Here is a 115343-nt window from a genome sequence, read left to right on the forward strand (position 1 = left end):
CTTGTTTAGTCCCGCCGTAAAAAGATAATGGTCTGATTACATCATGCGTATAACGTTTAGAAACATCGTCGTTATTTACATCTGGATCTGCAATCATTGGTTCAACGATCTGATCTAAATCAACTACAACTTCAGCTTCATACTTCGCATTCGTATCTGGTCTTAACGCTGGTTTAATTCCTGTTTTAAGCTCTATAATTCTAGTTTCTGCTTTGTCAACAAGACCTTTAAGAACTTGATTAGCATTGTCCATACCTTTATCAATCATGATTTGGATACGACCTTTAGCAATCTCTAAAGATTCAATTAATGTTTCATCTTCAGAAATACAGATAGATGCCTTAGCTTTCATTTCTGCAGTCCAATCTGTAAATGTAAACGCTTGATCGGCAGTTAATGTTCCAATATGAACCTCAATGATTCTTCCTTGGAATACGTTTTCACCACCAAATTGTTTTAACATTTGTTGTTGTGTTGCGTGAACCACATCACGGAAATCCATATACGATTTCATTTCACCTTTAAAAGTTACTTTTACAGACTGTGGAATTGGCATTGAAGCTTCACCTGTAGCTAATGCTAACGCAACTGTTCCTGAATCTGCTCCGAAAGCAACACCTTTAGACATACGTGTGTGAGAATCTCCACCAATAATGATATCCCAATCTCCTACAGTAATATCGTTAAGTACTTTATGAATAACATCTGTCATTGGGAAATATTTCCCTTTAGGATCACGACCAGTAATTAAACCAAAGTCGTTCATAAAACTCATTAGTCTTGGTATGTTCGCTTTGGATTTGTTATCCCAAACCGATGCTGTATGACATCCTGATTGGTAAGCACCATCTACAATTGGAGAGATTACAGTTGCAGCCATCATCTCTAACTCTTGAGACGTCATTAAACCTGTAGTATCCTGAGACCCGACAATGTTAACTTCTACACGAACATCTGAACCTGCATGTAACACTTTTCCTGGAGTTGTTCCTACTGCATTTTTGTTGAATATTTTTTCAACAGCTGTAAGCCCTTGTCCTTCTATAGAAATTTCTTTTGATGGTGCATATACTGGTACAATATCTATACCTAATATTTTAGAAGCAATGGTTTGTAATTTCTTACCGAAAACAACCGCATAAGACCCGCCTGCTTTCATAAACTCCATTTTTTGTGGGGTAAATGCTGCAGAGATATCTTTTAACTCCGTGTCTCCGTTATATAATTTTTTCTCTTTTGTGTTAATCGTAAGCACTGTTCCAGTTGCAACAGAATACTCTTCTTTTAAGATCGGTTCTCCTTCTTCATCACGAATGGTGTTACCTTCGGCATCTTTTTGTTGTACCCAGTTTTTAAGGTCTAAACCAATACCACCGGTTACACCTACAGTAGTTAAGAAGATTGGAGAAATTCCGTTTGTTCCAGCAATTACTGGTGCAATGTTAATAAATGGTACATACGGACTAGCTTTAATACCTGTCCATAACGCCACGTTGTTTACACCTGACATTCTAGAAGAACCAACACCCATTGTTCCTTTTTCGGCAATTAACATCACACGTTTATCTGGATGTTGTGCTTGTAAAGCTTTTAATTCTGCTTGTTGTTCTTTATTGTGTTCGAATAAACACTGACCGTGTAATTCTCTATCTGAACGTGAGTGTGCATCACCACCTGGAGATAATAAATCTGTTGAGATATCTCCAACTCCTGCAATAAATGTAACTACATCTATTTTTTCATCTATGTCTGGAAGTTTAGTAAAAAACTCTGCTTTAGCATAACTTTCTAATAAATCTATAGCAATAGCATTACCTGCTTTAAATGCTTTTTCTAAACGTGCCGTATCTGCCTCGTAAAGGAATACTTGTGTTTTTAAAACCTCAGCAGCTTGATTTGCTAAAGCCTCATCTTCACCTAAAGCTAAATCTAACAATACTTCAATTGAAGGTCCACCCTTCATATGAGATAGTTGTTCAAAAGCAAAAGCAGGCGTAATTTCTTTAACTACTGATTCTCCAAGGATAATTTCTTTTAAAAACTTAGCTTTTACACTAGCCGCAGAGGTTGTTCCAGGTAACACATTATAGATAAAAAAGTTTAGAGAGTCTTCTCTAAATGCGTTATCTACATCTTTAATTTGCGCAATGATTTCGCTTAATAATTCAGCACCATCAATTGGTTTTGGATGAAGCCCCTGACCTTTACGATCTTCGATCTCCTTAAGATAATCTTTATAAGTAGTCATAAATAATATTTTTTTTGTCAATATTAGATTAGTGTAAGTTTATAAAATAGTAATTAGTTATAAATGTCGTTTTTACTGTTTATTAAAGGCTTTAAAAATAATTTCTTATTTTAATCTCAATACCTATTTTTATATGAGAACGAAATCGATATAATTTTGTCTTCGTATTGATATATTTTGTCGCATTAAATACTAAACATGTCAAATGCTAAACAACTTCTTTTTAAAACTTTGCAAACATAAAAAATTTAATGCAAAGTTTTGAAAAGAAAGCCTGTAATACAATCAAGTATGATACTAATTTATTATAGTATCATCAAATTTTAACATAACTCAAATTATATTCAATAATTATTATAAAATCTGACAATTCATTAAAATTCTGGAAGAAAATCATGCTTAATTATGAATATTTCACTTTGAACACATTCTAAATAATGATATTAATAATTTAAGTCTTGTTTGGTAATGAAATACACACAAATAATCAGGATAAAATCTGTGTAAAAGCAGGTATTAAAGTTTATTATAATCTTGAAAAATTAAAATAAACTCTTTATAATTTTTTCTTCTGAAATACCTTCTGCTTCTGCTTTATAGTTTTTAATAATTCTATGTCTTAAAATACCAAAAGCTACAGCTTGAACATCTTCAATATCTGGAGAAAATTTCCCTTTGATTATCGCATGTGTTTTGGCTGCTAAAATTAAATTCTGAGACGCTCTTGGACCTGCACCCCAATCTAAATAATTTTTAACAAGCTCTGGAGTTTGTGGTGTATTAGGTCTGGTTTTACCAACCATTCTAACCGCATATTCAATAACATTATCGGCAACAGGTACACGACGAATTAACTTCTGAAATTCTACAATCTCTTCAGCATTAAACAATGGATTTATAGAAATTGAACGGTCTGTAGTAGTCGCTTTAACCACATCTACTTCTTCTTGAAACGTGGGATAATCTAAATGAATAGCAAACATAAAGCGGTCTAATTGGGCTTCTGGTAACGGATACGTTCCTTCTTGCTCAATCGGATTTTGTGTGGCTAATACAAAGTATGGTAAACTTAATTTATAATGTTGTCCTGCAACAGTTACAGAACGTTCTTGCATAGCTTCTAATAAGGCTGCTTGAGTTTTTGGTGGTGTTCTATTTATCTCATCGGCTAAAATGATATTAGAGAAAATAGGTCCTTTAATAAATTTAAAGTTTCTACTTTCATCTAAAACTTCACTACCTAATATATCGCTAGGCATTAGATCTGGCGTAAATTGAATGCGTTTAAAATCTAAACCTAAAGCCTGAGATATGGCATTTACCATTAAAGTTTTAGCCAATCCAGGAACACCAATTAATAAGGCATGACCACCAGAGAACACAGAAATTAAAATCTGTTCTACGACTTGGTCTTGACCAATTATCATTTTTGATATTTCGGTTTTTAGAGCACCAAATTTTTTAACAAATTGTTCTACAGCAGCAACGTCTGACATGCTTATTTTTTTAACCAGTTACTTGCAAACTCACACTCTCTATACTCTCCATTAACTTTAATAAAGGTCTCAGAAATAGTATCTTCTTGCCACTTTTCAATCGTTTTTAAACGTTTCTCGCTTAAAGCTAACTCTTTAATTTTTAAATAATCTTGAGCGTAATTAGCAACGTGCTCATCTACACGATCTGATACTTTAAGAATTTTAAATTTCACTTTCCCTGTACGGTCTTGGTCTTTTAGAACGTAACTAACTTCATCATCTTTTAAATTTTGAATCTGTCCGTATAATTCGGTATCCATATTGGTAAGTTCAAAATTATAATCTTGTGTTGTTGGATTAATTAATTGACCACCATCAAATTTTGTTTCTCTTTCGTCACTATACTTACTTGCCGCTTCAGCAAATGTAAGTTCTCCATTAACAATTTCTTCTCTTGCTTTTTCTATTTTTTCTTTAGCTTTTGCAATTTCTTCATCAGAAACTTTAGGCATCAATAATATATGACGTACATCGTATTCCTGACCTCTAATTTTTTCTAAATAAATAATATGATATCCGTACTCTGTTGCAAACGGTTCAGAAATTTCACCTTCATTCAAAGAAAATGCAACTTGTCTAAATTCTTTTACCATTTTAGGACGTTTACGATTTAACGTATACAATCCACCATTAGATCGAGAAGCACCATCATCTGTATACAGTACAACTTTAGAACGGAAACTTGCACCATTTTCTAGTACATCTGCTTTCATTTCTTTTAAGCGCTCTATAACTTTATCTTTTTCTTCTTGAGTTACTTCTGGCTCTACAACAATTTGTGCTACTCTTAATTCTGTTCCAAATGTTGGACGCTGATCTTTTGGAATTTCATTAAAAAACTGACGAACTTCTTCTGGAGTAACTTCTACTTCTTCAACAATTTTCTGTTGCATAAGTTGAGCTAACTTCTGACTCTTATTGATTTCGAAAATTTCTTCTCTTAAACTCTTCTCGTCTTCCTTGTTATATAATTTTAACAAAGCATCCATAGATCCGTTGGTTTGTTGTAAAAACCCTTGCACTTGCTGATCTACGTAGGATTGAATTTCTATATCAGACACAATAATACTATCTTGGATAGCCTGGTGAGCATATAATTTATCTTCAAGAAGCTTTCCAAATAATTCGCAATTAGAAAAATCTGTAGTATTTACACCTTGCGCTTCTAATTGTAATTTGGTTCTGTTAACATCTGAATCTAAAAGGATATAATCTCCAACAACAGCCGCAACACCATCTACTTTCATTGCTCCGGCAGAAACTAAAGAATCTTTAACCATTTTTGGTTCTTCTGCTTTGGGTTCAGGCGCATCGTCTGGAATAATTTCTTGAGCAAACATGCCATTTGCGCACAAGATAAAGCTAAAAATTAAAGCTTGTTTTAGGTTAATTATAGATTTCAAATTGTTTGTTCTTAATTGCATCTTTTGTAATATCTTTTTCTAAATCTCTAATGAGTTCTAATTTTCTTTTGTTAATCACGATTTGATCGATGGTAGGCTTAACATACTCTAACGGAGCCGTACTACCACGCAATAAAACGTCATTTACGCGCATCAAATATACTCCTAAAGAATCTTTGAGTTGTATAAAATTAGATTTTTTTAACAGTTGATCTTTATTTTCAACAGAAACCACAGGAATCTTATTTAAAACCTGACTTACTTTTATCCAAATAGAGTCGTTTAAAGCATACGATTTAAACTGAATTGAAATGGAATCCAGTTCCTTTTTATCTTCTGAATTAAAGCGTTGAAATTTGCTTTGTAAGTCTTTAAAATCCAGCCTGTTTTCGTCTATATTTATATATCTAAACTTAATTAAATCTTCATTTAATTTAAAAGCTTCCATATTGGCATTATAATATTGTTCTGCCTCTGAAACAGATACCACAGTATCTATACTTCTGTTAACCAAAGCTTCTAAATAGGCTTTGGAATATAAATCTTTTTTATACTGATTGACTAAACGCTGAAAATCGTCTAATTTGCTTTCTTGTAAATTACGTTTTGCACCTTCTACCAATAACTCTTGAGTGGCCCAACGCGTAATAAAATTCTGAACAACTAGCGTGCTATCTTCCTTTGTACTGCCTTCGTCTACCAAATCCTTAATATCTTCTTGATATAAATACGATTCGTTAACACGAGCCACAGGAATCCTATCGTCTTCAGATTTGAAAAATTGACACGAGCTTACGCTTAGTAACGCGAATACTATAACTATTTTTATTTTCAATTATTGATTATTAATTAGGTTTCTTACTTTAGTTAATACACTTTCATTCACTGAAACCGTGTATTTGGCATGTAAATCTTGCATCCAGCGATCTTCTTTGTCTGTCTGAAAATCACTTATTACATTACCTTTGGCTTCGTCGTAAGATTTGAGGGTTTTTGGAAGCACTTCTTTAACTTTAGCGACAATATAACCATCGTTAAACTCATAAATATCTGACATTCCTGTTTCGAATTCAAAATCTTCAGGAAGACTCTGGTGATTTTCTTCTAAAATCCCCGTAGTAAATATAACATGAATTTCGTCGTTTACATTAAGCTTAGCTTTAATATTATCTATAGACACATCTTTTTTCAACAGTTTAGCTGCTTTTTTAATGTCTTTTCTACTTACTGAAGATGCAATTACAGCATCTATTCTTTTATTCCAATAATAATTATCCTTGTTCGCATCGTAAAACGCCTGTAATGCTACAGTGTCTCTGCTTCCTGCATTCCAGATCTCAGTTTCCATTAAATCGAACAACAATAATCCATCCCTATACTCTCCAACGATATCTGCAAATTCTTGATTTTCGTTCTCTAAATTAGCGTCCTGATACGTTTTTAAAGCGTCCTCTAAAAAGGTCTTATAACTAATATCTATAATATCACTAAAACTCACCTTTTCGGAAAACAGAGGTTGACGCTTTAAAATATAATCTCCGAAATCTTGATAACTATACGTTTTGGTGTCTATAGTAAGAAACAATTTATCTCCTGTAAACTTCTTAGGTAACTCCCAAGTTTGTTTATAATAGTTTGTATTCAATATTTTTACAAAATACGATAATGCAGGTTGATCTTCAGGCACTTTATATCTGGTCATTAAATTTTGAATACGAGTTTCATCGATAATCTTAGAGCGACTGTCTTGTTTTACTTTTTCTTCCAATTCAGCTTTAATCTCTTCTAGCGGTGGCACAGGTTTTTTATCTAACAATTTCACAATATGCCATCCAAAATTTGTTTTAAAAGGTTCTGAAACTTGCCCAACTATAACCAAATTAAAAGCAGCGGTTTCAAACTCTGGAGAAGACAATTGCCCCATTGAAAACGGAGACAACTCTCCGCCTCTATCAGCAGAACTTTTATCGTCTGAAAATTGTTTAGCCAAACTTTCAAAACTTTCCCCTTGATTTAGTTTTTTATAAATATCGTTAATACGTGCTTCCGGGTCTGAAATGGTATCGCCTTCTTTATTTTTTTCAACCATAATATGCGATACTGTTACTGTACCACGAGCAGGACGTTTGTCTAACACTTGTACGACATGGTAACCAAATCGTGTTCTAAAAGGCTGAGAAACATCGCCAACTTGAGTTTTGTAAGCTGCATTTTCAAAACTATATACCATTTTAAAAGCAGAGAAATATCCCAAATCTTCTGCAAAAATGGTTTTACCATCATGCACCTCTTTTTTTACCGTATCAAAACCTTCATCAATTAAACGGTTTCTTAGCTTAACGATTTTCATGTAAGCCGCTAAAGTGTCGGAAGCTGATGCAGTTTCATCAATTCTAACTAAAATATGTCTGGCTTTAACTTCTGTTTTTGTGCGCGCGTAGGCTTCTTCAATCAGCTCGTCGGTCACCGTGTTATCAGTTAAATAATTTTGAGCTAATTGATTTCTATACGATTTTAATTCTCTTTTGTAAGATCCTTTTTCGTCTAGTTTTAAAGATTTAGCCTCTGCTAATTTTAATTTATAATTGATGAATAATTGCAAATAAGCATCTACATCTTTTTGAGATTCGTCTTTAACTAAATCTAAATTCTTATTATAAACTCTTACAAATTCTGATGCGTATACTGGAGTTTCATCCACCGTAAATAGAATATCTTCTGAATTTATTTGCGCCATACTTAGAGTTGAAACAGCAAGCAAAAGCAACAATAAAACGGATCTCAATGTCATTATTTTATAATTTAACAAAAGCAAAAATAGTAATATAATACTATAATACAAGTTGGTTTAACAAACGTAAAGATGAGAACTTTAGTATTTATAATTATAATTTGTGTCTAATTATTTTTATATGGCTATAATTTATAAAAACACCACCTTAAAACATTATAACACAAACCTTTAATAATTATCTTTTTACTAGGTATAAATAAATGCATTGAGATTACAATCTGAACGTGTAATTTGTATTTTTGTTAAAATTTTAAGACATGAGACAAATAAAATTAATCTGGGATTTTAGAGGGCCAAATGCACTGAAAACGGCCGAGCATCACGAGATTCATTTAAAAGAATATATAGTCTCTGAACAGCTAGACCTTTCTATAACGGGATTTACGCCTATTACAGAAATGCATGCCATTGCTTTTTTAGTGGTTAACGAATCTGAAATGAAACCTTTACGAGATGCATTAAAGCCACATAGAGGGCAAGTTTACATGTAAATATCACAAAAAATTATCATTAAAATTATGATATTATACGCCTTAAACTTTAAGGTTTTAAACTACATTTGCAAATCGCAATTTCTAAGTGTATTAAACTATGTTAAACGATAGACGAACAACTAATTTTCTCCTACTAATAATAGTTATTCCAGTAATATTTTATTTACTAAAAATATTGTCATTTATCTTTGTACCGCTTATTTTCTCAATGTTTATCGCCTTATTATTTTTACCTATTATGCGATGGTTAACAAAACGAAATCTACCTAAAGCAGTAAGCATTATTGTGATTGTACTTATTATATTAGTCTTTTTTAAATTACTTGGATATTTAGTACACCTATCTAGTAAAGAAATTTTGTCGACTAGCGATGCTTTTATCTTTAAAGCCGAAGAAAAAATAAAGCTATTAATTTCTAGTTCTGAAGCCTTTTTTGGTACCGATTTAATAAAAGATAATATTAGTATTTCTGAACAGTTTCTTGACAAAGACACGCTACTTAGTAATTTTGGACCAACATTAAATTTTCTACGTTCTACAATAACCATGATGTTAATGACTGCGTTTTTTGTTGTCTTATGGTTAGCTGAATCTATTAACGTTCACAACTTATTAAATCGAACCATTCTAAAACAAAAACACACGTCGATTAAAACCTTTATGAAGATTGAAAAAGATCTGATTAAATTTATAAAAGTAAAGGTATTCGTGAGTTTAATGACAGGAATTTTTACCGGTTTGGCATGCTATGCTTTTGATGTAAGTTTTCCGATTTTTTGGGGATTATTTGCATTTATCATCAACTTTATACAAATGGTTGGTTCTTTTATGACGGTAATATTACTCTCAATATTCGCTTTTGTTGAAGTTGAAGTTACTAGCACCTTAGTCTTTTTTATTATGAGTATTACTGGTGTTCAAGTTATGTTTGGAACTATATTAGAACCTGTATTTATGGGAAAATCTTTTTCTATAAACATCATAACCGTGTTAGTAATGTTAATGCTTTGGGGCTTTATTTGGGGAATACCTGGATTAATTATGGCAATTCCAATCACTGTTTTTGTTAAGATAATACTAGAACAATTCCCTAGCACTAAACTTATAGCAGCCATACTATCTAAGGGTTAATGACGTTCTGGTGGCATGGTTCCAAATACGCGATCCCAAAACCGATTAGACACGCCAAAAGCTTTATCTGGATATTTATAATGATGTAAACTGTGGTGCAGCCATAATTTTTTAAAGCGTTTTGGAGGACGCATAACATGTGTGGCCCGATGCACAAACGAATACATTAAATATCCGCTAAAAAACCCCGGAAAAAATCCGTAAACTAAAGGCGTCATTCCTAATACCCAGAAGACCATATAGAATAGGCCAAATAAAATACTTGCCATAATTAAACCCGGAACCGGAGGCATTAATAAGCGATCTTTATCTCTTGGAAATTCATGATGCGAGCCGTGCATAATAAAATGAAACCGTTTAGACCATGCAGCCTCTGTAACCCAATGAAACACATAACGGTGTAAGATATATTCTGCGAAAGTCCAAAAGACTATTCCAAACATAAATAAGCCAATAAAATTTATAACAGAAAGGTTTTGAACAGCTATAGCGTAATATACCATAAATGCAATGGTCACGCCATAGACTATAATATTAGATATGGGATTGGTTTTGGTAAGACGTTCTAGAAATGGATTCTTAAAAATTTGCGCGTTCCCATGGGCATACTTTGTTGAAACTTTTGATTCCATAAATCTCAATTTATAATATTAAAATTGCAAAATATGCGGATTTAAAAAAACAGCTTAATGCAATCCTAAAAAAAATTGACGCAAAAAAAACTCCAATTAAAACCTCTTACAGTTGCAATTGGAGCTCTATATTTAAATTTTAGAACGTGACTTACATTCTAAAAACACATCTTATCTTGAGTAATTTGGAGACTCTTTAGTAATGGTAACATCGTGTGGATGACTTTCGTTAATTCCGCTAGCGGTAATTTTCACAAAACGTCCTGTTTCTTTTAAAGTTTCAATATCTTTTGAACCACAGTATCCCATACCTGCACGTAAACCCCCAACAAACTGATGAATACTCTCAAACAATTCACCTTTGTAATCTACACGTCCAACAATACCTTCTGGCACTAATTTTTTAATATCGTCTTCTACATCTTGAAAGTAACGGTCTTTACTACCTTCTTTCATAGCCTCTACAGAGCCCATTCCGCGGTAAGACTTAAACTTTCTTCCTTCAAAAATAATAGTTTCTCCAGGAGATTCTTTAGTTCCCGCAAGTAGCGATCCTAACATTACTGTATCTGCTCCAGCTGCAATCGCTTTAGGAATATCTCCTGTATAACGAATACCACCATCTGCAATAACTGGAACACCAGTACCTTTAATAGCAGCAGCAACTTCTAACACTGCAGAAAACTGAGGGAAACCAACTCCAGCAACAACACGAGTTGTACAAATAGATCCTGGTCCAATTCCTACTTTTACTGCATCTGCCCCAGCCTCTACTAAATATTTAGCAGCAGCTCCAGTTGCTATATTTCCAACCACAACATCTAAAGTTGGGAATTTCCTTTTCACTTCTTTTAATACATTTACCACACCTTTGGTATGTCCATGTGCGGTATCTATAACAATAGCATCAATCCCTGCATTGTATAACGCTTCTGCACGATCTACGGCATCGCCCGTTACACCAATAGCAGCTGCAACACGTAAACGTCCGTAAACATCTTTGTTTGCATTTGGTTTCTGCGTAAGTTTTGTAATATCTCTAAATGTAATTAAGCCAATTAAGTTATAATCTGCATCAACTACAGGAAGTTTTTCAATTTTCTTTTCTTGTAAAATAACCTCAGCATCTTTTAAAGATGTTCCTTCTGCTGCAGTTACTAAATTTTCAGAAGTCATAATCTCCACAATCGGGCGATTATTTTTATGTTCGAAACGTAAATCTCTATTCGTTACAATTCCTTTTAATTTACCGTCTTCATCTACAATCGGAATTCCGCCAATGCTATGTTCTTTCATGCAATTTTTAGCATCAATCACTTTAGCGGTTAAAGGCAAAGTCACAGGATCTATTATCATTCCACTTTCAGCACGCTTTACTTTACGAACTTCTTGAGCTTGTTGAATTATAGTCATGTTTTTATGCAACACTCCAATCCCACCTTCTCTAGCCATAGCAATAGCCATTGCGCTTTCTGTAACAGTATCCATTGCTGCAGAAATGATAGGTACGTTAATTGTAATGTTTCTTGTAAATTTTGTTTGAATATTTACCTCTCTAGGTAAAATTTCAGAAAATGCTGGAACTAATAAAACGTCGTCGTAGGTTAGTCCTTCTCCTAGAATTTTGTTTTCGTGTGCTGTCATGTTGCAATTAAGATATAATTGCGTGCAAATATACATTTTTTAATAGCAAAAACGGAATTGAAGCCACCAATTTTTAATGAGATTGTATTGAAATTTAAAATCCTCTAATTTTATCTTCAAATGGTAAGATCCATGTATTATGCTTTAAAGATTCTTTTTGCTGAAACAAATCAACTTTAGGATCTACATAAGGGGCACTTGGCCTTCCGTTTAAAGATACATAGCTTTTTGCATAAACGGCTACATTTTTATGGCCTTGTGTTTTAAAATGCTTACCTAAATAATGCGCATATTGAAGTATAAAATCAGGTTGAAAACTCATTTGTTCTTCTTGTCTAGCTGTTAAAAAATTTAAGTTATTAACTGTAATTGATTCCCCTGTATCAGAATCTACAACATTAAACGTAATGTTTCCAGAACGCTCTATTAATGCTGTTCTCCAAGAAAATAGATAGCCTTCTCCTGTCCAAAACAATTCGCCTTCGTAAAGCATGTAACGCAACGGAAAAAGTAACTGAAACACAAAAAACAAACTTAATACAAACACTGGTAAAGGTGTTCTATACTGAAAATCTTTTGTCATTTTTAAAGCTGTAGAAAAATGCAACCCGTTTTGTATGGGCGATAAAAATGCACGTAAAATTAACAAGGCTTTTTGATGCCAATCTTGACACAGAAAAATAGGTGCACAAATAATTATAATGAGCGGAAATATGCCAAAAGGAAATAAGACTTGAGACAATAATTGGTTGAAAATAAGTAAGCCAAAACCAACAAAACGTGTACGATTGGAAAGTAATAAAAACGGAATGGTGAGATCTAAAATCATAAAACTCCAACTCAAACCATAATGAAACCAATGAGACTGCAGTACAAATTCCCCAATTAACGGAATATGTTTGCTAGACGTTAACCAAAGCTCTAATGGCATAGCTTGTAGCAACCAATCTGAGTTTAATTTCGCTAATCCAGAGTAAAAGAAAACTATAATAAACATTAATTTTACGCTATCTATACACCATTTTGGAATGGTCCGATACGAGCGTCTTGCACGTAAAGAATCTATGGAAAAAGCAGCATTAGCGGGTAAAAAAATCATTAGAAAACTCAAGATCATGATAAAATAAGACGACGACTGGTACACCGTTTTATCCATGAATTGAATGTATGTAAAACTTAAAAAAAATGTTACTATGGCTATTCTATACTTAAAGCCAAAAGCAACACAAACCGACGATAATCCACATAAAGCAAACAAAGCATATGTATAAATCCCGAAAGGTTTTACCCATTCGAACGCATAAAATGTAAAATGAAATTTAGGTTCTAAATACAGAGACTCTATCCAACCTTTTTGCCAAAAACTTATTAAACTCGCACACATTAACGCTCCAAAACAAACTCTAAACACCACTAACGGCGCCGGACTCGTTGTTTTTATGAAGTAGTTATTCATGTATAAATAAAGTTTAAAAAGATTTGTTATGCATGCTTTGCTTTCTGAAATGCATAATTAATCGCTTGTTTAAGTATGCTAAAACTTGTTTACACAGATAACCATGTGGGGTAAAGCCTTGAAAACTTGCATACACACAAATTTCTAAATATTATTTAGGATAGTTAAGTAAAATAGGGATTAATTATAAAAAAAATGAACGTTTAGTTTTAATGATATTTACTAAATATTTTAGTCGCCTCATTATAAGCACTTTCAAAACTCAAGGCATTTAACTCATTTACTTTCTGAGTTGTGAAATACGATAATAATTTTTCGGTTGGCATATTTCCTGTTAATTCGTCTTTTGCCATTGGGCAACCTCCTAATCCTTGTATTGCACCATCAAATCGTTTACAACCTGCTTTATAAGCAGCATCAACTTTCTCAAACCATAAATTTGGAGTGGTGTGCAAATGTGCTCCAAATTCAATATCCTGATATTTCGGAATTAAATTAGAAAACAAATACGCTATGGTTTCTGGATCTGAAGATCCTACAGTATCACTTAATGACAAAATTTTCACGCCCATATTACTTAAACGCTCAGTCCAATCTGCAACAATTTCTACATTCCAAGGATCTCCATACGGATTCCCAAATCCCATGGAAATGTATACAACCACTTCTTTATTACATGTATCGGCAATATTTAAAATGTCTTGTAATGTATTTACAGATTCCGAAATAGTTTTATGCGTATTACGCATTTGAAAATTTTCTGAAATTGAAAAAGGATACCCTAAATAATCTATATTCTTGTGCTTTGAAGCATCTTCTGCACCGCGTGTATTCGCAATTATAGCAAGAAGTTTACTCACTGTTTTAGACAAATCTAACTGTTCCAATACTTCGGCAGTATCTACCATTTGCGGAATGGCTTTAGGCGAGACAAAACTTCCAAAATCTATAGTGTCGTAACCTACACGTAACAACGATTGTATGTATTGCACTTTTCGTTCGGTAGGAATAAATGCTTTTATTCCTTGCATGGCATCACGCGGACATTCTATTACTTTTACACTTTGTGCCATGATTTATTAGCGTTTAGACTTTAAAAATACCATTATTTTTCTGAAAGTAAGATAAACATTGCAATCCCAATAAATACAATAATTTGCATCCATTTTAGAACAAGCCCAGTGCCTTTGTGTTGTTTAAGGTACTCTGAAATGGATCCTCCTAAAATGGCAATCGTAGCAAAAACTATGAATGAGACGCCTATAAATATAAATCCTAATATATAGAATTGCTGAATTGTACCTAATGTATTACTAAATAAAAATCCTGGAAAGAATGCTAGAAAAAAAATAGACACTTTAGGATTTAAAACATTCATGATAAACCCTTGTTTAAATAATTGGACACCTGTTTTTTCAGGTACAAGAGTATCTGTTAGCATAAGATTGGCATCGCTTTTATAAACTTTATATGCCAAATAAATTAAATATATAGCGCCTAAAAGTTTAATACCGAAGAAAATGGAATCTGAAGCCTTTATAATGGCAGATATTCCAAAAGCAACCAAAGTCGTATGGACTAAACATCCGGTAACTAAACCAACAGCTGTCGCTATACCAAACGATTTTCCGTTAGTTATACTCTGCATCAAAACATAAATAACATCTGGTCCAGGAGCAATCGCTAAAGCTGAAGTCGCTATTACAAAAGATATTAATACATCTACATCCAAGAGTTAAGCACGTTTTAAAATCGCTTTATTAATCTTTTTAATTAAAGCTGGGCCTTCATATATAAATCCAGTGTAAATTTGAACTAGAGTTGCGCCTGCATTTAATTTTTCTAAAGCATCTTCTGCAGAATGAATTCCACCCACACCAATAATAGGAAAAGCCTTATTACTTTTTTCAGATAAGTATTGTATAACCTGAGTACTTTTGGCTGTAATAGGTTGCCCACTTAATCCTCCATTTCCTATTGCTTGCAGTTCAGAATCTGAAGCTTGTAATCCGCTACGATCTACAGAAGTATTTGATGCTATAACGCCATCAAGCTTAGTTTCCTTAACCAATGCTATAATTTCATCTAATTGAACATCGTTTAAATCTGGCGCAATTTTAAGTAAAATAGGTTTTTCTTTTCCAAACGTTTTATTCGCCGCTTTTACAGTGCTTATTAATTCTAGTAAATAGTCCTTATCGTTTAATTTGGCATGGCTACCAACATTTGGACAGCTCACATTAAGTACAAAATAATCTACATAAGGGTGTAAAGCATTAAAACACGTCACATAATCTGCTGTGTAATGTTCTGGCGCCGTTTGGGTGTTTTTTCCTATATTTCCGCCGATAAGAATTTTACCTTTATTTTGTTTTAATTGTGTAATTGCAGTCTCCACACCTTCATTATTAAATCCCATACGGTTAATCAATCCCTGATCTTCTATAAGTCTAAAGATTCGCTTTTTAGGATTTCCAATTTGTCCGATTGGTGTTACCGTTCCTATTTCAACAAAACCAAAACCGAAGTTGGCCAATTCATTAAACAACACCGCATTTTTATCGAAACCTGCAGCTAAACCGACTGGGTTTTTAAATGTTAATCCGAATACTTTGCGTTCTAATTTTTTGTCTTCTACTACAAATAAAGATCGAAATAAACTCGGAACAAAAGGAATTTTAGATAGAAAACGCACCATAGAAAATGTGAAGTGATGCACCTTCTCAGGATCGAAATTAAAAAATAAAGGACGGATTAATAACTTATACATTGCAGTTTTATTTGTGCAAAAATACTTTTAAATAAAAAATCCTACAATTCAAAAAGCATAAATAATTAATAATAGTATTTTTGTTTAAAATCTTACCCCACATGATAGACAAACAACACCTTATAAACCGTTTTGTAAGCTACGTTACTGTAGATACAGAATCGGATCCTGAAAGCAATACAACACCAAGTACCGAGAAACAATGGAATTTAGCCAATGCCCTTACGGAAGAGTTAAAAGCGATTGGTTTAGAAGATGTTTCTATAGATGAAAACGCCTATATCATGGCAACTTTACCTAGTAATATAGACCATGAGGTGCCAACAATTGGTTTTATCTCACATTTTGATACTTCTCCAGATTTTACAGGTGCTAATGTAAAACCTCAATTTATAGAGAATTACGATGGTAAAGACATCATTCTTAATAAAGATCAAGACATTATACTCTCTCCAGATTATTTTGAAGACTTACTACTTTATAAAGGACAAACACTAATTACTACAGATGGTACCACTCTTTTAGGTGCCGATGATAAAGCTGGAATTACAGAAATAGTTTCTGCAATGGAATATTTAGTACAACATCCAGAAATTAAACACGGAAAAATTCGAGTTGGTTTTACCCCAGATGAAGAAATTGGTCGTGGTGCTCATAAATTTGATGTGAAAAAATTTGGAGCAGAATGGGCTTATACTATGGATGGTAGCGAAATTGGAGAATTAGAATATGAAAATTTCAATGCAGCAGGAGCTGTGGTTACTATAAAAGGGAAAATAGTACATCCGGGTTATGCAAAAGGAAAAATGATAAATTCTATGTATATCGCTACTGAATTTATTAACTCATTACCACGTTTAGAAACACCTGAGCATACTGAAGGCTATCAAGGCTTTTTTCACTTAACAGATATTAACGGAGAAGTAGATCGTACCGTCTTAAAATACATTATCCGCGATCATGATAAAGAGCATTTTGAAGCGCGTAAAGAGGTGATGGTTAAATTAACGAAAGAACTAAATTTACAATACAACCAAGAAGCTATTAGTGTTGAAATAAAAGATCAATATTTTAATATGAAAGAAAAGGTTGAACCTGTAATGCATATTGTAGATCTTGCAGAAGAAGCTATGAAGCAAGTTGGTATTACACCAAATATTAAAGCCATTCGTGGTGGTACAGATGGATCTCAACTGAGTTATATGGGTTTACCTTGTCCTAATATTTTTGCTGGCGGACATAATTTTCATGGGCGTTACGAATATGTTCCGGTAGAAAGTATGATAAAAGCCACTGAAGTTATTTGTAAAATCGCAGAACTTACGGCGAAACAACATTAGCGTTAGCGATTGCAGTGGCATCCTTTTTTAGCTCTCATAAAAGGCTAAAAAAGATATAACGTAAAGCGCGACCTAAAAGGTAACGCCAAAATAAAGAGTCTGATAAACGAAAATTTTATCAGACTTTTTAATTTAGTGAGCTATCTCTTACAGATTATTTTTGAAACCTGTAGAATTTTCACTCTGATAAAAATAGTGGTATCTTTGCTAGCATACTATTGTTACTAAGCATTTCACTACAATACTTACACAATATTTTAAAACACTACAAAACAACACTTAAACAATATAATGGTCGATAATATTTTTGTAAACCGATTTAATAAAATGACTAATGAAGAACTTGAAGCCATTAGTTTTAATGAAGACGTTTACACCAACGAAGCCCGCTTAACTGCTACAGATATATTAAAAAATAGAGGCTTAAACACAGATGGTATTAACGAAACACATACTGCCTTAACTGCAGAACTTTTAGCTGAAAAAAAAGCACTTTTAGAACATACGTTAAAAGCTGCATCTCCGGCACCGGATGATAATGATACTAAGGCAAAGCAGCTACCAGAACTGTATTCTAAAACTTTTATTCTTTCAATATCTATACTATTTTCACCAATATTTGGGAGTATTTTATTGATTTCTAATTTTAAAAAGATGCGTTTAAAGACGGCTGTAAATCATGTTATTTATTTCATTTTAGCCTACCTCGTCATTGTTGTACTCATTTCCATGCTTGGAATTAATTCTAATTTCGCATTAATTACAAATGCTATTGGCGGATTTGTTTTAACTGAATATTTCTGGAATACACATTTAGGTAAAATAACAGCTTACAAAAAACGTGACTGGGTAAAACCTGTACTTATTATATTAGCTGTAACCATACCACTTACCTATTTTGTACTAAAATCTGGAGGAGCTTTATAGGTTTTAAAAATATTAAAGCATAAAAAAGGCTTCCAAATTGGAAGCCTTTTTTAATATATAACTAGTCTTTTATTATTTATTTAAATACATACGACGTCTTGAGTATAAATTGTAAAACTCATCGTCTTTTAAGCTATCTATAAACAAGATGCTTTCTCCTGTACTCTTCATTTCTGGTCCAAGTTTCTTATTCACATTATGGAATTTATCGAAAGAGAATACTGGCTTTTTAATTGCATACCCTTCTAGTTTAGGTGTAAAGTTAAAGTCTTTAACTTTCTTCTCTCCTAACATTACTTTAGTTGCGTAGTTTACATACGGTTCGCCATATGCTTTTGCAATAAAAGGAACAGTTCTAGAGGCTCTTGGGTTTGCTTCGATAATATATACTACATCGTCTTTAACCGCAAACTGTATGTTTATTAAACCAACTGTATTAAGAGCTAAAGCAATCTTTTTAGTATGATCTTTTATTTGTTGCATTACCAAATCTCCTAAGTTAAAAGGTGGTAATAAAGAGTTACTATCTCCAGAGTGCACACCACAAGGCTCTATATGCTCCATGATTCCGATAATATAAACATCTTCTCCATCGCAAATTGCATCGGCTTCTGCTTCAATTGCACCATCTAAATAGTGATCTAACAGTAATTGATTACCAGGCATTCTGCTTAATAAATCTACAACATGTTTTTCAAGTTCTTCCTTATTAATTACAATTTTCATTCCTTGACCCCCAAGTACGTAAGACGGACGTACTAATATTGGAAAATCTAATACATCTGCAATTGCAGAAGCTTCATCTGCCGTTGTTGCAATATCAAACTCTGGGTAAGGAATATTGTTTTCTTTAAGTAATTTAGAGAATAGTCCTCTATCTTCGGCTAAGTCTAAAGATTCAAAGCTAGTTCCTAATATTTTCACACCCCATTTGGTTAATTTTTCAGCAAGTTTTAAAGCCGTCTGACCGCCTAACTGAACAATAACACCTTCTGGTTTTTCATGTTTAATGATATCGTAAATATGTTCCCAGAATACTGGTTCGAAGTATAATTTATCTGCTGTATCAAAATCTGTAGATACCGTTTCTGGATTACAGTTAATCATGATGGTTTCGTAACCACATTCTGCTGCAGCTAATACACCGTGTACACAACAGTAATCAAACTCGATTCCCTGTCCGATTCTATTTGGTCCAGATCCTAAAACAATTACTTTTTTCTTATCGCTTACAATACTTTCGTTATCTGCAAAACGTGTTCCGTCTGCAGTTTCCATATCGCTTTCAAACGTGGAATAGTAATAAGGTGTTTTTGCTGTAAATTCGGCAGCACATGTATCTACTAATTTGTAAACACGATTTACACCTAACTCTTCACGTTTGTTATACACTTGACTTTCCAAACAGCCCAACATATGTGCAATTTGTCTGTCTCCGTAACCTTTTTGTTTAGCTTCTAAAAGTAAGTCCTTCTGAATGGTTTCTATATTAAAGGTAGAAACTTCATTTCTAAGCATATGCAATTCTTCATATTGCTTTAAGAACCACATGTCTATTTTCGTGATCTCGTGAATTCGGCTTAATGGAATACCCATTTCTATTGCATCGTAAATAATAAAGACACGATCCCAAGATGCATATGTAAGCTTCTCTATAATTTGATTGTAATCTTTATTTTCTTTACCGTCTGCACCTAAACCGTTACGTTTAATCTCTAAAGATTGGGTGGCTTTATGCAAAGCTTCTTGGAACGAACGTCCAATTCCCATCACTTCTCCAACAGATTTCATTTGAAGTCCTAAAGTTCTGTCAGAACCTTCGAATTTATCAAAATTCCATCGAGGTATTTTTACAATCACATAATCTAATGTCGGTTCAAAAAGCGCCGAAGTTGATTTTGTAATTTGATTTTGTAATTCATCTAAATGATATCCTAAAGCTAATTTTGCTGCTATTTTAGCAATAGGATAACCTGTTGCTTTAGACGCTAATGCTGAAGAACGCGATACACGAGGATTAATTTCGATAGCAATAATATCTTCTTTTTCGTCTGGACTTACGGCAAACTGCACATTACATCCTCCGGCAAAATCTCCGATACTACGCATCATATGTATAGCCATATCACGCATTTTTTGATACGTTTTATCACTAAGAGTCATAGCTGGTGCTACGGTAATAGAATCTCCAGTATGAATTCCGATAGGATCCATATTTTCAATAGAACAGATAATAACCACATTATCGTTAGCATCTCTAAGTAATTCTAACTCGTATTCTTTCCAACCAATAAGCGCCTTATCAATCATAACTTCATGAATAGGAGAAATCTCTAATCCACGAGTTAATAATTCATCGAAATCTTCTTCTTTATATACAAACGAAGCTCCTGCTCCACCTAAAGTAAAAGAAGCTCTAATAATTAAAGGGAATCCAAATTCTTGAGCAATTTCTTTTCCTTTTAAGTATGAAGTAGCTGTAGCTTGAGGTGCCATTGGCACTCCAATTTTAAGCATTAACTCTCTAAATTTCTCTCTATCTTCAGTAATGTTGATAGCATCAATATCTACTCCAATAATGTCTACACCAAAATCTTTCCAAATACCTTTTTCATCAGCTTCTATACATAAATTTAAAGCTGTCTGTCCACCCATTGTTGGTAAAACAGCGTCAATTTGTGGATGCTCTTTAAGGATTTGTACTAACGATTTTGTAGTAAGTGGCAACAAATATACATGATCGGCCATTGAAGGGTCGGTCATAATCGTTGCTGGATTGGAATTGATTAATACGGTTTCTATCCCATCTTCGCGAAGCGATCTTAAGGCTTGAGTTCCTGAATAGTCAAATTCGCAGGCTTGCCCAATTACAATTGGTCCAGACCCGATGATAAGAATAGATTTTAGCTTTGGATTTTTTGGCATTGTATTATATTAAGATATTTCAAAAGTAATTATAAAAACGAGATATAAAAAAAGGCGTTACCATTAAGTAACACCTTTCTATTATATCAAAACACTGATATCATTATTTTTTATGTCTTGACTCAGAAGATACAGACAGTTTCTTTCTTCCTTTAGCACGTCTACGTGCAAGGACTTTTCTACCATTGGCAGAAGCCATTCTTTCTCTAAAACCGTGCTTGTTTCTTCTCTTTCTTTTTGATGGTTGAAACGTTCTTTTACTCATTGTCTTGTATCTTTAAAATCTTCAATATATTAACTACACTTGGCTTTGATTGTTTGTCAAAACTGCGCGCAAATATACAAAGAGTTTTTAGTTTAACAAACCTTATTTAAAAAATATTTTTTAGTAAAATTTTTAGTTTCTTTGTAGTCCCAAATAATATAGTATAAATGACTCGATTTTTTCTTAAGATATTAGTGTTTACCTTAGTAAGTGCATATTCTGTATCTGCCCAATCCTTATTGCAATATCGTTTAAAAATAGGAGATAGCATAACGGTTTTACAAAAGGCTACACAAAATATTGTACAATGTGATCAAGGTTTAGAGCATAAAATACTTAATAACCTTGAAGAAAATTACACCTTTAAAGTCGCTGCGAAGACAGACAGCACCTATAGATTGAAGTTTCGCTTCAACCAATTTAAACTAAAAACAACTTCTAATCAGTTTGGTGTTTTAGTTGATGTAGATACTAACAAACCTGTTGCAGACAACGATACAGAAGGTAAAATATTTGGCGGATTAACACATTCTGAGTTACAAATAGAAATGTCTTACACCGGTGAAATTATTGAAGTCTATGGTGCAGAAGACATGATTAATAATATGGTTAGTTTATCTGGAATACGAGACGAATTTACCAAACAACTCATGATAGAGTCGATGAAATCTGAATTCGGTAGCGAATCTTTATCTAAAAGTTTCGAGCAACTCACCCATATTTACCCAAAACAAGAAGTAAAAATTGGAGATACTTGGAATAATGAATATACTGGCGAGATTAATTCTAAAAATACTTGGAAGCTTAAAAACATATCAGATACTATAGTTTTAAATGCAGAATCGACCTTAAGTATGATTATTGAAGACGAATTTACCAACCTCCTTTTAAAAGGAAAACAAAATATTGTAGTTATAGCCGATAAAGAAACTGGATTTATAAACGAAATGACGGTAAATGCAGAAGCTAGTAACGCAGTAGATTTAAATCATACAGAGAATAATCCAACTAAAGTAACATCTATAACAACTTATAAAATTAAATAAACACACATGTACAACAAAAACATAAAATTAGTTATCGCTGGTTTAATTATAGCCTACGCTGTCTATCAATTTATAGAAGGAAATATTGGAAACGGGATCATGTTAATCTTATTATCTTCTATTTTCATCTTTTTATACTTTAAAAATGAATTTATTTTATTGGCCTTTTTAAAGTTACGTAAGCAAGATTTTGAAGGCGCAACCAAGTGGTTAAACAAAATTAAAAACCCAGAATCTGCTTTAGTTGCAAAACAACAAGGGTATTACAACTACTTACACGGTATTATGGTATCGCAAACAAATATGAATGAATCTGAAAAATATTTAAAGAAAGCTGTGGCTTTAGGTTTAAATATGGATCATGATTTAGCTATGGCAAAATTAAGCTTAGCTGGTATCTCTTTATCTAAACGCAGAAAACAGGAAGCTACTAAATTATTATCTGAAGCTCAAAAATTAGATAAGCAAGGCATGTTGACCGATCAAATTAAAATGATGAAAGACAATATGAAGCGCGCACAAGCACCTAACCAACATTTTGGCGGACACAGACAACCAAGAGGTGGCGGAAGACGATAGACTTCTTTTAAACAAATACAAAAAAAGGCGTTGAATTTAATTTCAACGCCTTTTTCTTTTTTATAAAAATACTCTTAGTTTTTATAAAAGCCTGCTTTAGGAATCTCGATCTCGTATAATTTTCTTGAACTATTATTTAAGAACGATTCTCTTAACCACGGATTATGAATTTTTAAAATCTTATAATTAATATCAAATTTCTGAGCAAAATCAGCGAAATCTGTCACCGCAGTATCAACCTTTACAGTATAAGTTGGCACATAAGTGTATAAATCTTTATCTCTGAAATTAAACCCATATTTTAACGGACTGTTTAAAATTTCTTTTAAAGCTATAATTCTAAACACATAACGCCCTGTTTCTTCTCCCAATAACAAATCGTAATAATCGTCTACTTTTTGAGCTTCTAACCTAGAAGACACTCCTCTATTTCCTGCATTGTAAGCAGCTGCTGCCAAGGTCCAAGACCCTAATTGAGCTTTAGACTTTTTTAAATATTCACAAGCGACTTCTGTAGATTTTTCAAGATTATAACGTTCATCTACGTTATCATTCACTTCTAATCCAAAATCTTTTGCAGTCCCTTTCATAATTTGCCAAACTCCACGAGCTCCAGCTGGAGACACAGCATTTGTTAGTCCGCTTTCTATAACAGCTAAATATTTAAAATCGTCTGGAATACCATGTTTTGCTAAAATAGGTTCAATAATAGGAAAATATTTATGTGCACGTTTAAACAATAACAAAGCATTAGATTGCCAGTACGTATTTACTAGTAATTCGCGATCCATACGTTCATGAACATCTGGATCATGTAGTGGCAACTCTTCACCTGCAAAATCTAATTGTTCAGGCATTTGTAACGCATATACATTATAGTCGTTAAATTGTTTTTTCTCAAAACTCTCGTCGGTTTCTGGATCTCCTACTGCATTAATAGATAAGGCAACTACACCTAACAAGCCTGCAAACATTAGACCTTTATAAATATGTTTCATAATAATTGGTATTGTTTTAAAATTAAAATAGTATCAAAATCTAAGCCACGTTATCGTTTAAAATTAATTGTGGTAAATTTTCATTAAACCATTTGTATTTATTAATAATCATTATATGTGTACCCTCTTTTACAGTGATACAGTTTTTAATATATTGGTACGGAAACACGGCATCTTTATCGCCATGAATATGAATGGTATTAGGTAACGGTTCTTCTTGTTCCCAACAGACCACTTGTTCTATGGCCCAATCTAAATAATTTTTATCACGTACAGACAAATATTTCTTATATAAATCTATACGTTTTGTGGTAGAACTTCCAAATGTAAATTTAGCATAATTTTCAAAATCTCTAACCAAATGCGTTGGCAGAAACTTATACATTTTTGTAGCCTTTGCAAGTTTCATTCGTTTTGGCAATTCATATTTAGTTAATACACTAGATATAACTATAACCTTTCTAGTTTGTATGTGCTTGCTCATTTCCTGAACTAAAATTCCTCCAAAAGATACGCCTACCAATACGGGATTCTCTTCTTTTACATCTTTACAAATGCGTTTTGCATAATCTGATAAGGTTTCTTTATTATACGGAATAACCCATTCCAACAAATGCATTTTAAAACGATCTTTTGGCAAATTAATATACTCAAAAATCGAAGGATTTGCAGCCATTCCTGGCATAAAATACACATCTATTATATCTTGACTCATAAGGTATTAAACTGTTAAACTCTTTAATTTCATAATATTTTTTCGTAAATTTATATCAGTTTTCAACTGAAAACTTAAAAGAGTTAATTCTATTTTTCTCTTTACTCCATTCGTTAAAAACATGATCATGATAGAAACAGCAGAAGTATCGGATAACGATTTTTTACGTCAGTTTGAATACAAAATTGACGACGATTTAGCCATCATTGAGTACTCTTTACAAGAACGAAAGATTTTTTTAACAAAACTAATAGTTCCTGAAGAAAAACAAACAGAAGCATTCGAAAATAAATTTATCACGCTGGTTCTAGACAGTTTGCAAGAACGCAATTTAAGCGTTGTGCCCACTTGTCCAACAATAGCTAAATTTATGAGAAAACACAGACAATACAAAAGTATGTTGCCAATTGGTGTTAGAATATAATTCTCATTTAGAAAAGCCACTTGTATCAAGTGGCTTTTTTTTTTATGCTATACTGATATTGAATCTTTTACAAATTCAAATCTCACTAAACCATCTTCGTCTATTTTTGTAAGATTTATATCTTGTAACGTATTTACTAATTCTGGATTCCAAGGCGCTTTTACTTTAACGTAATTCTCTGTAAAACCATGAATATAACCTTCTTTATTCTCACCTTCAAATAAAACAGTTCGTGAACTTCCTAACTGACTTTCATAAAAAGCTCTTCGTTTTTTAACCGATAAACCTCGAAGCATTTTACTACGCTTACTACGTATATTTTTAGGCACAACACCTTCCATATTTACAGCTTCTGTATTATCGCGCTCTGAATATGTAAAAACATGTAAGTACGAAATATTTAATTCTGTTAAGAAATGATACGTTTCTAAAAACAACTCGTCTGTCTCTCCTGGAAATCCAACAATAACATCTACACCAATACAAGCGTGAGGCATTACTGTTTTAATTTTATTTACGCGATCTATATATAATTCTTTCATATAACGACGACGCATTAATTTAAGAATTGTATTACTGCCGCTTTGTAAAGGAATATGAAAATGCGGTACAAAAGTTCGGCTTTTAGAAACAAAATCTATCGTTTCATTTTTAAGCAAATTAGGCTCTATAGACGAAATTCTGAGACGCTCTATACCTTCAACCGTATCTAAACCTTGTACTAATTCGTAAAACGTATGCTCGTGTTTTTTATTTCCGAACTCCCCTTTTCCGTAATCACCAATATTTACACCTGTTAAAACAATTTCTTTAATATTTTTCTCTGAAATCTCTTTCGCATTTTTCAGTACATTTTGTAAGGTATCGCTTCTAGAAATCCCTCTAGCTAAAGGAATTGTACAATACGTACATTTATAATCGCAACCATCTTGTACTTTTAAAAAAGCACGTGTACGATCTCCAATAGAATAACTTCCTACATAAAAATCGGCATCTTCAATCTCGCAAGAATGTACTTCTCCAAAATCGTTTTTAGATAAATCGTTTAGATAATCTGTAATTTTAAATTTTTCTGTTGCTCCCAAAACCAAATCTACACCATCTACATCTGCCAATTCTTGTGGTTTTAGTTGTGCATAACATCCAACGGCAGCCACAAAAGCTTTCGGATTCACTTTTTGAGCTTGCTTTACAATGGTTTTAAAACGCTTGTCTGCATTATCGGTTACAGAACACGTATTTATTACATAAATATCTGCAGGGTCCGAAAAGTCTACACGGTCAAAACCTTCATTTTCAAAATTTCTAGCAATAGTAGAAGTTTCTGAAAAATTTAATTTACAGCCTAAAGTATAAAAAGCAACTTTTTGTCGAGTCATAATTTGATAATCTAAAATGCTGCAAATTTACAAAAAAACTATGGTGTTTATGTCAAAACCCTCTTAATACATATATTGTATGCTTTTTAAATTCTGTAATCGTTTCAAAAAAATAAAATAATTTAAAAACGGAGTTCTATTTGTGAGCTAATACACTTACTTTTGAATTTATAATTCCTTAATAAATTATTACTGATCTCTTTTATGTCTAAAGTTTTAAACGCTTCTTCTACCTTTTTTAAAAATATCTTACTTATATGTTTTGGAAGTCTAGTTTTTACGAATTGCAATTCAAGCAAAAAAGAACATGACGACAATCTGGTTTTTAGATATAATGAACATAAGAACATCAGTTCTTTAGATCCTGCTTTCTCTAAAGACATTTCAGATATTTGGGCAACAAACCAATTGTTTAATGGTTTAGTACAGATGAACGATAGCATGCAAGTTGAGCCTGCTATTGCTAAATCGTGGACAATTTCTGAAGATGGTTTAACCTACTCTTTTCAACTAAGAAAAAGTGTATATTACCACAAACACACCTTATTCGGAAGAGATTCTACACGTGCTGTAACTGCTGAAGATTTTGAATACAGCTTTAACCGTTTGTTAGATCCTCAAGTCGGATCTCCAGGACGTTGGGTTTTTAATAAAGTAGACTCTTTTAGCGCCGTAAATAAAAACACTTTCAAAATTCGCTTAAAACAACCATTCCCAGCTTTTTTAGGTTTACTAACTATGAAATACTGCTCGGTTGTACCCAAAGAAATTGTTGAACATTATCGTTCCGATTTTAGATCTCACCCAATTGGTACTGGTCCTTTTTACTTTAAACGTTGGGAAGAAAATATAAAATTAGTCTTTAGAAAGAACACTTTATATTACGAAACCAACTCGCAAGGCCAACATTTACCATATTTAGAAGCCGTGGCCATTACGTTTTTACCAGACAAACAAAGTGAATTTTTACAATTTGCTCAAGGTAATATCGATTTTATCTCAGGCTTAGATGCATCGTATAAAGATGAAATTTTAACAGCAAATGGAACGTTACGAGATCGCTACACAGATGAAGTGAATATGATACGTGGACCGTATTTAAATACCGAATACTTATCGTTTTACATGGACTCTAAACTCACAGAAATTCAGTCGGAATGGTTACGAAAAAGTGTTAATTATGGCTTCGACCGTAAAAAAATGATGACATACCTAAGAAATGGCATTGGTATTCCTGCTTATGGAGGATTTATACCTAAAGGCTTGCCTGGCTATAAAAACACCATTGGATTTAATTACAACCCTGAACTTGCTAAAGTTTATCTTGAAAAATTTAAAGAAGAAACCGGGATACAACGCCCCGAAATTACAATTACAACCACAGGAAATTATTTAAGTTTCTGTGAATATATTCAGCGAGAAATTCAGAAAACAGGATTGTTAGTACATGTAGATGTTGTACCTCCTTCTGCATTAAAAGACGCCAAAGCAAATGGAAAATTAGACCTTTTTAGAGCGAGTTGGGTGGCAGATTATCCTGATGCAGAGAATTACTTATCTTTATTTTACAGTAAAAACTTCGCGCCTAATGGTCCAAATTATTCGCATTTTAAAAATGATTTGTTTGATACTTGGTACGAGCAATCGTTTACAGAAACAGACACTAAAAAACGAGAACAACTGTATACCAAAATGGATTCTTTAGTTATTGCACACGCCCCTGTAGTCCCTTTATTTTATGATGAAGTGGTTAGGTTTACACGAAAAGAAATTTATAATTTAGGTATAAACCCAACTAATCTATTAGAATTAAAACATGTAAAGAAATACGACTAGATTATGACTAAAACTTAATCTCTTCTGTATTTTTTTGTCTCTTCAAAAATGTGTTCTAAGATAGCTTTATCCATGTCTGAGAATTCTATATCGCGTCTTTTCATAACCATTTCGGCAACCTCAAAAGCTTTTTTAGTGGTGTATGTTGTAAATCCGCTATGTCCTCCCCAACTAAAGCTAGGTACAAAATTTCGCGGATAACCTGCACCAAAAATATTGGCATTTACTCCAACCACAGTCCCCGTATTAAACATAGTATTGATACCACATTTACTATGGTCGCCCATCATTAAACCACAAAACTGAAGCCCTGTTTTAGCAAAATTTTCAGTTTCGTAACTCCATAAACGGACTTCTGCATAATTATTTTTTAGATTAGAATTATTGGTATCTGCACCTAAATTACACCATTCTCCTAAAACAGAATTTCCTAAATACCCTTCATGTCCTTTATTAGAATTGGCAAATAATACAGCATTATTTACCTCTCCTCCCACCTTAGAATATGGTCCGATAGTTGTTGGTCCGTATATTTTAGCACCCATTTTAATCGCAGCCTTTTCACATAAAGCCAATGGCCCACGAATTAAAGTTCCTTCTAAAATTACAGCATCTTTTCCTATATAAATAGGCCCTTTAGATGCATTTAAAGTCACAAAATTAAGTTCTGCTCCTTCTTCAATAAAGATGTTTTCTGGAGCAATTGTATTTACAGTTGCAGGAATAGGTTCTGAAATTCGACCTTCAGTAATCAAGTCAAAATCTTCTTGAATAGCCGCTCCGTTTTTAGAAAAAATATCCCAAGTATGTTCTATTTTAAGGCAGTCGCCATTGTATTCTATAGCGTCATAAGTCTCAAAATCTATATCTTCTTGAGAGTCGGTTGTAAAAAACGCAATCACATCTTCATCTTTAAAAATGGCTTGATTGTGTTCTAACCCCTTTACCAATTCTACCAATTCGTAGTTTGGAAGATAAGATGCATTAATCATTACATTCTCGTCCATCTCAACCATTGGAAATTTATCGGCAAGATAATCTTCTGTAATAGTCGTTGTGGTATATCCTAAGTATTGCTCCCATTTTTCGCGAATAGTTAAAATTCCAATTCTAATATCTGCTACTGGTCTAGTAAAGGTAAAGGGCAATAAACTATTTCGGGAAGGACCATCGAAAAGAATATAATTCATATGTCAGTATATTTTAAGTAAAAATAAAAAAGCCTTTCAAAATTTGAAAGGCTTTACCAATATATATTTGCACTAAATTATTTTTTGAATTTAGCGTATTTGTTTTTGAATTTATCAATACGACCAGCCGTATCAATTAATTTAGATTTACCTGTATAGAACGGGTGTGATGTTCTTGAAATCTCCATTTTAATTAAAGGATACTCAACACCATCTACTTCTAATGTTTCACTTGTGTTAGCAGTAGATTTAGTTAAAAACACATCTTCGTTAGACATATCTTTAAATGCTACTACTCTATAATTTCCTGGATGTATATCTTTTTTCATCACTAAACTTTTTAAAACTTATCAATTTTTGAGAATGCAAATTTAAGTATTTTTTATTATCCTGCAATCTTTTTTTCAATTATTTATTTCAGTTTCTTTTTGTAACGTTTTACTATATTTGTTAACTAACCTTTAGAAACCAATTAATCACGCACAAACTTATGGAAAATTCTTTAAAATCTATGGCAGCCACTTATGGTATTTATTTAGCCATATTATTATCTGCTTTAACAATAATAGCCTATGTTATTAATCTAGAAATATTAACAAGTATGTGGGTTGGCGCAGGTACTTTTATTGTAATTGTTGTTTTTGGAATTATCTCTACAGCGAAAGCTAAAAGTTCACAAAACGGATTTATTACCTTTAAAGATGCCTTTACAGCCTATTTTGTAACCATATTAATAGGAGTTGTAATTAGTACATTGGTAAGTATTATTCTATTTAATTTTATTGATCCTGAAGCTGCAGAAATTTTAAAACAACAGATTATTGAAAAATCTACAGACATGATGAAAAGTTTTGGTGCTGCTCAAGAGCAAATAGACCTTGCTGTTGTAGAAATGGAAAAACAAAATCAGTTTGAAATAGGAAGTCAGTTAAAATCTCTAGCTTTTTCAATCATATTTTATTGCATCATTGGATTAATAATTGCTGTTGCAATGAAAAAAAATGACCCTGAAGCTAATTAATTATAGTATTTTTGAACTTTTAAGAGTTTAAATCGCATACATGGATATATCAGTAGTCATACCACTACTTAACGAACACGAATCTTTAAATGAATTATACGATTGGATTGCAAAAGTTATGCAGTCCAATCGTTTTTCATACGAAGTTATTTTTATTGATGACGGAAGTATAGATACGTCTTGGACTATTATTTCAGAACTTTCTGCAACACACCCAGAGGTTAAAGGCATACGTTTTTTAAGAAATTACGGAAAATCTCAGGCTTTACATGCCGGATTCTCTAAAGCATTAGGCGATGTTATTATAACAATGGATGCCGACTTGCAAGATAATCCTGAAGAAATCCCTGAACTGTATAGCATGATTATTAAGGATAATTATGATTTGGTTTCGGGATGGAAAAAGAAACGTTACGACTCTATAATTTCTAAAAATTTACCGTCAAAATTATTTAATTGGGCAGCACGAAAAACCTCTGGAGTAAAACTTCACGATTTTAACTGCGGATTGAAATCTTATAAAAATGCTGTGGTTAAAAATATCGATGTAAATGGCGAAATGCATCGTTACATCCCGCTTTTAGCTAAAAATGCCGGATTTGCTAACATTGGCGAAAAAGTAGTACAACATCAAGCACGAAAATATGGTGAAACTAAATTTGGTATGGATCGCTTTATCCATGGCTTTTTAGACCTTATAACCATTTGGTTTTTATCCCATTTTGCCAAACGCCCCATGCACCTTTTTGGAGCATTAGGTATATTAATGTTTGCTATCGGATTTGTATTTTCTGTATATTTAGGAGTTGATAAAATTTTTCTAAATCCGAATGGACGATTAATTACACAACGGCCTCAATTTTACATAGCATTGTGTACCATGATTATTGGAACCCAGTTTTTTGTAGCCGGATTTTTAGGAGAACTTATTTTAAGATCTAAACCAAACAGAAATAGATATACCATTAAAAATGAATTAAATTTAAACTAGGCGTCAAACAATTTAACGCACTATTAATCATTACCATTTAACGAAATACTTATTTTTGCTTACTATATATTTAAAACATTATGATTTACATTGAACCAGAATTATTAGAACGCGTAAACACATGGTTAACACCTGCCTTTGATGAAGATACACAAACGTACATTAAAGACTTAATTGCAAACAATCCAACAGAATTAAAAGAAAGTTTTTACAAAGACTTAGAATTTGGAACTGGTGGTATGCGAGGTATAATGGGCATAGGTACAAACCGAATTAACAAATATACTTTAGGAAAAAACACTCAAGGTTTAAGCAACTATTTACACAAAAGTTTCCCAGACGAAACTGTAAAAGTAGCCATTGCTTACGACTGTAGACATAATAGTAAAACATTAGCAAAAGTTGTTGCAGATGTCTTTTCTGCGAATAATATAGAAGTTTATCTTTTCGAAGATTTACGTCCAACACCAGAATTATCTTTTGCTGTAAGACACTTAAACTGCCACTGTGGGATTGTGTTAACAGCATCTCATAATCCACCAGAATATAACGGATACAAAGTATATTGGCAAGATGGTGGGCAATTAGTTCCTCCGCATGACGATTTAATTGTAAAAGTGATAGATGCTTTAGATTATTCTGAAGTTAAGTTTGAAGAAAATGCAGATTTAATTCATTATATAGGTAAAGATGTAGACAATGCTTTTATTGAAGCATCTATTGAAAATGGTAGCTATACAACACCAGAAGCAAGAAAAGGATTAAAAGTTGTTTTTACACCACTTCACGGAACATCTGTAACATCTGTACCTCAAACACTAAAACAAGCAGGTTACAACCACGTACATATTGTAAAAGAACAAGAAGTACCAAATGGCGATTTCCCAACCGTAAAATCTCCTAATCCAGAAGAGCCTGAAGCTTTAAAAATGGCTTTAGATTTAGCAGAAGAAACACAAGCAGATATTGTTATTGGTACAGATCCTGATTGTGACCGTTTAGGTGTTGCTGTTCGTGATTTAGATGGTAAGATGATTCTTTTAAACGGAAATCAGACCATGTTATTAATGACAGATTTCCTTCTTAAACAATGGAAAGCTAAAGGAAAACTTAAAGGCAACGAATTCATTGCTTCTACAATAGTATCAACTCCAATGATGCATCAATTAGCAAAAGCTTACGATGTAGATTATAAAATTGGACTGACTGGTTTTAAATGGATCGCTAAAATGATTAAAGACTTCCCGGAACAAACGTATGTTGGTGGTGGTGAAGAAAGTTTTGGGTATTTAGTTGGTGACTTTGTTCGCGATAAAGATGCAGTAACCTCGACCCTATTAGCTTGCGAAATTGCAGCACATGCCAAGGCAAACGGAGGTTCTATGTATCAAGATTTATTAGATCTTTATGTAGCGCATGATTTATATAAAGAGCGTTTAATTTCTTTAACTAAAAAAGGCATTGAAGGTGCTCAAGAAATTACTCAAATGATGGCTGATGCTCGTGAAAACCCTGTATCAGAAATTAACGGATCTAAAGTGGTAAGCGTAGAAGATTACCAAACAGCAACCGTTAAATATTTAGCAACAGGTAAAGAAGACACGATAGACATTCCGAAATCTAATGTTATTATTTACTATACAGAAGATGGTAGTAAAGTGGCCTTAAGACCAAGTGGAACAGAGCCTAAAATTAAATTTTATATTAGCGCAAACACACCATTAGATAGTACTGCTAATTTTAAAGCAACAGAAGCAAAACTTGAAGCTAAAATTGACGCAATTATAAAAGATATGAAGCTTAGTTAATGGAGTATCTAAAAAAACTATCACGCTTTATAATTCCGTATAAAAAATACGGTTACTTAAATATTTTCTTTAACATATTATATGCGTTTTTTAGCACCTTAGCTATGGTGTCTTTAATGCCTATGATTAATGTATTATTTGGAGAAACTGAAAAAGTAACCGTAAAACCTGTTTATCAAGGTATTACGCATTTAAAAGCATATGGTGAAGCTTTTTTAAACTATTTTGTAACAACAACCAATGCTAACGAAGGGCCGCAACGCACTCTTTTTTACATGATTGTACTTATTATTAGTTTATTCTTGCTTAAAAACATATTCAATTATTTAGCTTTATTTTCAATTACATTTTTAAGAAATGGTGTTTTAAAAGATTTAAGAAATGCCATTTACGATAAGGTTATCACCTTACCAATCTCTTATTATTCTGAAAAAAAGAAAGGAGATATTATTGCTCGTATTTCAGGAGACGTAAACGAAGTTAAAAACTCTTTACTAGCTATTTTAGAGCTTATAGTTAAAGAACCTTTAACCATCGTTTTCGCCATTATTACCATGTTTACGATTTCATCTAAACTGACCATATTTGTATTTTTATTTATTCCTGTCGCTGGATTTATTATTTCTAGAATTGGAAAAAGTTTAAAACGTAAATCGAATAAGGTACAGACCGAGCAGGGTGTTTTTATTTCAACATTAGAAGAAACATTAGGCGGATTAAAGGTGATTAAAGGTTTTAATGCAGAACAGAAGTTTAATGACAAATTTCAAGATTCTACAAATCGGTTTTATCATTTTTCGAACACACTTTTAAACAGACAAAACTTAGCATCTCCAACCAGTGAATTTTTAGGTATTGTAACTATTGCGGCCTTATTATGGTACGGAGGTAGTATGGTTTTAATTGAGAAAACCTTGTCTGGTGGTGCATTTATAACCTATATGGCTTTGGCTTACCAAATACTAACACCTGCAAAAGATATTAGTAAAGCAAGTTATAAGGTTAAAGCTGGGAACGCAGCTGCAGATCGTGTTTTAGAAATTTTAAATACAGAATCTGTTTTAGAAGATAAACCTAATGCAAAAGTAAAATCGGACTTTACAAGTGATATTTCATTAAACAATATCTCGTTTAAATATGATGATGAAATGGTCTTAAAACACTTCACTTTAAAAGTTCCTAAAGGAAAAAGTGTTGCGCTTGTTGGCCAATCTGGTAGTGGAAAAAGTACCATTGCCAATCTTGTTACCCGTTTTTACGATGTTAATCAGGGGACTATTACTATAGATGGCGACGATATTAAAGATTTAACAAAACAATCGCTCCGTAGTTTAATGGGCTTAGTTACTCAAGATTCAATTTTGTTTAACGACACCATTAAAAACAATATCCTACTAGGGAAAGAAAATGCTACAGACGAAGAAATTATCGACGCTTTAAAAATCGCAAATGCTTGGGAATTTGTGAAAGATTTACCGCTTGGTATAGAAACCAATATTGGTGATTCTGGAAATAAATTATCTGGCGGACAAAAGCAACGATTAAGTATAGCTCGTGCCGTATTAAAGAATCCACCAATCATGATTCTAGACGAAGCCACTTCTGCTTTAGATACAGAAAGTGAACGTTTGGTACAAGATGCTTTAGAGAATATGATGAAAAACAGAACATCTATTGTTATCGCTCACCGTTTATCAACCATCCAAAGTGCAGACCTAATTGTGGTCATGCAAAAAGGAGAAATTGTAGAACAAGGCACGCACGACGAGTTAATTAAAAAAGACAATGTTTACAATAAATTGGTCCACATGCAAAGTTTTGAATAACACATAAACCAAATTAATTCATAAAAAGGATAAGCATATTAAAACATGTTTATCCTTTTTTTATAACCAAGTTTCAAACTTTATTCCGAAATTTACAGCTACAAGTTAAACTTTTAATAACTTAAGAAGTCTAAGTATAAAACGTATGAATGATTAACGAGTCTCAACTTTTAGAGCAACTAAAATCTGATGCTAGCAGAGATTCAGCTTTTAAAGACCTTATTAGTCTTTATAAAGAACGGCTGTATTGGCACATTCGTAATATTGTGAAATCTCACGACGACACGGATGATGTATTACAAAATACATTCATCAAAATTTTTAGAAATATAAATTCGTTTAACGGAGACAGTAAATTGTACTCTTGGATGTATAGAATAGCAACTAACGAAGCCATTTCTTTCATAAATAAAAGAGCAAAACTGTTACAAATAACAAACGAAGAGACACAGCAATTAGCTTTGGATCACTTACAATCAGACGTCTATTTTGAAGGTGATGAGATTCAATATAAATTACAACAAGCTATTGCAAAATTACCTCACAAACAACAATTAGTTTTTAATATGAGGTATTTTGAAGACATAAAGTATAAGGATATGTCTGAGATTTTAGAAACTAGTGAAGGCGCATTAAAGGCCTCTTATCATTTAGCAGTAAAAAAAATTGAAGACTATTTAACACATGATTAAACCTTTGAACAAAAACACAGTCTAAGCATTAAGATGAAACTGAAAGACTTACATAACGATAAAACCGCTGGGTTTAAAATGCCAAAAGATTATTTTAATACTCTTGAGGATTCCATTTTAAATGAAGCTAAACTGCAAGACAAAGTCTCAGACCACGGTTTTAAAGTTCCAGACTATTATTTTGATACTTTAGAAGATGAAATTCTAACTAAATTTCATTCTAAATCGACAACAAAAGTTAGAACTTTAAATATAAAACCATGGGCATATGCTGCCAGTATAGCAGCCTGTTTGGCACTTATGTTTACGCTTACATTTTCTAAAAATCAAACCCATTCTATTAGTTCAATAAACAACGACACCCTAGAATCTTTTATTTTAAGCGAAGAATTAAATACTTCGGAAATGGCAACATTAATAACAGATTCTGATGTATTCGAAAACGACATTTTAAACAGTGCTTTAAGCGATGCCTCTATAGATTACTATATTGAAAGTGAAGTTGATTTAGAAGACCTCTTAGACAATTAAACTTAACTTATGAAAAAAGGATATATCATTTTATTAATTGCCTTATGTAGTGTAAATGTATTTGCACAAACTAAAGACGAAAAAGTAAAGACACTAAAAATAGCTTTTATAACAGAAAAATTAGATTTGTCTAAATCTGAAGCTCAAAAATTCTGGCCCATTTATAATGCTTATGAAGAGGAAAATGACGCATTAAGAGATGAAATGAGAGCACAAAGAAAGGATATTAATTTAAACGATTTGTCTGAATCTGAAGCTAACAACCTTTTAAATAATATGGTGCAGTCTAACGAAAAAAGACTTCAATTATATAATCAATATGTAAAAGACTTAAAGAAGATTATACCTGCTAAAAAAATAATCATTCTTAAAAAATCTGAAGACGATTTTAGAAAAAAACTCTTCGAAGAATACAAAAAACGACATAAAGACGATAAAAAATAACAGTTTAAAAAGAGGCAAATGCCTCTTTTTTTTGGTTTAAACCGAAAGATTTTTCAAATAATAAAATACTGACACACTATATATCAACCTCTTACCTTGCATTAAATTTCATAATAATCATTAATAAAAGGGATATTAATTCTTTTCCTTTCAGTCTCATTTTTTTGTTTTTTCAGAATAATAATTTCGCTACATTTACAATCATTAATTACTACTATATAAACCAACCGTTTCTTACGTATAAAATTATTTATATATGATTGCTTCTAATATTCGCCATTTAAGGACACTTAAAAAACTTTCTCAAGAGGCTCTTGCTAAAGATTTAAAGATTACTCGATCTAGAATTGGATCTTATGAGGAAGCACGCTCAGAACCTTCAATAGACATGTTAATTGCATTTTCAGATTATTTTAAACTTCCAATAGATATTTTATTGCGCACAGATTTAAGTAAAACTAAAGACGGGTCTTTTTTAAATGTAGGAACTAATCGTATTCTTTTTCCAATGGTAGTCGATCTAGAAGACGATGATTTAATTGAAGTAGTGCCTGTAAAAGCTTCTGCCGGATATTTAAACGGTTACGACGATCCGGAGTATATCGACCAATTACAAAAAATAAAACTACCTTTCTTACCAACAGGAAAGCACAGAGCATTCCCTATTAAAGGCGATTCTATGCTCCCCTTAAAAGATGGTTCTTTTGTTGTTGGACAATTTATAGAAGATTTAAGAGACCTGCAAAACGGACGGACATATGTTGTTTTAACAGCCTCGCAAGGCATGGTTTACAAACGTGTTTACAATCAGATTAAAGAGAACAACTGTTTGCTTTTAGTGTCAGATAATAAAAGCTATGCGCCGTATTTAGTCCCAGCAGAAGATATTTTAGAATTATGGGAATTTACATGCTGTATAAATACACAAGAATACGACCAGCATGAACTACAAATGAGTAGTATTATAAGAATGTTTAACGAGCTTGGAGTAGAGTTGAAAGCTTTAGAAAAAATGATACAATAATGTATACAGTTATAGATATTGAAACAAACGGTAGCGGAAATAAAATTACCGAGATTGCGATTTTAAAACATGATGGGACACAGATTATTGAAGAATTTACGTCTTTAGTAAATCCAGAGGCTCAAATTCCACCATATATTACAACTCTTACAGGTATAGATAATAGAATGGTGGCCGATGCGCCAACCTTTGCTGAAATAGCGCAACACGTATTAGATATTACAGAAGATTCTATTTTTGTGGCTCATAATGTAAATTTCGATTACAATATCATCCGCAATGCTTTTAAAGAATTGGATATAGAATTTAAACGAAAAAAACTTTGTACAATACGGTTATCCAGAAAATTAATTCCTGGCCATCAGTCTTATAGTTTAGGAAAATTATGTACAGCACTTAACATCGATGTTTTTGACAGACACCGTGCTAAAGGAGATGCTGAAGCTACAGTTATTCTATTTGAATTATTACTAGCTAAAGAACAAGCAGACACGGTAATTAAAGATTTTTTAAAACCTTCGTCTAAAGAGGCCACTTTACCTCCTAATTTACCTAGCGCTGTTTTTAATGCCATTCCTAACAAACCCGGAATTTATTTTTTCAAAAATAAAAAAGGCACTATACTTTATGTTGGAAAAGCAAAAGATTTAAAAAAACGCGTCTTAAGTCATTTTTATAATAAATCGGATAAAGAGATGAATCTTTGTCGGGAAACGGCTGATATTACTTTTGAATTATCGGGAAGCGAACTCATCGCATTACTTATGGAAGATGCCGCTCTAAAAGCTCATTATCCAGAATTCAATCAAGCCGCCAAACGCAACCCCAAAGCATTTGCTATATTTAGTTATGAAGATAGAGATGGTATTAAACATTTAGCATATAACACCTTAAAATCTGCTCCTAATCCGCTTAAAATATATTACTCCATAACAGATTGCAGACAGCAATTAGAAAAATACTGTAAGGCATTTAATTTATGCCCTAAATACTGTCATTTACAAGAAGGAGCTACTGTATGCTCTCATTATGAAATTAATACATGCAAAGGGATTTGTAAACAAACAGAAACTGCAGAAAAATATAACTTGAGAGTTAATGAAGCTATTGAAGCCATTAAATATAGTAATCAAGAATTGGTTTTAAAACAAACTGGACGTCATCAAGAAGAGTCTGCATTTGTTTTAATAAAAGATGGATTTTACAAAGGCTACGGATTTATAGACACCACAGAACAAATTATGCACACCGAAGACTTGGAGCGTTTTTTAATCCCGCAACAAGACACTATGCATACACAAAAGATTTTACAAAGTGAATTATTAAAAGCACCTATACAATCGGCTATTGCAATCTAAATTAAGACTTCTTTATATATTCTTTTAATTTACCAATAATACCACTCTTTTTATCTTTTTCGTGGTATGCGTTTCCGTACACGCCATAGCCATAACCGTAACCATAACCGTAACCATAGCCATAACCGTAATTATGATTGGTTTTATGCTTGTAGAAGTTTAGTACAAAACTTATGTTTTTAACTTCTCCCATACGGTATTTCGCATTAATTAATGACAACATTCCTTTCTTGGTATAATCTAATCTTACCATAAAAATTGTAGCATCTGCAAACTGAGTCAGTTGTAACGCATCTGTAACTAAACCTAATGGTGGTGTATCCAAAATAATCATATCGTAATCTATACGAAGTTGATCTATTAGATCTGCCATCATATCACTCATTAATAATTCTGATGGATTTGGAGGTACAGGACCAGAAGGAATAATATCTAAATTATCTACGTTAGTATGACTGGTAACACGCTCTAAATCGTGTTCTCCAATTAAATAATTAACCATTCCCGAATCATTCGTAATTCCGAAATCACCAAATATTTTTGGTTTACGTAAATCTAATCCTAATAATATGGTTTTCTTACCAGATAGCGCATAGACCGTAGCCATGTTTATAGACGTAAAGGTTTTCCCTTCTCCACTTACAGACGAAGTAATCATGATGGTTTTTCCTAAATTAGACTTATTATCTTGCTTTTTTAGGATGAATTGCATACTCGACCTAATCGATCTAAAAGACTCTGCTACTGCAGATTTTGGCTTTTCAAATACCACAAGATTGTTATGGTATTTATATTTTCCAATAAGACCCAAAATAGGTATACGAGATAAACGCTCTACCTCATCAGAACCATGAATGGTATTATCTAATAAATAGATAATAAAGATCATAAGCATAGGTAAGAAAAATCCAACCATAAGCGCCATCATGTAATTAAGCGATTTATTTGGTCCAATTAATCCGCCTCCTATATCTTTAGCGTCATCAATAGATGTAATATCTGAAATATTAGCCGCTTTAACAATAGCCGCTTCACTACGTTTGGCCATGTATATATTATAAGCTTCTTGACTGATATCTAGCTTACGCTGAATTTTCAAGTATTGTTGTTGGTCTTCAGGTAAATTACTCAATTTAGACTCTAAGTTAGCCGCCTGTCTTTGAATACTATTTAATTGTAATCTTATCGTTCTTTTAGTGGCGTCTATAGTTTCTAATAATACCTTCTTTTCTGCATCTATTCTACGATCTAAATCTTTAAACAAGTTAGACCCTTCTTTCATGGTATATTCTAAACTTTGGCGTTCTATAGCTAAAGCCGTTATTTTACCTACACTTTGTTGAATGTTTGGTTCTTCAATCCCAACAGAAGATGGAGCTGCAATATTTATGTAATTTGTTTTCGTTTGTAAATAATCATCTAATGCGTTTAAGTAATTAAGCTTAGTTTGCTCAATTTCTTTAGCCATTTCGTATTCTCTTAAACGCGAAGACACTTCAGTCATTTCTGCATCTACATCAAATACTTTATTTTGCTTTCTAAACGTGTTCATCTCTTCCGAGACATCTTTTAAACTATTATTTACACTAGCCAAACTACTGTCTATAAAACGAATGGTATTGGTTGCATATAAGTTTTTTCGTTCTAACTCTGTCCGGCTTAAAATGGCAGATGTCGCATTTAAATAATCTACAATTTTCGCTTTATTATGTCCTGATAAGGATAACTTTAAAACAGAAGAAGATTCTTTAGAGAAGGGTTCTGTTTTAACCGCATTTTTATAATCGTTTACGACTTGATCGAAATTTAAAAATCTAACAAAATATTCTTCATTATTAGAAATGGTATGATCAGGCTTTGTAAACAGTGTAAAGTGAACAAAAGGTAACTCAACAGGTTTTCCTATAGTAAAGGTTTTAGTAAAAACTCCAATGGGTAAACGTACAGTTTCTGTATGCTTGTCTCCATAAAACTGCATACGTCCGTCTTCAGTTTCAAATTCATTAAAAATTTCAAACTGTGTAGCATTTATAAATCGTATCCCTAATGGCTGATTTAAAAGCTGACCTTTATCTTTATCAATTTCTACAAAGAATGGAGCATCTTTATAAATATCTTCTTTTCTATATTTCCCTTCTTTTAAATAATCGACATAAAACTGAAGTGAATCTACAACCAATTCGTTATGCGTTCGTGTTTGTAGTGAAGTAATTACCTTACCAACTTTTCCAGAAACACCACCCCAGTTAAAAGAAATACTGGTGTTTGCAGTAAAAAATGGGTTTTGATCGTTTTCTACAGTAATTAATGAATCTAATCTATATATGTTTTGTTTTCTAACATTTATAAGATAAGCTATAATTAATGCGACACCAATACATAGAAGTACTAATTTCCAAAGGTTAAGAACCTTAAATAAATATCCTCTAAAATCGAAGGTCATCCCTCCAGATTCCATTTGGTCTTGATCATCAAACTCGTATTGTGTCATTCGTTATAAGCGATCTATTAATAATAAAGTTGTAGTTCCTAATGTAAGTATGGTTGCAATTGTCGTTAAAGTTTGCACACCTGTTTCTCCAGTTCCCCAAGATTTCTGAGGTAAAGGTTTAACATAAATAATATCGTTAGGTTGTATGTAATAATATGGCGAACTCATAACATCTTCACGCGTAATGTCTAAATGATGAATTTTTTGCCCTTGTGGATATTGTCTAATAATTAAAATATCTTTTCTATCTCCAGTTATTGGTATTTCTCCAGCGTTGGCAATAGCTTCAAAAATATTTACACGATCTTGAAATAATGTATTTGTTCCAGGAGCTTCTACTTCCCCACTAACCGTATAACGTAAACCTGTTAATTTAACTGTTACAAAAATATTTGCGGTCTCTTTAAATTGCTCTTCAAGTAATTTTTTTTCTAAAATCTTCTCTATTTCTTCGGTGGTATAGCCTAAAACATTAATACGACCTAGCGCTGGCACTCTTATTTCTCCGTGTAAATCTACAGTGAACCCATCAAAATATGCACGCTCATCACTATTTGCATCTAACAAATCTTCTCCCATCGGATTAAAAATTTGTACAGCATCTTGATCTAAGGCTTTCACACGTATATTCAAAATATCATAGATCTGAATACGGTAAGGTGCCTGAGCAGCAACAACTTTAGCAATAGAATCGTTTACTGTTTCTGAAGGTTGTAAATAGACCATTTCTTTATGAGGAACGCATCCTGTAATTGAAAGACATAATACAACACAAGTGATTATAAAATTTTTGGTCATGAAAAGAAGTCAGATATTTGCGACAAATATAAGTTTTCGATAGGAATATAAAAACTAATCGTTTACTTTTTGGATATTTGCAAATCAATTCTAAAACATAGAAAACACTTGAATTATTTAACAGTAGAAAATATAGCTAAATCTTACGGAGAACTTACGTTATTCGAAAACCTGTCTTTTAGCATCCATAAAGATCAAAAAGTTGCTTTTGTAGCTAAAAACGGAACAGGAAAAACATCGATTCTAAACATTCTCTCAGGACTTGATCAGCCAGATACTGGACAAATAATTTTTAGAAAAGATATTACAGTGTCTTTCTTACCACAAGAACCCGTTTTAGATCCTAATCTAACGGTAGAAGCCACTATTTTTGATGGGGATCACGATATTTTAAAAGTGATAAAAAATTACGAAACGGCTTTACATAATACGGAAGATGCAGATGCTTATCAAAAAGCATTTGAACAAATGGACCGATATAATGCTTGGGACTTTGAAACGCAATACAAACAAATTCTATCTAAATTAAAATTAGATAACTTCTCACAGAAAGTAAGCACGCTATCTGGAGGACAAAAAAAACGTTTAGCCTTAGCGAATGCTTTAATTAATAAACCTGATTTATTAATTTTAGATGAGCCTACCAACCATTTAGATTTAGAAATGATTGAATGGTTAGAATTATTTTTTGCTAAAGAAAACATGACGTTATTTATGGTAACGCACGACCGTTTTTTCTTAGAACGTGTCTGTAACGAAATTATAGAATTGGACCAAGGCGAAATGTATAGTTATAAAGGAAACTATTCCTACTACCTTGAAAAGAAAGAAGCAAGAATTACTCAAGAAACTGTAGAAACAGGTAAAGCTAAACAACTTTTTAAAAAGGAATTAACTTGGATGCGTCGCCAACCTAAAGCACGTACTACCAAATCGAAATCTAGAATAGACGATTTTCACGATATTAAACAACGTGCCAGTAAGCGCCGTAAAGACCATCAGATCGAGTTAGAGCTTAACATGGAGCGTTTAGGAAATAAGATTGTAGAATTACACAACGTAAAAAAATCTTTTGGAGACAAAACCATTTTAAACGGATTTACTTACAATTTCCAGCGCGGTGAACGTGTAGGTATTATCGGAAAAAATGGTACTGGAAAATCTACCTTTCTAAACATTTTAACAGAAACGGCTAAACCAGATAGTGGCACAATAACACTTGGGGAGACTGTTAAGTTTGGTTATTATACCCAAGCGGGAATAGAGGTTAAACCCGATCAGAAAGTTATAGATGTAGTTCGTGAGTTTGGAGATTATATTCCTTTAAAAAAAGGACGTCAAATTAGTGCACAACAATTATTAGAGCGCTTTTTATTCGATAGAAAAAAACAATACGATTTTGTTGAAAAATTAAGTGGTGGAGAGCGTAAACGTTTATACTTATGTACCGTTTTAATTCAGAATCCTAATTTCTTAATTCTGGATGAACCCACAAACGATTTAGATATCGTAACGCTAAACGTTCTTGAAGATTTCTTATTAGATTTCCCGGGTTGTTTATTAGTAGTAACTCACGACCGTTATTTTATGGATAAAATTGTAGATCACCTTTTTGTTTTTAGAGGCGAAGGTGTGGTTGAAGATTTTCCTGGAAACTATAGCGATTTTAGAGCTTATGAAGACAGTCCTGAAACATCGCCTACAGACGAAAAAAAAGAAAAGAAGAATTGGAAACAAGATTCTAGTACTAAATTATCTTATAACGAACAGAAGGAATATAACAATATAGAAAGCAAACTAAAATCGTTAGCATTCGATAAAACAGAACTAGAAGCTAAGTTTTTAAATCCTGAGCTCTCTCAAGACCAGATTAACGAACTCTCTGTGAAATTAGAAAAACTAATCCAAGAAATAGACGAGAAAGAAGAACGTTGGTTTGAACTTGCCGCAAAATTAGAAGGTTAAAATTTCAATTCGAATTTAGAAATCGTGCTGCATCAAATTCAAGAATATATAAAATTTTTAAAACGCTCTACAAATCAGCATGGGGTGCACTCCCCTTTTGTCTTTAACCTAGTTACAAAATGCTTTTACGACAAAAAACAGTATGCTGATTATGCTTTAATTACAAACTATAAAAAAGCGCTTTTAAACAACAACACTCTAATAGAAATCACCGATCTAGGTACCGGTTCTCAGTTTACAAAAAACAACACTCGCAGTATAAATAGTATTGCTAAACATTCTGGAGCATCTTTAAATCGTGCTAAATTATTATATCGTTTAGCAAAGTATTTTAAATTTAACAATAGCCTTGAATTAGGAACCTCTCTTGGCATCTCTACACATGCCATAGCGCTAGGTTACAAAAACGGAAACGTAACCTCTATTGAAGGTTGCCCCGAAATAGCAAAATTCACCACACTGAATTTAAAAGAAAATAATATTAAGCATGCCAAAGTTCGCGTTGGAGATTTCAGCAAGGTTATCCCTGAATTAAAAGACGAGACCTTCGATTTTATATTATTTGATGGCAATCATAATAAAGAGGCAACTTTAACTTATTTTGAATTATTACTCCCTAAAATTCACAATGACACCGTATGTGTATTCGATGATATTTATTGGTCTAAAGGCATGACAGAAGCATGGGAACTTATTAAAAAACACCCTAAAGTAAAAGTAACTATAGATACGTTTCAATATGGATTTGTATGTTTCAGAAAAGAGCAAGTCAAAGAACATTTCACGATAAGATTATAACTTAGTCAAGTTAATTTTACAGTTTTATTTATCAATTTTGTAACAAATCGTAAAGTCCTGCGTCTTATTTCTTATATAAATTCCTGTATCTTGCAGTAACCAATATCAGCATCAATTTTATGGATAACGTCATTGAAATCACCAACATCATCCGCGATTTTAAACTCGGACAAGAAACCGTTCATGTATTAAAAGGTATAGATTTAACCATTAAACGAGGCGATTATATTGCGATTATGGGACCTTCTGGTTCTGGGAAATCTACACTCATGAATTTATTAGGGTGTTTAGATACTCCAACGGCGGGATCTTATGTTTTAAATGGCAAAGATGTTAGTAAAATGACAGACGATGAGTTAGCTGATATTAGAAACACAGAAATCGGATTCGTTTTCCAAACGTTTAATTTACTTCCAAGAACAACGGCTTTAGATAATGTAGCATTACCTATGGTCTATGCAGGTTACTCGAAAGCCGACCGTACAAAACGAGCCGAAGAAGTGTTAACAGAAGTCGGATTAGCAGATCGAATGGACCATAAACCCAACCAACTTTCTGGAGGACAACGTCAACGTGTTGCTGTAGGACGTGCTCTTGTTAATAAACCTTCAATAATTTTGGCCGATGAACCTACAGGAAATTTAGATTCTAAAACCTCTGTAGAAATTATGGGTCTTTTCAATACCATACATGAACAAGGCAATACAGTAATTTTAGTAACACACGAAGAAGATATCGCAGAGCATGCTCATAGAATTATTCGATTAAGAGATGGTATTATTGAAAGCGATACGAGAAACGAAAAAATCACTGTTCAACCTCAAATGCTTTAATCAAAATCTTATTTCATTTTTAAAGCCTAAATTTTCCATGTAACTTTGGAATGTGTCAAAAATCTAAAGACACCATTTTAATTTTAAGTTAGCATTACATGAAAATATATACTAAAACCGGCGATAAAGGTACAACTGCACTTTTTGGAGGCACACGTGTGCCTAAACATCATATTCGTATTGAAAGTTACGGCACTGTAGACGAGTTAAACTCTTACATCGGACTTATACGCGATCAAGATATTAATCCAGCTTATAAAGAAGTCTTAATCGTAATTCAAGATCGATTATTTACCGTTGGCGCGATGCTAGCAACACCTCCAGAAAAAGCGATTTTAAAAAATGGTAAGGAACGATTAAATATTCCAAAAATTGAAGATGCCAATAGTATTCTCTTAGAAAACGAAATGGATGCTATGAATTTAGAATTACCACCAATGACGCATTTTGTGTTACCTGGTGGCCACCAAACCGTGTCATTCTGTCATATTGCACGTTGTGTATGCCGTAGAGCAGAACGCTTAGCCTCAGAGCTAAACGATATAGAACCATTAAATCCGCAAACGTTAACCTATTTAAACCGCCTTTCTGACTACCTTTTTGTGTTGGCACGAAAGTTGTCTCATGACTTACAAGCAGACGAAGTAAAGTGGATTCCGGAAAAACAATAATTTAAAGTTTTAAGGGTTTTATAACCTGCTTGAAGTCAATTTGTTTGAAAAAACAAGTCGTTCTTTAATTTAATGATGAAATAATTCATTTTTTTCTTGACTATTTAAACTAAAAAATTATTTTTGCAAAAAATAAAACGAATTACAGATGTATTGGACATTAGAATTAGCATCATATTTAAGCGATGCGCCTTGGCCAGCTACTAAAGATGAGCTGATTGACTACGCAATTAGAACTGGAGCACCTTTAGAAGTTGTAGAAAATTTACAATCCATTGAAGATGAAGGCGATTCGTACGACTCCATTGAAGAGATATGGTCTGACTATCCTACGGATGAAGATTATCTCTGGAACGAGGATGAATATTAGTATTATATAAAGAAAAGTTAAAAAGTCTCGTATCGAGGCTTTTTTTTGTGCTATTCTTTATTAAACATAACAACAAAACGTATATTTGAGTGCTATATTTTAAACGCATTTAAAGTACATAACTGTATCTATTAAGTTGCAAAACTTAATACAACCATTAACACATATACACATGAATTTTTTAAATTCTGTACTTAAGGTATTTGTTGGAGATAAATCCAAGCAAGATGTAAAAGCCATCATGCCTTTAGTAAATAAAATTAAAACCTTCGAAAAGGCGCTAGAAGCTTTATCGCATGACGAATTAAGAGCAAAGACCGCTTTTTTTAAAGCTAAAATTGCAGAAGGAAGACAACCTTTCGAAGATCAAATCTCAAAGCTTTTAGAAGAAGCTAACAATACCGAAGACATAGACAGACGCGAAGATATTTATCAAGAAATTGATAAAATTAAAGACGACTCTTATGCTGCTACAGAAGACGTATTAAACGACATTCTTCCTGAAGCTTTTGCTGTTGTTAAAGAAACAGCTAAACGATTTAAAGACAACACAAATATTCCGGTAACAGCAAGTGCTTTCGACAGAGAAATCTCTGGTACAAAAGACTACGTTGTTTTAGAAGACGACAAAGCCGTTTGGGCAAACTCTTGGGATGCTGCAGGGAAAGCCATTACTTGGGATATGGTACATTACGATGTCCAACTTATTGGTGGTATTGCCATGCACCAAGGTAAAATTGCAGAGATGCATACAGGGGAAGGTAAAACATTAGTAGCCACCTTACCTATGTATTTAAATGCGTTAACCGGAAGAGGTGTACACTTAGTAACCGTGAATGATTATTTAGCAAAACGTGATAGTGCGTGGATGGCTCCTATTTTCGAATTTCATGGTTTAAGTATCGATTGTATCGATTATCACCAACCAAACTCAGATGCTCGTAAAAAAGCATACAACGCAGATATTACTTACGGTACAAATAACGAATTTGGTTTCGATTATTTACGTGATAATATGGCACATTCGCCAAACGATTTAGTACAACGTCCGCACCACTATGCCATAGTCGATGAAGTCGATTCTGTATTAGTAGATGATGCACGTACACCGTTAATCATTTCTGGACCAATACCGCAAGGAGACCGTCAAGAATTTACAGAGTTAAAACCAAAAGTAGATGATATTGTTGCTGTACAACGCAAGTATTTAACTGGAGTTTTAGCAGAAGCAAAAAAACTAATTGCTAGTGGAGACACTAAAGAAGGAGGTTTCCAACTGTTACGTGTATACCGTGGTATGCCTAAAAACAAAGCCTTAATTAAGTTTTTAAGTGAAGACGGAATCCGTCAATTATTACAGAAAACAGAAAATCATTACATGCAAGATAACAACCGCGAGATGCCTAAGGTAGACGAAGCGTTGTTTTATGTAATCGATGAAAAAAATAATCAAATTGAATTATCAGATAAAGGTGTAGAATACCTTTCTGGTAAAGATGATCCTAACTTTTTCGTGATGCCTGAGATTGGTATCGAAATGGCTAAAATTGAAGCTAAAGGTTTACCTGCGGAACAAGAAGCTGAAGAAAAAGAAGAGTTATTTAAAGACTTCGGTATAAAATCTGAACGTATTCATACCTTAAACCAGTTGCTTAAAGCATACGCCCTATTTGAAAAAGACATTCAATATGTGGTTATGGAGAATAAGGTTATGATTGTCGATGAGCAAACAGGTCGTATTATGGATGGACGTCGTTATAGTGACGGATTACACCAAGCGATTGAAGCCAAAGAAAATGTAAAAATTGAAGCAGCAACACAAACATTTGCAACAGTAACGCTTCAAAATTATTTTAGAATGTATCGTAAACTGTCTGGTATGACAGGTACTGCGATTACAGAAGCTGGTGAATTCTGGGAAATCTATAAATTAGATGTTGTAGAAATTCCAACAAACCGTCCGATTGCAAGAGATGACAGAGAAGATTTAGTTTATAAAACGAAACGTGAAAAATACAATGCAGTAATTGACGAAGTAACTAAACTCTCTCAAGCTGGTCGTCCAATATTAATTGGTACAACAAACGTTGAAATTAGTGAACTTTTAGGAAAAATGCTTAGCATTCGTAAAGTGCCACATAATGTCTTAAATGCCAAGTTACATAAAAAAGAAGCAGATATTGTTGCTGAAGCTGGTAAGCCAGGACAAGTAACTATTGCAACTAACATGGCTGGTCGTGGTACCGATATTAAGTTAATAGACGAAGTTAAAAAAGTTGGTGGTTTGGCCATTATTGGTACAGAACGTCATGATTCTCGTCGTGTAGACCGTCAGTTACGTGGTCGTGCAGGTCGTCAAGGAGATCCAGGAAGTTCTCAATTCTATGTGTCATTAGAAGATAACTTAATGCGATTATTCGGATCTGAGCGTATTGCAAAAATGATGGATAAAATGGGATTAGAAGAAGGTGAAGTGATTCAGCATTCTATGATTTCAAAATCTATTGAGCGTGCACAGAAAAAAGTTGAAGAAAATAACTTTGGTGTTCGTAAGCGTTTATTAGAGTATGATGATGTTATGAATGCACAACGTGAAGTTGTATATAAGCGTCGTCACCATGCTTTATTTGGAGAACGTTTAAGCGTAGATTTAGCAAACATGATTTTCGATACTGCTGAAAATATTGCTGAAACGAATAAAGGTGCAAACGACTTTAAGAATTTCGGTTTTGAAGTGATTCGTTATTTTTCAATGAGCAATCCAGTAAGTGAACAAGAATTTAATAAGTTAACCGTACAGGACATTGCTGCTAAAGTTTATAAAGCTGCTTTCGATTATTACAAAACTAAAATGGCTAAGAATGCAGAACTTGCATTCCCAATCATTAAAAATGTTTACGAAACACAAAGCGATAAATTTAAGCGTATTGTAGTGCCATTTACAGATGGTGTTAAAACGTTACAAGTGGTAACAGATTTACAACAAGCTTATGAAACTGAAGGAAAACAATTAATTACAGATTTTGAAAAAAACATTACGTTAGCTATTATCGACGATGCTTGGAAATCGCATTTACGTAAAATGGATGAGTTAAAACAATCTGTTCAATTAGCGGTTCACGAACAAAAAGATCCGTTATTAATTTATAAGTTTGAAGCTTTCGAATTATTTAAAGACATGATCACTCAAGTCAATAAAGACGTGATTTCATTCTTATTTAAAGGAGAGTTACCAAGCGAAGATCAGAATGCAATTAGCGAGGAAAGACAACAAGCACCTAAAAAGCAAAAATTAGAAACGACTAAAGAAGAAATTCCTAATTTAGATGAGCGTGCGTCACAAAGTAGAGCTGCTGGACAAACGCAACGCCAACCAGAAGTTGTAGAAACTATTGTTCGCGACAGACCAAAAATTGGTAGAAACGATAAAGTGACGATCAAGAATGTAATGAACGGAGAAAGTAAAACCGTAAAATACAAACAAGCTGAGCCACTTTTAGCAAAAGGTGATTGGGTAATTACTGAATAAGAAAAAAGCCAAAAGGCTTTATCATAATATAAAAGGATCTAGGCTATGTAAAATAGTCTAGATTTTTTTTTGGAAGTATTTTAAACTACTCCATCAATACTTTACTAAATTTTGCATTCACAATAATTGATTTATTGCTACTTAAATCCCCTGTAGAAAACGTAGATGCATTTTCACTAGTTGTTTTCTTTGGGTGTTTAAAACGCGACTGTTTTCCGTTGTATTGTAAACTATAGGCTGTGTTTGGCAGCTTAATTACAGCATCACTATTATCTAATACAATATTTAAATTTTGAAAACTATCTGCAATCTCGTTAATTTTTAAATCTCCAAAACTACCATTAATAATAGTATTCCCAGAAATGTTTCCCAAATGAATACTAGAAGAATTTGAATTTAAAACCATACTATTTACTTCAGATAATTTAGCCTGTTCAACATAATTTAAAATCAGATTTCCTTGATTCCACTGCGCAATAGATACGGGTGCATAAGACACATCGATGGAAGTCAGACTTCCATCGATGGTTTGTGCTGTTAATTTTGTATGAGACATTACAGCCTTTAAATTTTCTATTAAAGACACAAATTGTAATTCGCCGTATTTTACATTCACTTTTAAATTGGCCTTTTTAGGCATACGAATAATTATGGTTTTTTTAAGATTAGAATGTGCTGGTTTACTACTTTGATTGACTTCTAAACGACTTTTAGCCTCTTCGGCACGTGCTCTACTTTCTTGGGCATGTGCCTGAGCTTCCATTTGTTTTTCAAAAGATTTACCAAACGATTCGCCCCAAGCTTCCATACTTTTCTCGAAATCTTTTCCAAACCCGTCCTCAAACTGTTTTCCCCAAGCTTCCATTTGCTTGCCATAAGATTCTCCGAATTTCTCGCCCCAAGCTTCCATTTCCTTTTCATATTCTTTAAAACCAGATGCACTAAACTGTTTTGCCCAAGATTTCATTTTATCCTGATACTCTTTACCATATTTTTTCTGATAAATTTTACTCCATGATTCCAAATACGATTCCCCTTCTTCTTTATAGCGTTCGTAATCAAAATTTACTTGAGTAATCCCTTCAGGTAAATCTGGCAATTGCGGCATTACCGGAGCTTGCGGCATAGTTGGCAGCTGTGGTAAATGAGATACATGCGACATATCTGGCATGGGTGGCATTGGCGGAATTTGAGCTAAATCGAATTCTAATGTTTTTAATGCAGACATGGCATTAGAATCGAAAATATAATCGTCTTCCCACCCATTTTGGGTACTCTTAGAACTTATGGTTACAAAATTATTTGAACCACTTACATCTACATTCCATTGTTGTAAGGCTTTTTGCAAATCGGTTTTACTTAGCTTATCACTTTCAATAAAAGCTTCGACTTCAATAATATCTTTATTCCAGGTATCTATTTTAACCGTGGTATAATTAGACTCTAATTGTATGGTCACCGCTTTATTTACTTTTAAAGATTGTGAGGCTTTGTTCAGTTTTTGTTGTGCTAGTGTGTGATGAGACACGAAACACAAAAACAGAACACTTGTTATTGATTTTATAATAATCTGTTTCATTTTTTGATTGATTTTTTTAAAAAGAGTGTTGTGTTGCTTCTTCGGCAACAGTTTCAGAACTTAATGTTTTTAATTGATCGCGTAAACGGTACAATAAATTCAAACGCAATTTTAAGTTGTCTATTAACGCGTTTACTGTAAATTCACTAGGACCAGATGCCGTTAATTCTTCAGACAGTCGTTTGTATTCGTTAGATAATTCTTCAAGTCTTTCAATATAACCGTCTATTAACTCTTTGTTTTCCGGAGTCAGTTCTACTTTAGATAATTCGGTATGAATACTTGCTAAATAATAATCTTCTACCTTCTTTAAATCTGGAGACAAATCTCCTAACGTTTTTATTCTAACTTCTGGTTTTGTATTGACATCTGTGATTGTTGGTGATTGACTATTGTTATCTTGATTTGAATTTAAATACGTATAACCACCAAAACTCAAACCCAACAAAATCACTAAACTTACAGCTATTTTCACCCAATTAACCTTCGACTTTACTGGAGTTTCTGGTAAACAGGCATTCAACTTATCCAAAAAGCGCGCTTCATGCCCTTCAGGTATACTATCGTTTTTATCTTGTGCCCTATCAGCCATAAATAAGTCTCTAATATCTTGCGCCATAGTGTTTAGATTTTAAAAGTTCTTGTAATTTTTGTTTCCCTCGAGATAATTGTGTGCGTGATGCAACTTCAGAAATATTTAAAATTTCAGAAATTTCTTGATGATCGTAACCTTCTATTAAAAATAACATGACAACATATTTATATTTTTCGGGCAAGGTTTCCATCACCACTTTCACATCATGCACTGTGGCCGCATCATCAATCTGCCAATCGTCATCTGTATCATTCGCATCTATAACTTTAAGGTGCACCTCGTCTAGTGTTTCTAAATGCTGTTTTTTTGACTTCAAGGCATCAATACATGTATTGACCACAATACGTTTTAACCAGGCACCAAAAGTGACATCGCCTTTAAATTGATGCAATTTGCTAAAGGCCTTTATAAAAGCATCTTGCACAAGATCTTCGGCTTCGGCTGTATTCGAAATAAATCGTTTGGCAACAATATACATGCCTTGGCAGTACTGGTTGTATAACTGCATTTGCGCCTTACGGTTATTTCGTTTACATTCTTCTACAAGATGTATAGAAAATGAATTCACTTATGGTATTTTTGGTTAGTGTACATCTTAAAGACACCTTTTATTTGGAAGTGTTGCAAAAAGATAGCATTTTTTTTAAAAGCTTGTTAAATTTGAATTAATTAAAGCACTCTGCTTTATGTTAGTCATCTTTTAAAGTATATTTATTCTCTTAAATAATAATTAGTATATGAATAGATTTTTAAAGTGGGTCATGATACTCTTAGTCTTTGTAGCTGTAGGAATTTTTCTATATGCATATTTTGAAAAAGGAGCCTTTAGTAAAGTTCTAAGTCCAAAGGACACAGTAGAATACAAACTAAATGACTTAAAATTAGAAGTCTTTTATAATAGACCCTCTAAACGTGACCGTTTAATCTTTGGAGGTCTTGTACCTTATAATGAAGTTTGGAGAACTGGAGCTAACGAAGCCACAACTTTTAAAACAAATAAAGCTTTAAAAATAGGAACAGATTCTTTACCTCCAGGAAAATATACACTTTGGACCGTACCAAACGATACCATTTGGCATGTTATGTTTAATAAAAAACAATACAAATGGGGCGTAGACGATACGATGAAAGCAATGCGCGATCCAGATTTTGATGTGGTTGATTTAAAAGTTCCGGTTGAAAAATTAAATAATGTTGTTGAAGAATTTACTATTTCTTTCGATAATTCTACAGATAATTTAGCCTTAACCATGGCATGGGACGATGTAAAAGTTGCAGTACCTTTAAAGTAAACGGACATTTTAGTGAGTTTATTTAACATTTTTAAATGTTAAAAATTTCTTTTCTAGAAAAAAGAATACATTTGTACTTTCAAGTTTCTATCTATGAGTTACCAATTCACCATTATAGTCCCTGTTTATAATGAAGAAGACAATTTATTACGTGTTGAGCAAGAACTTTCTGCATATGCAAAAACGGCTACTAAATCCACTAAAATTCTTCTTGTAAACGATGGCTCTAAAGACAAAAGTCAAGAACTTATAGAAACCATTTGTAACCGCTCTGAGGCTTTTGAATTTATTAGTTTTAAACAAAACAGAGGTTTAAGTGCAGCCATAAAAGCAGGGTTCGATTACACAAACACCCCTTTAGTGGGCTATATAGATTCTGATTTACAAACGGCACCATCAGATTTTAATATCTTATTACAACATATAGGCGAATATGACTTAGTAACCGGGGTACGCTCAAATAGAAAAGATTCGTTTGTAAAAAATATGTCTTCTAAAATTGCTAATGGTATCCGTAGAAGTTTCACGCATGATGGCATGGACGATACAGGATGCCCATTAAAAGTGATAAAAACAGATTACGCCAAACGTATTCCTATGTTTAAAGGGTTACATCGCTTTTTACCAGCCATGATTTTACTACAACATGGAAAAATAATTCAGGTGCCTGTACAACATTTTCCACGTATAGCTGGTGAAGCTAAATTTGGATTATGGAACAGACTTTTAGGGCCTTTAGTAGACTGTTTTGCCTACATGTGGATGAAAAAGAAGTATATTAACTACGAAATCGAGACCCGTAGTTAATGAATAATTATATTATATATACTATAGGATTTATTGCACAAATCCTATTCTCTTCGCGACTTGTTGTGCAGTGGGTAACGTCTGAAAAAAAACGTAAAGTTATTACTCCTACGCTATTCTGGACGCTCAGTTTAATTGCATCATTCTTACTATTTGTGTATGGCTATCTAAGGCAAGATTTTGCCATTATGCTCGGACAAAGTTTAACGTATTTTATCTATATAAGAAATCTTCAACTTCAAAATCAGTGGGAAAAATTTCCTAAACCTATGCGTTGGTTTTTACTCTTTGTACCATTATTTATTGTAATTTATTACTTTAATAATAACCAAATAGATATCACGTTACTATTTAAAAACGAAAACATTCCTGTTTGGTTATTGGTTTTAGGTATTATATCGCAAGTGGTTTTTACATTACGCTTTATATACCAATGGATGTATTCTGAAAAGAAAAAAGAATCGACACTCCCTTTTGGTTTTTGGGCTTTAAGCTTAGCAGGATCTGTACTTATTTTAATTTATGCCGTTTTAAGAAGAGACCCTGTGTTATTTACAGGACATATACTTGGCGCAATTATATACAGCAGAAACCTTGTTTTAATAAAGAAATATCATGATTAAAATCATTGAAAAACATCCTATTGTAACCATTTGTATTATGGTGGCAGTGATGCTCCTTCCCAATTTGCACGTTATGCAAGTGACTATTATGGAAGCGAGAAACTTTATTACAGCCCGCGAAATGATTTTAGATAATCATTGGCTATTAACCACTATGAATGGTGAAGCACGCTACGAAAAACCACCATTACCAACCTGGTTATCTGCGATTTCAGCTTTGATATTCGGAATACAAGTCTATGCATTACGATTGCCTACAGTATTTATGATTATGCTATTAGGTGTGTTTGTGTACAAACTATCTGTATCTCTCGTTCAGAATAAAGTCCACAGCCTAGTCAATGCATGTTTAGTTATTACAGCTTTTTATACAGTTGGAATTACCATTGAAGCCCCATGGGATATTTATGCTCACGGATTTATGATGGTGGCAATTTACAATCTCTTTCAACTTTTTCAGAAAACAAGCAATTTTTGGACACACACATTAATAGCCGGAATCTGTTTAGGATTTTCTTTTTTAAGTAAAGGTCCTGTGTCTTTATATGCACTGTTTTTGCCGTTTGTATTAGCGTATGCGTTTACCTATAAATTTAAAGCTTTTAAACCTAAAACCTTTTCTGTTTTTAGTGTCTTAATCTTAATGCTTGCTATTGGCGGTTGGTGGTTTATTTACGTACGATTGATAGATCCTGAAACCTTTACACATATTACACAAAAAGAAACTAGTAACTGGGGAAGTTATAATATTAGACCCTTTTATTACTACTGGAGCTTTTTTACACAAAGTGGTATTTGGACCATTCCTGCATTTATAAGTTTATTATATCCGTATTTAAAAACGAGAGTACGGAATTTAAAAGCATACAAATTCAGTTTCTATTGGACGCTAATTGCTGTCGTTTTATTATCATTAATCCCGGAAAAGAAATCTAGATATCTTATGCCTGTTTTAATTCCTTTAGCCATAAATACTGGTTTTTATATCGATTATTTAATCCAACATTTTAAAACGTTAAAGGACAAAAGGGAAACTATTCCTGTGTATTTCAATTTTGGCTTAATAGCAGCAATTGGGATAGTATTTCCTGTAATTGCTTATTTAGGGTTAAAAGATCAATTACAAGGATTTTGGATACAATATATTACTGCTTCTATTGTACTCTTTAGTATTGGAATTTTAATTTTTATCAACTTAAAAAATAAGGCGATAAAAACGGTATTTTATCTTACCGTACTATTTTATGGATCTATTTTTATTGTAGCCTTACCACTATACAATGCCATGGTACCGGAACATTATACCCAGATTACAACTTTAAAAGATGAAGCTAAAACTGAAGGTATAAACGTTTACGGCTCTAATTATGTGTCTCCAGAGATGATCTGGTTATACGGAGACGTGCTGCCTATTATTGCAGATGACAATGATGAATTGCTTTTCCCAAAAGATAAACGTTTCGGATTACTAGCAAGAGAATTTACAGATACAGAACTGCAATCTATAGGTGAGTTATACAACATAGATTTTGTGAGAACATACGACATAAATATGGCCGATTCGTCTTCAAAAAAACATAATGATAGGCTTGTAAATACTTACTATATTTTAACTAAAAAGTAGGTAAACCACGACGCTTCGCTATATATACAAACAGTTTAAAGAATCCGAAACCTGAAAGGGCTCCAAAAGTTAGTCCACATAATAAATCTAACGGATAATGCACCCCAACATATACACGACTATAAGCTACAATTAAGCTCCAAATCATTAATAAGTATATCGCTTTCTTATAAAAAGGCCTAAGTATTAATCCGCCAAAAATAGCAGCAGCCATAGTATTAGACGAGTGTCCTGAAAAGAAACCATAACGCCCGCAACGCGCTGCAATATAACGCATGTGTTCCATTACTCCTTCTGCCCTACACGGTCTAAACCGTTGTACGGAATGCTTCACCACATTAGTCATTTGGTCTGTAAAAGTGATCATCAGAACAATTATAATTAAAGACACAACCAAAGACTGTAAGCCTCTTTTTTTATAAATTAGGACTAATAAAAGCCCATATAAAGGAGCAAATGTATACTCGTGTGTTATGGCTAACCAAAACGGATCCCAAGTTTCAGAACCTAAGTTATTTAAGTATAGAAATAGCTCTTTATCTGTATTTACTAGTTTTTCGAACATAAAACTTAATCTTCGTAGCGTGCGACTTCTCTATCGTAAAAATCTGTCGCTTTTTGGATTAAACCTTCTGTTTCCATTTCAATTTCTTTTTGATCTTCTTGATCGAAATCTTCAAACCACTCCACTTCATCATCTTCTAAATTGATGATAAAACGAGGAAATTCTGTATGAATTACGAAAATTGCATTTGGGTAATCTGTATTATCTCCTAATATAAATTTTGGAAGCTCCATATCTGTTAAGTTATTTTTGTAAAATTAATTGTTTTGTTAAATAATTGAACCTAATATAAAGTAAAATTGCTGCTGAAGTTAATCCCGCTAACAACCCTAACCATATACCAAAGCTCCCTAATTGATCTGCCTTCCCAAAATAAAAACTAATAGGAAATCCAATAATCCAATAGGCAATAAATGTAATTATTGTTGGCACTTTCACATCCTGAAGTCCGCGTAAAGCTCCTAAAACTACCACCTGAATACTATCACTAATTTGAAAAACAGCAGCGGCAAGTAATAAATTTGAAGCGATATAAACCACTTCAGAGTTATCTGCAAAGTTTGCGGCGTCACTTAAATCGACATATATTTTTGGTAATTCTGTACGCAATGCTAAAAACATTAAAGCGAAACAAATGGCAAATAACGTTCCCATTAAAAATAGTGAAAATGCAATACGTCTTAATTCATGATAATTTTGTAACCCTTTCTGATTTCCTACACGTACCATACTCGCTACACTTAATCCTGTAGCCACCATAAACGTCATAGAAGACAAGTTTAAAGCAATCTGATTTGCAGCCTGTGGATTTTTACCAAGTAAACCACTTAACCACACAGCCGATGTAAATATAGCCACCTCAAAAAGCATTTGCATAGCACTTGGAGCTCCAAGATTAAAAATACGCTTCATCATTAACTTTTCTAAAACGAAGAATTTTATATTGACCACGTAAGCGCTAGATTTTTTGTTTCCTTTTAAGACCCACCAAATAAAAGCAACCATAATAAAACGTGATGCTAAAGTCCCGTAAGCTGCTCCAACTATACCATAAGCTGGTGCTCCAAACTTTCCAAAAATAAACATATAATTTAATACTACATTTACCACATTCGCGATAATTGTTGCATACATCGGGTATTTAGTCATAGACATACCATCGCTAAACTGCTTAAAAGCTTGAAAAACAATTAGCGGAATTAATGAAAAAGCAACTAAATCTAAATATGGAATAGCCAACTCTACAACCTCTACGGGTTGTTTCATTAAATACATAAGTGGTTTGGCGAAATATAAAATTAAGAATAAGAGAATACCCAAAACTGTACATAAAAACAAGCCGTGTTTAAATGCCGATTTACCAGATTTAAAATCGTGAGCCGTATCTGCTTCTGCAACTAAAGGTGTAATCGCGGTAGAAAAACCAATTCCAACAGACATGGCTATAAACATAAAACTATTCCCCAAGGAAACCGCAGCAAGTTCTGCAGTCCCCAGTTGTCCGACCATAATATTGTCGACAAAACTTACAAATGTATGTCCTAACATACCTAGCATAACTGGTGCTGCCAGTTGCCAATTGTATTTAAATTCTTTTGTATATTGAGATAAAAGCACGCTTTAATTTTTGTTGGGCAAAGGTAGGACTTAAAACCGCCTAAAACCTATGCTTTTACTAAAATTTTATAAAGAGGATATATGAGTTTTTGCATGTTCGAATTCTGAAACGATTTCTGAAACAATCTCCGAAACCGGTTTTATATCATGAATTAAACCTGCTATTTGTCCTATTTCTAATTCTCCGTTTTCTAAATCACCTTCAAACATCCCCAATTTAGAACGTCCTTTACCTAATAAGATTTTTAAATCTTCGGGAGTGGCTCCCTTTTTATACAATGCTTGAACGTCATTATAGAAGTTGTTCTTTATTAAACGTACAGGCGCTAATTCTTTCAATGTTAGTTGTGTTTCACCTTCATTAGTGTGAACTACGGTATTTTTAAAATTAATATGTGCAGAAGATTCTGTACTTGCCACAAAACGACTTCCTATCTGTACACCATCGGCACCTAAAACCATAGCGGCTAACATACCGCGTCCGGTCGCAATTCCACCAGCTGCAATTAACGGAATTTCGATTTGTTCTTTCACCATTGGAATTAGCGTTAATGTTGTGGTTTCATCTCTTCCATTGTGTCCGCCTGCTTCAAAACCTTCAGCAACTACGGCATCTACTCCAGCAGCTTGTGCTTTCAATGCAAACTTTACACTACTGACTACATGCACGACTATAATGCCGCGTTCTTTTAGCCAAGATGTCCACGTTTTTGGATTTCCGGCAGCAGTGAATACTATTTTTACATTTTCCTCTACAATAATATTCATTAATGCTTCAACGTTCGGATATAACATTGGTACATTTACACCAAACGGTTTATCTGTAACTTTTTTACATTTCTGAATATGCTCACGCAATACTTCTGGGTACATAGACCCTGCTCCAATTAACCCTAAAATACCAGAATTACTAGCTGCAGATGCTAATTTCCAACCACTATTCCAAATCATTCCTGCTTGAATAATTGGATATTGAATATTAAACAGGGATGTAATTTTATTTTGCATTAGTCTTTTATCAGTTTTTTGACCACTTTAGTATCTGCAGTCGAAATTTCTAACATATACATACCATCTGTTAAAACAGACACATCTAATCCCTCTTGAGGACTTAACGTTTGGCTTAAAATTTGTTTTCCTAAAACATCAAACACCCTTATTTTTAATGTTGAAATATCTGATCCCGTTTTAAAAAACACGGTATGTTTAGTAGGATTTGGATACATAACTAACTGAGATGTTTGCGAAAACTCTTCGACTCCTAAAGTCCCTTCTTCCAGAGCAGAAGCTAAATTAGGAATACCGTAACCTAAGAAATAATCTGGTGTTGTATATTGAGACGAAGATGCTCTCACTAAAGCTTTAAGCTCTGTATTACTTAAATCGGGTAACGCTTGCCATAAACACGCCAATCCGCCTGCCAAAATGGGAGCACTAAACGAGGTGCCATTTAATGAGATAATAGTATTAGTTTTGCTAACCACTACACTTCCTAAACCTTGAGCAGAAACATCTGGTTTAATTGAAGGTTGAATTTCTGAGCCTTGCGAACTAAAATACGCATACACTCCTGAAGCATCTACAGCTCCTATAGAAAAAACAGCTTCAGAATCGGCTGGAGCTCCAACACCAGATGCTCCCGAATTCCCTGCAGATGTTACCATTAAAATCCCTTTTTCAGAGGCTATAGTTGCACCTCTAGTGATGTAAGCGGTTAAACCGTCTAAATCCTCATCTGTATAATCGTAATTTGGATTATCGAATGTTTTATAACCTAAAGACGTATTAATAATATCTACACCTAAGCTATCGGCACGCTCAGCAGCTTCTACCCATAAACTTTCCTCTAAAGGATTTTCTGCAGCACCATCTTCAGTAATAAACAAATAGTAAGCTGCATCTGGCGCAGTACCAACAAATTCGTTTTCTATATACCCAGCCATAGTACTTAATACCCAAGTTCCATGGTCGCCTTGAGTATCTGCATAGATATCTGAATTTCTATTTACAAAATCGTAACCACCTAAAAGGTTATTATTATCTCTTAAATTTTGAAACGCTCCAATGGTATTTACATTTGGAAAACCTCCGTCCAAAACAGCGATTGTCATGCCTGTTCCTGTATAGTCCTGATTGTGTAACGTGTGGACTTGAATCATCTCGACCTGATTAGTAGCTTCACCATAAACAAAATCTGTAACTGAAGCCGCTTCAGAGAATTCACTTTGTGTTTCTCTTCTACTTGTAGCCGATAATGTTTTGTCTGCAAATTCAATTTCAGAAACAAAAGAAAAATCTAATAATGATCGAATTGCAGCTTCTTCACCACGTACATGAACAGCATTAAACCATTTCGATTTTGCCAAAATTAGAATATCGTCTTGAGTTTTTAATGTTGAAATATAAGATTCGTTTACAGGTACGTCTCGGCCATCGATTTCGATACCATGACGCTGTTTTCTGTCTATAGCTTTCTGAGTTAAAATACTAGTTGGATTAGCTATAGAAGCCTCTACATCGCTTTTATCAGAAAAATAAACCCAAGCATCTTCTTGCCCAAATACTTGAAGCTGAAATCCAATACATATTATAAATAACCATTTATATGACATAACGGTTGTAATTTAAGAAATTACTCCAGAACCTACTAATTCATCTTCTAAATACCAAGCTACAAATTGTCCTTCCGTAATGGCAGATTGAGGTGCTTCAAACTCAACAAATAAGCCATTATCTACTTTATATAATATTGCTTTTTGTAATGGTTGTCTATAACGAATTCTCGCCATAACTTCCATAGTTTGATTTTGTTCTAATTTTAAATCTTCTCGAATCCAATGTTCTTCTTCATTGGTCACAAATAAAGCCGATTTAAATAACCCTGGATGTGAATGACCTTGTCCGGTGTAAATAACATTTTCGTTAACATCGGTATCAATAACAAATAAAGGTTCTACTGTACCACCAACACCTAAGCCTTTACGCTGACCTTTGGTAAAGTAATGAGCGCCTTGATGTTTCCCTACAATCTTCCCGTCGGAAACAGCATAGGTTTTCTTAGTTGTTAAGTACTTAAGCTCTTCTAATTTTGAAGCAAATTTTGTTTGTGTATTGCGATAGAAATTTTGATCCTTATCCACTTCAACAATCACCCCTGTTTTAGGTTTAAGTTGTTGCTGAAGAAATTCTGGTAAGCGTACTTTCCCAATAAAACATAAACCTTGAGAGTCTTTTTTATCGGCTGTAACTAAATCTAATTCTGCTGCTATTTTACGAACTTCAGGTTTCGTTAATTCCCCTATTGGAAATAACGCCTTCGCTAATTGATCTTGAGATAATTGACATAAAAAGTAGGACTGATCTTTATTACCATCTACACCCGCTAGGAGCTGATATGTTTCATCTTCGCCAGCATTAAGAATCCCTTTTCTACAATAATGTCCTGTTGCTACATAATCTGCGCCTAGGTCTAATGCTATTTTCATAAAGACATCAAACTTAATCTCACGATTACAAAGCACATCCGGATTTGGTGTACGCCCGTTTTCATATTCCTTGAACATATAATCTACAATACGTTCTTTATACTGCTCACTTAAGTCTACAGTTTGGAAAGGAATACCCAACTTTTCTGCCACTAACATGGCATCATTACTATCGTCTAACCACGGACATTCGTCTGAAATCGTTACAGAGTCGTCGTGCCAATTTTTCATAAATAGCCCGATAACTTCATAGCCTTGTTGCTGTAAAATATATGCTGCAACACTAGAGTCTACGCCTCCCGAAAGTCCAACAATTACTCGTTTCATGTGTTATAATGTATTACATGCAATATTATGCATGATAAAAAACGTACTGTAAACACGCGTTTAAACAGTCCGTTTGTACTCTTTTATTGTTTCGCAGGATTTTTACTATAGTTGGTATAATCCTTTGTTTCATCTAATTCCCCGTCTTTATAAAAATTCCAAAGACCATCTTTTTTATCATTTTTAAAAGCGCCTTCTGCAACTAGATTTCCGTCTAAGTCGTAATATTTAGACATCCCTTGCAATTTATCGTTTACATAAATAAACTCTTTTAAAACAATTTCTTTTTCTGAATACCAAGTCGATTTTCCCTCTAACTTTCCATTCTTATAAAAAGCACGTTCTGCAATTTTCCCATTATCGTAAAACACCAAACGTTCTCCCTCTAATTTACCGTTATTATTATACGTTTCGGTAATCATGATTTTGTCTGAATTTTTATGGAAGTATTGCCAATCCCCCATATATAATTTGCCTTTCATTTTCCCTTTACTAATTACTTTTTTAAGGGACGATAAGAATTGAACTTCTGCAATATCACTATTAGCATCAAACTCTTTAATAGCAGTTAACACCGGTTTATTTCCTATTTTTTTATAAAACTTAAAAGTTCCGACTTCTTTACCATGGGAAAACTGACCTTCGTAACGAAGTACTTTAGTACCCTCGAAATTCTTTTTCCAAACACCATCACGTTTTCCGTTGGCGTCTAATTGATTTATACTTTGTGCCATTACGGTTCCAACAACACATATTAATAAGATTGATAATAACTTTTTCATAAGACTATAACGTATAACTTTTATAAAAATTACAAGTAACAAAAAAGCTGCCAATTAAGGCAGCTTTGAATTATTTTTTACGGTTTTGAGATTGTTTTTGCTGTTCTGCCTGCTCCATCATATCTTTCATTTTCTTCTGAAAACGATTCTCCTTTTTGGGCTTCTTTTTATTCTCTTGAATTTTAGCATGAATTTTATCTTCATCAATAATGAAATTTTTGATCACCAACATAATTCCTATTGTAATTAAGTTAGAGATAAAGTAATACAAACTTAAACCAGAGGCATAATTATTAAAGAATACTAACATCATTAATGGAGAGAAATAAATCATATATTTCATCATTTTCCCCATATCTGGCATTCCTTCTTGTGTAGGCTGTGATGCCGCTTGTTGTCCTGTGGTCATTTTCATATAAAAGAAGATGGCTACAGAAGCTAAAATTGGAAACAAACTAATATGGTCTCCATAGAAAGGAATTTTAAAAGGTAATTCTGCAATGGTATCATAAGATGATAAATCTTCTGCCCAAAGGAAACTTTTGTGTCTTAAATCGAATGCAGATGGAAAGAACTGAAACAAGGCATAGAACACAGGTATTTGCAGCAATCCGGGCAAACATCCTGCCATAGGACTGGCTCCTGCTTTACTATACAACGCCATTGTTTCTTGTTGTTTTTTCATGGCATTATCCTTATACTTCTCGTTAATCTCGTTAATTTCTGGTTTCAGAATTTTCATCTTCGCCTGAGATAGGTACGATTTATAAGTTACTGGAGACATTACTATTCTTACTAAAATTGTCATTACAATAATGGCAAATCCATAAGGCATCAATCCACTTAAAAAGGCAAATACTGGTACAAATACGTAACGGTTAATCCATCCAAAAATACCCCAACCAAATGGAATACTATCGTCTAAACTATACTCGTATTGCTTTAACACAGTATTATCTGTAGGTCCAAAATAGAATTTTAAAGGCGCATTAATTTCTCCACCTTCAACTGCCAAAGGCACTGTAGATTCGTATAATTTGGTAAATTCCGCATCATCATCATCTTTTTCCAGTAAGTTTTCTGAAATTAAATCAGCTGTTTTAAATGGCTTTTGAGTCACTAAAATTGAACTAAAGAAATGCTGTCTGTAAGATAACCAAGTTACATCTTCTTCAACATCATCGTCGTCACTTGTCGGACTTAATTTATCAATTTTTCCACCATCGTGTTGGTACGTTAAACGTGTGTAACGATTTTCGTATTCAACACTTTTATCGCCACGATACATTTTTTGTTTCCAGTTTAAATTAACATCTTGAGTACTGTTAATTACATCGCTTAAACCTTGAGAACGAATCGTGAAATCCATCATGTAGTTATCTGGTTTCAGTTCGTAACGGTATTCTAAGAACTTAGACTCAGACACCTTCAGTTTCATAGACACTACTGTGTTTGCACCGTTCTTAGAAATTGTAGGTTGAAAATATAAATCTTGTGTATTTAAAACACGGCTATCTGTAGTATTAAAATTGATGTTGAAAGCTGCACTCTTATCTTTTATAAGGTAAACAGGAAGCGAATCGTAATTATCGAATTTTTTAAGTCTAATTTCAGAAAGGAATCCTCCTTTGTTACTAAACTTTAGATCGAATAATTCTGTTTCAACTTCTGTAACATTATTCGTTGCAGATGGTAATGTAGAAGAATAAGCAAAGGCTCCTAACTTGTTTTTAAGTCCAACTAATTGTAAAGAATCTGTTGCAGATGCTACTGAAAAATCTTCTGAAGACGTTTCTAGAGTATCATCCTTAACATTAGCTTTTTTCTCAGCTTCAACTTGTTCTTGTTTTGCTTGCTCCTGAGCTTCTAACTCTTCTGGAGTTGGCTGATTTTGCCAAAGCATAAACATCAAAATTCCAAAGATTAGGACAAATCCTATGACCGAGTTTAGGTCTAATTTCTTTTCTTCCATTTAATTATATTCTAGGTATAAAATGAAACCGCACAGATTGGTCTGAAAGGTTTCGTAGTATGAGTAAGCTACTCAAAAAGGTGACCACAATTTAAATTATGACAATGTGGCACTATTTTTTCTTGTTTTTTAAGGCTGCATTCACAAAAGCTACAAATAATGGGTGCGGATTTGCGACCGTACTTTTGTATTCCGGATGATATTGTACTCCTACAAACCAAGGGTGAGATGGTACTTCTACAATTTCTACCAAGTTGGTTTTAGGGTTAACACCTGTAGCAATCATTCCAGACGCTTCAATTTGGCTTCTGTAATCACTGTTAAACTCGTAACGGTGCCTGTGACGTTCTTCAATAATTTCTGAGCCATATACTTTTTTAGCAATGCTATTATCTGTTAAAGTACATTCCCAAGATCCTAAACGCATAGTACCGCCCATATCTGTAATGTTCTTTTGCTCTTCCATGATGCTAATTACAGGAGTGTCGCAATTGGCATCCATTTCTGTAGAATTGGCATCTTTTAAACCTAATACATTTCTAGAGTATTCGATAACGGCCATTTGCATTCCTAAACAAATCCCTAAGAACGGAATATTGTTTTCTCTCACATAACGTACAGCATCAATTTTACCTTCAATACCACGTTCTCCAAAACCTGGAGCAACTAAAACACCATTTAAATGTGCTAGTTTTAATTTGGCATTATCTGCATTTATATATTCAGAATGTATAGGTTCTACATTTACCTTAACTTCATTTTCTGCACCTGCATGAATAAAAGCTTCTAAAATCGATTTGTAAGAATCCTGTAACTCTACGTATTTACCAATTAAACCTATAGTAATTTCTGAAGTTGGATTTTTATGACGCTTTAAAAACTCATTCCATCTTGATAAATCAGGTACACTACTATTTAAGTTTAACTTTTTAAGAACCACTTTATCTAAACCTTCATCCAACATTAAATTTGGAACATCGTAAATTGTAGAGGCGTCTATAGATTGAATGACTGCTTCTTCACGTACGTTGCAAAACAATGCTAATTTTTTGCGAAGGTCTTTTGGTAAATGATGTTCTGTTCTACACACTAAAATGTCTGCTTGTACACCACTTTCCATTAAAGTTTTTACACTGTGTTGTGTAGGCTTTGTTTTTAATTCTCCGGCAGCAGATAAATACGGTACTAATGTTAAATGAATAACAAGGCCGTTATCTTCACCTAAATCCCAACGTAATTGTCTAACAGCTTCTACGTATGGTAAAGATTCAATATCTCCAACAGTACCACCAATTTCGGTAATTACGATATCGTAATCTCCAGATTTTCCTAAAATCTGAATACGTTCTTTAATTTCGTCTGTAATATGAGGAATAACCTGAACTGTTTTCCCTAAGAATTCGCCACGACGCTCTTTTTCAATAACACTTTGGTAAATTTTACCTGTAGTTACGTTATTGGCCTGACTTGTAGGCGTGTTTAAGAAACGCTCGTAGTGTCCTAAATCTAAATCGGTTTCGGCACCATCATCAGTAACGTAACATTCTCCATGTTCGTAAGGATTCAATGTTCCTGGATCTACATTAATGTAAGGATCTAATTTCTGAATGGTTGTTCTGTACCCTTGAGATTGTAATAATTTTGCCAAAGAAGCGGCAATAATCCCTTTTCCTAATGATGAAGTAACACCTCCGGTTACGAAAATATATTTTGTTGTAGTTGTCATGATGCGCTTTTAAACGCAGGCAAATTTACAAAGAACTATTGACAATTAAGTACGGATATCTATATTAATTCCGATTAAAACATAAACATCTTAAAAGCTGCTTTCTTAACCTTAATCCATTTCTAACGTACTATAATCAAACACATTACTGCAACATCTAATAAAAGCGAATAAATATCATTAAAGTTTTTAACAACTTAGTAAACTCTATAAGGCTTTTCATTTTAGATATTACAAACCTAAATGCGAAGGAGGTTTTCTATAAAGATTATAAAATAATCTTCTAAATACGCGCTTAAGTGATACGCTTAGGATTGGGGTATTTTTGTTTTATATTCCGAATTAAATCTTCTAGTCCGTTAAGTTTCAATTCGTAAACCATTTTAAGCTGGTCGCCTATTTTTCCTTTAGGAAATCCTTTATTATTGTACCACACAATATAAAACTCGGGCAAGTCTATTAAATAGCGGTGTTTATATTTTCCGAAAGGCATTTTAGTATGTGCCAACTCAATTAAGAGATCTCGATTAAGTTGATCCATAATATAGTATTAGTCAAAAATAAATTAAATCCTGAAAGATAAAGTCGTTTCTATGACTTCCAATTAAACGTTATCACTTTTTCTATATCTGGGTGTAAACTATAGTGTACAGGACATGTATTTGCAGTATGTTCTAATATTTTACGTGTTTTATCTTCTGCAGCAATAGGAAAATGAAACACGACTTCTATTTTAGAAATGCGTCTTGGATCTGTAGACATGTGTTTTGTGACAGCCGCTGTTGTACCTTCCATATTATAATCCAAACCACTAGCTTTAATCCCCATAACAGTCATCATACAACTTGCAAGTCCTGTAGCAACAGTATCTGTTGGCGAAAAAGCCTCGCCTTTACCATTATTATCTACAGGAGCATCTGTAACATAAGTGTTTCCAGATTGGATATGTATATTTTCGGTACGTAAACCACCAAGATAAGTTACTTTAGAAGTCATATTTTTATTTTTTTACTTCAACTATTTTTAAGTCTTCGTATTGTAATAAATACACCGTATCGTTATAATACCCACCAAAAGGAGTCTTTTTATACTCGAATTTATTTTCAATATATTCTGTTAAAGGTGCAACTGTTGCAGAGCTATACAAATCTGTAGATGTTGCCAATCTTAATACCACATCCATAGTAATATCAAATCCTCTTACAGCAACTTTATCAGGAGTTACGCCATAAGCATCTGTGTACGATTTTATAAATCCGTTATTCATATCGTCGTCAAATGATTTGGATATTGAAGCAAAGTGAAAATGTAAATTAGATAAGTGATGATTAGATACTTCACTGTTTTCAAAAGCACTATTAAAATCTGTTGTTGCCAACACAATTTCAATTTTATCTGAATTCAGGGTATTTAAATTTCCGACAACATTAGATGCAAATCCTGAGTCTTCCGTTTCAATAAACACAACATTTTTTCCAGGTTTTAAATATTTTGAAACATCTTCCATACGGATATAATAGCCTTCTTTTCCGTCTTTATCTTTTCGAGAGCGTACAACTTTTGCTAAAGGAAATGCCGATTTTAATGCTGCATTTTTAGACTCACTTTTTGAATCGAAAATAAGAATAGTATTTACCAAACTATCGCGTTGTTTAAAATAATTTACAACCTTATTTTTTAATAAATCTTCACTAGGTCGCGATTGAAACACATTATTGGTTAATGTTACATTTTTAGTAATCGGAGACACTACTGGCACATTATAAGTACTTAACCTTTCGGCAGTATACTCTACAGTATTTTGTGATAGCGGACCAATAACAGCATCTAAGTTTTCAAAATTATGCTGACTTATTAATTCACTTATAGTACTTGTTTTATTTTCAGTATCGTAAACATCTACCTTAACAGATATGCCTAAAGCTTTTAGAGAATCTAAAGCCATAATTACTCCTGTTTGGAATTCTAGAGCAAAATTTAAATACCCATCTTTTCGAACCTGGTTGATAGTCCCTTGAATAGAATCAAAACGTACTTGATTTAATTTAAAAGGCATTAAAACAGCAATGTGTTTTGTACCCGAATTAAATTGACTTTTAGATAAATTGGAAACTGCTAGAGTTTGCTCTGAAATCATTCCAGAAACTTCATTATAGTTTTTTTTAGGTACACGTAGCACCATACCCGCCTTTAAGTCTGAACCTACTAAATCAGGATTTAATGCTTCAAGTTCTTCTTTTTCTAAACCTAATTTCACCTTTAAGCGGTAAAAACCTTCTTTAGGTTGTACCTCGTAATAATTATAGTCATTCTCGACTACTTTCTCATGCGTGTCTGGAATATTAGGAACTTGTAGAGTATCTCCTACTTTTAAAACTTCTGGTATATCTGGATTTAAAGCTTCTAAATCTTCAACAGTAATTCCAAATTTATAAGCCACACGCCATTTACCTTCTTTAGGCAATACCACATAAGGTTTGGTTAAATCTACTGCAGTAGAAACTTCTGCTAAGATTTGTTTGGTCTCGAAAATAGGAATTCTAATCTTAGTCCCTTTTTTTAACGGTTCTGAATACAGAAATACATTTGCTTTCTTAATATCATCTGCCGTGACTTTATAATCGTTTGCTATACCGTAAAGCGTTTGTTTACGTTTTACACGATGTTGTTTATAGCCCGTAATTTCTTTAACAGTTGCTAATTCTGCTTGAACCTCTGTTTTAGGAATAATTAAAACCATATTGGCTCTTAATCCATTTTTAGCATCAGGATTTAAAGCATATATATCGTTTACAGTAATCTTATACTCTTTAGCAATACCCTCTATTTTTTCACCTTCTTTTACTTTATGCGTTTTGTAATTTTGAGCAAAGACATGCCCAGTTACCATTAAAAGTAATGCTAAAACGACTAAAAACTTTTTCATTCAATATGGTTTAATTCTAAAAAATTGATGTTTTATTATTCTATTCCCACTCTATAGTTGCAGGTGGTTTAGAGCTAATATCGTATACTACTCTATTAACGCCTTTTACTTTATTTATTATATCGTTAGATGTTTTTTGCAGAAATGCATAAGGTAAATTTACCCAATCTGCAGTCATACCATCTGTACTTTCTACGGCTCTAAGGGCAACACATTTTTCGTATGTACGCTCATCTCCCATAACACCAACACTATTAACAGGTAATAACATTGCGCCTGCTTGCCATACTTTATCGTATAAGCCCCATTCTTTTAATCCGTTAATAAAAATAGCATCAACTTCTTGTAAAATACGGACTTTTTCTGCAGTAATATCACCTAAAATACGAATTCCAAGTCCAGGACCAGGAAATGGATGACGTCCTAATAATTCTGGATCGATACCTAACGTTGCTCCAACACGTCTTACTTCATCTTTAAAAATAGCACGTAAAGGTTCTACAATTTTAAGTTTCATAAAGTCTGGTAATCCCCCTACATTATGATGACTTTTTATCGTTGCCGAAGGTCCGCCTGTAGCAGAAACACTTTCAATAACATCCGGATAAATAGTTCCCTGAGCTAACCATTTTACATCGGTTAGTTTATGAGCTTCATCATCGAAAACTTCAATAAAAGAGTTCCCGATAGCTTTACGTTTTTTCTCAGGATCTTCAATACCAGCTAATGCATCAAGAAAACGTTTAGAGGCATCTACACCTTTAACGTTAAGTCCCATGCCTTCGTATTGTTTTAAAACACTTTCAAATTCATTTTTACGTAATAACCCATTATTTACAAAAATGCAATACAGGTTTTTACCTATTGCTTTATTTAAAAGCACTGCAGCAACTGTAGAATCTACACCTCCTGACAATCCTAAAACCACTTTATCGTTTCCTACTTTAGCTTGAATAGCTTCTACCGTTTCTTCTACAAAAGAATCTGGTGTCCAATCTTGATTAAGACCAGCAATGCTTACTAAAAAGTTTTGTAATAGTTGTTTCCCATCTGTAGAATGATATACTTCTGGGTGAAATTGAATCGCATAGGTTTCTTCACCTTCAATTTTATAAGCTGCATTTGCAACATCGTTTGTACTTGCAATTAAAACCCCATTTGTTGGCAATGATTTTATAGTATCACTATGACTCATCCATACTTGGCTTCCTTCAGAAATATTTTTAAAAAAAGTTTCGTCTGGTTTTATATAAGACAAGTTTGCACGACCATACTCACGCGTACTAGAAGGCGCTACTTCTCCTCCAGAAAAATGCGCTAAATATTGTGCACCATAACATACAGCCAATAATGGTTTTTTTGCACGGATATATTCTAATTCAGGGTGTAAGGCTGCTTCGCCTCGCACTGAATTAGGACTACCAGAAAGTATAACAGCTTTATAGCTCTCTATGTCGGTTGGAATTTTGTTGAATGGGTGTATTTCGGAGTAAATGTTGAGTTCTCGAACTCTACGGGCAATAAGCTGAGTGTATTGCGATCCGAAGTCTAAAATTAATACCTTGTCGTGTTGCATGCGCAAAATTACTATTTATATTTTATTTGAAAAGTTTGAGGCAAACTTTATTCCATTGTTTTTAATATATCTACTATATCTTGTTCTGTTGTATCTGGATTTATAAAACAGAAACGCGAAATGGTCTCGTATGTATCTCCAGATTTCCACTTAGATGGTGTTACTAGCGCAAATCCTTTCTCGTGATTTTCGTATGTCCAATGTGTATAATCTTCTGGCGTCCATCCTATTCTTCTATATAATACACAAGATAAACTTGGTTCGCGAACCAACTCTACATTTGGATGCTCGGTAATTAATCGGCCTGCAATTTGTGCCAATTCCATACCGCGCTCTACCGCTTCTTTATAACGGTCTGTACCATGAGTAGCTAAAGAAAACCATAAAGGTAAGCCACGTACGCGTCTTGTTAATTGTATTTGGTAATCTGTAGGGTTAAAACCGTGAGCACCTTCATCTTTAAATATATCTAAATATGAACCGTCTTGAGAATGTGCATTCTTTGCTAATTGCGGATCTTTATATAAAACAGCTCCACAATCGTAAGGTGAGAACATCCATTTATGCGGATCGATAGTCACACTATCTGCATTTTCAATACCTTTAAATAAATGTTTTACAGAGTCTGCAACTAACGCTCCTCCTCCATAAGCGGCATCGACATGCAACCATAAATGCTCCGACTCGCAAATTGCAGAAATCCCTTCTAAATCGTCTATAATTCCAGCATTGGTTGTACCACCTGTGGCCACAACTGCAAATAAACGTTCGCGTTGGTCTGCAGATAAGTTATCGATAGCTTCGCGTAAAGCATCACCTTCCAGACGGTCTTCAGAATCGACTAAAAACACATCAATATCGGCTACTTTAGCCATGGCTTTTATAGAAGAATGCGCTCCTATAGAAGTTATAATTAAACCTTTTTCGTTTTTATGTGCATCTTTAAGACTTCTCCAATATTCTCTGGCTGTAACAATAGCAGAAAGATTTGCTGCTGTTCCGCCGCTAGTAAATACTCCAAAAGCTCCTTCTGGCATGCCTGTTAAAGACACGATCCATTTCATAGCTTCATTTTCACAAAAAATTCCACCAGCGCCTTCCATCCAATATGCACCATGAATACTCGATGCAGATGTTACTAAATCGAACATTACAGCTGCACGCGTTGGTGCTGCGGGTACAAAAGCAAGATTTCTAGGATGATCTATAGGTACATTTACTTTAGACAAATGGTCTTTCCATAAATTAAAAGCAACTTCTCCACCAATACCTTTATCGGTTATGGTTTCTCCAACTAAAGCTTTTAATTCTTCACTTTTTTTAGGTTTCCCAATCAGTCGGTCTGTTTTAGATATTCTTTCGATGGCATATTTCATGACATCTAAGGTCATTTCTACCAAATCAAAATCTACTTTATGCATGTGCAATTATAAGTTAAGTATTAAAAATTCTTGTTTCAATGGTTGCAAATTTAACACTAACTGTGGAATTAATTGGTCTCCAAACTCGAGATATAATTCAGAAAAGTTAACAGCGCGTTCTTGTAAACTTTGATTGGGAAATAATTGATCTTTTAATTCGGTCATTCTTGAAACCTGATCTGCTAATTTCTTTTTTTGCGCTTTTAGCAACCGTTTCTCAAGATGCTCTAACCCTTTGATTTGCTTACGTTCTTGAGCTTTTACAGCGCCTAAAAAAGACGAGTCTGTTTGCTCTGCTAACGCATACATATCTTTAAATTGTTCTTGAAGATGCGTTTTTTGTGATGAGAAATCGATATCGATATTAGAGATACTTCTCACCCTTTTGTTAATAAAAGTATCGCGTTTGTAAAACAAATCACGATTTGTAATGTTTAATTTATCCAGCTTTTTAGATTGCTGATTTGTTTTTATTAATACAGAATTTCTTAACAACAATATAGGAAATGGCACTTGTACAGCTTCAAAATAATCCTTCAACTGCAGCCAATAAGCCAATTCTCCGCCTCCACCTATGTAGCATAAATTAGGCAAAATAACTTCTTGGTATAACGGACGCATAATAACATTTGGAGAAAAACGTTCTGGAAACTCATGGATTTCTTTTAGAATTTCTTCTTTAGTAAATGTGATGCTCGAATTAATAACCTTATAACACTCATCTTCAAAAACAATACGCTCGCGACTATTTTTAGATAAATAAAATAAATTAATCGCTCTTGGATTGACCTGAATATTATAATCTGTTTCTGGAATATCTGATAGTAAAGCATTTGTTTTAGACACTTCTTGCGAAGATATTTGAGATAAAATATCTTGTTCTATATACGGAATAAAAGCACGTTTTAAATCGGATTGATTAGCATCTATAACCACCAAACCTAAATCTGAGAATAACGCATTGGCTAAATACCTAGTCGCAGCTGCCAAGTTATCATGTTTTAAATAAGCCTCCGAAAACAAAACTCTTAATTGATCTGCCGCTTTTCCAACTCCTAATTCTTTGGTGTATAGATCGAATACATGGTCTAATCCGTATGTAGAGAATTCTCCTACTGCACCACCATCTTCGCGATTCCATTGGATTTTTTTTCCTTTAAAATTAAAGTAGTTAATCTCATCAAAATCATGATCTTCTGTTGCCATCCAATATACCGGCACAAAATGCTGATCGGGATATTTTGCTTTTAATTCCTTTGTTAAATTTATTGTAGATACAATTTTGTATAAAAAATATAAAGGTCCTGTAAACAAATTTAATTGATGTCCAGTAGTTACCGTAAATGTATTCGATTCTTTTAAAAGCGAAATGTTTAAAAGTGTAGCTTCTGAAGGATTAACATCTGTATATTGTTGCTCTAATACAGAAGCCAAAACATGGCGATGTGATTTAGACAAACCTTTAAATGCCGACTTTTCTTCAATTTGAGCTTCAAAATTTTCAAGATTTGGAAACCGGTTATAAAACCGTTGTAATTCAGGTTTTTCTTCTAGGTAATCGCAAATTAATGATGAAAAGTAATGGGTCTCTCTAAACGGAATACAGTCAGTTGGCATAAATTATTCAAATTTATTGTAAATATACAGTTATTAGAATTTTCAATTCTAAAAAATTAGTTAAGACTTATGTTTATACAACAATGGTTTTCAAGATTGCAAAGTAAGCCATTAAATATTTAAAAATTAGTGTGTGTTTTTTTATCAATAGTCTTTTAAACTCTATTAAAATTACAAAAAACATAATCAAATATTAACCCGAAATAAAAGTGACTCATCCCCAGTAAAAAAAGCAGCTAGTAGTTTATTTTTTTTAGTAAATTCGTTGTACTCCATAACCCAATATATCAAATTTAAAACTCATTTTTGGATGCACAAATTTTTACTTGTTCTTAGCTTCATACTCATTGCAATCACGAATTCATTTTCTCAAGACTTAAAATCGCCTTCAGATTTTTTAGGCTACGATTTAGGCACTCAATTCTCTAGACATCATCAGGTTATTGATTATTTTAAACATGTTTCAGAAACTTTACCCAATCAGGTGCTTTTAGAGCAATACGGACAAACTTATGAACGCCGCCCGCTTTATATGACTATAATTTCCTCTGAAGAAAACATAAAAAACATAGACCAGATTAGAGAAAATAATTTGAAAAATGCTGGAGTTATTGAAGGAAATTCAACATCTAATAACCCTGCAATTATCTGGCTAAGTTATAATGTGCATGGAAATGAAGCGTCAAGTACCGAAGCAGCCATGAAAACACTTTACACTTTAATTACCGAAAAACAAGATTTGTTAAAAAATACAGTTGTAATTATCGATCCTTGTGTAAATCCTGACGGTAGAGATCGCTATGTAAATTGGTATAACGAAACGTCTAGTATGCCTTATAATACAGACCAACAAGCGAGCGAGCATCACGAACCTTGGCCTGGAGGGCGACCAAATCATTATTTATTCGATTTAAATAGAGACTGGGCTTGGGCTACACAAATAGAATCTTCTTCACGCCTAAAAGTTTATAACACATGGCTTCCTCAAATTCATGTCGATTTTCATGAACAAGGCATTAATAATCCTTATTATTTTGCTCCTGCGGCTGAGCCTTTCCATGAAATTATTAGTGAATGGCAACGCCATTTTCAAACTGAAATTGGGCAAAACAATGCCAAATATTTTGATAATAACGGTTGGTTATATTTTACCAGAGAACGTTTTGATTTATTGTACCCCAGTTATGGAGACACCTACCCAACTTATATGGGAGCTATTGGTATGACTTATGAACAGGCAGGGCACGGAAGAGCGGGATTAGGAATTATGAATGACGAAGCTACCGAATTAACGCTTAAAGATCGAATAGCACACCACACAACAACGGGATTATCTACTATAGAAATGACTTCTCAAAATGCCGAAAAACTAAATTCGGAATTCAAGAAATTCTTTGACAATACCGGTTTGAAATACAAAAGTTATGTGATGCATGGTAACAGCGATAAAATTGAAGCGGTTAAACATTTATTAGATAAACATGACATTACCTACAAATATGCAGCTAAAGGAAAAGTTTCAGGTATGATGTATGGCACAGGTAAAGAAGGAAAATATGAAGCCACAGAAAAGGATTTAATAGTAAGCACAAATCAGCCAAAAGGAAAAATGGTTACTGTATTGTTCGAACCAGATACCAAGTTAAACGATTCAATTACTTACGATATTACGGCGTGGAGTATTCCTTATGCCTATGGTTTAGATGCCATTGCTAGTAAGCAAGAAGTTAAAACAAGTATTACTACAAAGACACCAACTTTAAATACCAAAGACACCTTAGGTGTTGGTTATATATCGGCTTGGAATTCTTTAAAAGATGCTGAGTTTTTAACTGCTTTACTTCAGAAAAACATCAAAATTCGCTTTAACGAAAAACCATTCACCACTTTAAAGCCAGAACTTAAATACGATAGAGGTTCTTTAATTATTACTAGAGGAGATAACAAATCTAGTAGCGATTTTGATGATATTATTATAGAAACGGCTAACCTACATAAACGCAAGATACAATCAATTGCTACTGGGTATTCAAAATCTGGAACAGACTTAGGGTCTCCTGATGTGAAATTAATTCATAAACAAAAAATAGCCATATTATCAGGAAAAAGCACATCATCGTTAAGTTATGGTGAGTTATGGCATTTCTTCGAGCAGCAATTACACTACCCTATCAGTTCTATTAATACAGAACATTTACATAAAACAGAATTAGACAAATACAATGTCCTAATTATTCCTGACGGCTATTACGGTGATGTATTAAACGAAAATGCCTTAAAAAAATTACAAACGTGGATTAAGAAAGGCGGAAAATTAGTTGCTATTGATGGTAGTTTAAAATCCCTTGCCAACAAAAAAGGTTTCGCCTTAAAGACCAACAAGGTTAAAGACACTACTAAAACAAAATCGAATTTAGTTCCTTATGCCGAGCGTGAGCGTGAAGCCACTAACAAATTAATTACAGGCGCAATTTTTAAAAGCAAAGTTGACAATACGCATCCTATGGCATTTGGTTACGATAAATCTTACCTTACTTTAAAGTTGGGTAACGATTCTTATAGTTTATTAGAAAACGGTTATAACGTAGCCTATTTAGAAGAAGCTCCAAAACCAATTTCTGGTTTTGCAGGTAAAGATGCTTTAAAAGAACTGGGGAATTCCTTAGTATTTGGAGAAGAACGTATTGGAAAAGGAAGCGTTATTTACATGGTAGATAATCCGTTATTCCGAAGCTTTTGGGAGAACGGAAAACTATTTATGGTAAATTCAGTATTCTTTGTAAACAATAATCGCTTTGAATTATAATTCAAAGCGATTATTGTGATATATAAAATATTCTAAATGTTATGCTTTAACAACACTTGCATACAAATCGAAATCTGCTGCTTCTGTAATAACTACTTGAGCAAACTCTCCTGTTTTTAAATAGGTTTCTGTAGCATCAATTAGCACTTCATTATCTACATCTGGAGAGTCATATTCTGTACGTCCTACAAAATAATTTCCTTCTTTTCTGTCGATAACAACTTTAAATTCTTGTCCGATTTTAGCCTGGTTTAGTTCCCAAGATATTTGCGATTGAATTTCCATAATTTCATTGGCACGTTCTTGCTTCACATCTTCTGGCACATCATCTTCTAAATTATAAGCATGTGTATTTTCTTCGTGAGAATAGGTAAAACACCCTAAACGTTCAAAACGCATATCTTGAACCCATTGTTTTAGTGTTTGGTAATCTTCTTCTGTTTCACCAGGATACCCCACAATAAGTGTTGTACGGATAGTCATGTTTGGAACAACTTTTCTAAACTCTTGTAATAACTTCGTGGTTTTCTCTTGGGTTGTACCACGACGCATACTCTTAAGAATAGAATCTGAAATATGCTGTAACGGAATATCTAAATAATTACAAACTTTAGGTTCGCGATTCATCACATCTAACACATCCATAGGGAAACCCGTTGGAAAGGCATAATGTAAACGAATCCAATCTATACCATCTACCTTTACTAAAGCTTCTAGTAATTCTGCTAGATTACGTTTTTTATAAATATCTAACCCGTAATAGGTTAAATCTTGAGCGATAAGAATTAATTCTTTAACACCGTTTGCAGCTAATTTCTCTGCTTCGGTAACAAGGTCTTCTATTGGAGTGGATTTGTGTTTTCCACGCATTAATGGAATAGCACAGAAACTACAAGGACGATCACATCCTTCAGCAATTTTTAAATACGCATAATTTTTTGGAGTTGTAGTTAAACGCTCCCCAATTAATTCGTGCTTATAATCTGCACCTAAAGCCTTTAATAAACCTGGTAATTCTGTAGTACCAAAATACTCATCTACATTTGGAATTTCTTTTTGTAAATCTGGTTTATAACGCTCAGACAAACATCCAGTCACAAATACTTTATCAACTTCGCCATCTTCTTTCTTTTGCATGAATTCTAAAATAGTATTCACACTTTCTTCTTTCGCATTATTGATAAATCCGCAGGTATTAATCACTACAATATTACCTTCTTCCTCGTGCACAACATCTTTACCGCTTGCTTTAAGTTGCCCCATTAGCACTTCGCTATCGTAAACATTCTTACTACAACCTAGCGTTACGACGTTGATTTTATTCTTTTTAAGTGATTTCGTTCTCATATCAAAATTTCAGAGTGCAAAGATACGTAATGATTTAGGATTAACGATTTAAGATTGATAATTTTTGAATGCAAGACCATCACAGTAAAAAACACTAAGATTTTATAGAGGTTGATAATACTGAATAAACCATAATTGATACATACATAGCAATAAAAAAAACAGATCATCTCGGTTAGTTTAAGCCCTTCACGTGACAGCCAAATTGAGATACATTCTGTTAAAATAGCTTCAATAATACTGATGTAAAGTAACAAGATATACTAATAACGGTGATATCATCTCAGTTATCGTAAAAGAATCTAAAATAAAATTGTCGCTCAAATCATCAATTCTGCATCTAAATACAGACAAACTCATATTTTTTGAGGCCATAATTTATAAAATTCATAAAAGCCTACATCTGTAGTATAAGTGTAATCACGAGATACAGCCTATTCACCCGTATTATAATTAATTTGAAAACAAAATGCAGTCAGTGTACTTCTTGAGTAAATAAAATTTGACAATATCAAATCCCCTCTAATACGCTAAGACAAATCACTGTCTGTATTTTATATAACCCTAATTCATTAAAATCTAAAAACATTATGAAAAAAACTTTACTCAAAACATGTATCCTTTTTGCTTTCACCAACTTGTCTGCACAGGACATTACAACAGGTTTAGTCTTTAACTTAGGCTGTGACTCTAGTGTAAATATTACAGATGGAGAAACCCTTACAGAATTATCTTCAAGTGCAGCTACGGGAACTATAGTAGGAGAAATAGAAACTATTGAAGGCCCAGATGGTAATGCAAATAGTGCCTTTAATTTTACTTCAGATTCACATATAAACTTTGTTCCTGCAGCAATTACAGATTTACCACTAGGAGATATTAGTGCAGACGGAAGAAGTTATGCGTTATGGATTAAAACAGCAATTGGAGAAACAAGAATGCAAATTTTTAGTTACGGAACCAATCTAAAATCGCTTCATGTACACCTTAATATTAATCAAATTACAACTAATGCAGGGCAGTTAAACTTAGGATTTTGGAATACAGAAACAGCTCAAACAGGACCTTTTTCTGATATCACAGATAATGAATGGCACCATGTTGTTGCGGTTGTAAATAAGGCTGAAGATGGTTATACCACAGATTATTATGTAGATAACGAACTGACAGAAACCGTAAATTTAGTGACAACAGATATTGTAGACACTCAAATACCAACAACCGGTACAGCTTATGTAGACTTTAGAATTGGGGGTCGAAACACAGAAGATGCATCTCTGTCTTATACTGGTGGTTTAGACGATGTGCGTTTATATAATAGAGCTTTAACTGCTACAGATGTTGAAGCTTTGTATTTAGCTAAAGGGAGCACTTTATCTATTTCTGAAGTAGAAACTACAGACATTTTTAAAGTATACCCAACAGTAACATCAGATATTTTAAATATAAAGTCTAATGTTAACTTAGAGCAACTGTCTATTATTAATTTAAATGGCGTAGTGGTTAAAACCATTGAAACACCATCTGAAGAGATAAACGTATCTCAATTAACTAGCGGATTGTATTTTATCGTTGGAAAAACAGCTACAAGCACAAGTACACTTAAGTTTATTAAAAAATAAAACATTATACTTCTAAGAGTGTTAGTCTATTACTATTCTAGCACTCTTACATTTATAACCCTATTTAAAGAAAGAGTCTACAAATTCGTATTTATTAAAGACTTGTAAATCTTCTATACCTTCACCAACACCGATATATTTTACAGGAATTTTAAACTGATCGCTAATTCCAATAACAACACCACCTTTTGCTGTACCATCTAATTTGGTAACAGCTAAAGAAGTCACTTCTGTTGCGGCTGTAAATTGCTTAGCTTGCTCGAATGCATTTTGTCCAGTAGAACCATCTAAAACAAGTAAAACATCGTGAGGCGCATCGCCAATCACTTTTTGCATGACACGTTTTACTTTAGTTAATTCATTCATTAAATTAACTTTATTATGTAAACGTCCAGCGGTATCTATAATGATAACATCTGCATTTTGAGACACTCCAGATTGTAACGCATCAAATGCAACAGATGCAGGATCACTTCCCATATCTTGTTTTACAATAGGAACATCTACGCGATCTGCCCAAACTTGTAATTGATCTATTGCTGCTGCTCTAAAAGTATCGGCTGCACCGAGAACCACCTTAAAACCATTCTTTTTAAACTGATAGGCCAACTTACCAATTGTGGTCGTTTTACCCACACCATTTACACCAACAACCATTAGTACATATGGTTTTTTATTAGCTGGAATGGTATATTCGGTTTCTTCACCAGAATTTGTTTCAGATAACAAACCTGCGATTTCTTCACGAAGAATTTTATTAAGCTCTGTCGTTCCAAGATATTTATCCTGTTCTACACGAGCCTCAATACGATCAATAATTTTTAGAGTTGTATTTACACCAACGTCGCTAGAGACTAAAATTTCTTCAAGATTATCTAAAACGTCATCATCTACTTTAGATTTTCCAGCTACGGCCTTACTTAATTTATCGAAAAAAGTAGATTTAGATTTTTCTAAACCTTTATCTAAAGTTTCCTTTTTTTCTGAAGAAAATATTTTTTTAAAAAAGCTCATTGGTTATTATTTAGAATTTATGCAATTAAGTATGGTTATACCAACCAAAAACAGATTGGCAACTTTTAAAACTCTTAATACAAAATGCCTGCCTAATTTAAAAAGCTGAAATTTTGTCACTATTTTAAATGTAAATATAAAACAAAAGCTGCTCTCTATTAAGAAAGCAGCTTAAATTATCTTGTGCGATAAAAAATAAAAGTATTATTTTTTATTTAAGTAATCATTTACTTGATCTGGAGCCATAATAGCTTCAACAAAAGTGTAAGCACCTGTTTTATCAGACTTTACCATTTTGATAGCTTTAGTTAATCTTTTAGACCCTGTTTGTAATGTTGCTACGGATTTCTTTGCCATGACTTAATTATTTAATTTCTTTATGAACAGTCATTTTCTTCAAGATAGGATTGAATTTTTTAATTTCCATTCTATCAGGAGTGTTTTTCTTGTTTTTTGTAGTAATATATCTAGAAGTTCCTGCCACCCCAGATTCTTTGTGCTCAGTGCACTCTAATATTACTTGGACTCTATTACCTTTCTTTGCCATTGTTATATTATTTTATAAGAGGGGCTTATTTTAAAAACCCTTTAGATTTAGCTTCTTTAATAGCAGCTGAAATTCCTATTTTGTTAATAGTTTTCAATGCTGAAGTAGATACTTTTAAAGTTATCCACTTATCTTCTTCAGGAATGTAAAAACGCTTTTTAACTAAATTCGCATCAAATCTGCGTTTAGTTTTGTTCATAGCGTGAGACACATTGTTCCCTACCATTGCCTTCTTACCTGTAAGTTCACAAACTCTTGACATTCTTTCTAAACTTTAAATGTTGTTATTTCAAAACGAGGTGCAAATATACTAATTCTTTATCTTATAACAATTTAATTATGACCTATTTTTTAAAATTTCTTTTTGAAGCATCGCTAAAGCCTTGTCTACCGCCTTGTTAACGACTTTTATTCTTAGGTTTCCAAGATTGAATTTCTCTGAAAACACCCCTGTTTTTGAAGCAATTGCAATAAAAACAGTTCCAATTTCTTCTTTTTCAGCAGCCTTACTTGGCCCTGCATTACCAGTTGTAGCAATTGCATAATCTGTTTTAAACATTTTTAACGCCTGTGTTGCCATAGCTTCCGCTACAGCTGCACTTACTACCGAATGTGCTTCAATAAGCGCTTCAGGTATATTTAAAACATCAATTTTAGCTTGCGTCGCATAACTTACAACACTCCCTTTAAAATATTCTGACGCACCTGCATGTGCCGTAATTTGTTCTGCAATACGACCTCCTGTACAACTTTCGGCTGTAGCCAAAGTTTGCCCTAAAAGCGTTAACGTTTTCCCTATTTGCTCTTCTAACGTATCTTCAAACCCCTCAATTCCTATAAAAATATCTTTAATTTGGGGCATCAATAATTGTTCTTGCCGATCCATCTCCGAAACAATAACATCTTTATCGAATCCTTTTGCTGACAACCTTAATCTCACTTTTCCTAAATTAGGAAGATAAGCCAGTTTTATATATTCAGGAAGTGCATCTTCCCAAGTTTCAATACGTTCTGCCAAGGCACTTTCTCCCAAACCAACCGTAAGGTAGGTTTTGTGCATGATAAAAGGACATTTATATTTTTTTTGAATGCGAGGAATAACATCTGAATCTATTAATCCTTTCATTTCAAAAGGCACCCCAGGCAACGACACAATAACAGTGCCTTCATGCTCAATCCACATGCCTGGAGCTGTTCCATATTCATTATGTAACACTGAAGCCATAGATGGCACTAGTGCCTGATTTATATTTAATTGCGAAATGGGATTAGCCGAGTATTTAGCAAAAATGCCTTCTACATGCTTTAAAACAGCATCATTTTGCACCAAGGTATCATTAAAATATTCAGCTAAGGTATGCTTAGTAATATCGTCTTTAGTTGGTCCTAAACCTCCTGTTATAATAACGATATCTACATTACCTTCTGCTTCTTTTAGAGCCTTTAGAATATGTGTTTTATCGTCTTGTATCGATGTAATTTGATATACCGAAACTCCAATTTTATTAAGTGCTTTTGCAATATAAGCGGAGTTCGTATCTATAATTTGGCCAATGAGAATCTCATCGCCAATTGTAATTATTTCTGCTTGCATTATGAAATCTCGAAATCTGATTTAATTTCTAAAATTGCCGCCTCTAAAGCATCAACAACTTTTTTAAACGTTGGAGTAATATCTACATTTTCTTGTTTTAATTTACCCCAATCTTGTACTACAATAACATCGTCCAAAATACCAAGTTCAAACAAATCTACCGTTGGCTTTAATTTATGAGCCATTTGATAGGTATTATAATAGTCTTTTTCTGCTACAGCTTTCTTTAAAACGTCTAAATCTTCTGGAACTTCTTCTAAAAATGTTAAGGCTAAGGCATTAATAAAATCTTGATCATTATCTGCCAATTCTCTTACTCTAAATAATTTATAATGTTGTTCCATGTTATTTTACAGTTATTGAAAATAGTTCTTTATCTTCTATGTACCCCTTTAAGACATCATTGGGAGCCACTGGGCCTACTCCAGACGGCGTCCCCGTAAAGATAACATCTCCTATCTTTAAAGTGAAATATTTTGAAACACATTCTATCAACTCATCGATTTTCCAGAGCATGTGACTCGTATTTCCGTTTTGCACCGTGTTTTCGTTCTTTTGTAATGAAAAATTTAATTGATTAACATCTGAAATCTCACTTTTAGTTATCCATTTTCCAATTACTGCTGCACCATCAAATGCCTTTGCTTTCTCCCAAGGCAAGCCTTTTGCTTTTAATTTAGCTTGCAAATCTCGCGCTGTAAAATCGATTCCTAATCCAATTTCGTCGTAATACTTATGTGCAAATTTTTTATCAATATACTTCCCTACTTTATTAATTTTCACCAAAACCTCAACTTCATAATGTACATCGTTCGAGAAATCTGGAATAAAAAACGGTTGTTTCTTTAAAAGTATAGCTGTATCTGGTTTTAAAAACACTACAGGATCTGATGGTTTTTCATTCTCTAATTCCTCAATATGTTCGGTATAATTTCTACCTATACAAATAAGCTTCATATGCTATTAACTCAATTTATTATTAAAACTCCTTAATTTAATGGCCGTCAGCACTTTCTTGGTATAGAGCGGAAAATCTGCATTTAAAATCCATCCAAAATAGCCTGGTTCATCATTTAACACATCTACAACGCGTTTATTTTTATGTTTACCAAAAGCAAAGCACTCTTCATTATCTTTGTTAAAGACTAAAAACCCTGCAAAATCTGCAAATTGTTTTCTACTACTAAACTCTGAAAGAAATTTGGTGTCGTTTTCCAAGTCTTCGTACTTCTCTACTTGCGCTTTTAGTACTTCGTAAGTTGCATAGGTATCTGCTGCTGCACTATGTGCATTTTCTAGATCCTTATCACAATAAAATTTATAAGCCGCCACAAGTGTACGCTGTTCCATTTTATGAAAAATAGTTTGTACATCTACAGCTAAAGTACTTTTCATATCAAAATCGACATCTGCTCTAAGCATTTCTTCTGCTAAAAGCGGAATATCAAAACGGTTAGAATTAAAACCTGCTAAATCAGAATCTTTAATCATCCCATAAATGTCTTTAGCCAATACTTTAAAAGTTGGCGCATCTGCAACATCTGTATCAGAAATTCCATGTATTTCTGTTACTTCTGCTGGAATTGGCATTTCTGGGTTAACTAACCAGGTTTTAGAAACCTCCTTACCATCAGGAAATACTTTTAAAATCGCTATTTCTACGATTCTGTCTTTTGATATATTTATACCCGTTGTTTCTAGATCGAAAAAACAAATAGGCTTTTTTAAATTAAGATTCATTAAAATATTGTTTAGTAAAATGTAAATTTAGTAAATGTTATCTGTGTAGAACAAAAAAACCCAACTGAATTCAGTTGGGTTTAAGTTATAATGTGTTATTTTTTTAAATATCTTGATTCACATCCCAAGCTTCTAAATAATCTTTTACTGCTTTTACAAACATACCACCAAGTGCGCCATTTACAACACGATGATCGTAAGAGTGAGACAAGAACATTCTATAACGAATGCCTATAAAATCGCCTTCTGGTGTTTCTATAACTGCTGGCACCTTTCTAATTGCTCCTAAAGCCAAAATACCAACTTGCGGCTGATTAATAATTGGCGTTCCCAAAATAGTTCCAAAACTTCCGATATTAGTTACCGTATATGTACCGTCCTGAATATTATCTGGTTTTAGTTTATTTTCTCGTGCGCGTTTCGCTAGATCATTAACCTGTTTAGTCATGCCCACCAAATTTAATTGATCTGCATTTTTTATAACAGGCACTATTAGATTACCATCTGGTAAAGCTGCTGCCATACCTAGATTTATATTTTTCTTTTTAATAACCTTGCCATCTTGGAAAGAGATATTCATCATTGGATAATCGCGTAATGCTTTAGCAATAGCCTCCATAAAAATAGGAGTAAACGTTAAATTTTCACCTTCACGTTTAGCAAATTCATTTTTTACTTTCTTTCTCCAATTCCAAATATTAGTGACATCTGCTTCTATAAAACTTTGAACATGAACAGAAGTATTAACAGACTCAACCATATGGTTAGCCACCAATTTACCCATTCTAGACATCTCAATAATCTCATCTTCACCTGTAGCAATAACCGGAGCGACTGTTTTAGTTGCATTTGGTTTAGAAGTAACAACTTCCGACTTAACATTATTTACTGGCGCTGCAGTTTCTGCTGCTGGCTTAGCACCTCGGTTACTAATATAATTAAGAATATCGTTTTTAGTTACACGTCCTTCAAGCCCTGTTCCAGTAATACCATCTAGTTCAGATTGTGCTATGCCTTCTGCTTTTGCTATGTTTTTCACTAAAGGTGAATAAAAACGATCCTCGTTAGACACTACTGTGCTTGAAACCGTCTCTTTAGCTTCTGTGAAAGATTTCTCTAAAGCTTCTACTGCTTCTGGCGCAGCTTCTACCTCATCTTCTAAATCTTCTGAAGGTTTGGTTTCAGATGCTCCTTTGCTATCGGCTGCAATTTCAATTATTGCTATGGTTTGCCCAACCTGTACTACATCATCAACATTAAATAATTTTTCTAATAAAACACCTTCAAATTCGCACGGGACTTCACTATCTACTTTGTCCGTTGCTATTTCAAGTACTGCCTCATCGGCTTCTATTGTTTCACCAACTTCTTTTAACCATGAAGTTATTGTTGCCTCCGCAACACTCTCTCCCATTTTAGGTAATTTCAGTTCAAATTTTGTCATATTAATAATATAATACTGTTTTAAAAATTAAAAATGCGAAATTAACAAATAAAGACGTTTTTTGCCTAAAAATCTGCAATAACTTTTCCAATGTTTTTAATAATGGAAATCTATTGCAAAGGTACTAAAAATGTGTAACATTTCCTCTAGACACCTTATTATCGCTACCTAACACAAAATTACTCCCTCGTGGAATAATACGATAGGTAAGTGTGTTATTATATTGATATGATACCATTATAGAGATAATCTCCTTAAATGTCAGTGTGTTATTATCGAAAATAATTTGTTGATGATTTTCAACGTCATGAAGTTTACACTTAGTTTCGACTTTAAGATTTAAGGCACATTCTAAAGTTTTATTTGCAGAAGGAGATAATAAAACTAAAGCATTCACTTCTTTTTCTTCTACTGATGGCTGTAAATTTAAAAATGTCAAACTTTTAATTCCAATCCAAATTAGGCATTCAAAAACCATATTTTTCTTAAAATGTTTCTGATAGAAAATACGCATAGAACCATTAAAACGCTTGGCATATTGATGATTTCTAAACGTACATTCTCCCTTAAAATGTATTACTGTAGTCTCTCCAAAATAATAATTTTTGAGACCTTTGTTTAAAATTTTATATGATAAATCGACATCTTCTCCATACATAAAATAGTCTTCATCAAAACCATTTACGCTGTGATACACCTCTTGTTTTAACACCATGAAAGCACCAACTAAAACTTCTGTTTCTCCTATACTATTTTCATCTAAATGATTTGCATAATATGAACTTGTATCTCCTAAAATCTTTTTTAAAGCAATATTTGGAGTTGGTACATTACGTTTACTCTCCGGCAAAAATGTCCCGGATCCATCTATTAATTTGCAGCCTATAATCCCTAAATCAATTTGTTGTTCTGCAAATTTTAAAACACGTATAAAAGTATCTTCCGCAACAACTGTATCTGGATTTAAAATACAAATGTATTCGCCCTTGGCTTGAGCAACTCCGATATTATTTCCTTTAGAAAATCCGAAATTGGTTTTGTTTTCTATAAGTGTAACTTCTGGGAATAATGTTTTAACCATTTTGCAGCTATCATCTGCAGAATCATTATCGACTACAATAATTTCAGCATCGATTTCAGAAATAGCATCCACAACACTCTTAAGACATAACTCTAAAAAATAGCGGACATTATAATTTAATACAACAACTGAAAGCTTCAAATTACTTTAAGATTTTAGAGACCCTTCAAACGGAATTCGATTAAGAATACTTCGACCTAAGGTGACTTCATCTGCATACTCCAGCTCATCGCCAACAGAAATTCCGCGTGCAATTGTAGATGTTACAACCTCGAAATCCTGAATTTGTTTAAAAATATAAAAATTGGTGGTATCGCCTTCCATTGTAGGACTTAAAGCAAAAATAAGCTCTTTAATACGGCCTTCTTTTACTTTATTTACTAATGGTGCAATATTTAAATCGTGAGGTCCTATGCCATCCATAGGCGAAATTTTACCTCCCAAAACATGATATAACCCCTTAAAGGAGCTTGTATTTTCAATAGCCATAACATCACGTATGTCCTCTACAACACAGATAACATCTTCTTGTCTTCTTGGGTTAGAACATATCTCACATAACGTATTGTCGCTAATATTATTGCATGACTTACAAAATTTTATTTCTGTACGCATATTCAATAATGCCTGAGCCAATTGAACTGTTTGCGATTCTGGCTGACGTAACAAGTGCAATACCAGACGCAAAGCTGTACGTTTGCCAACTCCTGGCAGTTGCGACATTTCGTTTACTGCCTTCTCAAGTAATTTAGAAGAAAATTCCATGTGGCCAATTTACAATTTTACTTTTAAGATTTAATTATTATAAGGTTGTTATTTGTATTTTGGTCTTCGAAAACTATTTTATGAGCGCTACTCAAATTATCTTACTTATTGTCGCCTATTTTGGTGTCCTTATTTTAATCTCTTATATCACTGGAAAAAAGGCAGATAACAATGCTTTCTTTAAAGGAAACAAACAATCGCCTTGGTATGTTGTTGCATTTGGAATGATTGGAGCTTCTCTCTCTGGAGTCACATTTATTTCGGTTCCAGGCTGGATTGAAGCGTCTCAGTTTAGTTATATGCAGGTAGTTTTTGGTTATGTGGTAGGGTATTTAGTTATTGGTACAGTCCTATTACCGCTTTATTACAAGCTTAATTTAACGTCTATTTACACCTATTTAGAAGAGCGTTTTGGAAACTACTCTTATAAAACAGGCGCCTCTTTTTTTTTAATTTCTAGGATTGTTGGCGCGAGTTTTAGATTGTTTTTAGTTGCCAATGTATTACAAATTATTTTGTTTGACGATTTAGGAATTCAATTTTGGCAAACAGTAACCATTACTGTATTATTAATCTGGTTATACACTTTTAAGTCTGGTATAAAGACCATTGTTTGGACAGATACTTTACAAACGCTTTTTATGTTGGTTGCCATTGGTGTTGCCATTTACTCGGTAAGTGCAGATCTTAATCTTGGCGGAAAAACAGCCTTAAACTTTGTATTGGATAGCGACCTTTCTAAAATGTTCTTTTTTGATGATGTAAAAACTGCAAATTATTTTTGGAAACAATTTATATCTGGAGCCTTTATAGCCATTGTTATGACAGGTTTAGACCAAGATATGATGCAAAAAAATCTAACTTGTAAATCGCTTAAAGATGCCCAAAAGAATATGTTTTGGTTTACCATTGTACTTACCATTACAAATTTTGTAATTCTAAGCTTAGGTTTACTATTAACCGTTTACGCACAACAAAACGGCATAGATGCCCATAAAGACGATTTATTTCCTATTCTAGCAAAGCATCATTTAGGAACTGGTGTTTTTATATTCTTCTTATTAGGATTAATTGCGGCGGCTTATAGTAGTGCCGATAGCGCACTAACCTCGTTAACAACCTCTTTTAGTATTGATATTTTAGACATCGAAAAGAAATACGATGAAGCCAAACAAATTAAAGTAAGGCGACAAATTCACGTGCTAATCTCTCTACTTTTAATCTTAGTAATAATTACCTTTAAATACGTTATTAAAGACGAAAGTGTTATTGCCAAACTGTTTGTATTTGCAGGATACACTTACGGACCATTATTAGGACTGTACAGTTTTGGATTATTTACAACTTGGAAGGTAAAAGACAAGCTTGTACCATTAATAGCTGTGCTCTCACCTATTTTGTCTTATATAATTAGCGTAAATAGTTTAAAATGGTTCGGCTTTGAATTTGGATTTTTTATTCTAATTCTAAATGGATTTTTAACCTTTTTAGGATTAGTATTGATTCGTAGACAATAACACTAAAGTACAAGCAATTTCAAAATCAATTCCGTTTTCCTTTAAAAGCTCATAAAATTCTGGATTTTCTGTCCCAGGATTAAAGATTACACGTTTAGGATGTAAGCCAATTATATAATTATAATACTGCTCTTGCCGCTTCGGGTTTAAGTATAGCGTCACTGTATCTATATCTGTATATGCTTTTAAATCGGTATCGATAATCACATCAGAAACTTCTCCAGATCTTAATCCAAAAGCAACGGTGTCCTGCTTAGCGGCTACTAATCGTTTTATCGCTCTATTAGAATAACGTTCGGTCTTCAGAGAAGCTCCTACGACTAATGTTTTTTTATTCATATGTAATGATATATAAAATAGTTTAAAATATATGTAACAAGAACTAAAAAATCTAGTCTTTCTTATATAGCAATCAATTTAAAAATTAACTCTAACACTTAAAAATATCACAACATATGGTGTAAAATAAATTTAAGTCTGAGTTTGACGAAATCTGAAAAGTTTAATGGAAACAAGAAATAATATCTATTAGTTTTCTAAATATTGTGTTAATAGTGTTAAACTTTTCAAAATTACTGATTATCAAAGCAATAGGCAGTGTTTTTTTTCGTTACCTTTAAATAAATACATTGAACGAATTATCATTTTACTTTTGAATTAGTCTTCTTACCAAAATTATTATTCGCAGAATTGTGTTAACTTATAGATTGATTAATAGCTAATAATCAAAAACAAAGCCGAAACTTATATTTCGGCTTTTCTATTTTATAATCTGTAATAATTTACCATTTAATAATGGCACTTCCCCAAGTAAAACCACTACCAAAAGCAGCTAAAACAACGGTATCTCCTTCTTTAATTTTTCTTTGCTCCCAAGCTTCTGTTAAGGCAATTGGAATAGATGCTGCCGTGGTATTACCATATTTCATGATATTATTGAAGACTTTATCATCTGTCAATCCAAATTTTTTCTGAATGAATTGCGATATTCTTAAGTTCGCTTGATGCGGAATTAACATATCAATAGCATCTTTATCTAAATTATTAGCCATTAACCCTTCCATAATCACTTCACTAAAACGAACCACGGCATTTTTAAATACAAATTGTCCATTCATATGCGGAAAATAACTCTCGTCTTCAGGATCGTTATCTTTTAATATATCACTAACCCAACGCGACCCCATTGCTGGAGCGATTAAAGCTAACTCTTCTGCATGTTCACCTTCAGAATGTAAGTGCGTAGATAATATACCTTTAGAATTATCTTCTGTTCTACTTAAAATCGCTGCTCCTGCTCCATCTCCAAAAATTACAGAAACCCCTCGTCCTCGTGTCGAAATATCTAAACCTTTAGAATGAATTTCACTACCAATCACTAAAACATGCTTATACATTCCTGTTTTAATAAACTGATCGGCTACCGAAAGTCCATAAATAAATCCAGAACATTGGTTACGGATATCTATAGCACCTACAGTTTTTATATCTAAAGCTTGTTGCACTTGCACACCTGGTCCTGGGAAATAATAGTCTGGACTTAGTGTAGCAAACACGATTAAATCAATATCGTTTTTATCTATACCTGCACGCTCAATCGCAACCTTTGCTGCTTTTACTCCCATTACAGAAGTCGTATCTTCAGAACCTGCCTTTACCCATCTTCGCTCTTTAATACCTGTGCGTTCTTGTATCCAAGCATCATTAGTATCCATTAGTTTAGACAAATCGTCGTTGGTTACTACATTGTCTGGAACATAATATCCAAGACCTATAATTTTAGAATTGTACATAAATTAACTTTTATAAGGTGCAATTTAATCATTTAAAATGTAAAACGATTCCAAACGCATTTCCAATTACTATGCAAGCATAACAACTGTAAATACAGTCCTACACTACAACTGTAAAGTTTTTTTTACTAACTTCATCAGCTTAAACTCATTCTAAACAATATTTATTTGCCCATGAAACATTTTTTTACTCTTTTTCTGTTCTGTTTTGTCATAACAGGATACGCCCAAGAAAACTTAACGTACCAAAAACCACACAAAAACATTTTAGAATTAGCTGAAGCGCCACTTGCTCCAAGTATCCGAATGGACAGCAAAGGAGAGCATATTGTATTATTATACAGAAGCAGCTACAAAACTATTGAAGAACTTTCTGAAACCGAATTACGCCTAGGAGGTTTACGTATTAACCCAGTAACCAATATTGGAAGCCGCACACGGTATTACACAGATGTAAAATTAAGCACCAGAAATGACGGGACTCCTAAGGCCGTTTCTGGATTAACTGCAGATGGACGTTATGCAAACTTTTCTTGGTCGCCAAATCAGGAATACATGACGTTTACAAAAACACTTAGCACTGGTGTAGAATTATGGCTGTTAGATATTGAAAACGCTTCGGCTAAAAAAATAAGCGAAGCAAATTTAAATGCCAACATGGGAAATCCTGTAACTTGGTTTAAAGACAGCGAATCTTTATTAGTTAAAGTATTACCAAAAAACAGAGCGGCGTTAATTAATACTAGCGAAGCAGTACCAACAGGACCAACAATTTCTGTAAGTGAAGCTGGTGTAAAAGCGCAAAACAGAACGTATCAAGATTTGTTAAAAAACAAAAACGACGAGCATAATTTTGAACAATTATCTCAATCTGAATTATACAAAGTAACCTTAGACGGGAAAGCAACACTTTGGAAACCAGCAGGAATGTATCGTGGTATTTCGTTCTCTCCAGACGGTAACTACATCATGCTTACTACTATTAACAAACCTTTTTCTTACCTAGTTCCTTATAGCAGATTCCCTTCAGAATCTATTGTATATACAGCTAAAGGCGATTTAGTAAAATCTGTATTACAAGTGCCTTTAATTGAAGATTTACCTCAAGGATTTATGGCAGAGCGTACAGGAAAAAGAGATCTAGATTGGCGTGGAGACAAACCTGCAACCTTATATTGGGCTGAAGCTTTGGACGGAGGAGATCCTGCTAAAGACGTACCATTTAGAGACGAAGTCTTCCAACAAGACGCTCCTTTTAATGGAAAAATCACTTCTTTATTAAAAACCAAAGACCGTTTTAGAGGCATTACTTGGGGAGACGACCATACTGCAATTGCTTATGATATGTGGTGGAATTCTCGTAACACCAGAACATATGTATTCGATCCGTCTAACGCGAGTAAAGCTCCTAAAATTTTATTCGATCGTAACTACCAAGATCGTTACAGTGATCCTGGACAATTTGTTTCTACAAAAAACGAATTTAGCGAGTATGTTTTAGACTTAAATAAAAACTCTGCTTATTTAATTGGAGATGGTTATAGCGATGCTGGTAAATTTCCGTTTGTAGATGAAATAAACCTAAGTACAACAAAAACAAAACGCTTATACCAATCTAAATTAACAGATAAAGTTGAAAGTATTTCCACGGCCTTAAATGCTAAATCTGGAGAATATATTGTTAGTATAGAATCTAAAAACGAATATCCTAATTATTACGTTAGAAACATTAAAAAACGTAACGGATTAACTCCATTAACACATTTTGAAAATCCGTTTAAAAGTCTTCAAGACGTTAAGAAGGAAGTTATTTCTTATAAACGTGCAGATGGTTTAGATTTATCTGGAACATTATATTTACCTACAGATTATGAAGCTGGTAAAAAATACCCAATGGTAATGTGGGCTTATCCGCGAGAATATAAAGACAAAAATAGTGCAGCACAAAGCACATCTAGCTCTAACGAGTTTACCTATCCGTATTATGGTTCGCCTATATATTGGGTAACTAGAGGTTATGTGGTGTTAGACGATGCTGCTTTTCCTATTATTGGAGAAGGAGACGAACAGCCTAATGATACTTTTAGAGAACAGTTAGTTGCCAATGCAAAAGCTGCTATAGATGCTGTAGATGGTTTAGGTTATATAGATAGAGACCGTGTGGCAGTTGGTGGCCATAGTTATGGTGCATTTATGACAGCCAATTTATTAGCACATTCTAATTTATTTGCTGCTGGTATTGCACGTTCAGGAGCATACAACAGAACATTAACGCCGTTTGGTTTCCAAAGTGAAGAACGTAACTACTGGGAAGCTCCAGAAATTTACAACAGCATGTCACCTTTTATGCATGCAGATAAAATGAAAACGCCTTTACTACTTATACATGGTGAAGCAGACAATAATTCTGGAACCTACCCATTACAAAGTGAGCGTTACTTTAATGCTTTAAAAGGACTAGGTGCACCAGTAAGATTAGTCATGTTACCTCGTGAAAGTCACGGTTATTCTGCCAAAGAATCTATTTTACATATGCTTTGGGAACAAGACCAATGGTTAGAAGAGCATGTGAAAAACAAAGAAAAAACAGAATCAGCAGAATAAGATTCACCAATAACATCTGCTTATATATCACAAAAATGCCATTCCTTTCGAATGGCATTTTTTCATTTATCAATGTCAAATTGTCACTTTTCTATCCTTGGTATTTTTTTTGACTATCATGTATCAGAATTAAATCAATTTAAAAACATACATATTATGACAAAAGGAAGTATTAATGTTTCGGTAGAAAATATCTTTCCATTAATTAAAAAGTTCCTATATAGCGATCACGAAATATTTTTACGTGAATTAATTAGTAACGGAACAGATGCAACCCTAAAGCTTAAACACCTTACAAGTATTGGTGAAGCAAGTGTAGAATATGGTAACCCACACCTTGAAGTAAAAATTGATAAAGAAGGAAAGAAACTTCATATTATCGATCAAGGTTTAGGTATGACTGCTGATGAAGTAGAAAAATACATTAATCAAGTTGCCTTCTCTGGAGCTGAAGAATTTTTAGACAAATACAAAGACTCTGCTAAAGATTCAGGTATTATTGGACATTTTGGTTTAGGATTTTACTCTGCATTTATGGTTGCAGATAAGGTTGAAATTATTACAAAATCGTTTAAAGACGAGCCTGCTGCACATTGGACTTGCGACGGATCTCCAGAATTTACATTAGAGCCTTCAGATAAAACTGAACGCGGTACAGAAATTATTCTTCATATTGCAGAAGATTCTACAGAATTCTTAGAAGAAGCGCGTATTAGTAGTTTACTTTCTAAATATAACAAGTTTATGCCAGTGCCAATTAAATTTGGAACTAAAGAAATTGACGATCCTGAGCATGAACCTGCAACAATTACAGACAAAGACGGAAAGGAAACAAAAGAACCTCAACGTAAAATTACTGTAGATAACATTATTAACAACCCGAATCCAGCTTGGACAAAACAACCAGCAGATTTAGAAACTGAAGATTATCAGAATTTCTATCGCGAGTTGTACCCAATGCAATTCGAAGAGCCTTTATTCCATATTCACTTAAATGTAGATTATCCGTTTAATCTTACTGGGGTTTTATATTTCCCTAAGATGACGAATGATATGGGAGTACAAAAAGACAAAATCCAATTGTACCAAAACCAAGTATATGTTACAGATAATGTAGAAGGAATTGTACCTGAATTCTTAACGATGCTACGTGGTGTAATAGATTCTCCAGACATTCCATTAAACGTCTCTCGTAGTTATTTACAAGCAGACGGTGCGGTTAAGAAAATCTCATCTTACATTACTAGAAAAGTTGCAGACAAATTAAAATCGCTATTTAACGCAAATCGTGAAGATTTTGAAGCAAAATGGAACGATATTAAAATTGTGATTGAATACGGAATGCTTTCTGAAGATAAATTCTTTGATAAAGCTGAAGCTTTTGCACTTTACCCAACTGTAGATGGTAAATACTTTACTTATGAAGAATTAACTGAAAAAATAAAAGACGCGCAAACCGATAAAGATGGTAAGCTAGTTATTTTATACGCATCAGATAAAGACGCACAACACAGTTATATTGAAGATGCTAAAGCAAAAGGTTACGAAGTATTATTATTAGACTCTCCTATTATTTCGCATTTAATGCAAAAATTAGAAGGCTCTAAAGAAAACATTACCTTCTCTAGAGTAGATGCAGATCACATCAATAATTTAATTAAGAAAGAAGACACTCAAATTTCTAAATTAAGTGACGATGAAAAGAAAAAATTAGAAGAGGTTTTAAAAGCAGCTATTCCTGCAGAGAAATTTTCTGTACAATTAGAAACGTCAGACAGTGATGCAACACCATTTATTATTACGCAGCCAGAATTTATGCGTCGTATGAAAGAGATGCAACAAACTGGTGGTGGCGGAATGAACATGTTTGGTAGTATGCCAGAAATGTACAACTTAGTGGTTAACACTAACGCACCTTTAGTATCTGATATCTTGAATACAGAATCTGAAGACGATCAAAAACGTTTAATTACGCAAAGTTTAGATTTAGCTCGTTTATCTCAAGGTTTATTAAAAGGAGAAGAACTTACTAACTTCATAAAACGTAGTTACAGCATGATTAAATAATCTTGCAATTATCACATATAAAAATCCCCACTTTAATTAAAGTGGGGATTTTTTTTATTTATATGTAATGAGTTTTATTAATCAAGAAAGAAATAGTTTTCTGTTAACAACAATTCTTTTTTATCTACTGCATGATCTAATTCGACTTTGACTGTAGGTAAAACATTAAAAAATTTACGCCCGTCTGCTCGCTTTATTACAGCTACTCTAGAGCCATCTGTATCTTCTATACTTACTACTTGTACTTTTAAACCTGCCAAGCTATTATAATTTATAATACCACCACGTTTTATGATAAAATTACTCTTAGGAAATTTCAAAGAGGCATAGGTAAATGTACTTGGAGTACCAAGTGTTACTACATCTCCTACATTTACAGGAACAGGGTTAACATGTAAGGCGCTAGCTGTCAAACTTAAAGACAACAATCCTGCAAAAAATAAAACTTTTTTCATACTTAATTTATTTATTATAGACCGAAAATATCTAATTTAAACACGATTTAAAAATTATAATTCTTAATAAATTATTAAAATATATAGCTTCAGATTAGGTGCATTTTTCATCTCTTTTTACAGACTTTATATCTAAACGGGAACTATAGTACTGTGTTTTACTTCGTTAATCACAAACATACTGTGGGTACTTCCTATATGATTTATTGTAGTGAGCTTATTCACCATAAATTCTCTAAAAGCAACCATATCTTTAACCAACACTTTTAGCAAATAATCGTAATCACCACTAATATGATAACATTCCATAACCTCGTCTAGATTTGCAACTTCTTTTTCAAACTGCACCACGTAATCCTGACTATGTTTTATTAATTTAATATGACAGAAGGCTACAAACGATTTTTGTACTTCAGCTTTATTCACCATAGCTACATAACGATCAATAACACCATGATGTTCTAATTTTTTAATACGTTCGTAAACAGCGGTAACAGATAAATTTAATTGCACAGATAATGCTTTAGTGGTCTGTTTGCTGTCTGTTTGTAATAATGTTATGAGTTGCTTATCTATAGGATCAAAAGTCATCATGTAAATTTTTCTATGTAGTGGATTAAATTCAGTACTTAAGCAAATTTAAAACTATTTAATCACTAATATTTAGTTTTAAAATCTAAATAAATCACACTCTATTGATTATTAATCTAATTATCATGAATTTTAATAGATTAAAAATTAATAATATGGCATTTAAACCCGCAAATAAACTAGAAGATTTACAACAATTTGGAGAATTTGGAGGCATTAACCCTTCCATTTCAGACTCAACTACATATACGTTTTTAACCGCTAAAAGCATGCAAGATACTTTTGAAGGAAAAACAGAAGGTTGCTATTTATACTCTAGACACACGTCCCCTTCCAATTTAAATTTAAGTGAAGCCTTAGCAGCTATGGAAGGTACAGAAACAGCACAAGTCTTTGCTTCTGGAATGGCAGCAATCTCATCTACATTACTACAATTGTGCAATGCAGGTGATCACATACTTTCAAGCCGAACTATATATGGAGGAACCTATGCCTTTTTAAAACATTTTTCTCCGAAATTCAAAATAGAAACCACATTTGTAGACATCACAGCTTTAGATCGTGTTGAAGCCGCTATTACTCCAAACACCAAAGTGTTATACTGCGAATGTGTGAGTAACCCGTTATTAGAAGTTGCAAACATTGAAGGATTAGCAAGACTGGCTAAAAAGTACAACTTAAAACTTGTTGTAGACAATACATTTTCACCTTTAAGCATGTCTCCAGCTTTACTTGGTGCAGATGTAGTCTTACACAGTTTAACCAAATTTATAAACGGAAGTAGTGACACCGTAGGCGGTGTAGTCTGTAGCTCTGAAGATTTTATAAATCAATTAAAGGATATTAATAGCGGAGCATCTATGCTTTTGGGTGCCACTATGGATAGTATGCGTGCGGCCTCCATATTAAAAAATATAAGAACACTTCATATTCGTATGCAACAGCATAGTAAAAACGCAATGTATTTGGCAGAGAAACTTGAAGCTAACGGGTTAAAAACGGTGTACCCAGGTTTAAGCTCGCATCCTGAACACAAACTATACAAAAGTATGATGAATACGCAATATGGTTTTGGAGGGATACTAACAGTTGATGTAGGAACTCATGACAAAGCAAATGCATTAATGGAGCTTATGCAAACTAATAATATAGGATACCTTGCTGTAAGTCTGGGATTTTATAAAACTTTATTCTCTGCCCCAGGAAGTTCTACATCGTCTGAAATACCAGAAGCCGAACAAAAAGAAATGGGACTATCGCAAGGCATTATACGGTTCTCTATTGGACTAGATGCAGATATAGAACGTACCTACAGGATAATGCACGATTGTATGGTACAATTAGAGATTTTAAAATAAAAATTGAGCTTTTAGACTTTAAGACACACTTCTTTTTATTAGAAGTGTTTTTTTTTGACACTTTTTTTATAGATTTTGTTTATCTGAATCTCTATTTGCACATAAGCGTGTAAAATCGTAACATTACAGAAGAATATATTTATTATTTTAATCCTAATAATTGCGCATGGAAAGCCAAGATATAAAGCCAAAAAAAACTGAAGACAACCCCATTGTAGAAAACAGAGAATTAAGTATTTGGGAAGCATTAACCCCAGTTTTGGCTTTAGTAATCATGCTCTTTTACAACGTAAAATATGCATTTGGAGACGATGCATTAAGCGGAAGTAATCAGTTTATTTTATTACTTGGTGCTGCAGTTGCTGCTATAGTAGGCTTTTTTAACAAGGTGTCTTACGAACAAATGCTTGAAGAAGTCGCTGAAAATATAAAATCGACTACAGGTGCTTTACTTATCCTCCTATTTGTAGGATCTCTAGCAGGTACTTGGCTTATAAGTGGTATTATTCCCTCTATGATTTACTACGGACTACAAATATTAAGTCCGTCTATTTTCTTGCCTGCCTGTGTTATTATTTGTGCTATTATATCTATTGCTACGGGGAGTAGTTGGACTACGTCTGCAACTGTAGGTATTGCCTTAATTGGAATAGGAAATGCTTTGGGTATAGACCATGGAATGACAGCAGGAGCTGTAATTTCGGGTGCTTATTTTGGAGATAAAATGTCGCCATTAAGCGACACGACTAACCTTGCTCCTGCTATGGCAGGAGGAGAATTATTCTCGCATATAAAGTACATGACGTACACAACCATACCTACACTTATAGCTACTTTAGTGATCTTTATTATAATCAGTTTGTCTTTAGACGTTCATGGTACTACAGACACATCGGCTATGCTTAGCTCTATAGACAGTGCCTTTAATATTTCTCCATGGCTATTTTTAGCGCCCGTTTTAGTCATCCTATTAATCGTTAAAAAAACACCTCCGTTACCGGCTTTACTTGTAGGTACATTATTAGGTGGTATTTTCGCGCTTATATTTCAACCTGAAATTGTAAAGCAAATAACAGGTGCAACAGAACTAAATGCACTTACAGCTTATAAAGGAATCATGACTGCGATTACTGTAGATACTTCGGTAGCTACAGATAGTATAGAGTTAAACGATTTATTTTCTTCAGGCGGAATGGCAGGTATGCTAGGAACCATTTGGCTAATTATATGTGCTATGGTTTTTGGAGGTATTATGGATGCAATTGGTGCCTTAGCTAGAATTAGTAAAGCTGTGCTACAATTATTCGATTCTGTATTTGGTTTATTCGCCAGTACAGTAATTAGCTGTATCGGACTGAATGCAATTGCGAGTGACCAATATTTAGCCATTGTAATTCCTGGAAGAATGTATAAAAAAGCATTCGAAGATAAAGGCTTAGCGCCAGAAAACTTAAGTAGAACCTTAGAAGATTCTGGTACAGTAACCTCGGTTTTAGTGCCTTGGAACACTTGTGGTGCTTATCAGAGTAGTGTGTTAGGTGTAGATACTTGGCATTATGCTGGCTATGCGTTTTTCAATTATTTAAGTCCGTTTACTACATTAATATTCGCTGCATTTAAAATAAAAATTAAGCAACTTACTGATAAATAGTCAACAACTATAATCCTTTTTTAATGGTATAGAAAAAAGCTATATCAGTATAAATTTTTAAAATTTTGTTCACACTTTAAACAGAGATTCTACCGTATATTTGCAATGTAAAAATTAACAATTAAAAACATATTACATGGCATTTGTAGGTAAAAAATTTCCAGATTTAAACGTTGACGCAATGAACGAAATGGGCGATACTTTTAAAGTAAACGTTCTAGATGAAGCGGTTAACAACAAGAAAAAAGTAGTTTTATTTTGGTACCCAAAAGATTTCACTTTTGTTTGCCCTACAGAATTACACGCATTCCAATCAGCTGTAGCTGAATTCGAAAAAAGAAACACTATTGTAATTGGTGCGTCTTGTGATACTCCTGAAGTACACTTTGCATGGTTAAACACAGCTAAAGACAACGGTGGAATTGAAGGCGTAACTTACCCAATATTAGCAGATTCTAACAGAAACTTAGCGTCTACATTAGGAATCTTAGATATTACTAACGAAACATTTAACGAAGAAACTGGAGTTGTAACTGTAGAAGGTGATAACGTAACTTACAGAGCAACTTACATTATAGATGAAGATGGTGTTGTACAACACGAAAGTATTAACAACATGCCTTTAGGTAGAAATGTTGGAGAATATTTACGTTTAGTAGATGCTTTAACTCACGTTCAAGAAAAAGGTGAAGTTTGTCCTGCAAACTGGGAAGAAGGAAAAGATGCAATGAACGCTAACAGAGATGGTGTTTCTAGCTACTTAGCTTCTCACTAATTAAAAAACACAATCTACCATCCTTTGTCGTTAAAGGATGGTAAACTAAAAATCATCTATTATGGTACAAGAATTAGAACAAGACAATTTAAAAGATATTGTATCTGGAAATGATACAGTTATTGTACAATACTCGGCAACTTGGTGTGGTAATTGTAGAATTATGAAACCAAAATTTAAAAAATTAGCTACCGAAAATGAGAATATTACTTTCGTTATTGCTGATGCTGAAAAATTTACAGAATCAAGAAAATTAGCGAACGTAGATAACTTACCTACTTTTGCTACCTTTAAAAAAGGAGCTTTTGTTAACCAAGTACAAACAAATAAGTTTGACGTTTTAAAAGAGTTAGTCGATGAAGTTACCAGTAATTAAACACTTAACTCAATTTATTGAGGACAACGACGAAGATTTCGTAAACGAAACAATCGAAACACTTGAAGCTTTAACAGAAGTATCATCTTTAAAAGATGAAGAACTTGATGTTATTGGCGAATTAATCTCTAACATGTATGGTGCCTTAGAAGTTAATAGTATGATTAAAGATGGAGTACCACAAAAAGAAGCACTTAACAGTTTTATGAAACGTGTATTAGGCTCTATAGATAAATAACAAAGCTTTATAATATCTAAATCCCCTTTTTCTAAACAGAAGAAGGGGATTTTTTGTTTTATATATAGTCAACACACATCTTCCCCATTTTTAGTATGTTATATCAGTTACAAACCTTTAAAATTTATCAGTTTACGTTTATTTCTGTAAGCCTTAATTTCTCACACCGACTTACAGTATTAACAACCTATTAAATTTGATGAATAGTTTAGAAAAAACAGTCTTAATTCTTACATTCTCAATTATTTAATCAAAATAACTGAGTTTTCTTATTATTTTCTTTTAATTTTAAGAGAACCAAAAAGCAAATTATAATTTATAATTATAACACAAACACTAACCATCAATTATACTTATACTTGAATAGAATATGAAAATTAAATCTTTCAATTTCTCACTCGTAACTAAGGTATATTTGAACTGTAGCAATTTAAAAAATCCTAAACCTTATAGATATGGAAAACGATAACAAATCAAATCCAATGGGAGACATTAGCCAATGTCCACATCACCAGCAACAGCAGCAAGCTGAACAAGCAGAACCTATCACTGCAGAAAATCAAGAAATGTCAAATCCTCATGCATCATCTGCGGGTAAATGCCCAGTTATGCATGGAGCAAATACTTCTAATCAAGATTCTGTAATGGAATGGTGGCCAAACGCCCTTAACCTTGATATTTTACATCAACACGACACAAAAACAAATCCTTTAGGCGAATCATTTGACTATCATGAAGAGCTTAAAAAATTAGATATTGAAGCTTTAAAAAAAGACATGCATGCGTTATTGACAGATAGTCAAGATTGGTGGCCTGCAGATTGGGGACATTACGGTGGATTGTTTATCCGTTTATCTTGGCACTCTGCTGGATCTTACCGTACATCAGATGGTCGCGGTGGCGGTGGTACAGGAAACCAACGTTTTGCACCATTAAACTCTTGGCCAGACAATGTAAGTTTAGACAAAGCAAGACGATTATTATGGCCTATCAAGAAAAAATATGGTAATAAAGTAAGTTGGGCCGATTTAATTGTATTGGCAGGAACAATTGCTTACGAAAATATGGGCTTAAAAACTTACGGTTTTGCTTTTGGACGTACAGATATTTGGCACCCAGAAAAGGACACCTATTGGGGAGCTGAAAAAGAATGGCTAGCACCAAGTGATGAGCGTTATGATGATGTAGACAACCCATCGACTATGGAAAACCCATTAGCAGCAGTACAAATGGGATTAATTTACGTAAATCCAGAAGGTGTTAATGGTAAACCAGATCCTTTAAAAACAGCTGCACATGTACGTGAAACTTTTGCACGTATGGCTATGAACGATGAAGAAACTGTGGCATTAACTGCAGGAGGACATACAGTAGGAAAAACACATGGTAATGGAGATGCTAGTATTTTAGGTCCAGAACCAGAAGCTGCTAATGTAGAAGAACAAGGTTTAGGTTGGACAAATCCAAATCAAACAGGTAAAGGACGCTACACCGTAACCAGCGGACTGGAAGGTGCATGGACTACTCACCCTACGAAATGGGATGGCGGATTTTTTGAAATGTTATTTAACCACGAATGGGAATTAGTTAAGAGTCCTGCTGGAGCTTTACAATGGGAGCCGGTAACTATTAAAGATGAAGACAAGCCTGTTGATGTGGAAGATGATAGTATCCGTCACAATCCAATGATGACCGATGCAGATATGGCTATGAAAATGGATCCTATTTACAAGGAAATCTCATTAAAATTCATGAACGATCAAGAGTATTTCTCTGAGACATTCGCTCGTGCTTGGTTTAAACTAACCCACAGAGATATGGGGCCTAAAGTAAATTACATTGGAACTGATGTTCCAGAAGAAGACTTAATTTGGCAAGATCCAATTCCTGCAGGAACAACAGAATATGATGTAGATGCTGTTAAAGCTAAAATTACAGCTTCAGGATTATCTATTCCAGAAATGGTAAATACTGCTTGGGATAGTGCACGTACATATCGTGGATCTGACATGCGTGGTGGAGCAAACGGCGCACGTATTCGTTTAGCACCTCAAAAAGATTGGGAAGGTAATGAACCACAACGTTTAGCTCATGTATTATCTGTATTAGAACCTATTGCTAAAGAATTCGGAATTAGTATAGCAGATACTATAGTTTTAGCTGGTAACGTCGGAATTGAACAAGCTGCAAAAGCAGGTGGAATTCCTGTAACGGTACCTTTTTCTCCTGGACGTGGAGACGCTACAGACGAAATGACTGATGCAGCATCTTTTGAACCTCTAGAACCTTTAGCTGATGGATATAGAAACTGGGTTAAAAAAGATTACGTAGTAAGTCCAGAAGAATTAATGTTAGACCGCACCCAATTAATGGGCTTAACTGCTCCAGAAATGACTGTTCTAGTTGGAGGTATGAGAATGTTAGGAACTAACTTCGACAATACTAAACATGGTGTGTTTACTGATAAAGTTGGCGCTTTAACAAACGATTTCTTTGTAAATCTTACAGATATGGATAACACGTGGAAACATGTAGACAATGGACTATATGAAATTCGCGATCGTAAAACAGGCACTGTAAAATGGACAGCGACACGTATGGATTTAGTTTTTGGATCTAATTCTATTTTACGTTCTTATTCTGAAGTCTATGCACAAGACGATTACAAAGAAAAATTTGTAAACGATTTTGTAAAAACATGGGTTAAAGTAATGGATGCAGATCGATTCGATTTAAAATAATAGTAAAGTTTAAATATATAAAAGCAATAGCGGCTTCAATCTTAGATTGGAGCCGCTATTTTATGTTTTAAACAAGTGTATTAAAAGTAGAATATAACTAAAAAAAGAGCCACTTCGTAACGAAGCAGCTCTCTAAACCTTAACTAACCCCTAATTAATTAAGATTTTGGTAACAAAACAGAATCAATAACATGAATTACCCCGTTAGATTGATTTACATCAGCAATTGTTACTTTAGCAGAATTTCCGTTTTCGTCTGTCACATAAACGTCTTTTCCTTTTAACCATGCCGTAATCATTCCACCACTTACGGTTTTAATTTCAGCTTTTCCTTTTCCTTTTTTAATCAGTTTTAAAATCTCCTTAGCATTCCATTTTCCTGCTACAACGTGGTATTTTAACACCGTCTGTAATTGCATTTTATGTTCAGGCATTAGTAATGTTTCTACTGTACCTTCTGGTAATTTATCGAACGCTGCATTAGTAGGGGCAAATACAGTAAATGGTCCTTTACTAGATAATACATCAACTAAATCTGCAGCTTTAACAGCAGCGACTAAAGTGGTATGATCTTTAGAGTTCACAGCATTTTCGACTATATTTTTAGACGGATACATTTTAGCACCTCCTACCATAACGGTTTTTTCATTCATCATTTTCTCTTGAGAGAATCCGGAAATAGAAGTAAATAGTGCGACTGTAAATAATGCTGATTTTAATAATTTTAATGTTTTCATAATTTTAATGATTTTGGATATTGTTATGTTATTCTTTCTGTTCTATTAACGAATTTTAAAGGAAGACGGTTTTTACATTTTAAACACCTTAACAATTTTTTAACCAACCACAAACCATTAACATATTGATTACAAATGATTTAAATTCATATTAAAAAATTAAAAAAAAGGCAAACAAATAGCTAAAACATCTATTTATTATTAATTTTAGCATGTAATCAAAAAATCATAAATATGGCAACTGTAACCTTAAAAGGAAACGCAATAGAAACTTCAGGAGAATTACCAAAAGTAGGTACTAAAGCTCCAGATTTCACTTTAACAACTATAGAGTTAGGTTCAAAATCTTTAAAAGATTTTGAAGGAAGCAACGTTATTTTAAACATATTTCCAAGTGTAGATACTGGAACTTGCGCGCAATCTGTAAGAGAATTTAATAAAGAAGCAAGTAGTTTAGAAAACACTAAAGTACTTTGTATTTCTAGAGATTTGCCTTTCGCTCAAGCCCGTTTTTGTGGCGCAGAAGGATTAGAGAGTGTAATTTCTTTATCAGATTTTAAAGATGGTAGCTTCGGTAAAGCATACGGTTTAGATTTTAAGACAGGACCATTAGAAGCTTTACATTCACGTTGTGTTGTTGTTTTAGACGAAAAAGGTGAGGTAAAATACACAGAGCAAGTCTCTGAAACGGTAGACGAACCAAATTACAAAGCCGCTTTAGAGGCATTACAAAATGGCTAAAAAAGAATCACTTCTAGTGAATAGAATTAAAAGTGTAGGATATGCGTATAAAGGCGCTATCCTACTCTTAAAAACAGAAGCGAGTATAAAAATCCAGTTCGTGATTGCAGTTTGCGTCACCGTTGCTGGATTTTATTTTAATATATCGCCTACAGAATGGATGGCTCAAACTCTAGCTATTGGTATTATTATGACTGCCGAGGGCTTAAACACAGCAGTAGAAGCCATTGCAGATTTTATTCATCCAGAACACCATACAAAAATTGGCTTTATTAAAGACATCTCTGCCGGAGCTGTTTTTATAGCTGCCATTGCAGCAACTATCGTTGGTTTTATTATTTATATGCCAAAAGTATTTTAAATACTATACCTTTAGGATAAACGTTAGTAATTTGTATTTTTGCTCAAATTAACAACAGCGCGTTGATGGCTAAAAAAAAACCAAAAACTAAACAATCTAGTACGCCTAAATTTAAGAAACCAAGTCTAAAATTAACGAACCAACAAAAGCTTATTTTTGGTAGTTTGCTTATTATTCTTGGGATAATTTTAGGTACCGCATTTTTATCCTATTTTTTTACCGGAAAGGCTGACCAAAGTATCTTAAACGAATTTTCTACACGTCAGGCAGAAGCAGATAACTGGGTTAAAAAATTAGGAGCTTACCTGAGTGATATCTTTGTATATCGCGGCTTTGGTATTGCTGCTTTTATTTTTTCTGGATTATTAATACGATCTGGTTTACACGTCCTTCTAGATATTAACTACGAGAAATTAAGACGTCATTGGTTTTGGGGACTTTATATTATTTTATGGTTTTCAATATTTTTTGGCTTTTTTGGCGAAAAACATGCTATTCTTGGTGGAACTGTCGGATTTGAAACCAATACCTTTTTACAAGACTATATCGGAATTTTAGGGGTATCTCTCCTCCTATTCTTTGGGTTAATTGTCTATCTCGCTACACGTTTTAAAATCACGATACACAGTTTTATAGCTTTATTTAAATCGGCTAAAAAAGATATTTCAGACGAATTAAAATCGAATGCAGACGACGACAACTTTGCTTTCGACAATAATCTAACTGAAGAAGCAGAAGCCATTAAAGCGGCGCATTTAGCCACTCAAAAAGAAGCTCAACAAACAAAGCCTAAGCCTAGCACACCAGAACCGGTTAAGGAACCAACTCCTGTTGTCGAGTTCGAGCCTATTGCTAAACCGCAACCTGTAAAAGATATTCCTGAAAGCTCTTTTGAAGTTACAGCTCCAAAAGAAGAACCGATAGAAGAGGCAGCGGAATTAAAAATTGAAACCGTTGAAGAAGAACTTTCTGAAACCGATAATTTATCAAATAAATTAGTCGCAGATTTTGGTTTATTTGATCCGACTCTAGAACTGGGAAAATATCAATTTCCGCCATTAGATTTATTAAAAAAATACGATAACGAAGGCATTTCTATCAATCAAGAAGAACTTGAAGGCAATAAAAATAGAATTGTAGAAACCTTAAACAATTATAAGATAGGAATAGCGAGTATTAAGGCCACTATAGGACCAACCGTAACTTTATATGAAATTGTGCCAGAAGCCGGAGTTCGTATTTCTAAAATTAAAAACTTAGAAGATGATATTGCCTTATCGCTTTCTGCATTAGGGATTCGTATTATCGCGCCTATTCCTGGAAAAGGAACCATTGGTATAGAAGTGCCTAATAAAAATTCTACGATTGTATCCATGCGATCTGTAATTGCGTCGCAGAAATTTCAAAAATCAGATATGCAATTGCCTATTGCTTTTGGTAAAACCATTAGTAATGAAACCTTTGTAGTCGATTTAGCTAAAATGCCTCACATGCTTATGGCTGGTGCAACAGGTCAAGGTAAATCTGTTGGACTAAATGCTGTACTTACATCCTTATTATATAAGAAGCATCCTGCAGAAGTGAAGTTTGTTTTGGTCGATCCTAAGAAAGTGGAATTAACCCTTTTCAACAAAATAGAACGTCATTATTTAGCAAAACTTCCAGACGAAGCTGAAGCAATTATTACAGATAATACCAAAGTAATTAATACACTTAATTCACTTTGTATAGAGATGGATAACCGTTACGAAATGCTTAAAAATGCATTGTGCCGTAACATTGTAGAATATAACACAAAATTTAAAGCACGAAAATTAAACCCAAACGACGGTCACGCCTTTTTACCTTACATTGTATTGGTGGTCGATGAGTTTGCCGATTTAATTATGACGGCTGGTAAAGAAGTTGAAACTCCTGTAGCACGTTTAGCACAATTAGCTCGTGCCATTGGTATTCACTTAATTATAGCCACACAACGTCCATCTGTTAACGTGATTACAGGTATTATTAAAGCCAATTTCCCGGCGAGAATCGCATTTAGAGTAACATCTAAAATCGATTCCCGAACTATCTTAGATGGTTCAGGAGCAGATCAACTTATTGGTCGTGGAGATATGCTTTACACCCAAGGAAACGAATTAGTACGTATACAATGTGCGTTTGTAGACACCCCAGAAGTAGAACGTATTGTAGATTTTATTGGAGCGCAAAAAGCATTTCCAGACGCACACTTACTTCCAGAATATGTGGGTGAAGAAGGTGGCACAAATCTTGATATTGATATATCCGACAGAGATAAATTATTTAAAGAAGCCGCAGAAGTTATTGTTACAGCACAACAAGGTTCTGCCTCCTTATTACAACGTAAATTAAAATTAGGTTATAATCGTGCCGGGCGATTAATCGATCAATTGGAAGCCGCAGGTATTGTTGGTCCTTTTGAAGGCAGTAAAGCCCGCCAAGTATTAGTTCCAGATTTTATAGCGTTAGAACAATTATTAGAAAATGAAAAGAATAACTAGAATGAAAACATTTTTACTTTCACTTACCTTATGTATTACACTCGTAGGGTTTAGCCAAAACGACGCTAAAGCGAAAGCCTTATTAGATCAAGTATCTTCAAAAGTAAAATCTTATGATAATATTGCATTAGATTTTAAATACGTTTTACAAAATACATCTGAAAACATTAATCAAGAAACTCGTGGAGATGTGGTTATGGAAGGTGACAAATATGTTTTAAACATCTTAGGCATTACCAGAATTTTTGACGGTAAAACGCTATACAGTATCAATCCTGAAGATGAAGAAGTGACTATTTCTAAAGAAGATCCAGAAGCAGAAGGCAGCATTACTCCTAGTAAAATGTTATCCTTTTACACAGATGGTTACACGTATAAAATGGGTGAAGAAAAAAACATTAAAGGACGCAAAATTCAGTTTGTTAAGTTAACACCAATGGATTCTAATTCAGAAATCAACCATGTTTTATTAGGTATAGATCCTCAAACTAAACACATATACAATTTAATTGAAGTTGGTAGTAACGGTACGCAAACGACGCTTACTGTAACCTCTTTTGAAACAAACCAAACGTTATCTAAAGCGTTATTTTCTTTCGACAAAAACAAATACAAGAATTACTACATCAACAAATTAAATTAGGTCCTACTTGAAAATTTTAGATCGATATATCTTAACCACATACCTTAAAACCTTCCTTAGTGTTTTTATAATACTAATGATGATTTTTGTGTTGCAAACCATCTGGCTATTTATAAAAGAATTGGCTGGAAAAGATTTGGATGTTGTGGTTATTTTAAAGTTTCTACTATACTATTCTCCTAAATTAATTCCGTTAGTATTACCACTTACCATATTATTATCTTCTATTATGGTATTCGGAAATTTTGCAGAGAACTATGAGTTCGCAGCCATGAAATCTACAGGGATTTCACTGCAACGTGCTATGGCTGGTTTAAGCGTATTTATAGTAATATTAGGTATCGTGACCTTTTTCTTTTCTAATAATGTTATTCCTTGGGGAGAGTACAATTCTTACAACCTCCGTAAAAACATTGCTAAATTAAAACCTGCAATGGTTATTGCTGAAGGCCAATTTAACGAAGTAGGAACTATAAATATAAAGGTCGAAAAAAAGACAGGCGATAAAGGACAATATTTACATGATGTTATAATTCATAAAAAAGCAAATAGTGGTCTAGGAAACTATACCACTATTACTGCTAAAAATGGTGAATTAATTGGACAAGAAAATTCAGATATTTTAAAACTGATATTAAAGGACGGTTATTATTACGATGATACACCTCCAAAAAAATCAAAGGAAAGACGCCGCAGACCCTTTACTAAAAGTGCTTTCGATGTCTATACGATTAACACCGATTTGTCTCAATTAAACGATGTCGATTTAGACGATAAAAATGTTGAGGGAAAGTATAATATGTTAAATGTATCTGACCTAAATTACACCATCGACTCACTAGCGTTAGAGCGTGATGAAGATTACCAAAAACTATCCAAAAATATATATAACCGCTATAGTATAAAAAACTTAGAACTGAGTTTAAAACCTACTACAGATACTGTATTTAAAGGTAATATTTTAGAACTATATGGTAATGACAAGCGTTTACAGATTGCAGAATTAGCAATAAATAGTTCTGCAAGCACCAAACAAATTCTTGTAAATAATCAAAAATCGTTTAAAACAAAAGCAACCTGGTTAAACAAGCATGTTATTGCCTTACACGAGAAATTATCTTTAGGATTTGCCTGTGTAATTCTCTTTTTTGTTGGCGCACCATTAGGCGCATTAATTAGAAAAGGAGGTTTAGGATTACCTATGATTATTGCCATATTACTATTTTTAACCTATCACTTTATTGGGATATTTGCAAAAAATAGTGCCAAAGACGGAACGTTTAGTCCAATATTAGCGACTTGGTTTTCAACAATAGTCATGTTTCCATTAGGTGTATTTTTAACACGTCGTGCCACCGCAGATAAAGGCTTATTTGAATTTGATCATATTTTAATTCCGCTTAAAAAAATATTTAAATTTAAAACAGGTTCTGAAGATTTTGCCGACGGATTTAATCACGATTTCAGTGATTTTAAACGTTATAAAGAAGACAAACTTTTAAGTATTATAATGGATCCAACAGCTTACAATTATCACGAATCTGGTAAAATTGAAGCTTTATATACTTTAGAAGAACGTAACTTAGATTTACAGGCGATAAGACAAAAAGGAATTCAAATTGATGAAATATTTGAAACCTCAAAACATATTGTAACTCGGGTTAATATATACTCTAAGATTGCGTTAGTGTTTAATATAACAGGTATTGTATTACTCGTTTTATTCTTCATTTTAAGAAATAATAAAATGCCCGATTTAGCATCAATCTGTATACAACTAAGTGTTATATCTTTACTTATTTATCTCGTATATTATATTGCACAACAATTTAACATTATTGCTTTTAACAAACATTTAAAGCAAAAAAGTAAGCAGTACAATATATTATTTACAATTTTAGGGTTTATAATTTACCCTTTAGCTCATGTCTTTTTTAAATACCAAACTAAGGCAGACTTAAGCACAAATGCAATACAACATTTAAACTAAAAGCAATATCTTTGCATCATGATGACAGAACCTAAAGAAAAGACATCTTCATCTTTTAAACTACATACTATTAAAGAAGCCATTAACGACATACGAAATGGTAAAGTCATTATAGTTGTAGATGATGAAGACCGTGAAAACGAAGGCGACTTTATTGCCGCTGCATCTAAAGCAACACCAGAAATGGTGAACTTCATGGCCACACATGGTCGTGGCTTGATTTGTGCTCCGCTTACAGAAAGCCGCTGTAAAGCCTTAGATTTACATATGATGGTCTCTAACAATACAGACCACATGGAAACAGCCTTTACAGTATCTGTAGATTTACGTGGAAAAGGCGTAACTACAGGAATTTCTGCTGCAGACCGCGCACTTACAGTTCAAGCTTTAGTAGACCCAGAAACTAAATCGTATGACTTATCTAGACCAGGACATGTATTTCCTCTTGTAGCGAAAGATGGCGGTGTATTAAGGCGTACTGGACATACAGAAGCGGCTATAGATTTAGCCCGATTGGCTGGTTTAGAACCTGCGGGAATGATTGTAGAAATCATGAACGAAGATGGTTCCATGGCACGATTACCTCAGCTAAAATTAGTTGCAGAAAAATTTGATTTAAAAATTATTTCTATTGAAGATTTAGTGGCTTACAGAATGCAACACGACTCTTTAATTGAAAAACAAGAAGATTTTGATATCGAAACCCGTTTTGGAAGATTCCGCCTTAGAGCCTATAAGCAAACTACTAATAACCAAGTGCATATTGCATTAACTAAAGGCCAGTGGAAATCTGATACACCTGTGTTAACGCGAATAAATTCTACACTGGTTAATAACGACATATTAGGAACCTTAACCAATAATGCTGATGCCAAATTAGACAGCATGTTTAAAGTTATTAATGATGCTGAAAGTGGTGCTATAATTTTTATAAATCAGGAGCCTACTGCAATGAATATTATTAGTCGTTTGGCCATACTAAAACATGAACAAAAAGAAGACACCGTGACTAAGGCGCCAAGCATTGCTATGGATAATAAAGACTTTGGTATTGGAGCACAAATTTTGCATGATTTAGGAATCCACAAACTGAGATTAATATCTAACAGCGAACACACTAAACGTGTTGGAATGATTGGTTACGGATTAGAAATTACAGATCATGTAAATTACTAATCATATATAAATTCAATAATACAAACCACCTGCTTTCAGGTGGTTTTTTTATTTGTAAACATTACAATAATTTCCTAAAAGGAAGCTATACAATACTATCAGCATTATTAAGATGCTATATATTTATTACCTTGATGATTATTTTATAAACCACACCCGAAAACAAAACGTTATGTCTGAAAAAATAAGTTTAAAGGATGCCATCTCAATCGGAATTGGAGGTATGGTTGGTGGCGGAATTTTTGCCGTTCTAGGACTCGCGGTTTCTTTAGCTAAAGGCGGAACACCTATTGCCTTTCTATTCGCCGGTCTTATTGCATTACTTACCGCATATTCTTATTCTAAATTATCTAAACGTTACCCAGAGAATGGCGGGACTGTAAAATTTATTCATCAGCAATTTGGCAATGGAATTTTGGCAGGATCTATAAATAATTTACTTTGGATAAGCTACATCGTCATGTTGGCACTTTATGCCTCTGCGTTTGGATCTTATGGAGCAACATTAATAGTTTTAACTGGAGATACCGTTTTAGACACCCATATTTTACAAACGGCTATAATTGCATTAGCCTTAAGTATTAATTATTTAAGTGTAACCCTTGTAAGTAGAATTGAATCTGTTGCGGTAGTTATTAAACTTATCATTTTAATTGTATTTATAGGAGTTGGTTTCTACGGATTTGTGAGTCATCCAGAACATCTCGTGCAACTCACTCCAAAACATTGGGAAAGTCCGCTGTCGTTACTCACTGGAGGGATGGTAATATTTGTTGCTTATGAAGGTTTTGAGTTGATTGCAAATTCTATTTCAGATCTAAAAGACAGAGAAAAAAACACTGAAAAAGCATATTTTGGCGCTGTAGGATTTGTAGTTATCTTGTATATATTAATTGCAATAGTTACGGTTGGCTCTTTACCTTTTGAGCAAATAGCCGATGCTCAAGATTACGTGTTAGCCAAAGCAGCCGAACCTACATTAGGACATTTGGGGTTTACTATTATTACTATTACAGCATTAATTTCAACATTTTCTGCTATTAACGCCACAGTTTTAGGAAGCGGAAGAGTAAATTTTGATATTGCTGAAGATGAAGAATTACCAAAATATTTCTGCCATCAGTATTTAGGCAAACCTATCGGATTGTTAGTTACCGCCCTACTTTCTATACTCCTTGTAAATCTGTTTAACTTACAAAGTATATCTACAGCAGGAAGCGCAGGATTCTTACTTGTTTTTGGCATTGTAAATTATATAGGATATAAAAAACACGATATCTTAGGCTCAAGAAAATGGATTCACATCATAGCCAGTGCACTCTGTTTTTTAGCTTTTGTGAGTTTAATTATTCAACAGTTTTCTACAAATAAAACAGGCGTAATTGTATCTCTAAGTATCATTTTAAGTTGTTTTATCTTAGAGTTTATCTACAAAAAAACAGTATTAAACACCTAAACACCAATCAAGTTATTTACGAATTAGTTTCTTAATAATTAAAATCCGAATCCTAAACCAAAAGCAACACGTATTCCATCTACAGAATTAAACACCCCTAATTTTGCACTTAGCAATTCAGCTCCATTTACAAAAATTCCACCGCCATAAGAATTATGCCAGCTGTTAGATT

101 protein-coding genes (1 of these 101 running past the window's edge) are annotated in these 115343 nt (G+C 33.4%); 45 read left to right on the forward strand and 56 right to left on the reverse strand.

Going from position 1 to position 115343, the window contains the following annotated elements; translation table 11 throughout:
• From AST99_RS01430 to AST99_RS01450, 5 genes are all read right to left on the reverse strand, one after another.
• The coding region (locus AST99_RS01430) for an aconitase family protein (RefSeq protein WP_057778381.1) at nucleotides 1-2248 on the reverse strand (2248 nt) is incomplete at its 3' end.
• Nucleotides 2249-2790: 542 nt separating this feature from the next.
• Nucleotides 2791-3744, reverse strand: a complete 954-nt coding sequence (locus tag AST99_RS01435; protein ID WP_057778383.1) for an AAA family ATPase — start codon at nucleotides 3742-3744, stop codon at nucleotides 2791-2793.
• A gap of 2 nt (nucleotides 3745-3746) precedes the next feature.
• Entirely contained in the window at nucleotides 3747-5210 is a 1464-nt protein-coding gene (locus AST99_RS01440) for a peptidylprolyl isomerase (protein WP_057778385.1), read from the reverse strand.
• Nucleotides 5173-6024, reverse strand: a complete 852-nt coding sequence (locus tag AST99_RS01445) for a hypothetical protein (RefSeq protein WP_057778387.1) — start codon at nucleotides 6022-6024, stop codon at nucleotides 5173-5175. Before AST99_RS01445 ends, AST99_RS01440 begins: the two co-directional genes overlap by 38 nt.
• Complete coding sequence (locus AST99_RS01450; protein WP_232301562.1) at nucleotides 6025-7926, reverse strand: peptidylprolyl isomerase; 1902 nt, start codon at nucleotides 7924-7926, stop codon at nucleotides 6025-6027. It lies immediately after the preceding gene.
• Between the two features lie 314 nt (nucleotides 7927-8240).
• Here AST99_RS01450 and AST99_RS01455 point away from each other — a divergent pair, with 314 nt between their 5' ends.
• Both AST99_RS01455 and AST99_RS01460 read left to right on the forward strand, forming a co-directional pair.
• Nucleotides 8241-8474, forward strand: coding sequence for a hypothetical protein (locus AST99_RS01455; RefSeq protein WP_057778391.1), 234 nt, complete (start codon nucleotides 8241-8243; stop codon nucleotides 8472-8474).
• Between the two features lie 100 nt (nucleotides 8475-8574).
• Entirely contained in the window at nucleotides 8575-9609 is a 1035-nt protein-coding gene (locus AST99_RS01460) for an AI-2E family transporter (RefSeq protein WP_057778392.1), read from the forward strand.
• On the opposite strand, the gene AST99_RS01465 is transcribed toward AST99_RS01460, so the two are convergent.
• The 6 genes from AST99_RS01465 to AST99_RS01490 form a co-directional block, all read right to left on the reverse strand.
• Nucleotides 9606-10241: a sterol desaturase family protein gene (locus AST99_RS01465; protein WP_057778394.1), complete on the reverse strand. Its 636-nt coding sequence runs from the start codon at nucleotides 10239-10241 to the stop codon at nucleotides 9606-9608. The two genes, AST99_RS01460 and AST99_RS01465, sit on opposite strands and share 4 nt — an antisense overlap.
• A 171-nt stretch (nucleotides 10242-10412) precedes the next feature.
• Nucleotides 10413-11885, reverse strand: a complete 1473-nt coding sequence (guaB, locus tag AST99_RS01470) for an IMP dehydrogenase (protein ID WP_057778396.1) — start codon at nucleotides 11883-11885, stop codon at nucleotides 10413-10415.
• 94 nt (nucleotides 11886-11979) lie between these two features.
• Nucleotides 11980-13341, reverse strand: a complete 1362-nt coding sequence (locus AST99_RS01475; protein ID WP_057778398.1) for an HTTM domain-containing protein — start codon at nucleotides 13339-13341, stop codon at nucleotides 11980-11982.
• A 209-nt stretch (nucleotides 13342-13550) separates the two neighbouring features.
• A complete protein-coding gene (locus AST99_RS01480) occupies nucleotides 13551-14414 on the reverse strand; it encodes a hydroxymethylglutaryl-CoA lyase (protein WP_057778400.1) in 864 nt (287 codons plus the stop codon).
• 32 nt (nucleotides 14415-14446) lie between these two features.
• On the reverse strand, nucleotides 14447-15073 hold the full coding sequence (locus AST99_RS01485; RefSeq protein WP_057778402.1) for a LysE family translocator: 627 nt from the start codon (nucleotides 15071-15073) through the stop codon (nucleotides 14447-14449).
• A gap of 3 nt (nucleotides 15074-15076) precedes the next feature.
• Nucleotides 15077-16111, reverse strand: a complete 1035-nt coding sequence (locus AST99_RS01490) for a quinone-dependent dihydroorotate dehydrogenase (protein ID WP_057778404.1) — start codon at nucleotides 16109-16111, stop codon at nucleotides 15077-15079.
• A gap of 101 nt (nucleotides 16112-16212) precedes the next feature.
• Between AST99_RS01490 and pepT the strand changes: the two genes are divergently transcribed.
• Both pepT and AST99_RS01500 read left to right on the forward strand, forming a co-directional pair.
• Complete coding sequence (gene pepT / locus AST99_RS01495) at nucleotides 16213-17451, forward strand: peptidase T (RefSeq protein WP_057778406.1); 1239 nt, start codon at nucleotides 16213-16215, stop codon at nucleotides 17449-17451.
• Nucleotides 17452-17742: 291 nt separating this feature from the next.
• A complete protein-coding gene (locus tag AST99_RS01500; RefSeq protein ID WP_157486275.1) occupies nucleotides 17743-18378 on the forward strand; it encodes a hypothetical protein in 636 nt (211 codons plus the stop codon).
• 72 nt (nucleotides 18379-18450) lie between these two features.
• On the opposite strand, the gene carB is transcribed toward AST99_RS01500, so the two are convergent.
• Together carB and rpmH are read right to left on the reverse strand one after the other, a co-directional pair.
• On the reverse strand, nucleotides 18451-21303 hold the full coding sequence (gene carB / locus AST99_RS01505; protein ID WP_057778410.1) for a carbamoyl-phosphate synthase large subunit: 2853 nt from the start codon (nucleotides 21301-21303) through the stop codon (nucleotides 18451-18453).
• Between the two features lie 103 nt (nucleotides 21304-21406).
• On the reverse strand, nucleotides 21407-21568 hold the full coding sequence (gene rpmH, locus AST99_RS01510) for a 50S ribosomal protein L34 (protein ID WP_038527912.1): 162 nt from the start codon (nucleotides 21566-21568) through the stop codon (nucleotides 21407-21409).
• 167 nt (nucleotides 21569-21735) lie between these two features.
• On the opposite strand from rpmH, the gene AST99_RS01515 reads away from it, so the two are divergent.
• Entirely contained in the window at nucleotides 21736-22614 is an 879-nt protein-coding gene (locus tag AST99_RS01515) for a DUF6263 family protein (RefSeq protein WP_057778412.1), read from the forward strand.
• A 6-nt stretch (nucleotides 22615-22620) separates the two neighbouring features.
• Nucleotides 22621-23193 (forward strand): hypothetical protein, encoded by a 573-nt coding sequence (locus AST99_RS01520; protein ID WP_057778414.1) that lies wholly within the window; start codon nucleotides 22621-22623, stop codon nucleotides 23191-23193.
• 74 nt (nucleotides 23194-23267) lie between these two features.
• On the opposite strand, the gene AST99_RS01525 is transcribed toward AST99_RS01520, so the two are convergent.
• Nucleotides 23268-24191 (reverse strand): lytic transglycosylase domain-containing protein, encoded by a 924-nt coding sequence (locus AST99_RS01525; RefSeq protein ID WP_057778415.1) that lies wholly within the window; start codon nucleotides 24189-24191, stop codon nucleotides 23268-23270.
• Nucleotides 24192-24231: 40 nt separating this feature from the next.
• Nucleotides 24232-24906 (reverse strand): alpha/beta hydrolase family protein, encoded by a 675-nt coding sequence (locus AST99_RS01530; RefSeq protein WP_057778417.1) that lies wholly within the window; start codon nucleotides 24904-24906, stop codon nucleotides 24232-24234.
• A 127-nt stretch (nucleotides 24907-25033) separates the two neighbouring features.
• Between AST99_RS01530 and AST99_RS01535 the strand changes: the two genes are divergently transcribed.
• Nucleotides 25034-25330 (forward strand): GNAT family N-acetyltransferase, encoded by a 297-nt coding sequence (locus tag AST99_RS01535; protein WP_057778419.1) that lies wholly within the window; start codon nucleotides 25034-25036, stop codon nucleotides 25328-25330.
• A 47-nt stretch (nucleotides 25331-25377) separates the two neighbouring features.
• Here the strand turns inward: AST99_RS01535 and mtaB are convergent, their stop codons facing one another.
• Nucleotides 25378-26709, reverse strand: a complete 1332-nt coding sequence (gene mtaB, locus AST99_RS01540; RefSeq protein ID WP_057778421.1) for a tRNA (N(6)-L-threonylcarbamoyladenosine(37)-C(2))-methylthiotransferase MtaB — start codon at nucleotides 26707-26709, stop codon at nucleotides 25378-25380.
• Nucleotides 26710-26913: 204 nt separating this feature from the next.
• On the opposite strand from mtaB, the gene AST99_RS01545 reads away from it, so the two are divergent.
• A complete protein-coding gene (locus AST99_RS01545; RefSeq protein ID WP_057778423.1) occupies nucleotides 26914-28545 on the forward strand; it encodes an ABC transporter substrate-binding protein in 1632 nt (543 codons plus the stop codon).
• Nucleotides 28546-28559: 14 nt separating this feature from the next.
• Here AST99_RS01545 and AST99_RS01550 read toward each other — a convergent pair whose 3' ends face one another.
• Nucleotides 28560-29735 (reverse strand): GlmU family protein, encoded by a 1176-nt coding sequence (locus AST99_RS01550; RefSeq protein WP_057778425.1) that lies wholly within the window; start codon nucleotides 29733-29735, stop codon nucleotides 28560-28562.
• 77 nt (nucleotides 29736-29812) lie between these two features.
• A complete protein-coding gene (locus tag AST99_RS01555) occupies nucleotides 29813-30064 on the reverse strand; it encodes a type B 50S ribosomal protein L31 (RefSeq protein WP_057778427.1) in 252 nt (83 codons plus the stop codon).
• Nucleotides 30065-30225: 161 nt separating this feature from the next.
• On the opposite strand from AST99_RS01555, the gene AST99_RS01560 reads away from it, so the two are divergent.
• From AST99_RS01560 to AST99_RS01600, 9 genes are all read left to right on the forward strand, one after another.
• The gene (locus tag AST99_RS01560; RefSeq protein ID WP_057778430.1) at nucleotides 30226-30756 is read left to right on the forward strand and encodes a DUF4199 domain-containing protein; all 531 of its coding nucleotides are present in this window, start codon (nucleotides 30226-30228) and stop codon (nucleotides 30754-30756) included.
• Nucleotides 30757-30796: 40 nt separating this feature from the next.
• Entirely contained in the window at nucleotides 30797-31747 is a 951-nt protein-coding gene (locus AST99_RS01565) for a glycosyltransferase family 2 protein (RefSeq protein ID WP_057778432.1), read from the forward strand.
• Nucleotides 31748-31827: 80 nt separating this feature from the next.
• The gene (locus AST99_RS01570) at nucleotides 31828-33555 is read left to right on the forward strand and encodes a phospho-sugar mutase (protein WP_198151371.1); all 1728 of its coding nucleotides are present in this window, start codon (nucleotides 31828-31830) and stop codon (nucleotides 33553-33555) included.
• Nucleotides 33555-35381 (forward strand): ABC transporter ATP-binding protein, encoded by a 1827-nt coding sequence (locus AST99_RS01575; RefSeq protein ID WP_057778434.1) that lies wholly within the window; start codon nucleotides 33555-33557, stop codon nucleotides 35379-35381. Before AST99_RS01570 ends, AST99_RS01575 begins: the two co-directional genes overlap by 1 nt.
• A 149-nt stretch (nucleotides 35382-35530) precedes the next feature.
• On the forward strand, nucleotides 35531-36073 hold the full coding sequence (locus tag AST99_RS01580; RefSeq protein ID WP_057778436.1) for an RNA polymerase sigma factor: 543 nt from the start codon (nucleotides 35531-35533) through the stop codon (nucleotides 36071-36073).
• A 33-nt stretch (nucleotides 36074-36106) separates the two neighbouring features.
• Nucleotides 36107-36604: a hypothetical protein gene (locus AST99_RS01585; protein ID WP_057778438.1), complete on the forward strand. Its 498-nt coding sequence runs from the start codon at nucleotides 36107-36109 to the stop codon at nucleotides 36602-36604.
• Nucleotides 36605-36613: 9 nt separating this feature from the next.
• On the forward strand, nucleotides 36614-37048 hold the full coding sequence (locus tag AST99_RS01590; protein WP_057778441.1) for a hypothetical protein: 435 nt from the start codon (nucleotides 36614-36616) through the stop codon (nucleotides 37046-37048).
• A 256-nt stretch (nucleotides 37049-37304) separates the two neighbouring features.
• Complete coding sequence (locus AST99_RS01595; protein ID WP_057778443.1) at nucleotides 37305-38072, forward strand: XRE family transcriptional regulator; 768 nt, start codon at nucleotides 37305-37307, stop codon at nucleotides 38070-38072.
• Nucleotides 38069-39430 (forward strand): exonuclease domain-containing protein, encoded by a 1362-nt coding sequence (locus AST99_RS01600; protein ID WP_057778445.1) that lies wholly within the window; start codon nucleotides 38069-38071, stop codon nucleotides 39428-39430. The genes AST99_RS01595 and AST99_RS01600 overlap by 4 nt, the downstream gene beginning before the upstream one ends.
• Nucleotide 39431: 1 nt before the next feature.
• On the opposite strand, the gene AST99_RS01605 is transcribed toward AST99_RS01600, so the two are convergent.
• Entirely contained in the window at nucleotides 39432-41921 is a 2490-nt protein-coding gene (locus AST99_RS01605) for a polysaccharide biosynthesis tyrosine autokinase (protein WP_057778447.1), read from the reverse strand.
• A gap of 3 nt (nucleotides 41922-41924) precedes the next feature.
• Nucleotides 41925-42647 carry a polysaccharide biosynthesis/export family protein gene (locus tag AST99_RS01610; protein ID WP_307415065.1) on the reverse strand — a complete coding sequence of 241 codons (723 nt, stop codon included), beginning with the start codon at nucleotides 42645-42647 and terminating at the stop codon, nucleotides 41925-41927.
• A gap of 180 nt (nucleotides 42648-42827) precedes the next feature.
• Here AST99_RS01610 and AST99_RS01615 point away from each other — a divergent pair, with 180 nt between their 5' ends.
• From AST99_RS01615 to secA, 6 genes are all read left to right on the forward strand, one after another.
• On the forward strand, nucleotides 42828-44684 hold the full coding sequence (locus tag AST99_RS01615; RefSeq protein WP_057778451.1) for an ABC-F family ATP-binding cassette domain-containing protein: 1857 nt from the start codon (nucleotides 42828-42830) through the stop codon (nucleotides 44682-44684).
• Nucleotides 44685-44708: 24 nt separating this feature from the next.
• Nucleotides 44709-45482: an O-methyltransferase gene (locus tag AST99_RS01620; RefSeq protein ID WP_057778453.1), complete on the forward strand. Its 774-nt coding sequence runs from the start codon at nucleotides 44709-44711 to the stop codon at nucleotides 45480-45482.
• Nucleotides 45483-45601: 119 nt separating this feature from the next.
• Complete coding sequence (locus AST99_RS01625) at nucleotides 45602-46315, forward strand: ABC transporter ATP-binding protein (RefSeq protein ID WP_057778455.1); 714 nt, start codon at nucleotides 45602-45604, stop codon at nucleotides 46313-46315.
• 98 nt (nucleotides 46316-46413) lie between these two features.
• Nucleotides 46414-46986: a cob(I)yrinic acid a,c-diamide adenosyltransferase gene (locus tag AST99_RS01630; RefSeq protein WP_057778456.1), complete on the forward strand. Its 573-nt coding sequence runs from the start codon at nucleotides 46414-46416 to the stop codon at nucleotides 46984-46986.
• A 148-nt stretch (nucleotides 46987-47134) separates the two neighbouring features.
• On the forward strand, nucleotides 47135-47356 hold the full coding sequence (locus AST99_RS01635) for a DUF2795 domain-containing protein (RefSeq protein WP_019387375.1): 222 nt from the start codon (nucleotides 47135-47137) through the stop codon (nucleotides 47354-47356).
• 172 nt (nucleotides 47357-47528) lie between these two features.
• Nucleotides 47529-50885, forward strand: a complete 3357-nt coding sequence (gene secA, locus AST99_RS01640; RefSeq protein WP_057778458.1) for a preprotein translocase subunit SecA — start codon at nucleotides 47529-47531, stop codon at nucleotides 50883-50885.
• An 85-nt stretch (nucleotides 50886-50970) separates the two neighbouring features.
• Here the strand turns inward: secA and AST99_RS01645 are convergent, their stop codons facing one another.
• Genes AST99_RS01645 through AST99_RS01655 form a run of 3 tightly spaced genes read right to left on the reverse strand, consistent with a single transcriptional unit; the run spans nucleotide 50971 to nucleotide 53567 of the window.
• Nucleotides 50971-52464 (reverse strand): DUF4097 family beta strand repeat-containing protein, encoded by a 1494-nt coding sequence (locus tag AST99_RS01645; protein ID WP_057778460.1) that lies wholly within the window; start codon nucleotides 52462-52464, stop codon nucleotides 50971-50973.
• A gap of 16 nt (nucleotides 52465-52480) precedes the next feature.
• Nucleotides 52481-53083 (reverse strand): hypothetical protein, encoded by a 603-nt coding sequence (locus AST99_RS01650; protein ID WP_057778462.1) that lies wholly within the window; start codon nucleotides 53081-53083, stop codon nucleotides 52481-52483.
• The gene (locus AST99_RS01655) at nucleotides 53067-53567 is read right to left on the reverse strand and encodes an RNA polymerase sigma factor (RefSeq protein WP_057778464.1); all 501 of its coding nucleotides are present in this window, start codon (nucleotides 53565-53567) and stop codon (nucleotides 53067-53069) included. The genes AST99_RS01650 and AST99_RS01655 overlap by 17 nt, the downstream gene beginning before the upstream one ends.
• 229 nt (nucleotides 53568-53796) lie before the next feature.
• On the opposite strand from AST99_RS01655, the gene AST99_RS01660 reads away from it, so the two are divergent.
• From AST99_RS01660 to AST99_RS01675, 4 genes are all read left to right on the forward strand, one after another.
• Nucleotides 53797-54351, forward strand: coding sequence for a DUF2911 domain-containing protein (locus AST99_RS01660; RefSeq protein ID WP_057778466.1), 555 nt, complete (start codon nucleotides 53797-53799; stop codon nucleotides 54349-54351).
• A gap of 93 nt (nucleotides 54352-54444) precedes the next feature.
• The gene (locus AST99_RS01665) at nucleotides 54445-55158 is read left to right on the forward strand and encodes a glycosyltransferase (RefSeq protein ID WP_057778468.1); all 714 of its coding nucleotides are present in this window, start codon (nucleotides 54445-54447) and stop codon (nucleotides 55156-55158) included.
• Entirely contained in the window at nucleotides 55158-55781 is a 624-nt protein-coding gene (locus AST99_RS01670) for a lipid-A-disaccharide synthase N-terminal domain-containing protein (RefSeq protein ID WP_057778470.1), read from the forward strand. The genes AST99_RS01665 and AST99_RS01670 overlap by 1 nt, the downstream gene beginning before the upstream one ends.
• Nucleotides 55774-57405, forward strand: a complete 1632-nt coding sequence (locus tag AST99_RS01675; protein ID WP_057778473.1) for an ArnT family glycosyltransferase — start codon at nucleotides 55774-55776, stop codon at nucleotides 57403-57405. Before AST99_RS01670 ends, AST99_RS01675 begins: the two co-directional genes overlap by 8 nt.
• Here the strand turns inward: AST99_RS01675 and AST99_RS01680 are convergent.
• The 15 genes from AST99_RS01680 to bshC form a co-directional block, all read right to left on the reverse strand.
• On the reverse strand, nucleotides 57395-57970 hold the full coding sequence (locus AST99_RS01680; protein ID WP_057778475.1) for a phosphatase PAP2 family protein: 576 nt from the start codon (nucleotides 57968-57970) through the stop codon (nucleotides 57395-57397). The genes AST99_RS01675 and AST99_RS01680 overlap by 11 nt on opposite strands.
• A gap of 5 nt (nucleotides 57971-57975) precedes the next feature.
• Complete coding sequence (locus AST99_RS01685; protein WP_057778477.1) at nucleotides 57976-58203, reverse strand: hypothetical protein; 228 nt, start codon at nucleotides 58201-58203, stop codon at nucleotides 57976-57978.
• Nucleotides 58204-58213: 10 nt separating this feature from the next.
• Entirely contained in the window at nucleotides 58214-59587 is a 1374-nt protein-coding gene (locus AST99_RS01690; protein WP_057778479.1) for an MATE family efflux transporter, read from the reverse strand.
• Nucleotides 59588-59653: 66 nt separating this feature from the next.
• Nucleotides 59654-60595, reverse strand: a complete 942-nt coding sequence (locus tag AST99_RS01695; protein ID WP_057778481.1) for an NAD(P)H-dependent flavin oxidoreductase — start codon at nucleotides 60593-60595, stop codon at nucleotides 59654-59656.
• On the reverse strand, nucleotides 60595-62199 hold the full coding sequence (locus tag AST99_RS01700) for a S8 family serine peptidase (protein ID WP_057778483.1): 1605 nt from the start codon (nucleotides 62197-62199) through the stop codon (nucleotides 60595-60597). Before AST99_RS01700 ends, AST99_RS01695 begins: the two co-directional genes overlap by 1 nt.
• Nucleotides 62200-62211: 12 nt before the next feature.
• Entirely contained in the window at nucleotides 62212-63399 is a 1188-nt protein-coding gene (gene mnmA, locus AST99_RS01705; protein WP_057778485.1) for a tRNA 2-thiouridine(34) synthase MnmA, read from the reverse strand.
• Between the two features lie 83 nt (nucleotides 63400-63482).
• Entirely contained in the window at nucleotides 63483-64181 is a 699-nt protein-coding gene (locus AST99_RS01710; protein ID WP_057778486.1) for a toxin-antitoxin system YwqK family antitoxin, read from the reverse strand.
• Between the two features lie 70 nt (nucleotides 64182-64251).
• A complete protein-coding gene (gene yidC, locus AST99_RS01715) occupies nucleotides 64252-66153 on the reverse strand; it encodes a membrane protein insertase YidC (RefSeq protein WP_057778488.1) in 1902 nt (633 codons plus the stop codon).
• Between the two features lie 112 nt (nucleotides 66154-66265).
• Nucleotides 66266-67879 carry a CTP synthase gene (locus tag AST99_RS01720; RefSeq protein WP_057778490.1) on the reverse strand — a complete coding sequence of 538 codons (1614 nt, stop codon included), beginning with the start codon at nucleotides 67877-67879 and terminating at the stop codon, nucleotides 66266-66268.
• A gap of 295 nt (nucleotides 67880-68174) precedes the next feature.
• The gene (locus AST99_RS01725; protein WP_057778492.1) at nucleotides 68175-68420 is read right to left on the reverse strand and encodes a DUF3820 family protein; all 246 of its coding nucleotides are present in this window, start codon (nucleotides 68418-68420) and stop codon (nucleotides 68175-68177) included.
• Nucleotides 68421-68470: 50 nt separating this feature from the next.
• Nucleotides 68471-68875, reverse strand: coding sequence for an OsmC family protein (locus AST99_RS01730; protein ID WP_057778494.1), 405 nt, complete (start codon nucleotides 68873-68875; stop codon nucleotides 68471-68473).
• Nucleotides 68876-68879: 4 nt separating this feature from the next.
• Nucleotides 68880-70805 carry a LysM peptidoglycan-binding domain-containing protein gene (locus AST99_RS01735; protein ID WP_057778496.1) on the reverse strand — a complete coding sequence of 642 codons (1926 nt, stop codon included), beginning with the start codon at nucleotides 70803-70805 and terminating at the stop codon, nucleotides 68880-68882.
• A 40-nt stretch (nucleotides 70806-70845) separates the two neighbouring features.
• Nucleotides 70846-72381 (reverse strand): glutamine-hydrolyzing GMP synthase, encoded by a 1536-nt coding sequence (guaA, locus tag AST99_RS01740; RefSeq protein ID WP_057778498.1) that lies wholly within the window; start codon nucleotides 72379-72381, stop codon nucleotides 70846-70848.
• Nucleotides 72382-72428: 47 nt separating this feature from the next.
• Nucleotides 72429-73802: a pyridoxal phosphate-dependent decarboxylase family protein gene (locus tag AST99_RS01745; RefSeq protein WP_057778501.1), complete on the reverse strand. Its 1374-nt coding sequence runs from the start codon at nucleotides 73800-73802 to the stop codon at nucleotides 72429-72431.
• A gap of 6 nt (nucleotides 73803-73808) precedes the next feature.
• A complete protein-coding gene (bshC, locus tag AST99_RS01750; RefSeq protein ID WP_057778503.1) occupies nucleotides 73809-75419 on the reverse strand; it encodes a bacillithiol biosynthesis cysteine-adding enzyme BshC in 1611 nt (536 codons plus the stop codon).
• 310 nt (nucleotides 75420-75729) lie between these two features.
• On the opposite strand from bshC, the gene AST99_RS01755 reads away from it, so the two are divergent.
• On the forward strand, nucleotides 75730-78225 hold the full coding sequence (locus AST99_RS01755; protein WP_057778505.1) for a M14 metallopeptidase family protein: 2496 nt from the start codon (nucleotides 75730-75732) through the stop codon (nucleotides 78223-78225).
• A 39-nt stretch (nucleotides 78226-78264) separates the two neighbouring features.
• Here AST99_RS01755 and rimO read toward each other — a convergent pair whose 3' ends face one another.
• Entirely contained in the window at nucleotides 78265-79572 is a 1308-nt protein-coding gene (gene rimO, locus AST99_RS01760; protein ID WP_057778507.1) for a 30S ribosomal protein S12 methylthiotransferase RimO, read from the reverse strand.
• 590 nt (nucleotides 79573-80162) lie between these two features.
• Here rimO and AST99_RS01765 point away from each other — a divergent pair.
• Nucleotides 80163-81194, forward strand: a complete 1032-nt coding sequence (locus AST99_RS01765; RefSeq protein ID WP_057778509.1) for a LamG-like jellyroll fold domain-containing protein — start codon at nucleotides 80163-80165, stop codon at nucleotides 81192-81194.
• Between the two features lie 60 nt (nucleotides 81195-81254).
• On the opposite strand, the gene ftsY is transcribed toward AST99_RS01765, so the two are convergent.
• From ftsY to recR, 11 genes are all read right to left on the reverse strand, one after another.
• Nucleotides 81255-82208 (reverse strand): signal recognition particle-docking protein FtsY, encoded by a 954-nt coding sequence (gene ftsY / locus AST99_RS01770; protein WP_057778510.1) that lies wholly within the window; start codon nucleotides 82206-82208, stop codon nucleotides 81255-81257.
• A 204-nt stretch (nucleotides 82209-82412) separates the two neighbouring features.
• Nucleotides 82413-82565 carry a DUF4295 domain-containing protein gene (locus tag AST99_RS18345; protein ID WP_069727781.1) on the reverse strand — a complete coding sequence of 51 codons (153 nt, stop codon included), beginning with the start codon at nucleotides 82563-82565 and terminating at the stop codon, nucleotides 82413-82415.
• Between the two features lie 7 nt (nucleotides 82566-82572).
• Nucleotides 82573-82755 carry a 50S ribosomal protein L33 gene (gene rpmG / locus AST99_RS01775; RefSeq protein WP_038527818.1) on the reverse strand — a complete coding sequence of 61 codons (183 nt, stop codon included), beginning with the start codon at nucleotides 82753-82755 and terminating at the stop codon, nucleotides 82573-82575.
• Between the two features lie 25 nt (nucleotides 82756-82780).
• Entirely contained in the window at nucleotides 82781-83017 is a 237-nt protein-coding gene (rpmB, locus tag AST99_RS01780; protein WP_057778512.1) for a 50S ribosomal protein L28, read from the reverse strand.
• A gap of 75 nt (nucleotides 83018-83092) precedes the next feature.
• Nucleotides 83093-84349 carry a CinA family nicotinamide mononucleotide deamidase-related protein gene (locus AST99_RS01785; protein ID WP_057778514.1) on the reverse strand — a complete coding sequence of 419 codons (1257 nt, stop codon included), beginning with the start codon at nucleotides 84347-84349 and terminating at the stop codon, nucleotides 83093-83095.
• Complete coding sequence (locus tag AST99_RS01790) at nucleotides 84349-84693, reverse strand: Hpt domain-containing protein (RefSeq protein WP_057778516.1); 345 nt, start codon at nucleotides 84691-84693, stop codon at nucleotides 84349-84351. Before AST99_RS01790 ends, AST99_RS01785 begins: the two co-directional genes overlap by 1 nt.
• A gap of 1 nt (nucleotide 84694) precedes the next feature.
• Entirely contained in the window at nucleotides 84695-85306 is a 612-nt protein-coding gene (locus AST99_RS01795; RefSeq protein ID WP_057778519.1) for a fumarylacetoacetate hydrolase family protein, read from the reverse strand.
• A 6-nt stretch (nucleotides 85307-85312) separates the two neighbouring features.
• Nucleotides 85313-86089, reverse strand: coding sequence for a 3'-5' exonuclease (locus tag AST99_RS01800; RefSeq protein WP_057778521.1), 777 nt, complete (start codon nucleotides 86087-86089; stop codon nucleotides 85313-85315).
• 103 nt (nucleotides 86090-86192) lie between these two features.
• Nucleotides 86193-87533: a dihydrolipoamide acetyltransferase family protein gene (locus tag AST99_RS01805; protein ID WP_057778523.1), complete on the reverse strand. Its 1341-nt coding sequence runs from the start codon at nucleotides 87531-87533 to the stop codon at nucleotides 86193-86195.
• Nucleotides 87534-87657: 124 nt separating this feature from the next.
• Nucleotides 87658-88755: a glycosyltransferase family 2 protein gene (locus AST99_RS01810; protein ID WP_057778525.1), complete on the reverse strand. Its 1098-nt coding sequence runs from the start codon at nucleotides 88753-88755 to the stop codon at nucleotides 87658-87660.
• Between the two features lie 6 nt (nucleotides 88756-88761).
• Nucleotides 88762-89379 carry a recombination mediator RecR gene (gene recR / locus AST99_RS01815; RefSeq protein ID WP_057778527.1) on the reverse strand — a complete coding sequence of 206 codons (618 nt, stop codon included), beginning with the start codon at nucleotides 89377-89379 and terminating at the stop codon, nucleotides 88762-88764.
• A gap of 80 nt (nucleotides 89380-89459) precedes the next feature.
• Here recR and AST99_RS01820 point away from each other — a divergent pair, with 80 nt between their 5' ends.
• The gene (locus AST99_RS01820; protein ID WP_057778529.1) at nucleotides 89460-90896 is read left to right on the forward strand and encodes a sodium:solute symporter; all 1437 of its coding nucleotides are present in this window, start codon (nucleotides 89460-89462) and stop codon (nucleotides 90894-90896) included.
• Here the strand turns inward: AST99_RS01820 and AST99_RS01825 are convergent.
• Together AST99_RS01825 and AST99_RS01830 are read right to left on the reverse strand one after the other, a co-directional pair.
• The gene (locus AST99_RS01825; protein WP_057778530.1) at nucleotides 90873-91235 is read right to left on the reverse strand and encodes a CoA-binding protein; all 363 of its coding nucleotides are present in this window, start codon (nucleotides 91233-91235) and stop codon (nucleotides 90873-90875) included. The genes AST99_RS01820 and AST99_RS01825 overlap by 24 nt on opposite strands.
• A gap of 443 nt (nucleotides 91236-91678) precedes the next feature.
• Entirely contained in the window at nucleotides 91679-92689 is a 1011-nt protein-coding gene (locus AST99_RS01830; protein WP_057778533.1) for a 3-oxoacyl-ACP synthase III family protein, read from the reverse strand.
• A gap of 174 nt (nucleotides 92690-92863) precedes the next feature.
• Here AST99_RS01830 and AST99_RS01835 point away from each other — a divergent pair, with 174 nt between their 5' ends.
• Together AST99_RS01835 and htpG are read left to right on the forward strand one after the other, a co-directional pair.
• On the forward strand, nucleotides 92864-95293 hold the full coding sequence (locus AST99_RS01835; RefSeq protein ID WP_057778535.1) for an alpha/beta hydrolase family protein: 2430 nt from the start codon (nucleotides 92864-92866) through the stop codon (nucleotides 95291-95293).
• A gap of 156 nt (nucleotides 95294-95449) precedes the next feature.
• Nucleotides 95450-97360 (forward strand): molecular chaperone HtpG, encoded by a 1911-nt coding sequence (gene htpG, locus AST99_RS01840; RefSeq protein ID WP_057778604.1) that lies wholly within the window; start codon nucleotides 95450-95452, stop codon nucleotides 97358-97360.
• Nucleotides 97361-97437: 77 nt separating this feature from the next.
• Here the strand turns inward: htpG and AST99_RS01845 are convergent, their stop codons facing one another.
• Both AST99_RS01845 and AST99_RS01850 read right to left on the reverse strand, forming a co-directional pair.
• On the reverse strand, nucleotides 97438-97815 hold the full coding sequence (locus AST99_RS01845; protein ID WP_057778537.1) for a hypothetical protein: 378 nt from the start codon (nucleotides 97813-97815) through the stop codon (nucleotides 97438-97440).
• 132 nt (nucleotides 97816-97947) lie between these two features.
• The gene (locus AST99_RS01850) at nucleotides 97948-98406 is read right to left on the reverse strand and encodes an Lrp/AsnC family transcriptional regulator (protein ID WP_057778539.1); all 459 of its coding nucleotides are present in this window, start codon (nucleotides 98404-98406) and stop codon (nucleotides 97948-97950) included.
• Between the two features lie 155 nt (nucleotides 98407-98561).
• Here AST99_RS01850 and AST99_RS01855 point away from each other — a divergent pair, with 155 nt between their 5' ends.
• From AST99_RS01855 to katG, 6 genes are all read left to right on the forward strand, one after another.
• A complete protein-coding gene (locus tag AST99_RS01855; protein ID WP_057778607.1) occupies nucleotides 98562-99764 on the forward strand; it encodes an aminotransferase class I/II-fold pyridoxal phosphate-dependent enzyme in 1203 nt (400 codons plus the stop codon).
• 166 nt (nucleotides 99765-99930) lie between these two features.
• Nucleotides 99931-101415 (forward strand): Na+/H+ antiporter NhaC, encoded by a 1485-nt coding sequence (nhaC, locus tag AST99_RS01860; RefSeq protein WP_057778541.1) that lies wholly within the window; start codon nucleotides 99931-99933, stop codon nucleotides 101413-101415.
• 136 nt (nucleotides 101416-101551) lie between these two features.
• Complete coding sequence (locus AST99_RS01865; RefSeq protein ID WP_057778543.1) at nucleotides 101552-102190, forward strand: peroxiredoxin; 639 nt, start codon at nucleotides 101552-101554, stop codon at nucleotides 102188-102190.
• Between the two features lie 61 nt (nucleotides 102191-102251).
• Complete coding sequence (locus AST99_RS01870; RefSeq protein ID WP_057778545.1) at nucleotides 102252-102566, forward strand: thioredoxin family protein; 315 nt, start codon at nucleotides 102252-102254, stop codon at nucleotides 102564-102566.
• Entirely contained in the window at nucleotides 102547-102804 is a 258-nt protein-coding gene (locus AST99_RS01875; RefSeq protein ID WP_057778547.1) for a DUF6952 family protein, read from the forward strand. The genes AST99_RS01870 and AST99_RS01875 overlap by 20 nt, the downstream gene beginning before the upstream one ends.
• 566 nt (nucleotides 102805-103370) lie before the next feature.
• A complete protein-coding gene (gene katG / locus AST99_RS01880) occupies nucleotides 103371-105545 on the forward strand; it encodes a catalase/peroxidase HPI (RefSeq protein WP_057778609.1) in 2175 nt (724 codons plus the stop codon).
• Between the two features lie 158 nt (nucleotides 105546-105703).
• Here katG and AST99_RS01885 read toward each other — a convergent pair whose 3' ends face one another.
• Nucleotides 105704-106282 (reverse strand): fasciclin domain-containing protein, encoded by a 579-nt coding sequence (locus AST99_RS01885; RefSeq protein ID WP_057778549.1) that lies wholly within the window; start codon nucleotides 106280-106282, stop codon nucleotides 105704-105706.
• Nucleotides 106283-106516: 234 nt separating this feature from the next.
• On the opposite strand from AST99_RS01885, the gene tpx reads away from it, so the two are divergent.
• The 7 genes from tpx (at nucleotide 106517) to AST99_RS01920 (ending at nucleotide 115171) form a co-directional block, all read left to right on the forward strand.
• Nucleotides 106517-107023 (forward strand): thiol peroxidase, encoded by a 507-nt coding sequence (gene tpx, locus AST99_RS01890; protein ID WP_057778551.1) that lies wholly within the window; start codon nucleotides 106517-106519, stop codon nucleotides 107021-107023.
• Nucleotides 107016-107384 (forward strand): diacylglycerol kinase, encoded by a 369-nt coding sequence (locus AST99_RS01895; RefSeq protein WP_057778553.1) that lies wholly within the window; start codon nucleotides 107016-107018, stop codon nucleotides 107382-107384. Before tpx ends, AST99_RS01895 begins: the two co-directional genes overlap by 8 nt.
• A gap of 65 nt (nucleotides 107385-107449) precedes the next feature.
• Entirely contained in the window at nucleotides 107450-109906 is a 2457-nt protein-coding gene (locus AST99_RS01900) for a DNA translocase FtsK (protein ID WP_057778555.1), read from the forward strand.
• Nucleotide 109907: 1 nt separating this feature from the next.
• Nucleotides 109908-110549, forward strand: a complete 642-nt coding sequence (gene lolA1, locus AST99_RS01905; RefSeq protein ID WP_057778611.1) for an outer membrane lipoprotein periplasmic chaperone LolA1 — start codon at nucleotides 109908-109910, stop codon at nucleotides 110547-110549.
• A 7-nt stretch (nucleotides 110550-110556) separates the two neighbouring features.
• Complete coding sequence (locus AST99_RS01910) at nucleotides 110557-112539, forward strand: LptF/LptG family permease (RefSeq protein ID WP_083495567.1); 1983 nt, start codon at nucleotides 110557-110559, stop codon at nucleotides 112537-112539.
• A gap of 21 nt (nucleotides 112540-112560) precedes the next feature.
• Nucleotides 112561-113715 carry a 3,4-dihydroxy-2-butanone-4-phosphate synthase gene (gene ribB / locus AST99_RS01915; protein ID WP_103191408.1) on the forward strand — a complete coding sequence of 385 codons (1155 nt, stop codon included), beginning with the start codon at nucleotides 112561-112563 and terminating at the stop codon, nucleotides 113713-113715.
• Nucleotides 113716-113887: 172 nt separating this feature from the next.
• Nucleotides 113888-115171, forward strand: a complete 1284-nt coding sequence (locus AST99_RS01920; protein ID WP_057778560.1) for an APC family permease — start codon at nucleotides 113888-113890, stop codon at nucleotides 115169-115171.
• 38 nt (nucleotides 115172-115209) lie between these two features.
• On the opposite strand, the gene AST99_RS01925 is transcribed toward AST99_RS01920, so the two are convergent.
• A protein-coding gene (locus AST99_RS01925; RefSeq protein ID WP_057778563.1) for a metallophosphoesterase crosses the window boundary here: on the reverse strand, nucleotides 115210-115343 show its end. It continues 3523 nt past the right edge of the window; the window shows 134 of its 3657 coding nt (coding positions 3524-3657); the start codon falls outside the window, past its right edge — the gene reads right to left on this strand; it ends in the stop codon at nucleotides 115210-115212.

The sequence above is a fragment of the Formosa algae genome, assembly GCF_001439665.1.
GTDB lineage: Bacteria > Bacteroidota > Bacteroidia > Flavobacteriales > Flavobacteriaceae > Formosa > Formosa algae.

What these genes read in the sequence shown, in the direction of transcription:
- AST99_RS01435 (WP_057778383.1), bottom strand. Translation starts at nt 3,744, where the DNA reads ATGTCAGACGTTGCTGCTGTAGAACAATTTGTTAAAAAATTTGGTGCT.
- AST99_RS01440 (WP_057778385.1), bottom strand. Translation starts at nt 5,210, where the DNA reads ATGCAATTAAGAACAAACAATTTGAAATCTATAATTAACCTAAAACAA.
- AST99_RS01450 (WP_232301562.1), bottom strand. Translation starts at nt 7,926, where the DNA reads ATGGCGCAAATAAATTCAGAAGATATTCTATTTACGGTGGATGAAACT.
- AST99_RS01455 (WP_057778391.1), top strand. Translation starts at nt 8,241, where the DNA reads ATGAGACAAATAAAATTAATCTGGGATTTTAGAGGGCCAAATGCACTG.
- AST99_RS01460 (WP_057778392.1), top strand. Translation starts at nt 8,575, where the DNA reads ATGTTAAACGATAGACGAACAACTAATTTTCTCCTACTAATAATAGTT.
- AST99_RS01465 (WP_057778394.1), bottom strand. Translation starts at nt 10,241, where the DNA reads ATGGAATCAAAAGTTTCAACAAAGTATGCCCATGGGAACGCGCAAATT.
- guaB (WP_057778396.1), bottom strand. Translation starts at nt 11,885, where the DNA reads ATGACAGCACACGAAAACAAAATTCTAGGAGAAGGACTAACCTACGAC.
- AST99_RS01475 (WP_057778398.1), bottom strand. Translation starts at nt 13,341, where the DNA reads ATGAATAACTACTTCATAAAAACAACGAGTCCGGCGCCGTTAGTGGTG.
- AST99_RS01480 (WP_057778400.1), bottom strand. Translation starts at nt 14,414, where the DNA reads ATGGCACAAAGTGTAAAAGTAATAGAATGTCCGCGTGATGCCATGCAA.
- AST99_RS01490 (WP_057778404.1), bottom strand. Translation starts at nt 16,111, where the DNA reads ATGTATAAGTTATTAATCCGTCCTTTATTTTTTAATTTCGATCCTGAG.
- pepT (WP_057778406.1), top strand. Translation starts at nt 16,213, where the DNA reads ATGATAGACAAACAACACCTTATAAACCGTTTTGTAAGCTACGTTACT.
- AST99_RS01500 (WP_157486275.1), top strand. Translation starts at nt 17,743, where the DNA reads ATGGTCGATAATATTTTTGTAAACCGATTTAATAAAATGACTAATGAA.
- carB (WP_057778410.1), bottom strand. Translation starts at nt 21,303, where the DNA reads ATGCCAAAAAATCCAAAGCTAAAATCTATTCTTATCATCGGGTCTGGA.
- rpmH (WP_038527912.1), bottom strand. Translation starts at nt 21,568, where the DNA reads ATGAGTAAAAGAACGTTTCAACCATCAAAAAGAAAGAGAAGAAACAAG.
- AST99_RS01515 (WP_057778412.1), top strand. Translation starts at nt 21,736, where the DNA reads ATGACTCGATTTTTTCTTAAGATATTAGTGTTTACCTTAGTAAGTGCA.
- AST99_RS01520 (WP_057778414.1), top strand. Translation starts at nt 22,621, where the DNA reads ATGTACAACAAAAACATAAAATTAGTTATCGCTGGTTTAATTATAGCC.
- AST99_RS01525 (WP_057778415.1), bottom strand. Translation starts at nt 24,191, where the DNA reads ATGAAACATATTTATAAAGGTCTAATGTTTGCAGGCTTGTTAGGTGTA.
- AST99_RS01530 (WP_057778417.1), bottom strand. Translation starts at nt 24,906, where the DNA reads ATGAGTCAAGATATAATAGATGTGTATTTTATGCCAGGAATGGCTGCA.
- AST99_RS01535 (WP_057778419.1), top strand. Translation starts at nt 25,034, where the DNA reads ATGATAGAAACAGCAGAAGTATCGGATAACGATTTTTTACGTCAGTTT.
- mtaB (WP_057778421.1), bottom strand. Translation starts at nt 26,709, where the DNA reads ATGACTCGACAAAAAGTTGCTTTTTATACTTTAGGCTGTAAATTAAAT.
- AST99_RS01545 (WP_057778423.1), top strand. Translation starts at nt 26,914, where the DNA reads ATGTCTAAAGTTTTAAACGCTTCTTCTACCTTTTTTAAAAATATCTTA.
- AST99_RS01550 (WP_057778425.1), bottom strand. Translation starts at nt 29,735, where the DNA reads ATGAATTATATTCTTTTCGATGGTCCTTCCCGAAATAGTTTATTGCCC.
- AST99_RS01555 (WP_057778427.1), bottom strand. Translation starts at nt 30,064, where the DNA reads ATGAAAAAAGATATACATCCAGGAAATTATAGAGTAGTAGCATTTAAA.
- AST99_RS01560 (WP_057778430.1), top strand. Translation starts at nt 30,226, where the DNA reads ATGGAAAATTCTTTAAAATCTATGGCAGCCACTTATGGTATTTATTTA.
- AST99_RS01565 (WP_057778432.1), top strand. Translation starts at nt 30,797, where the DNA reads ATGGATATATCAGTAGTCATACCACTACTTAACGAACACGAATCTTTA.
- AST99_RS01570 (WP_198151371.1), top strand. Translation starts at nt 31,828, where the DNA reads ATGATTTACATTGAACCAGAATTATTAGAACGCGTAAACACATGGTTA.
- AST99_RS01575 (WP_057778434.1), top strand. Translation starts at nt 33,555, where the DNA reads ATGGAGTATCTAAAAAAACTATCACGCTTTATAATTCCGTATAAAAAA.
- AST99_RS01580 (WP_057778436.1), top strand. Translation starts at nt 35,531, where the DNA reads ATGATTAACGAGTCTCAACTTTTAGAGCAACTAAAATCTGATGCTAGC.
- AST99_RS01585 (WP_057778438.1), top strand. Translation starts at nt 36,107, where the DNA reads ATGAAACTGAAAGACTTACATAACGATAAAACCGCTGGGTTTAAAATG.
- AST99_RS01590 (WP_057778441.1), top strand. Translation starts at nt 36,614, where the DNA reads ATGAAAAAAGGATATATCATTTTATTAATTGCCTTATGTAGTGTAAAT.
- AST99_RS01595 (WP_057778443.1), top strand. Translation starts at nt 37,305, where the DNA reads ATGATTGCTTCTAATATTCGCCATTTAAGGACACTTAAAAAACTTTCT.
- AST99_RS01605 (WP_057778447.1), bottom strand. Translation starts at nt 41,921, where the DNA reads ATGACACAATACGAGTTTGATGATCAAGACCAAATGGAATCTGGAGGG.
- AST99_RS01610 (WP_307415065.1), bottom strand. Translation starts at nt 42,647, where the DNA reads ATGGTCTATTTACAACCTTCAGAAACAGTAAACGATTCTATTGCTAAA.
- AST99_RS01625 (WP_057778455.1), top strand. Translation starts at nt 45,602, where the DNA reads ATGGATAACGTCATTGAAATCACCAACATCATCCGCGATTTTAAACTC.
- AST99_RS01630 (WP_057778456.1), top strand. Translation starts at nt 46,414, where the DNA reads ATGAAAATATATACTAAAACCGGCGATAAAGGTACAACTGCACTTTTT.
- AST99_RS01635 (WP_019387375.1), top strand. Translation starts at nt 47,135, where the DNA reads ATGTATTGGACATTAGAATTAGCATCATATTTAAGCGATGCGCCTTGG.
- secA (WP_057778458.1), top strand. Translation starts at nt 47,529, where the DNA reads ATGAATTTTTTAAATTCTGTACTTAAGGTATTTGTTGGAGATAAATCC.
- AST99_RS01645 (WP_057778460.1), bottom strand. Translation starts at nt 52,464, where the DNA reads ATGAAACAGATTATTATAAAATCAATAACAAGTGTTCTGTTTTTGTGT.
- AST99_RS01650 (WP_057778462.1), bottom strand. Translation starts at nt 53,083, where the DNA reads ATGGCGCAAGATATTAGAGACTTATTTATGGCTGATAGGGCACAAGAT.
- AST99_RS01655 (WP_057778464.1), bottom strand. Translation starts at nt 53,567, where the DNA reads ATGCAGTTATACAACCAGTACTGCCAAGGCATGTATATTGTTGCCAAA.
- AST99_RS01660 (WP_057778466.1), top strand. Translation starts at nt 53,797, where the DNA reads ATGAATAGATTTTTAAAGTGGGTCATGATACTCTTAGTCTTTGTAGCT.
- AST99_RS01665 (WP_057778468.1), top strand. Translation starts at nt 54,445, where the DNA reads ATGAGTTACCAATTCACCATTATAGTCCCTGTTTATAATGAAGAAGAC.
- AST99_RS01670 (WP_057778470.1), top strand. Translation starts at nt 55,158, where the DNA reads ATGAATAATTATATTATATATACTATAGGATTTATTGCACAAATCCTA.
- AST99_RS01675 (WP_057778473.1), top strand. Translation starts at nt 55,774, where the DNA reads ATGATTAAAATCATTGAAAAACATCCTATTGTAACCATTTGTATTATG.
- AST99_RS01680 (WP_057778475.1), bottom strand. Translation starts at nt 57,970, where the DNA reads ATGTTCGAAAAACTAGTAAATACAGATAAAGAGCTATTTCTATACTTA.
- AST99_RS01685 (WP_057778477.1), bottom strand. Translation starts at nt 58,203, where the DNA reads ATGGAGCTTCCAAAATTTATATTAGGAGATAATACAGATTACCCAAAT.
- AST99_RS01695 (WP_057778481.1), bottom strand. Translation starts at nt 60,595, where the DNA reads ATGCAAAATAAAATTACATCCCTGTTTAATATTCAATATCCAATTATT.
- AST99_RS01700 (WP_057778483.1), bottom strand. Translation starts at nt 62,199, where the DNA reads ATGTCATATAAATGGTTATTTATAATATGTATTGGATTTCAGCTTCAA.
- mnmA (WP_057778485.1), bottom strand. Translation starts at nt 63,399, where the DNA reads ATGAAACGAGTAATTGTTGGACTTTCGGGAGGCGTAGACTCTAGTGTT.
- AST99_RS01710 (WP_057778486.1), bottom strand. Translation starts at nt 64,181, where the DNA reads ATGAAAAAGTTATTATCAATCTTATTAATATGTGTTGTTGGAACCGTA.
- yidC (WP_057778488.1), bottom strand. Translation starts at nt 66,153, where the DNA reads ATGGAAGAAAAGAAATTAGACCTAAACTCGGTCATAGGATTTGTCCTA.
- AST99_RS01720 (WP_057778490.1), bottom strand. Translation starts at nt 67,879, where the DNA reads ATGACAACTACAACAAAATATATTTTCGTAACCGGAGGTGTTACTTCA.
- AST99_RS01725 (WP_057778492.1), bottom strand. Translation starts at nt 68,420, where the DNA reads ATGGATCAACTTAATCGAGATCTCTTAATTGAGTTGGCACATACTAAA.
- AST99_RS01730 (WP_057778494.1), bottom strand. Translation starts at nt 68,875, where the DNA reads ATGACTTCTAAAGTAACTTATCTTGGTGGTTTACGTACCGAAAATATA.
- AST99_RS01735 (WP_057778496.1), bottom strand. Translation starts at nt 70,805, where the DNA reads ATGAAAAAGTTTTTAGTCGTTTTAGCATTACTTTTAATGGTAACTGGG.
- guaA (WP_057778498.1), bottom strand. Translation starts at nt 72,381, where the DNA reads ATGCAACACGACAAGGTATTAATTTTAGACTTCGGATCGCAATACACT.
- AST99_RS01745 (WP_057778501.1), bottom strand. Translation starts at nt 73,802, where the DNA reads ATGCATAAAGTAGATTTTGATTTGGTAGAAATGACCTTAGATGTCATG.
- bshC (WP_057778503.1), bottom strand. Translation starts at nt 75,419, where the DNA reads ATGCCAACTGACTGTATTCCGTTTAGAGAGACCCATTACTTTTCATCA.
- AST99_RS01755 (WP_057778505.1), top strand. Translation starts at nt 75,730, where the DNA reads ATGCACAAATTTTTACTTGTTCTTAGCTTCATACTCATTGCAATCACG.
- rimO (WP_057778507.1), bottom strand. Translation starts at nt 79,572, where the DNA reads ATGAGAACGAAATCACTTAAAAAGAATAAAATCAACGTCGTAACGCTA.
- AST99_RS01765 (WP_057778509.1), top strand. Translation starts at nt 80,163, where the DNA reads ATGAAAAAAACTTTACTCAAAACATGTATCCTTTTTGCTTTCACCAAC.
- ftsY (WP_057778510.1), bottom strand. Translation starts at nt 82,208, where the DNA reads ATGAGCTTTTTTAAAAAAATATTTTCTTCAGAAAAAAAGGAAACTTTA.
- AST99_RS18345 (WP_069727781.1), bottom strand. Translation starts at nt 82,565, where the DNA reads ATGGCAAAGAAATCCGTAGCAACATTACAAACAGGGTCTAAAAGATTA.
- rpmG (WP_038527818.1), bottom strand. Translation starts at nt 82,755, where the DNA reads ATGGCAAAGAAAGGTAATAGAGTCCAAGTAATATTAGAGTGCACTGAG.
- rpmB (WP_057778512.1), bottom strand. Translation starts at nt 83,017, where the DNA reads ATGTCAAGAGTTTGTGAACTTACAGGTAAGAAGGCAATGGTAGGGAAC.
- AST99_RS01785 (WP_057778514.1), bottom strand. Translation starts at nt 84,349, where the DNA reads ATGCAAGCAGAAATAATTACAATTGGCGATGAGATTCTCATTGGCCAA.
- AST99_RS01790 (WP_057778516.1), bottom strand. Translation starts at nt 84,693, where the DNA reads ATGGAACAACATTATAAATTATTTAGAGTAAGAGAATTGGCAGATAAT.
- AST99_RS01795 (WP_057778519.1), bottom strand. Translation starts at nt 85,306, where the DNA reads ATGAAGCTTATTTGTATAGGTAGAAATTATACCGAACATATTGAGGAA.
- AST99_RS01800 (WP_057778521.1), bottom strand. Translation starts at nt 86,089, where the DNA reads ATGAATCTTAATTTAAAAAAGCCTATTTGTTTTTTCGATCTAGAAACA.
- AST99_RS01805 (WP_057778523.1), bottom strand. Translation starts at nt 87,533, where the DNA reads ATGACAAAATTTGAACTGAAATTACCTAAAATGGGAGAGAGTGTTGCG.
- recR (WP_057778527.1), bottom strand. Translation starts at nt 89,379, where the DNA reads ATGGAATTTTCTTCTAAATTACTTGAGAAGGCAGTAAACGAAATGTCG.
- AST99_RS01820 (WP_057778529.1), top strand. Translation starts at nt 89,460, where the DNA reads ATGAGCGCTACTCAAATTATCTTACTTATTGTCGCCTATTTTGGTGTC.
- AST99_RS01825 (WP_057778530.1), bottom strand. Translation starts at nt 91,235, where the DNA reads ATGAATAAAAAAACATTAGTCGTAGGAGCTTCTCTGAAGACCGAACGT.
- AST99_RS01830 (WP_057778533.1), bottom strand. Translation starts at nt 92,689, where the DNA reads ATGTACAATTCTAAAATTATAGGTCTTGGATATTATGTTCCAGACAAT.
- AST99_RS01835 (WP_057778535.1), top strand. Translation starts at nt 92,864, where the DNA reads ATGAAACATTTTTTTACTCTTTTTCTGTTCTGTTTTGTCATAACAGGA.
- htpG (WP_057778604.1), top strand. Translation starts at nt 95,450, where the DNA reads ATGACAAAAGGAAGTATTAATGTTTCGGTAGAAAATATCTTTCCATTA.
- AST99_RS01845 (WP_057778537.1), bottom strand. Translation starts at nt 97,815, where the DNA reads ATGAAAAAAGTTTTATTTTTTGCAGGATTGTTGTCTTTAAGTTTGACA.
- AST99_RS01850 (WP_057778539.1), bottom strand. Translation starts at nt 98,406, where the DNA reads ATGACTTTTGATCCTATAGATAAGCAACTCATAACATTATTACAAACA.
- AST99_RS01855 (WP_057778607.1), top strand. Translation starts at nt 98,562, where the DNA reads ATGGCATTTAAACCCGCAAATAAACTAGAAGATTTACAACAATTTGGA.
- nhaC (WP_057778541.1), top strand. Translation starts at nt 99,931, where the DNA reads ATGGAAAGCCAAGATATAAAGCCAAAAAAAACTGAAGACAACCCCATT.
- AST99_RS01865 (WP_057778543.1), top strand. Translation starts at nt 101,552, where the DNA reads ATGGCATTTGTAGGTAAAAAATTTCCAGATTTAAACGTTGACGCAATG.
- AST99_RS01870 (WP_057778545.1), top strand. Translation starts at nt 102,252, where the DNA reads ATGGTACAAGAATTAGAACAAGACAATTTAAAAGATATTGTATCTGGA.
- AST99_RS01875 (WP_057778547.1), top strand. Translation starts at nt 102,547, where the DNA reads ATGAAGTTACCAGTAATTAAACACTTAACTCAATTTATTGAGGACAAC.
- katG (WP_057778609.1), top strand. Translation starts at nt 103,371, where the DNA reads ATGTCAAATCCTCATGCATCATCTGCGGGTAAATGCCCAGTTATGCAT.
- AST99_RS01885 (WP_057778549.1), bottom strand. Translation starts at nt 106,282, where the DNA reads ATGAAAACATTAAAATTATTAAAATCAGCATTATTTACAGTCGCACTA.
- tpx (WP_057778551.1), top strand. Translation starts at nt 106,517, where the DNA reads ATGGCAACTGTAACCTTAAAAGGAAACGCAATAGAAACTTCAGGAGAA.
- AST99_RS01895 (WP_057778553.1), top strand. Translation starts at nt 107,016, where the DNA reads ATGGCTAAAAAAGAATCACTTCTAGTGAATAGAATTAAAAGTGTAGGA.
- AST99_RS01900 (WP_057778555.1), top strand. Translation starts at nt 107,450, where the DNA reads ATGGCTAAAAAAAAACCAAAAACTAAACAATCTAGTACGCCTAAATTT.
- lolA1 (WP_057778611.1), top strand. Translation starts at nt 109,908, where the DNA reads ATGAAAACATTTTTACTTTCACTTACCTTATGTATTACACTCGTAGGG.
- ribB (WP_103191408.1), top strand. Translation starts at nt 112,561, where the DNA reads ATGACAGAACCTAAAGAAAAGACATCTTCATCTTTTAAACTACATACT.
- AST99_RS01920 (WP_057778560.1), top strand. Translation starts at nt 113,888, where the DNA reads ATGTCTGAAAAAATAAGTTTAAAGGATGCCATCTCAATCGGAATTGGA.